This is a genomic window from Pseudomonas sp. TSO6, from assembly GCF_056098905.1.
This window is the reverse complement of record NZ_JBLZWV010000004.1, coordinates 1-92,613: the sequence shown is the minus strand read 5'-3', so window position 1 is coordinate 92,613 and position 92,613 is coordinate 1. Positions and strand designations below refer to the sequence as shown.

General features: G+C 63.2%; 79 protein-coding genes, 1 tRNA gene and 1 pseudogene. 34 read left to right on the top strand and 47 right to left on the bottom strand.

Going from position 1 to position 92,613, the window contains the following annotated elements:
* The first annotated feature begins 288 nt into the window (after positions 1–288).
* The 6 genes from ACN6NG_RS00950 to ACN6NG_RS00925 all read left to right on the top strand — a co-directional run bounded on the left by ACN6NG_RS00950 (position 289) and on the right by ACN6NG_RS00925 (position 6,794).
* Complete coding sequence (locus ACN6NG_RS00950; protein ID WP_063423211.1) at positions 289–1,530, top strand: SfnB family sulfur acquisition oxidoreductase; 1,242 nt, start codon at positions 289–291, stop codon at positions 1,528–1,530.
* A gap of 153 nt (positions 1,531–1,683) precedes the next feature.
* Entirely contained in the window at positions 1,684–2,865 is a 1,182-nt protein-coding gene (locus ACN6NG_RS00945; protein WP_341797300.1) for an SfnB family sulfur acquisition oxidoreductase, read from the top strand.
* Entirely contained in the window at positions 2,865–4,256 is a 1,392-nt protein-coding gene (locus ACN6NG_RS00940) for an LLM class flavin-dependent oxidoreductase (RefSeq protein WP_474312769.1), read from the top strand. The genes ACN6NG_RS00945 and ACN6NG_RS00940 overlap by 1 nt, the downstream gene beginning before the upstream one ends.
* Entirely contained in the window at positions 4,249–5,049 is an 801-nt protein-coding gene (locus ACN6NG_RS00935; RefSeq protein ID WP_338745771.1) for a MetQ/NlpA family ABC transporter substrate-binding protein, read from the top strand. Before ACN6NG_RS00940 ends, ACN6NG_RS00935 begins: the two co-directional genes overlap by 8 nt.
* A 1-nt stretch (position 5,050) precedes the next feature.
* The gene (locus ACN6NG_RS00930; RefSeq protein ID WP_474312767.1) at positions 5,051–6,160 is read left to right on the top strand and encodes a methionine ABC transporter ATP-binding protein; all 1,110 of its coding nucleotides are present in this window, start codon (positions 5,051–5,053) and stop codon (positions 6,158–6,160) included.
* A complete protein-coding gene (locus ACN6NG_RS00925; protein ID WP_063423207.1) occupies positions 6,150–6,794 on the top strand; it encodes a methionine ABC transporter permease in 645 nt (214 codons plus the stop codon). Before ACN6NG_RS00930 ends, ACN6NG_RS00925 begins: the two co-directional genes overlap by 11 nt.
* 127 nt (positions 6,795–6,921) lie before the next feature.
* Here ACN6NG_RS00925 and dibA read toward each other — a convergent pair whose 3' ends face one another.
* A complete protein-coding gene (gene dibA / locus ACN6NG_RS00920; RefSeq protein WP_474312764.1) occupies positions 6,922–8,817 on the bottom strand; it encodes a phosphodiesterase DibA in 1,896 nt (631 codons plus the stop codon).
* A gap of 184 nt (positions 8,818–9,001) precedes the next feature.
* On the opposite strand from dibA, the gene desA reads away from it, so the two are divergent.
* Positions 9,002–10,186 carry a delta-9 fatty acid desaturase DesA gene (gene desA / locus ACN6NG_RS00915; protein WP_353455920.1) on the top strand — a complete coding sequence of 395 codons (1,185 nt, stop codon included), beginning with the start codon at positions 9,002–9,004 and terminating at the stop codon, positions 10,184–10,186.
* Between the two features lie 99 nt (positions 10,187–10,285).
* Positions 10,286–11,314 (top strand): GGDEF domain-containing protein, encoded by a 1,029-nt coding sequence (locus ACN6NG_RS00910; protein WP_353455919.1) that lies wholly within the window; start codon positions 10,286–10,288, stop codon positions 11,312–11,314.
* A gap of 164 nt (positions 11,315–11,478) precedes the next feature.
* Here the strand turns inward: ACN6NG_RS00910 and ACN6NG_RS00905 are convergent, their stop codons facing one another.
* The 5 genes from ACN6NG_RS00905 to ACN6NG_RS00885 all read right to left on the bottom strand — a co-directional run bounded on the left by ACN6NG_RS00905 (position 11,479) and on the right by ACN6NG_RS00885 (position 20,131).
* Positions 11,479–12,720, bottom strand: coding sequence for a response regulator (locus tag ACN6NG_RS00905; RefSeq protein WP_474312762.1), 1,242 nt, complete (start codon positions 12,718–12,720; stop codon positions 11,479–11,481).
* A gap of 138 nt (positions 12,721–12,858) precedes the next feature.
* A complete protein-coding gene (gene gabT, locus ACN6NG_RS00900) occupies positions 12,859–14,136 on the bottom strand; it encodes a 4-aminobutyrate--2-oxoglutarate transaminase (RefSeq protein ID WP_019473946.1) in 1,278 nt (425 codons plus the stop codon).
* A gap of 182 nt (positions 14,137–14,318) precedes the next feature.
* Positions 14,319–15,761, bottom strand: coding sequence for an NADP-dependent succinate-semialdehyde dehydrogenase (gene gabD, locus ACN6NG_RS00895; protein ID WP_016484375.1), 1,443 nt, complete (start codon positions 15,759–15,761; stop codon positions 14,319–14,321).
* A 339-nt stretch (positions 15,762–16,100) separates the two neighbouring features.
* Positions 16,101–17,777 carry an aryl-sulfate sulfotransferase gene (locus tag ACN6NG_RS00890; RefSeq protein ID WP_063423202.1) on the bottom strand — a complete coding sequence of 559 codons (1,677 nt, stop codon included), beginning with the start codon at positions 17,775–17,777 and terminating at the stop codon, positions 16,101–16,103.
* Between the two features lie 17 nt (positions 17,778–17,794).
* Entirely contained in the window at positions 17,795–20,131 is a 2,337-nt protein-coding gene (locus ACN6NG_RS00885; RefSeq protein WP_063423201.1) for a TonB-dependent receptor, read from the bottom strand.
* A gap of 192 nt (positions 20,132–20,323) precedes the next feature.
* Here ACN6NG_RS00885 and ACN6NG_RS00880 point away from each other — a divergent pair, with 192 nt between their 5' ends.
* Positions 20,324–21,238, top strand: a complete 915-nt coding sequence (locus ACN6NG_RS00880; RefSeq protein WP_063423200.1) for a LysR family transcriptional regulator — start codon at positions 20,324–20,326, stop codon at positions 21,236–21,238.
* 138 nt (positions 21,239–21,376) lie between these two features.
* Here ACN6NG_RS00880 and ACN6NG_RS00875 read toward each other — a convergent pair whose 3' ends face one another.
* A complete protein-coding gene (locus ACN6NG_RS00875; RefSeq protein WP_353455916.1) occupies positions 21,377–22,282 on the bottom strand; it encodes a TauD/TfdA dioxygenase family protein in 906 nt (301 codons plus the stop codon).
* A gap of 40 nt (positions 22,283–22,322) precedes the next feature.
* Positions 22,323–23,360, bottom strand: a complete 1,038-nt coding sequence (locus tag ACN6NG_RS00870) for an ABC transporter substrate-binding protein (RefSeq protein ID WP_474312759.1) — start codon at positions 23,358–23,360, stop codon at positions 22,323–22,325.
* 297 nt (positions 23,361–23,657) lie between these two features.
* Here ACN6NG_RS00870 and ACN6NG_RS00865 point away from each other — a divergent pair, with 297 nt between their 5' ends.
* Together ACN6NG_RS00865 and ACN6NG_RS00860 are read left to right on the top strand one after the other, a co-directional pair.
* Complete coding sequence (locus ACN6NG_RS00865; protein WP_277352244.1) at positions 23,658–25,259, top strand: ABC transporter permease; 1,602 nt, start codon at positions 23,658–23,660, stop codon at positions 25,257–25,259.
* Positions 25,256–26,119, top strand: coding sequence for an ABC transporter ATP-binding protein (locus tag ACN6NG_RS00860; protein WP_063423197.1), 864 nt, complete (start codon positions 25,256–25,258; stop codon positions 26,117–26,119). The genes ACN6NG_RS00865 and ACN6NG_RS00860 overlap by 4 nt, the downstream gene beginning before the upstream one ends.
* On the opposite strand, the gene ACN6NG_RS00855 is transcribed toward ACN6NG_RS00860, so the two are convergent.
* The 8 genes from ACN6NG_RS00855 to ACN6NG_RS00820 all read right to left on the bottom strand — a co-directional run bounded on the left by ACN6NG_RS00855 (position 26,059) and on the right by ACN6NG_RS00820 (position 33,408).
* A complete protein-coding gene (locus ACN6NG_RS00855; RefSeq protein ID WP_063423196.1) occupies positions 26,059–26,394 on the bottom strand; it encodes a DUF971 domain-containing protein in 336 nt (111 codons plus the stop codon). The two genes, ACN6NG_RS00860 and ACN6NG_RS00855, sit on opposite strands and share 61 nt — an antisense overlap.
* Positions 26,394–27,359: a HEAT repeat domain-containing protein gene (locus tag ACN6NG_RS00850; protein ID WP_474312758.1), complete on the bottom strand. Its 966-nt coding sequence runs from the start codon at positions 27,357–27,359 to the stop codon at positions 26,394–26,396. The genes ACN6NG_RS00855 and ACN6NG_RS00850 overlap by 1 nt, the downstream gene beginning before the upstream one ends.
* Positions 27,356–28,207 (bottom strand): ABC transporter ATP-binding protein, encoded by an 852-nt coding sequence (locus ACN6NG_RS00845; RefSeq protein ID WP_063423194.1) that lies wholly within the window; start codon positions 28,205–28,207, stop codon positions 27,356–27,358. The genes ACN6NG_RS00850 and ACN6NG_RS00845 overlap by 4 nt, the downstream gene beginning before the upstream one ends.
* A complete protein-coding gene (locus ACN6NG_RS00840) occupies positions 28,207–28,989 on the bottom strand; it encodes an ABC transporter permease (RefSeq protein ID WP_063423193.1) in 783 nt (260 codons plus the stop codon). Before ACN6NG_RS00840 ends, ACN6NG_RS00845 begins: the two co-directional genes overlap by 1 nt.
* A 15-nt stretch (positions 28,990–29,004) precedes the next feature.
* Positions 29,005–30,411 carry an ABC transporter substrate-binding protein gene (locus ACN6NG_RS00835; protein WP_474312757.1) on the bottom strand — a complete coding sequence of 469 codons (1,407 nt, stop codon included), beginning with the start codon at positions 30,409–30,411 and terminating at the stop codon, positions 29,005–29,007.
* Between the two features lie 119 nt (positions 30,412–30,530).
* Positions 30,531–30,776 (bottom strand): 4Fe-4S dicluster domain-containing protein, encoded by a 246-nt coding sequence (locus ACN6NG_RS00830; RefSeq protein WP_008096634.1) that lies wholly within the window; start codon positions 30,774–30,776, stop codon positions 30,531–30,533.
* A gap of 161 nt (positions 30,777–30,937) precedes the next feature.
* Entirely contained in the window at positions 30,938–32,662 is a 1,725-nt protein-coding gene (locus ACN6NG_RS00825) for a fumarate reductase/succinate dehydrogenase flavoprotein subunit (protein ID WP_474312755.1), read from the bottom strand.
* A complete protein-coding gene (locus tag ACN6NG_RS00820) occupies positions 32,659–33,408 on the bottom strand; it encodes a GntR family transcriptional regulator (protein ID WP_016497511.1) in 750 nt (249 codons plus the stop codon). Before ACN6NG_RS00820 ends, ACN6NG_RS00825 begins: the two co-directional genes overlap by 4 nt.
* 214 nt (positions 33,409–33,622) lie before the next feature.
* On the opposite strand from ACN6NG_RS00820, the gene ACN6NG_RS00815 reads away from it, so the two are divergent.
* A tRNA-Arg gene (locus tag ACN6NG_RS00815) sits at positions 33,623–33,699 on the top strand.
* Positions 33,700–33,739: 40 nt separating this feature from the next.
* On the opposite strand, the gene ACN6NG_RS00810 is transcribed toward ACN6NG_RS00815, so the two are convergent.
* Positions 33,740–34,645: a cell envelope integrity TolA family protein gene (locus tag ACN6NG_RS00810; RefSeq protein WP_063423190.1), complete on the bottom strand. Its 906-nt coding sequence runs from the start codon at positions 34,643–34,645 to the stop codon at positions 33,740–33,742.
* A 210-nt stretch (positions 34,646–34,855) separates the two neighbouring features.
* Here ACN6NG_RS00810 and ACN6NG_RS00805 point away from each other — a divergent pair, with 210 nt between their 5' ends.
* The 13 genes from ACN6NG_RS00805 to ACN6NG_RS00745 all read left to right on the top strand — a co-directional run bounded on the left by ACN6NG_RS00805 (position 34,856) and on the right by ACN6NG_RS00745 (position 53,065).
* Positions 34,856–36,391 (top strand): SrfA family protein, encoded by a 1,536-nt coding sequence (locus ACN6NG_RS00805; RefSeq protein ID WP_474312753.1) that lies wholly within the window; start codon positions 34,856–34,858, stop codon positions 36,389–36,391.
* Positions 36,392–36,411: 20 nt separating this feature from the next.
* Positions 36,412–39,489 (top strand): virulence factor SrfB, encoded by a 3,078-nt coding sequence (locus ACN6NG_RS00800; protein ID WP_474312752.1) that lies wholly within the window; start codon positions 36,412–36,414, stop codon positions 39,487–39,489.
* On the top strand, positions 39,486–42,197 hold the full coding sequence (locus tag ACN6NG_RS00795; protein ID WP_353455906.1) for a virulence factor SrfC family protein: 2,712 nt from the start codon (positions 39,486–39,488) through the stop codon (positions 42,195–42,197). Before ACN6NG_RS00800 ends, ACN6NG_RS00795 begins: the two co-directional genes overlap by 4 nt.
* Before the next feature lie 5 nt (positions 42,198–42,202).
* Positions 42,203–43,243 (top strand): hypothetical protein, encoded by a 1,041-nt coding sequence (locus ACN6NG_RS00790; protein ID WP_474312751.1) that lies wholly within the window; start codon positions 42,203–42,205, stop codon positions 43,241–43,243.
* Positions 43,240–45,192, top strand: a complete 1,953-nt coding sequence (locus ACN6NG_RS00785; RefSeq protein WP_059395017.1) for a vWA domain-containing protein — start codon at positions 43,240–43,242, stop codon at positions 45,190–45,192. The genes ACN6NG_RS00790 and ACN6NG_RS00785 overlap by 4 nt, the downstream gene beginning before the upstream one ends.
* 6 nt (positions 45,193–45,198) lie before the next feature.
* Positions 45,199–45,897: an ABC transporter ATP-binding protein gene (locus ACN6NG_RS00780; RefSeq protein WP_063423184.1), complete on the top strand. Its 699-nt coding sequence runs from the start codon at positions 45,199–45,201 to the stop codon at positions 45,895–45,897.
* A complete protein-coding gene (locus ACN6NG_RS00775; RefSeq protein WP_063423183.1) occupies positions 45,881–47,104 on the top strand; it encodes an ABC transporter permease in 1,224 nt (407 codons plus the stop codon). Before ACN6NG_RS00780 ends, ACN6NG_RS00775 begins: the two co-directional genes overlap by 17 nt.
* Entirely contained in the window at positions 47,094–48,644 is a 1,551-nt protein-coding gene (locus ACN6NG_RS00770) for a formylglycine-generating enzyme family protein (protein ID WP_063423182.1), read from the top strand. Before ACN6NG_RS00775 ends, ACN6NG_RS00770 begins: the two co-directional genes overlap by 11 nt.
* Before the next feature lie 23 nt (positions 48,645–48,667).
* Positions 48,668–49,402, top strand: coding sequence for a hypothetical protein (locus ACN6NG_RS00765; protein ID WP_063423181.1), 735 nt, complete (start codon positions 48,668–48,670; stop codon positions 49,400–49,402).
* Between the two features lie 13 nt (positions 49,403–49,415).
* Positions 49,416–49,919, top strand: coding sequence for a hypothetical protein (locus tag ACN6NG_RS00760; RefSeq protein ID WP_016497500.1), 504 nt, complete (start codon positions 49,416–49,418; stop codon positions 49,917–49,919).
* Between the two features lie 46 nt (positions 49,920–49,965).
* Positions 49,966–51,201: a VWA domain-containing protein gene (locus ACN6NG_RS00755; RefSeq protein WP_063423180.1), complete on the top strand. Its 1,236-nt coding sequence runs from the start codon at positions 49,966–49,968 to the stop codon at positions 51,199–51,201.
* A gap of 8 nt (positions 51,202–51,209) precedes the next feature.
* Positions 51,210–52,502, top strand: a complete 1,293-nt coding sequence (locus tag ACN6NG_RS00750) for a vWA domain-containing protein (protein WP_063423179.1) — start codon at positions 51,210–51,212, stop codon at positions 52,500–52,502.
* Positions 52,503–52,627: 125 nt separating this feature from the next.
* The gene (locus ACN6NG_RS00745; RefSeq protein ID WP_063423178.1) at positions 52,628–53,065 is read left to right on the top strand and encodes a CBS domain-containing protein; all 438 of its coding nucleotides are present in this window, start codon (positions 52,628–52,630) and stop codon (positions 53,063–53,065) included.
* 6 nt (positions 53,066–53,071) lie between these two features.
* Here the strand turns inward: ACN6NG_RS00745 and ACN6NG_RS00740 are convergent, their stop codons facing one another.
* The 3 genes from ACN6NG_RS00740 to ACN6NG_RS00730 all read right to left on the bottom strand — a co-directional run bounded on the left by ACN6NG_RS00740 (position 53,072) and on the right by ACN6NG_RS00730 (position 54,542).
* Positions 53,072–53,710: a hypothetical protein gene (locus ACN6NG_RS00740; RefSeq protein ID WP_019473112.1), complete on the bottom strand. Its 639-nt coding sequence runs from the start codon at positions 53,708–53,710 to the stop codon at positions 53,072–53,074.
* Positions 53,711–53,779: 69 nt separating this feature from the next.
* Positions 53,780–54,022: a DUF2789 domain-containing protein gene (locus ACN6NG_RS00735; protein WP_019473111.1), complete on the bottom strand. Its 243-nt coding sequence runs from the start codon at positions 54,020–54,022 to the stop codon at positions 53,780–53,782.
* Between the two features lie 61 nt (positions 54,023–54,083).
* Positions 54,084–54,542 carry an aminoacyl-tRNA deacylase gene (locus ACN6NG_RS00730; RefSeq protein ID WP_019473110.1) on the bottom strand — a complete coding sequence of 153 codons (459 nt, stop codon included), beginning with the start codon at positions 54,540–54,542 and terminating at the stop codon, positions 54,084–54,086.
* 98 nt (positions 54,543–54,640) lie between these two features.
* Between ACN6NG_RS00730 and ACN6NG_RS00725 the strand changes: the two genes are divergently transcribed.
* Complete coding sequence (locus ACN6NG_RS00725; protein ID WP_353455901.1) at positions 54,641–55,987, top strand: NfeD family protein; 1,347 nt, start codon at positions 54,641–54,643, stop codon at positions 55,985–55,987.
* A 2-nt stretch (positions 55,988–55,989) separates the two neighbouring features.
* A complete protein-coding gene (locus ACN6NG_RS00720; protein WP_063423176.1) occupies positions 55,990–56,745 on the top strand; it encodes a slipin family protein in 756 nt (251 codons plus the stop codon).
* 134 nt (positions 56,746–56,879) lie between these two features.
* Here ACN6NG_RS00720 and ACN6NG_RS00715 read toward each other — a convergent pair whose 3' ends face one another.
* From ACN6NG_RS00715 to ACN6NG_RS00705, 3 genes are all read right to left on the bottom strand, one after another.
* Positions 56,880–57,512 (bottom strand): LysE family transporter, encoded by a 633-nt coding sequence (locus tag ACN6NG_RS00715; protein WP_049274582.1) that lies wholly within the window; start codon positions 57,510–57,512, stop codon positions 56,880–56,882.
* A 200-nt stretch (positions 57,513–57,712) separates the two neighbouring features.
* Entirely contained in the window at positions 57,713–58,300 is a 588-nt protein-coding gene (locus ACN6NG_RS00710; RefSeq protein WP_063423175.1) for a mechanosensitive ion channel family protein, read from the bottom strand.
* Entirely contained in the window at positions 58,300–60,210 is a 1,911-nt protein-coding gene (locus tag ACN6NG_RS00705; protein ID WP_474312750.1) for an ATP-binding cassette domain-containing protein, read from the bottom strand. Before ACN6NG_RS00705 ends, ACN6NG_RS00710 begins: the two co-directional genes overlap by 1 nt.
* 50 nt (positions 60,211–60,260) lie before the next feature.
* Between ACN6NG_RS00705 and ACN6NG_RS00700 the strand changes: the two genes are divergently transcribed.
* Positions 60,261–60,743: a TIGR02444 family protein gene (locus ACN6NG_RS00700; RefSeq protein ID WP_063423173.1), complete on the top strand. Its 483-nt coding sequence runs from the start codon at positions 60,261–60,263 to the stop codon at positions 60,741–60,743.
* Here ACN6NG_RS00700 and ACN6NG_RS00695 read toward each other — a convergent pair.
* Positions 60,719–61,831, bottom strand: coding sequence for an AlgP family protein (locus ACN6NG_RS00695; protein ID WP_474312748.1), 1,113 nt, complete (start codon positions 61,829–61,831; stop codon positions 60,719–60,721). The two genes, ACN6NG_RS00700 and ACN6NG_RS00695, sit on opposite strands and share 25 nt — an antisense overlap.
* A 179-nt stretch (positions 61,832–62,010) precedes the next feature.
* Here ACN6NG_RS00695 and ACN6NG_RS00690 point away from each other — a divergent pair, with 179 nt between their 5' ends.
* Positions 62,011–62,649 (top strand): FKBP-type peptidyl-prolyl cis-trans isomerase, encoded by a 639-nt coding sequence (locus ACN6NG_RS00690; RefSeq protein ID WP_049276106.1) that lies wholly within the window; start codon positions 62,011–62,013, stop codon positions 62,647–62,649.
* 9 nt (positions 62,650–62,658) lie between these two features.
* Here the strand turns inward: ACN6NG_RS00690 and ACN6NG_RS00685 are convergent, their stop codons facing one another.
* The 7 genes from ACN6NG_RS00685 to ACN6NG_RS00655 form a co-directional block, all read right to left on the bottom strand.
* A complete protein-coding gene (locus tag ACN6NG_RS00685) occupies positions 62,659–63,129 on the bottom strand; it encodes an Rsd/AlgQ family anti-sigma factor (protein WP_016497486.1) in 471 nt (156 codons plus the stop codon).
* Positions 63,130–63,360: 231 nt separating this feature from the next.
* Entirely contained in the window at positions 63,361–63,867 is a 507-nt protein-coding gene (locus ACN6NG_RS00680) for a disulfide bond formation protein B (protein ID WP_474312746.1), read from the bottom strand.
* Positions 63,868–64,089: 222 nt separating this feature from the next.
* The gene (locus ACN6NG_RS00675) at positions 64,090–65,328 is read right to left on the bottom strand and encodes a heme biosynthesis HemY N-terminal domain-containing protein (protein WP_063423170.1); all 1,239 of its coding nucleotides are present in this window, start codon (positions 65,326–65,328) and stop codon (positions 64,090–64,092) included.
* Positions 65,325–66,425, bottom strand: a complete 1,101-nt coding sequence (locus ACN6NG_RS00670) for a uroporphyrinogen-III C-methyltransferase (RefSeq protein WP_016497482.1) — start codon at positions 66,423–66,425, stop codon at positions 65,325–65,327. Before ACN6NG_RS00670 ends, ACN6NG_RS00675 begins: the two co-directional genes overlap by 4 nt.
* Positions 66,426–66,470: 45 nt before the next feature.
* On the bottom strand, positions 66,471–67,238 hold the full coding sequence (locus tag ACN6NG_RS00665; RefSeq protein ID WP_063423169.1) for a uroporphyrinogen-III synthase: 768 nt from the start codon (positions 67,236–67,238) through the stop codon (positions 66,471–66,473).
* Positions 67,235–68,176 (bottom strand): hydroxymethylbilane synthase, encoded by a 942-nt coding sequence (gene hemC / locus ACN6NG_RS00660; protein WP_063423168.1) that lies wholly within the window; start codon positions 68,174–68,176, stop codon positions 67,235–67,237. Before hemC ends, ACN6NG_RS00665 begins: the two co-directional genes overlap by 4 nt.
* 199 nt (positions 68,177–68,375) lie before the next feature.
* Positions 68,376–69,119 (bottom strand): LytR/AlgR family response regulator transcription factor, encoded by a 744-nt coding sequence (locus ACN6NG_RS00655; RefSeq protein ID WP_474312745.1) that lies wholly within the window; start codon positions 69,117–69,119, stop codon positions 68,376–68,378.
* A gap of 296 nt (positions 69,120–69,415) precedes the next feature.
* Between ACN6NG_RS00655 and argH the strand changes: the two genes are divergently transcribed.
* Positions 69,416–70,810: an argininosuccinate lyase gene (gene argH, locus ACN6NG_RS00650; protein ID WP_016484340.1), complete on the top strand. Its 1,395-nt coding sequence runs from the start codon at positions 69,416–69,418 to the stop codon at positions 70,808–70,810.
* Positions 70,811–70,941: 131 nt separating this feature from the next.
* Here the strand turns inward: argH and ACN6NG_RS00645 are convergent, their stop codons facing one another.
* Positions 70,942–71,604: a glutathione S-transferase gene (locus ACN6NG_RS00645; protein ID WP_063423167.1), complete on the bottom strand. Its 663-nt coding sequence runs from the start codon at positions 71,602–71,604 to the stop codon at positions 70,942–70,944.
* Between the two features lie 147 nt (positions 71,605–71,751).
* Between ACN6NG_RS00645 and ACN6NG_RS00640 the strand changes: the two genes are divergently transcribed.
* Positions 71,752–72,051 (top strand): hypothetical protein, encoded by a 300-nt coding sequence (locus ACN6NG_RS00640; RefSeq protein WP_019471702.1) that lies wholly within the window; start codon positions 71,752–71,754, stop codon positions 72,049–72,051.
* 69 nt (positions 72,052–72,120) lie between these two features.
* Positions 72,121–72,366, top strand: a complete 246-nt coding sequence (locus ACN6NG_RS00635; RefSeq protein ID WP_016484337.1) for a TIGR02647 family protein — start codon at positions 72,121–72,123, stop codon at positions 72,364–72,366.
* Between the two features lie 134 nt (positions 72,367–72,500).
* On the opposite strand, the gene ACN6NG_RS00630 is transcribed toward ACN6NG_RS00635, so the two are convergent.
* Entirely contained in the window at positions 72,501–74,444 is a 1,944-nt protein-coding gene (locus ACN6NG_RS00630; RefSeq protein ID WP_474312744.1) for an FTR1 family protein, read from the bottom strand.
* A gap of 236 nt (positions 74,445–74,680) precedes the next feature.
* Between ACN6NG_RS00630 and ACN6NG_RS00625 the strand changes: the two genes are divergently transcribed.
* The gene (locus ACN6NG_RS00625) at positions 74,681–75,136 is read left to right on the top strand and encodes an REP-associated tyrosine transposase (protein ID WP_063423165.1); all 456 of its coding nucleotides are present in this window, start codon (positions 74,681–74,683) and stop codon (positions 75,134–75,136) included.
* Positions 75,137–75,825: 689 nt separating this feature from the next.
* On the opposite strand, the pseudogene ACN6NG_RS00620 reads toward ACN6NG_RS00625, so the two are convergent.
* The 8 genes and pseudogenes from ACN6NG_RS00620 to ACN6NG_RS00585 form a co-directional block, all read right to left on the bottom strand.
* Positions 75,826–76,069, bottom strand: a pseudogene (locus tag ACN6NG_RS00620) (DUF3077 domain-containing protein).
* A gap of 482 nt (positions 76,070–76,551) precedes the next feature.
* The gene (locus ACN6NG_RS00615) at positions 76,552–77,217 is read right to left on the bottom strand and encodes an RHS repeat-associated core domain-containing protein (RefSeq protein ID WP_081238101.1); all 666 of its coding nucleotides are present in this window, start codon (positions 77,215–77,217) and stop codon (positions 76,552–76,554) included.
* Between the two features lie 67 nt (positions 77,218–77,284).
* Positions 77,285–78,715, bottom strand: coding sequence for a TolC family protein (locus ACN6NG_RS00610; RefSeq protein WP_353455894.1), 1,431 nt, complete (start codon positions 78,713–78,715; stop codon positions 77,285–77,287).
* Positions 78,712–79,587, bottom strand: a complete 876-nt coding sequence (locus tag ACN6NG_RS00605; protein WP_474312743.1) for an efflux RND transporter periplasmic adaptor subunit — start codon at positions 79,585–79,587, stop codon at positions 78,712–78,714. Before ACN6NG_RS00605 ends, ACN6NG_RS00610 begins: the two co-directional genes overlap by 4 nt.
* Positions 79,584–79,796, bottom strand: coding sequence for a DUF1656 domain-containing protein (locus ACN6NG_RS00600; protein WP_474312742.1), 213 nt, complete (start codon positions 79,794–79,796; stop codon positions 79,584–79,586). Before ACN6NG_RS00600 ends, ACN6NG_RS00605 begins: the two co-directional genes overlap by 4 nt.
* Positions 79,793–81,880, bottom strand: a complete 2,088-nt coding sequence (locus tag ACN6NG_RS00595) for an FUSC family protein (protein ID WP_353455892.1) — start codon at positions 81,878–81,880, stop codon at positions 79,793–79,795. Before ACN6NG_RS00595 ends, ACN6NG_RS00600 begins: the two co-directional genes overlap by 4 nt.
* On the bottom strand, positions 81,877–82,329 hold the full coding sequence (locus ACN6NG_RS00590; RefSeq protein ID WP_063426222.1) for a MarR family winged helix-turn-helix transcriptional regulator: 453 nt from the start codon (positions 82,327–82,329) through the stop codon (positions 81,877–81,879). Before ACN6NG_RS00590 ends, ACN6NG_RS00595 begins: the two co-directional genes overlap by 4 nt.
* 243 nt (positions 82,330–82,572) lie before the next feature.
* On the bottom strand, positions 82,573–83,367 hold the full coding sequence (locus tag ACN6NG_RS00585) for a tetratricopeptide repeat protein (protein ID WP_353455891.1): 795 nt from the start codon (positions 83,365–83,367) through the stop codon (positions 82,573–82,575).
* A gap of 207 nt (positions 83,368–83,574) precedes the next feature.
* On the opposite strand from ACN6NG_RS00585, the gene ACN6NG_RS00580 reads away from it, so the two are divergent.
* A complete protein-coding gene (locus ACN6NG_RS00580) occupies positions 83,575–84,132 on the top strand; it encodes a WCX domain-containing protein (protein ID WP_063426220.1) in 558 nt (185 codons plus the stop codon).
* Between the two features lie 111 nt (positions 84,133–84,243).
* On the opposite strand, the gene ACN6NG_RS00575 is transcribed toward ACN6NG_RS00580, so the two are convergent.
* The 6 genes from ACN6NG_RS00575 to ACN6NG_RS00550 all read right to left on the bottom strand — a co-directional run.
* Entirely contained in the window at positions 84,244–85,107 is an 864-nt protein-coding gene (locus ACN6NG_RS00575; RefSeq protein ID WP_016497468.1) for an ABC transporter permease, read from the bottom strand.
* A gap of 14 nt (positions 85,108–85,121) precedes the next feature.
* The gene (locus ACN6NG_RS00570) at positions 85,122–85,985 is read right to left on the bottom strand and encodes an ABC transporter ATP-binding protein (RefSeq protein ID WP_016497467.1); all 864 of its coding nucleotides are present in this window, start codon (positions 85,983–85,985) and stop codon (positions 85,122–85,124) included.
* Positions 85,986–85,991: 6 nt separating this feature from the next.
* The gene (locus ACN6NG_RS00565) at positions 85,992–87,011 is read right to left on the bottom strand and encodes an ABC transporter substrate-binding protein (RefSeq protein ID WP_086975894.1); all 1,020 of its coding nucleotides are present in this window, start codon (positions 87,009–87,011) and stop codon (positions 85,992–85,994) included.
* A gap of 17 nt (positions 87,012–87,028) precedes the next feature.
* Positions 87,029–87,928: a TauD/TfdA dioxygenase family protein gene (locus ACN6NG_RS00560; protein ID WP_353455889.1), complete on the bottom strand. Its 900-nt coding sequence runs from the start codon at positions 87,926–87,928 to the stop codon at positions 87,029–87,031.
* 198 nt (positions 87,929–88,126) lie between these two features.
* A complete protein-coding gene (locus ACN6NG_RS00555; protein WP_063426212.1) occupies positions 88,127–88,468 on the bottom strand; it encodes a hypothetical protein in 342 nt (113 codons plus the stop codon).
* A gap of 171 nt (positions 88,469–88,639) precedes the next feature.
* The coding region (locus tag ACN6NG_RS00550; protein WP_474312741.1) for an immunoglobulin-like domain-containing protein at positions 88,640–92,613 on the bottom strand (3,974 nt) is incomplete at its 5' end.

Sequence of the window (92,613 nt, the reverse complement as noted above, 5' to 3'; positions counted from 1 at the left end):
GGTACATCACAGGGCTTGAATGATGTGGCGTACCTGTGGGAGCTGGCTTGCCGGCGATCGGGCCACTACATGAAAAGCAAATCCCATCCTTCTATACATATTCCAAAGAGTTAGTTCATAAACCTTTTATAAAGCATTAGGGTATATAAACCGGACCACCGGACCAGCACACTTTTGTCGCGACCAGCTGTAGCGACACAACTTTTTTGTGAGGTCAGGAATGGTCAGGATCACAATCACCCCAGTGCGTATCGCCAGGGCATTGAGTGCAGCCAAGGAGCGGTACTGATGTCCAGCCAGCCAAATACCCAATTCCATAGCGATCTCGACAGCTCGCCCCTGCTGCTGCCGGCCAAGGTACTGCGCAACGACGCCGAAGCCTTGCAAGCGGCCCGCGAACTGGCCGAGGTTGCCCGCGAGCAAGCCGCCCGCCGCGACCAGCAACGCAAACTGCCGTGGGCGGAGATCGAGCTGTTCACCCGCAGTGGCCTGGGCAGCATCAGCGTACCAAAGGCCCACGGCGGCCCCGACGTGTCGTTCGAAACCGTAGCCGAAGTGTTTCGCCTGATCAGCGCCGCCGACCCGGCCTTGGGGCAGATCCCGCAGAACCAGTTCGGCATGCTGCAACTGATTCGCCTGACGGCCACCGAGGCGCAACAGGCGCTGATCTTCCGCAGCGTGCTCGACGGTTGGCGCATCGGCAATGCCGGCCCCGAACGCGGCACCAAGGACACGCTCACCCTCAAGGCCCGGATCACCCGCACGGGCGATAGCTATCGCATCAGCGGCGAAAAGTTCTATTCCACCGGTGCGCTGTTCGCCCACTGGGTAGCAGTGAAGGCACTGGATGACGAAGGCCGTCAGCGCCTGGCGTTCGTGCGCCGTGGCAGCCCGGGGCTGCGCATCGTCGATGACTGGTCCGGGTTCGGCCAGCGCACCACCGCCAGCGGCACTGTGCTGCTGGACCAGGTGCCGGTAGACGCGGAGCTGGTGATCGACAACTGGCGCCAGCGGGACATCCCCAACATCCAGGGCGCAGCCTCGCAGCTGATTCAGGCGGCGATTGACGCCGGCATTGCCGAAGCGGCAATCGATGATGCGATCACCTTCGTGCGTGAAAAGTCCCGCCCGTGGATTGAAGCCAACGTGGACCGCGCCAGCGACGACCCTTATGTGATCGCCGACATCGGCAAGCTGAAGCTTGAGCTGCACGCCGCCGAAGCGCTGCTGCGCAGGGCCGCCCGGGTACTCGACGAGGTCAATGCTGCGCCCATCGACGCAGCCGGCGCGGCCCGGGCCTCGATTGCGGTAGCCGAGGCCAAGGTGCTGACCACCGAAATTGCCCTGCAGGCCAGCGAGAAGCTGTTCGAGCTGGCCGGCAGCCGCGCCACCCTTGCCGAGTTCAACCTCGACCGCCACTGGCGCAATGCCCGGGTGCACACCCTGCACGACCCGGTGCGCTGGAAGTACCACGCGGTGGGTGCGTACCACCTCAACGGCACCCTGCCTGCGCGGCATTCCTGGATCTGATTTTTAGGCCTTGGCGGCTGCTTTGCAGCCCAATCGCCGGCAAGCCAGCTCCCACAGGTACTGCACAGGTATTGAGGTCAGTGCAGTACCTGTGGGAGCTGGCTTGCCGGCGATGGGGGCGCGAAGCGGCCCCTAGGGCCACGGAGAAACAACATGACTACAAAAATCATCACCAGCGACACCGAAGCCCTGAATGTCGCCGAAGACATCGCCCAGCAACTGCGCCGGGACAGCGCCCTGCGCGACCGCGAGCGCCGCCTGCCCCACGCCGAACTGGAGCTGTTCACCCGCTCCGGCCTGTGGGCCATCAGCGTGCCGAAGGCCTTTGGCGGCGCCGGCGTGTCCAACGTCACCCTGGCCAAGGTCATCGCCCGTATCGCCCAGGCCGACGGCTCGCTGGGGCAGATCCCGCAAAACCATTTCTACGGCCTGGAAGTGCTGCGGGTAAACGGCAGCCCCGAACAGCAACAGCGCCTGTACGCCGAAGTACTCGCCGGCCGCCGCTTCGGCAATGCCCTGGCCGAGCTGGGCACCAAGACCGCCAACGAGCGCACCACCCGCCTGAGCCGAGACGGCGAGGGCTTTCGCATCAACGGCCGCAAGTTCTATTCCACCGGCGCCATCTACGCCCAGCGCATTCCTACCTCGGTCGTTGATGACCAAGGCGTGCAGCAGCTGGCCTTCGTCCCGGCCGACAGCCAGGGCTTGCAGGTGATCGACGACTGGAGCGGCTTCGGCCAGCGCACCACCGGCAGCGGTTCGGTGGTGTTCGACAACGTGTATGTCAGCGCCGCCGACGTGGTGCCGTTCCAGAGCGCGTTCGAGCGCCCTACCCCGGTCGGGCCGCTGGCGCAGATCCTCCATGCAGCCATCGACACCGGCATCGCCCGCGCCGCCTATGAAGACGCCCTGCACTTCGTGCGCACACGCAGCCGCCCGTGGGTCGACTCCGGCCTGGACAAGGCCACGGATGACCCGCTGACGCTGAAGAGCTTCGGTCACCTGGCGATCCGCCTGCATGCCGCCGAAGCCCTGCTGGAGCGCGCCGGCGAATACCTCGACCGCGCCCGCGACGACAGCACCGCCGACAACGTGGCCGCCGCCTCCATTGCCGTGGCCGAAGCGCGGGCCATCAGCACCGAGATTTCCCTCGCCGCCGGTACCGCGCTGTTCGAACTGGGCGGCAGCCAGGCCACGCTTGCCGAGCACAACCTCGACCGCCATTGGCGCAACGCTCGCGTGCACACCCTGCACGACCCGGTGCGCTGGAAGTATCACGCCATCGGCAACTACTACCTCAACGATGCCAACCCACCACGCCGGGGGACCATCTGATGGCCAGGCAGATTCTGCTCAATGCCTTCAACATGAACTGCATCGGGCACATCAACCACGGCCTGTGGACCCACCCGCGGGACACCTCGACCCAATACAAGTCGCTGGAATATTGGACCGACCTGGCACGCCTGCTGGAGCGCGGCCTGTTCGACGGGCTGTTCATTGCCGACATCGTCGGCACCTACGACATCTACGGCCAGTCGCTGGACGTTACCCTCAAGGAGTCGATCCAGCTGCCGGTCAACGACCCGCTGCTGCTGGTTTCGGCCATGGCTGCGGTCACCCGCCACCTGGGTTTCGGCCTTACCGCCAACCTCACCTACGAGGCGCCGTACCTGTTCGCCCGGCGCCTTTCCACCCTCGACCACCTCAGCAATGGCCGGGTGGGCTGGAACATCGTCACCGGCTACCTCGACAGCGCCGCCCGGGCCATGGGCCTGACACAGCAGCCCGAGCATGACCGCCGTTATGACCAAGCCGACGAATACCTGCAAGTGCTGTACAAGCTGCTGGAAGGCAGCTGGGCCGACGACGCCGTGGTCGCAGACCGCGAGCAGCGGGTCTATGCCCAGCCCGACAAGGTGCGCAAGGTCAGCCACCACGGCGAGTTCTACAACGTCGAGGGCTATCACCTGAGCGAACCCTCGCCGCAACGCACCCCGGTATTGTTCCAGGCCGGCAGCTCGCAGCGTGGCCTGGCGTTCGCCGGCAACCATGCCGAATGCGTGTTCATCAACGGCCAAAACAAGGCCGCCACCCGCGCCCAGGTCGACAAGGTACGCGCTGCCGCCCAGGCCGCCGGGCGCGACCCGCAAGCGGTCAAAGTGTTCATGGGCATCACGGTGATCGTCGCCGCCACCGAGCAAGCGGCCCAGGCCAAGCATGCCGAGTACCTGCGCCATGCAAGCCCCGAGGCCGGCGTCGCGCACTTCGCCGCATCCACCGGCATCGACTTTGCGGCCTACGGGCTGGACGAGCCGATTGGCTTCAGCCAGGGCAATGCCATCCAGTCCGCCACGCGCCAGTTGCAGGAAAACGCCTGGACCCGCCGTCGGCTGCTTGAACAGCACGCCCTGGGTGGCCGCTACGTCACCCTGGTCGGCTCACCGGAACAGGTGGCCGAACAGTTGATCGCCTGGATCGACGAAACCGGGCTGGACGGCTTCAACCTGACCCGCACCGTCACCCCGGAAAGCTTCGAGGACTTCATCGACCTGGTCATCCCGCAGCTGCAACAGCGTGGCCGCTACAAGACCGCCTACGCCGAAGGCACCCTGCGCGAGAAGCTGTTCCAGGCTGACCACCCGCACTTGCCCGCCGATCACCCGGGCTCGACCTACCGCTTTACCCCAACCCCTGCCCCGACTGGAGCCCTGCACCATGCTTGAGAAACTGTTCCGGCCCGTCGCGGCCTTTGCCCTCACCTTGGGCCTGTCCGCCAGTGCCCTGGCTGCCGAACCGCTGAAGATCGGCACCACCTCGGCCTTTGCCATTCCGCTGGAAGCCGCAGTGGAAGAAGCGCACAAGCAAGGCCTGGAAGTGAAGCTGATCGAATTCAGCGACTGGATTGCGCCCAATGTCAGCCTCAACAGCGGCGACATCGACGTGAACTACTTCCAGCACATCCCCTTCCTGGAAAACGCCAAGGCTGCTGCGGGCTTCAACCTGGTGCCTTACGCATCGGGCATCATCAACAACGTTGGCCTGTACTCGAAAAAGTACAAAAGCTTCGCCGACCTGCCAGAAGGCGCCAGCGTGGCCATCGCCAACGACCCGATCAACAGCGGCCGCGGCCTGCAACTGCTGGCCAAGGCTGGGCTGATCACCCTGAAGCCAGGCGTTGGCTACAAGGCCACCGAAGACGACATTGTCGCCAACCCGAAAAAGCTGAAAATCCTTCAGGTCGAGGCGGTTCAGCTGGTACGCGCCTACGACGACGCAGACCTGGTGCAGGGCTACCCGGCCTACATCCGCCTGGCCAACACCTTTGATGCCACCTCGGCATTGCTGTTCGACGGCCTGGAAAACAAGGAATACGTGATCCAGTTCGTCATCCGCCCGCAAAGCAAGGACGACCCACGGCTGGCCAGGTTCGTCGACATCTACCAGCACTCGCCGGTGGTGCGCGCAGCATTGGACAAAGCCCACGGCAAGCTCTACCAAGCCGGCTGGGAAGGCTGACATGAGCCAGGCCAGCGCGCTCAGGGCGCCTACACCACAACCATTGCCGCCAACGGTCAAGGAACAGGCCCTGCGCCCGGAGGTCAATGAAGCCCATGTGCGCTTCATCGGCCTGGGCAAGACCTACCCTGGCCAGACGCAACCCGCCTTGCAAGGCATCGACCTGAACATCCGCCATGGCGAGATCTTCGGCATCATCGGCCGCAGCGGTGCCGGCAAGTCTTCACTGCTGCGCACCATCAACCGCCTGGAGCAACCCAGCCAGGGCCGGGTACTGATCGACCAGGTGGACATTGCGCCTTTCGACGAGGACCACCTGGTGGCGCTGCGCCGGCGCATCGGCATGATCTTCCAGCACTTCAACCTGATGTCGGCCAAGGCCGTGTGGCAGAACGTCGAGTTGCCGTTGAAAGTGGCCGGCGTGGCCAAGGCCGAGCGCCACCGCAAGGTGCGCGAGCTGCTGGAGCTGGTCGGCTTGCAGGAAAAACACCACGTGTACCCGGCGCAACTGTCCGGCGGGCAGAAACAGCGCGTCGGCATTGCCCGGGCGCTGGTGCACGACCCCGAGATTTTGCTGTGCGACGAGGCCACCTCGGCCCTGGACCCGGAAACCACCGCTTCGATCCTTGAGTTGCTGCGCGACATCAACCAGCGCCTGGGCCTGACCATCGTGCTGATCACCCACGAAATGGCGGTGATCCGCGATATCTGCCACCGGGTGGTCGTGCTGGAGCGCGGCGAAGTGGTCGAGCAGGGCGAAGTCTGGCGGGTGTTCGGCGCACCACGCCATGAGGTCACCCGCACCCTGCTTGCACCGTTGCAGGCCAGGTTGCCTGCCGCGCTGCAAGCCAGCTTGCGGGCGAGCCCGGTTAGCCGTGACAGCGCTTTGGTACTGAAACTGACCCTGCTCGGCGAACCCGAGCTGTCTGCCCTGTTCAACGACCTGGGCGGCCGCGTGCGCCTGCTGCAGGGCGGCGTGGAAACCATTGGCGAGCATGCCTTGGGGCAACTGATCCTGTCGGTGCAACACTCGCCGCACGATACCCATCAACTGCTGGAACGTGCCCGCCGCTGGGCCGAGGACGTGGAGGTACTGGGCCATGTGGTTTGATCGCCTGCTGGAAGGCTTGCTCGATACCTTGCTGATGGTCGGCGTGTCGTCGCTGATCGCCCTGCTGGTGGGGGTGCCGATGGCGGTGCTGCTGGTCACCAGCGACAAGGGCGGAATCTTCGAGGCACCGCCGCTGAACCGGGTGCTGGGCGCCTTCGTCAACCTGTTCCGTTCGATCCCGTTCCTGATCCTGATGGTCGCGCTGATCCCCTTCACCCGCCTGGTGGTAGGCACTACCTACGGGGTATGGGCGGCGGTGGTGCCGCTGACCATTGCCGCCACGCCGTTTTTTGCGCGGATTGCCGAGGTCAGCCTGCGCGAAGTCGACCATGGTTTGGTGGAAGCTGCACAGGCCATGGGCTGCCGGCGCTGGCACATCGTCTGGCATGTGCTGTTGCCCGAGGCGCTGCCGGGCATCGTCGGGGGTTTCACCATTACCCTGGTGACCCTGATCAACTCCTCGGCCATGGCCGGGGCAATCGGTGCCGGCGGCTTGGGGGATATCGCCTACCGGTATGGCTACCAGCGCTTTGACAGCCAGATCATGCTGACCGTGATTGCCATGCTGGTGGCGTTGGTGGCGTTGATCCAGCTGGGTGGGGACCGCCTGGCGAAGGGCCTGAACAAGCGATAGACGGGGGCCGCTGCGCGCCCCATCGCCGGCAAGCCAGCCCCACAGGTAGCGCGCCGACCTCAAGGCTCGTGCAATCCTTGTGGGAGCTGGCTTGCCGGCGAAAGGGCCGCAAAGCGGCCCCTGGGTCTCAATCCCAGCGAAGATCCGCAGCCGGCACCGGCCGCCCGAACCAGTACCCCTGCCCCAGCTGACACTGCTCCAGCAGCAGGAAGCTGGCCTGCTCCGCCTGCTCGATGCCCTCGGCGTGCACCTGCATGCCCATGCTGCGTGCCAGGGCAATGATTACCCGCACGATCGCGATGTCATCCTCATCCAGAGGCAACCCGGCCACGAAGCCCTGATCGATCTTCAGCTTCTGCACCGGCAAACGCTTGAGCCGCAGCAACGACGAATACCCGGTGCCAAAGTCGTCGATGGCCAGGGTCACCCCCAGCTCGCGTAGACGATGCAGTTGCTCCAGCGCCACTTCCGGGTCTTCCATCACCGCGCTTTCGGTCACTTCCAATTCCAGCAGGGCCGGAGCCAGGCCAGTCTCGTGCAGCACCTCGGCCACCTGCCGGTACAGTTCATGCTGGCCAAACAGGCGGCTGGAAATGTTCACTGCCACAAACGCCAGCTGCCGGCCTTCGGCCTGCCACTGCACCATTTGCCGACAGGCCTGGCGCAGCACCCAGGTGTCGATTTCGGCAATCAGCCCGGTGCGCTCGGCAATCGGGATGAACTCGCCCGGCGGCACCAGGCCGCGCTGGGGGTGCTGCCAGCGTACCAGTGTCTCGACCCCTACCTGTCGGCCTGTCGCCAGGTCATGTACCGGCTGGAAGTAGGCCCGCAGCTCATTCTGCTCCAGTGCCCGGCGCAGCTCACCGGCGGTCTCGACCCGGTGCTGGGCGTGAGCGGTCAGCTCTTCGGTGTACAGCGCATAGCAGGCACGCCCGTTGCTTTTGGCCTTGTACAACGCCGCATCGGCATTACGCAGCAACTGCTCGGCGCTCAAGGCGTCGCTGGGGAACAGGCTGATACCGACGCTGGCACTGATGAACAGGCGATTTTCCTCGAACACGAACGGCTCGCGCATGCGTTCGATAATGCACTGCGCCAGCTTGCCCGCCTGGCCGACCTGCTGGCAGTTCTCGGCCAGCACACCGAACTCGTCGCCACCCAGGCGTGCCAGGGTCACGCCATTGCCCAGCACCTCGCCCAGGCGCTCGCCCACCAGCTTCAGCAACTGGTCACCGATGGTGTGGCCCAGGCCGTCGTTGATACTCTGGAAATGGTCCAGGTCCAACAGCAGCAGGGCACAACCGCGCTTGTTGGCCTGGGCGGCCGCCAGGGCCTGCTCGACCCGGTCGGTGAACAGCAGGCGGTTGGGCAGGCCGGTCAGCGGGTCGTGGTGCGCCAGGTAGGCCAGTTCCTGTTCCGAATGCTTGATCGCACTGATGTCACTGAACACCGCTACGTAATGGCTCAGCTCACCGTCGTCATCGCGGATGGCGCAGATGGTCTGCCATTGCGGGTAAATTTCGCCGCTTTTGCGCCGGTTCCAGATTTCGCCGCTCCACTCGCCCTTCGCGGCCAGGGTGGCAAAGATCTGCTGGTAGAACGCCTGGCCATGGCGGCCCGATTTGAACTTGCTCGGGCGCTGGCCGATCACCTCGTCCTGCTGGTAGCCGGTGATGCGCATGAAGGCGCGGTTGACGTGCACGATCAGGCCCTGGCGGTCGGTGACCAGCACCCCTTCGAGGGTGCTGTCGAACACTGCAGCAGCCATGCGCAGCCGCTCGCGGTCCTCGCCACGCAAGCGTGCTCCAACGCCGATGAAGTTCAGCAGCCTTACGCGCGAAACATAGATCAGCACGGCGCTGAACAGCACCCACAGCACCACATTGATCTGCCGCCCCACGGTCAGTGCCAGGGGGTCGTCAGTCATGCAGTGCAGCATCACCTCGGCGAGCGCCAGCCAGAGGATCGAGAGCACCACATACAGCGCAGCCATGCGCAAGGCGTCGCGAACGGAAACAGACATGTCGGGTGGGATTGGCCATCTGAAAGGAAGGGCGATTATAAAGGTTCTGGCGCCCTATGGGGGCGGGTGCACCCGCTCCCACATCGACCGCGTGAAACATCGCGTGGTCAGCTTTGACTGGTTTTATTTCCCCGCCAAGGGATAATCAGCCCTTCCCCCCCGCATTTCGAGGGTATTTACACCTATGTGGTACTACGGCCTGCTCGACTTGTCGGCCTGGCAACTGGTCGGCATCACCTTGTTGATGACCCACGTGACCATCGTCAGCGTCACGGTCTACCTGCATCGCTACTCCGCGCACCGGGCCCTGGAGCTCAATGGCGCGCTCAAGCACTTCTTCCGCTTCTGGCTGTGGCTGACCACGGCGCAGAACACCCGCGAATGGACCGCCATCCACCGCAAGCACCACGCCAAGTGCGAAACCCCCGACGACCCGCACAGCCCGGTGCACAAGGGCCTGGGAACGGTGCTGCGCAAGGGCGCCGAGCTCTACCGCGAAGAGGCACGCAACCCCGAAACCCTGCGCATCTACGGCAAGAACTGCCCGGATGACTGGATCGAGCGCAACCTCTACTCCCGCTACAAGCTGGGTGGCATCGCCTTGATGGCCGTGATCGACCTGCTGCTGTTTGGCACCATCGGCATCACCATCTGGGCGGTGCAGATGATATGGATCCCGTTCTGGGCTGCCGGCGTGGTCAATGGCCTGGGCCACGCCCTGGGCTATCGCAACTTCGAATGCCGCGACGCTGCCACCAATCTGGTGCCGTGGGGCATCGTCATCGGCGGCGAAGAACTGCACAACAACCACCACACCTACCCCAACTCGGCCAAGCTTTCAGTCAAGCGCTGGGAGTTCGACATGGGCTGGGCCTGGATACGCCTGTTCTGCCTGTTGCGCCTGGCCAAGGTGCAGCGCGTGGCGCCGATTGCCCATCGTGTGGCGGGCAAGGCCAGCCTGGACATGGACACTGCCATGGCCATCCTCAACAACCGCTTCCAGATCATGGCCCAGTACCGCAAGCTGGTGATCGGCCCGCTGGTGAAGCAGGAGCTGGCCCGGGTGGACGCCTCGGTGCGTCACCACTTTCGCCGTGCCAAACGCCTGCTGTCGCGAGAAACCAGCTTGCTGGAAGACCGCCACCATGTGCGTATCGAGTCCATGCTTGCCCATAGCCAGGCGCTGAAGACCATTTACGAAAAACGCCTGGCCCTGCAGCAGATCTGGGCGCGCACCAGCGCCAACGGCCACGACATGCTGGCTGCCATGAAGGACTGGATACACGAGGCCGAAACCAGCGGCATCCACGCCCTGCGCGACTTCGCGGCGCAGCTCAAGACCTACTCCCTGCGCCCCACCGGCGCCTGACCGCCGTTGATCGGCACGCCCCATTGCGGTGCGTGCCGTTCGGAACTTAGCCACCTCGACGCCACTCAAATTTGGCACATCGCCCGCGTGGCGGGCCAGATGCTGGCCGCACGCTTTTACGTCGAGACCCGCTTCGTGCACATGGCCAAGAACATTCCAACGACATTGCCCGGCACCTCACCTCCCGAAGCCGCCCAGACTTTACTGGCGCTACTCCACGCCCAAGGCGAGGTAGCCCGCCTGAGCGAGCGCGACCAGTTGTTCAGCTCGTTGCTGGACAGCGTTAACGCGGTGCTGTGGGCCTTCGACTGGGAAGCCCGTCAGGTGCTGTACGTAAGCCCCGCCTACGAGCGCATCTTTGGCCGCCCGGCCAGCCTGGTGCTGGCCGACTACAACGAATGGCGTGACAGCATCTACCCCGACGACCTCGAGTTTGCCGAACGCAGCCTCGCCCAGGTGCTGCTCAAGGGCTCGGTGGAAGACCGCGAGTACCGCATCCTCAATGCCGACGGGCAACTGCGCTGGCTGAGCGACAAGTGCTACATCAACCAGCAACACGAGGGCGACCGGGTAATCATTGTCGGTATCGCCGAAGACATCACCGAGAAGAAGCAGCTTGAAGGCGAATTGCAGCGCCTGGCCACCACTGATGTGCTGACCCAGAGCAGCAACCGCAGGCACTTCTTCGAATGCGCCCAGCAGGCCTTCGACAGCGCTCGCGAAGACGGTACGCCGCTGGCCTTTCTGCTGCTGGACATCGACGACTTCAAACGCATCAACGACAGCTATGGCCACCAGGAAGGCGACCAGGTGCTGCAATACATCGCCGACAGCGGCAAGGCCGTGCTACGCCGTGGCGACCTGTTCGGACGCATTGGCGGCGAGGAGTTTGCGGCGGTATTCCCCGGTTGCAATACGCAGGTGGCAGAGCAGATTGCCGAACGCTTGCAGCGGCAGATTCAGCGTTTGAGCTTCAACCATGGCGAGCAGACGTACGGGGTGACCGTGAGCCAGGGGCTGACCGGGCTGACCGAAGAAGATGTGGCACTGGACAGCCTGTATGCCCGGGCCGATGCGGCGATGTACCAAGCCAAGCGGCAGGGCAAGAACCAGATCGTCCGCGGCTGACTGCTTTACCCACAACTCAAAGGCTAGCGCGATTTGTGTGGGAGCGGCCTTGTGTCGCGAAAGGGCTGCGCAGCAGCCCCCGGAACTCCAGCGCAAATGCACGAATTGCCGGGGCTGCTGCGCAGCCCTTTCGCGACACAAGGCCGCTCCCACAAAGCCCGCGTTCAGCCTGAAGTCGCATCCTCAGGCGGTTTTATCTCCGGGTTATCCACCTTGCGCAGCCGGTTCAGCTCCGGCAGGCCAAGCTTGAGCAAGCGCGCGGTCTTGCCACTGGCCACTTTCTCCAGCCCCTGCTCGGCCGGCAGCCGCGACAACTGCCCGGCCAGGTTCATCGCCAGGATCTCCCGCGAATACACCCCACCGCCCAGCTGGTAGATCGCCGCGATCAACTCGCGCAATGCCAGCGGCAAGCGCCAGCGCGTGCGTAGCGCCGAACCGAACGCCGCACCAAACTCATCCAGCGATTGCTGCACGTTGCGTTCGTCCAGCTCGCCACCGGCCAACCGCCACTCTTGCAGGCAACGCAATACCGCCAGGTCACCCAGGCAGTGCAGCAACCCCGCGCAGTAGCAGCGCCCTTCGTCGAGCTCAAGCATGCGCGCCAAGGTACGGCCATATTCGGCCGTATGCAGCGAAACGTCCCAGTAACCGGCGGCGTGCTGCGCCAGCAACGGGTCGCTGAGCCGAGCGCTACGCTTGAGGGTCATGCCCAGAATCAGGTTCATGCTCTGAGTACTGCCAAGCTTGTTCAGGGCCTGCAGCAACGTCTGCACCGGCGCTTCACGGTGCAGCGCGGCGCTGTTGGCGGCCGCGATCAACACGGCGGTAACCTGAGGGTCGCTACGCACTTCCTCTTCGAGCACTTTCAGGTTCAGGCCCTGAGGGTTGAGCGCCCGCTTGATCGCCACCTGCACATCGGCCAACAGCGGCCCGCCATCGGCGGTGGCGCGGCGCTGCTCAAGGTAGGCGGGCAAGCTGGCACCTGGCTGCAAGGCCGGCACGGGGCAGGCGATTTCTTCGCCAACGGCCAGCAGCAGCTCTTCCAGGCGCTTGCGCAGGTTGTCCAGGTTCAGTGGTTTGCTCAGGTAGGCGGTAGGGTGCAGGGGCAACACCTCGTGCACACTGGCGCTGTCGCTGCGGTTGCTCATGAGGATGAACGGCAACCCCGGCCCTTTGGCGCGCACCTTGCGCAACAGGTCCAGGCCATCGACACCGGCCAGCTCGCGGGCGGCGATAATCAGGTCTGGCTTGCTGGACAGTGCGCTGAGTGCCTGCGACCCATCGGCGCATACCTGCAGGCGGGCATCGCAGCGCACGCTGAGCAGCATCTCGCTGAGCATGTCACGCACCCAAGGGTCGCCTTCGACAATCAGTACGCTGGGTGGGGTGGGGTCTACAGCGCTCATCGCCAACTACTCCTGAATAGCCTGACACACAGTCCGTCGCAGCTTCCAAAGCCTGTCCTCCGACAACCATAGCGCCACATGGCTTTTCAGGGCACAAAAAAAACCCGCCGAAGCGGGTTTTTTCAGAAGCGCGTCACATCAAGCGAGTTCAGCGAAGCACTCTTCGATGATGGCCAGGCCTTTGTCCAGCAGTGCATCTTCGGCAGTCAGCGGTACCAGGATACGCAGAACGTTGCCGTAGGTGCCGCAGGACAACAGGATCAGACCCTTGTCACGTGCCTTGGCAACAACCTGGCCAACAGCAGCAGCGTTCGGGGTGTGAGTGCCTTTCTCGAAGACTTCAACAGCAATCATCGAGCCCAGACCACGGACGTCGCCGATGATCGGGTGCTTCTTCTGGATTTCGCGCAGGCCGGTGGTCAGACGCTCACCTACAGCCTTGCTGCGGTCCAGCAGTTTCTCTTCTTCGAACACTTCAATCACGGCCAGGGCCGCGGCGCAAGCGATCGGCGAACCGGCGTAGGTGCCGCCCAGGCCGCCCGGCGCGATGGCGTCCATGTACTCGGCCTTGCCGCACACACCGGCCAGCGGGAAGCCGCCAGCGATGGATTTGGCGAAGGTGGTCAGGTCAGGCGCAACGCCCATCTGTTCCATGGCGAAGAAGGTACCGGTACGGCCAGCGCCAGTCTGTACTTCGTCGGCGATCAGCAGGATGCCGTGCTGGTCGCACAGGGCGCGCAGGCGCTTCATCAGCTCTTTCGGCGCTGGCAGGAAGCCGCCTTCGCCTTGTACTGGCTCGAGGATGATCGCAGCGATGTCTTTAGGCTCGGCGTCGTTCTTGAAGATACGCTCGACCGAAGCAATGGCTTCGTCAACGCTCACACCGTGCAGCTCGTTCGGGAACAGAGCGCGGAACACGCCGCCTGGCATCAGGCCCATGCCAGCGGAGTACGGCACGACCTTGCCGGTCAGGCCCAGGGTCATCATGGTACGGCCGTGGTAAGCGCCGGTGAAGGCGATGACGCCAGCACGGCCGGTGGCGGCACGGGCGATCTTGACGGCGTTTTCAACGGCTTCGGAGCCGGTGGTAACCAGCAGGGTCTTCTTGTCGAAGTCGCCTGGTACCAGCTTGTTGATCTTTTCGCACAGCTCTACGTAGGGTTCGTAGGCCAGCACCTGGAAGCAGGTGTGGCTGACTTTGGTCAGCTGCTCTTGCACGGCTGCAACCACTTTCGGGTGCAGGTGGCCGGTGTTCAGTACTGCGATGCCGCCGGCGAAGTCGATCAGTTCGCGGCCTTCAACGTCGATCACGGTCGAGTTCTTCGCGGTGTCGACGAAGATCGGGTGGATCTGGCCAACGCCACGTGGGACGGCGGCTACACGACGTTGCATCAAGGATTCGTTGGTCTTGCTCATAATGCCCTCATTGCGCCGACAGGAATGGCGCTTTTATTCGGGGGTGGCTGGGAGTGCTCGCGCACAGTATTCGTTGATCGACTGCCGTAAACGCCCTGGCCACCAGGTACTGCGATGTAAAAAAGGCCAGCGAGACGTCGCTCTCGCGCCCCGCTGGCAGAGGTAAAGCCTTTACCGTGCTATCAGACGCTGATGCACAGGTATTTGATTTCGAGGTAGTCCTCGATACCGTATTTGGAACCTTCGCGGCCCAGGCCCGAAGCCTTGATGCCACCGAACGGTGCTACTTCGTTGGAAATCAGGCCGGTGTTGATACCCACCATGCCGTATTCCAGGGCTTCGGCAACACGGAACACACGGCTCATGTCGCGGGCGTAGAAGTACGAAGCCAGGCCGAACTCGGTGTCGTTGGACATGGCGATGACTTCGGCTTCGTCTTTGAAGCGGAACAGCGGCGCCAGTGGGCCGAAGGTTTCTTCCTTGGCGACAGCAGCAGTCTTCGGTACGTCAACCAGGATGGTCGGCTCGAAGAAGTTGCCTTCGATCAGCTTGCCACCGGACAGCACCTTGGCGCCTTTGGAGACGGCGTCTTCGATGTGTTCCTGAACCTTGGCGACAGCTTTACCGTCGATCAGCGGGCCAGTGGTGGTGCCGTCTTCCAGGCCGTTACCGATCTTCAGCTTGGCAACTGCAGCGGCCAGCTTCTGGGCGAACGCGTCGTAGACGCCGTCCTGCACGTAGATACGGTTGGCGCAGACGCAGGTCTGGCCGTTGTTGCGGTACTTGGAGATGATCGCGCCCTCGACCGCCTTGTCCAGGTCGGCGTCGTCGAACACGATGAACGGGGCGTTGCCACCCAGCTCCAGGGAAACCTTCTTGATGTCCTTGGCGCATTCTTGCATCAGCTGGCGACCGATTTCGGTCGAGCCGGTGAAGGACAGCTTGCGTACCAGGGAGTTGCCGGTCAGTTCGCCGCCAACTTCGCCAGCGCTGCCGGTAACGACGCTCAGCACGCCAGCCGGGATACCGGCACGGTGTGCCAGCTCGACCAGGGCCAGGGCGGAGTAAGGGGTTTGCGATGCAGGCTTGAGCACCATGGTGCAGCCAGCGGCCAGGGCCGGGCCGGCTTTACGGGTGATCATGGCAGCCGGGAAGTTCCACGGGGTAATGGCCGCGGTAACGCCGATTGGCTGCTTGATGACGATCAGGCGCTTGTCTGGCTGGTGGCCCGGGATGGTGTCACCGTAGACGCGCTTGGCTTCTTCGGCGAACCACTCGATGAACGAGGCGGCGTAGGCGATTTCGCCCTTGGCTTCGGCCAGTGGCTTGCCTTGTTCGGTGGTCATCAGGCGAGCCAGGTCGTCCTGGTTCTCGATCATCAGTTCGAACCAGCGACGCAGCTTGGCCGAACGCTCTTTGGCGGTCAGTGCACGCCAGGCCGGCAGGGCCTTGTCGGCGGCTTCGATGGCGCGGCGAGTTTCCGCGGTGCCCATCTTCGGCACGGTACCGATGACTTCACCGGTGGCCGGGTTGGTCACCTTGATGGTCTGGCCATTGTCCGCATCCAGCCACTCACCATTGATATAGGCTTGCTGGCGGAACAACTGAGCGTCTTTGAGCTGCATGTCGGCTTCCCGAATTGTTGATTGTTGAAAAGCGCCCAAGGCAGGGCATCGAGCGTTTGAAATCTCAAACGAATGCTAAGCGGCTGCTGGGGTGTTGGACAATAGGCTGTTCGAAAAAAAGAACGAATGGTTGAACAGCCGGGCGGAAAATTCATCATTCTGCGTGATGGCAACTGGCCTCTTCGCGGGTAAACCCGCTCCCACAGGGACCTCACAGCCTCTGAAATCTGTGGGGTCCCTGTGGGAGCGGGTTTACCCGCGAAGAGGCCGGTACAGGTTAGACGAATGAGCTGAAAGAAATGTGAAGGGAGGACCGACGGCCCTCCCGAAGGGGATGGATCAGAATGCCTTGGCCAGGTCGATCACCAGTGCCCGGTAGCCGACACTGCCCGGCTGCCGGCTGTGCACCTTCAGCTCCACCAGCACCTCCTGGGTCCCGCGGCGCACCTCGTTGAGCACGGTGGTGGTCAGTTTCTCGGGGGTCAGGAAGTTCACCGAAGCCGAGTAGATGAACTGGGTGTCGGTCTCTGGCCGGTAGGCCACCACCGAGGTCACCGGGCTGTACCACTCGTCGCCGCGCTCCTTGCCGTACTCCCACACCTGCTCGACGGTGCCCTTGGCTTCGTCAATGCGGTACTCCACCGCCCGGCTGTAGTTGCCGGCAAGCTTGGTCGGCGCAAAGTCGCGCCCCCAGCCGTTGTCGAACACGGTCAGCGTTCCTTTGCCAGTCAGCCAGGCGGTGTGCTGGGTCCACGACCAGTCGAAGTTTTCGCTCGCAACCGGTGTCAGCACTTTGTCGCGCAGGCGCTCAGGCCAGCCTTGGGGCGAGGCAAGAATCCACTTCACCTGCTTGTCGCGACCAATCTTCACCACGCCCTGATGCCGTGCTGAAACGATGATGCTGTCGTCATCTACGTCGTAATCGATGGCATTGACGTGTGCCCAGTTGCGCCCGGTACCCACCCCTGGGGTGTCACCAAAGGGCAGGTTACCCTCGGCCAGCTCGTTGGCCAGGCGGTCGTCCTGCTTCTGCACCCCTTCGGGCAACTGGATCGCTGCCTTGCCGAGCGTTTCCAGCAAATCGCCGCGGTACGGGTCGAGGATCTGGTTGAGGTCCCAGAAGTCCAGTACATCCCCGGCTTCGCTGACCTCGATGATGTGGTCGCGAATCGAACGCACACGCTTGCCGTCGGGGCGGCGGTAGTCGCTGGTGCCCACCCGCAGCAGGTAGGTGCCGTTGGCGGTTTCGCGGATTTCGTGGGAAAAGTCGGCGAATTTGTCGGGCAGGCTGCGCTGCCAGATGCGCCGGCCCAGCAGGTCGTACTTGGAGTAGGTCTGGCCCTGGCCCCAGATCAGCTTGCCGTCGCGGGTCTGCTGGAAGCCCATGGTGCCGCCCAGGCCGTCGCGGCGGTTGGAGTCGTGGATCTGCTCGATGTCCAGGTACCAGCGCACATCGCCATTGCTGTCGGCAATCCAGTTGTTGCCCACCTGGTCCCATTCCGCTGCGCCACCCAGGGCATTCCACTTGAAGGCGCGCCCCCCCGGGATGTCACCTTGCAGGTGGTTGAACAGGTACAGGCGCTTTTCAAAGCCTGGCGCCACCTTGACCGGCTGCACTTCCGGCAACGCGGCGGTCTGCCTGGCCACCACCGGCAGGCGCACGGCCGGTGCGTAGATCTGGTACTGCTCGCGAATGCGCTCGCCGTCGAGCTTGTAGGTCACCTCGACCTGGTTGACGTAGTCCGGGTACAGCCCGAATACCGGGATGCCGCCGTAGGTCCACAACGAACGGTCAGACACATCATAGACAATGTCCACACCGCGCTCGCCACGCCCCAGCACACGCACATGCGCATCACTCAGGCTGCGCCCACCGTCGCGGATGATCGCGGTCAGCGGCGCAAGGCGGTACGGGTTGACCACTACGTCCCCGAGCAGCGCTTGGTCGCGCTCCGGGACTTTCGCGGTAAGGCAGGCGCCTTCAGGCAGTGTAGGGGTTTCGGTCTTGGCATTCATGGCAAAGCTCCTTGTGCTCAGAAGTCGTAACGGGCGGTGGCGCCGAAGGTGCGCGGGGTGCCGAGCACGCCGGCATAGCCACCGTTGGCGGAGTTCCACAGGCTGGTGAAGTAGGTTTTGTCGCCGGCGTTTTTCACCCACAGCGACAGGTCGACCACGCCGTCGCCCTGGTCCAGGCGCACACCGGCGGAAAGGTTGACCAGCGCGTAGCTGGGGATCTGGCCGAAATCGGAATCGTCGATGGTGCCCACGGCCTTCGAGCGGAAGGCGTAGCTGGTAGTGACGTAAGGCTCGACGTGCTGGGTGGCCTGCCACTTGTACTGGGTGTTGAGGTTGGCGATGTACTTGGAGGCGCCGACCACCTGGTGGCCAGACAGGTCGCAGGTGGCGGTGGCATTGGCCAGGCTCACCTCAGGCGGGCATGGGGCATCCTTGTACTCGGTGTAGCGCACGTCGTTCCAAGAGCCGTTGAAGTTGACCGTGAGGCCACGGATCGGCAGCGCCGTGGCTTCGAACTCCAGGCCACGCGAGCGCACGCTGCCGGCATTGGCCAGGTACTGCACGCGGTTGATCTGGTCGTAGACGTTGGCCTGGTAGCCGTGTACTTCGGCCCAGAACAGGTTGCTGTTGAGTTGCAGGCGGCCGTCGAAAAGGGTGCTTTTCAAGCCCAGTTCGGCATTGTTGACCCGCTCGGTACCCACCAGCAGCGAATCGGTGCCCAGCCGTGGCGCGGCGCCGACGGTAAGGTTGACGCCACCCGACTTCTCGCCGTGGGTCAGGGTGGCGTAGCCCAGCAGTTGTTCGTTGAAGCGGTAGCTCAGGCCCAGCAGGCCGGAAGGGCTGAAGCTGTACTGGTTGAGGTCGCCCGAATCGTAGGCCCCTATCCGCGCCTGGCGCGCAGTAGCAGCGGCCCCGGTTACTGCAGCACCACCTTCAGGCGCATCGCGGGTCACCCACGCGCTCTTCTCTTCATAGGTACCGCGGATGCCGGCGGTGAAGTCCAGGCGGTCGGTGACATGCCAGGTGCCCTGGGCGAACAGCGCATAGCTGTCGGTATCGATGTGCCCGTCACCAATGGTGTTGACGTTGTTCAACGCACCGGCCGGGGTGAGGTTCCAGACATCCGCCTGCGGCCCGTAGTAAGTGAAGGATTTGTTGTCCAGGTCCTGCTTGAAGTAATAGGCACCCAGCACGTAGTCGAAGGCGCCACCGGTAGGCGAAGCCAGGCGGATTTCCTGCGAGTACTGCTTATCGCGTACCGATACCCCGGCGCTGTAGAACACCGGCACGTCCAGGCCATCGTCGTTGCGCGGGGTAAAGTCCCACCAGCGGTAGGCAGTGATCGAGGTCAGGGTGAAGTCGTTGGGCAAGGTCCAGTTGGCTTCCACCGAGGTGCCGCCCTGGAACACCGTCACCTGCTGGTCGGCGTCGAAATTGACCTTGCGGTCCTTGCCCGACACCAGCGTCGCGCCCGCCTGGGCGGCCAGGCTTTCGTAGCGGTTGACGCCATTGATGGTGGGGCCGGTGCTGTACAGGCTGAGGATGCCGTTATTGGAGTCTTCTTCGTTGTATTCGCCAATCCAGCGCAGGTTGAAAGTGTCGCTGGGCTTGAACAGCAGCTGGGTGCGAAAGCCCTGGCGCTTGCCGCCGTTGAGGTCGTCACCGTTGTGGATGTTCTTCACATAGCCGTCGTCTTCGGTGCGGTAGGCACTGATGCGCCCGGCCAGGGTTTCGCTGATCGGCCCCGAGAAGCTGCCCTGGGTTTGCAGATAGCCGTCTTCGCCAATCGACTGCTGGATGCTGCCTTCGCGGTGGAAGGTGGGCTTGCGCGTGGTGATGTTGAGCACGCCGGCCGTGGTGTTCTTGCCGAACAGCGTGCCCTGCGGGCCGCGCAGCACTTCCAGCTGCTCCACATCCAGCAGGTCGAATACCGCCATGCCCGGGCGGCCGAGGTAGACGTTGTCCAGGTAGATGCCGACGCTGCCTTCCAGGCCATCGCTGGCCGGATTGTTGCCCAGGCCACGGATCGAGATGCTCGACTGGCGTGCATGCACGTAGGCGACGTTGGTGCTGGGCACCAGCTGTTGCAAATCCTGCACGCGGTAGATGCGCTGGGTTTCCAGGGTTTCGCTGTCGAGCACGCTGATTGGCGTGGGCACGCTTTGCGCGGTTTCTTCACGGCGGCGGGCATTGACCGTGACGGTGCCGAGCTTGGCTTCCTGCTCTACCGCCGGGGTGGCGCTGACCGGCTCTTCGGCGAAGCTGCCAGAGGACGCCGCCAGCAACACGCCAGCGGCCAAGGGTTGCAAGGTGAAGCGCGACGCGCGCGCAGGCCAACGGGAAAGTCCGGACATGCAAATGCTCCTTGAGGCGTGGGCCCTGGCGAGCATTTCCGTTGGCGGAACCGAATCGCGGTCAGTCGGGCTTATATTCTTTTAAGTGATATAAATATTTGTAATTCATATTTAGTGGAATAAGTAACACCCTTTATAAGGGGACTCACCCTTGTCAGCAATTGCATTTGACCGAAGGTTTTAATGTAAAAAATGCATATCGATCTGCGTCAGCTGCGCCACTACATCGCCCTTGTCGAGCACCGCAGTTTCGTGGCCGCTGCCGCGGCGGTGAACCTGTCGCAATCGGCCTTCAGCCGCAGCATCCAGACCCTGGAGCACAACATTGGCTGCCGCCTGGTGGACCGCGCCAGCAAAGAGCTGGCGCCGACCCGCCAGGGTTTGCTGGTGCTGGAGCATTCGCGGCGGCTGGTGCACGGGGCGCACAACCTGGTCAACGAGATCCACCAGTTCAATGGCGCCACCACCGGGGTGGTGCGCTTTGGCTCCGGCCCTGCGCCAGCCGGCGGCCTGGTGCCGCGCGCGGTAGCGCGCTTCGTGGCCGAGTACCCGGCGGCGCGTACCTGCTTCCAGGTGGACAATTGGCAGGCGCTGAACCGCAAGCTGGTGGCCGAGGAGATCGAGTTCTTTGTCGCCGACACCCGCCAGTTCGAGTCCGACCCGGACTACCAGGTGCACAAGCTGACACCACAGCGCTGGCACTTCTGCTGCCGCGCCGGGCACCCGCTAACCGAGCAGGAGGCCGTGCAGGCGCGAGACCTGTTCCACTACCCGATGGCCACCACCTTCCGCCCGCCGAACATCCGCAAGATCCTCAGCGACCTCAGCGGGCGGCAGGACTTCTTGCCAGCGGTGGAGTGCGAGCACGGGTATGCGTTGCTGAATGTGGTGATGCATTCGGACACCATCGGCATTGCCTGCAATGCCAACTTGCGGCCATATCAACGCGAGGGCGGGTTGGTGCAGTTGAAGCTGGCAGACCTGACGCCCGAGCAGGAAGAGGCGTGCCATACCCGCTATGGGGTGGTAAGCCGGGTGGGGTATGGTTTGTCGCCGTTGGCGCAGGGGCTGGTCAGGCAGTTGATTGCCTGTGATACCGGGTTGTGACGGGCGGGGGCTTCGCCCCCGAATCGCCGGCAAGCCAGCTCCCACAAGATCACCGCTGCCTCCTGCCCTGAGTTACCTGTGAGGTACCTGTGGGAGCTGGCTTGCCGGCGAAAGGGCCGCAAAGCGGCCCCGGCAATATCAGCCTTTACGCGTAGTCCGGCTCAACTGGCCATCCACACCCACCGGCACCTCCCCCGCCAATGTCACCCGACGGACCACACGCGGCTGGGTGCCGTAATCATCCACCGCATAATGCTGCGTCGCGCGGTTATCCCAGATCGCCACGTCCCCCGCCTGCCAGCGCCAGCGCACGGTATTTTCCAGGCGCGTCACATGCCCTTGCAGCACAGCGAACAGGTGCTGCGAATCCGCCAGCGAATACCCCTTGATGCGCTTCACGAAATGCCCCAGTTGCAGCGCCCGCTCACCACTGATCGGGTGCACACGCACTACCGGGTGCTCGGTCTCGTAAACGGTCGATGTGAACACCTTGCGATAACGCTCCAGCTTGGCCGGGTCGACATCCGGCTTGATGCTGGCGTAGTCGTATTCGTTGCTGTGCACCGCCCACAGCTTGTCGGCCAGCTCGCGCAGCGGCTCGGGCAGTTCCTGATAAGCCGCGGCGGTGTTGGCCCAGACGGTGTCCCCACCCGAAGCCGGCGCTACCACGCTGCGCAGTATCGAAGCCTTGGGGTAGGCGTCGACGAAGGTCACGTCGGTGTGCCAGGAGTTGGCCCGCTGGCCTTCGGCGCCATCAAGTTGCAGCAGGTAGCTGGTGCCATCCACCACCGGTACGGTGGGGTGGGCGACCGGCTCGCCGAGCAGTTTGGCAAAGCCTTCCTGGCTCTGGTCATCCAGGTGGGTCTGGTCGCGGAAGAAGATCACCTTGTGCTGTACCAGTGCTGCCTGGATAGCCTCGATGGTGGCGGCATCGAGGTCGGCGGACAGTTGCACACCGCGGATTTCGGCGCCGATACGGCCGGCAACCGGGTGAATCTCAAGTTCGAAGGTTTGTGGCGCGGTGGCCAGGGCGGCATTGCTCATGGTCGTGGTCCTTGCGGTCATTGTCGGGTTTTTGAAGGGTTTAGCGGGCGGCCTGCACGGCCTGTTCCTGTTTCAGCGCAGCATCAAGGAAGCGCGGTTCGATCCAGTCGGCTACCTGGAAGCCACGGCGGATCAGGCGTTCCTTGGCCGCCAGGTCTACGCCCTGCTGCAGCTGGCCGACGAAACCAGCGTCCAGGCGTGGGTCGAAGTAGTGGGCGAGGTCTTCCTTGGCCAGGTCATCGCTGAGGATGCTGCGCGGCCAGTTGGCGTTGCTGGCCACCAGGTCGATGTAGGCCTGGCGGTTGTGTTCATCGCGCAGCCAGGTACTGGCCTGCTCCTGGGCGTTGACCAGGCGCTGGACCAGCTCGGGGTATTTGCGAATGAAATCGCCGGTGCCCAGCAGCACCGCCTGAGTGCTGCCGGCGCCTTCGAGATCCCGCGAGTTGACCGGCAGTTCGACCAGCCCGCGCTCACGTAGCGACAGCAGGTTGGACAGCCCCCAGGTGGCGTCAATCTGCTTGGCGGCCAGTGCGGCGTTGGCAGCGTTGAAGTCCAGGTTGATGACTTTCAGCTCGCGTTCGGTCAGCCCTTGGCTGGCCAGAGCGCTGGCGAACGACAGCTGGTTGGCTGTGCCGCGGAACACCGCCACGCGCTTGCCCTTGAGGTCATGCAGGGTCTTGATGCCAGAGCCGGGCACCACGCCCAGGTAGCTTTTGACCCCACGCACCCCCGCCGACAACACGCGGGTGTCCAGGCCGTTGGCCTTGCCGACGATCGCGGCCAGGTCGCCCAGGTAGGCGAAGTCGGCTTGGCCGTTGGCCAGTGCCTCGTTCACCACGGGCCCGGCGCCTTTGAAAAAATGCCAGTCGATGCGGATGCCGTCCTTGGCAAATTCCTTCTCCAGCAGTTGCTGGTCACGCAGCACATCGACCACGCCACCGGCGCTGGGCTTGCTGCCGGCGCTAAGGTCGGGCACGGCGATGCGAATGCTTTCTGGCTTGGCGGGTTCAGCCGCGTGGGCACCGAGGCTGAAGGCCAGCCCAAGGGCGGTGATCAGGTGGCGCAATGGGGTTTTCATGGCAAGGCTCCTTGGCAGGCTGCCACCGGCGAAGGCCGGCGCTTTGGCCAGAAGCTAGGCAGGTCTGGTTAGAACCTACAAAGATCAAAACTTCATTTTTTAGTAACTGAAAGACATAAACCAAGCGGCATGCGGGCCTGCGCGGAGCTTGCGGAAAACGCATGGAAAATATGAGGAAAACGCAACGGCGGGGGGCTTCCGTATGCAGGGAACGCATGCTCTTATCTCTTGAAATTCACTTTATTGTTTTTTTAATTCCATAAGCGAATAACCTAACAACGCTTCGAGAGATGGCTGATGAATGGAGTTCTGAGCAGGAATCGGAGGTGGCTTCGGGGGCCGCTTCGCGGCCCTATCGCGACACAAGGCCGCTCCCACATAGGCCGTGAGCGCTTGTTGCCTTGGTTGTTGCCTGTGCTGATTGCGCTGCTGTGGGTGGTGGCGAGCCGGCAGCACTGGATGAGCGAGCAGATCCTGCCGGCACCGGCGCTGGTGTGGCAGAGCGCGCTGGAGTTTGGTTCCGGGGAGCTGTGGGGGCACCTGTGGATAAGCCTGCAACGGTTGTTCTGGGGGCTGGCGGCGGGCATTGCCAGCGGCTTGCTGCTGGGTGTGTGGCTGGGGGCTTCGCGGCGGGCACAGACGCTGGTGCTGCCGACTTTCGTGGCGCTGGGCCAGATCCCTACCCTGGCCTGGATTCCGTTGTTCATGCTGTTCTTCGGCATTGGCGAGGTGCTGAAGCTGGTGGTGCTGGTAAAGGCCGTGGTGGTCCCGGTCACCTTGCACACGTTGGTGGGTGTGCGCGATGCCCAGCCAAAACTGCGTGAGGCCGCTGCGGCGCTGCGCCTGCCCCGGCACCTGCTGTTCCTGCTCCTGTTACTGCCGGCCGCCCTGCCGGCCTTCCTCACCGGTGTGCGCCTGGCGCTGGCCACCGGCTGGACCTCGCTGCTGGCGGTCGAGTTGCTGGCCTCCAGCGAGGGGATCGGTTACCTGATGGTGTGGGGCCGCCAACTGTTCATGCTCGACCTGGTGATGCTGTGCATTCTGGTGATCGGCCTGGTCGGCGCCGTGCTGGAGCGCAGCTTCTCAGCCCTGGAGAAACGCCTGCTGTATTGGCCGCAACCGGCCACTGGCGAGCAGCAGCGCGGGCCTGTGCCACGCGGCTGGCAAAGCCTGCTGCTGCCCTTGGGGCTATTGGCGCTGTGGCAGGCCAGCAATAGCTTTGGCTGGGTTGACCCGAACATCCTCACCTCGCCACTTGAGGTACTGCGCACGCTGTTGGTCGGCTTGGCCGATGGGTCGTTGCCGCAGGCCTTGTTGCTGAGCCTGGAACGTACCCTGAGCGGCCTGCTGCTGGGCGGCGCCGCAGGCTTGCTGGCCGGATTGCTGCTGGGGCTTTCCAGCACAGCCGAACGCGTCTTCGGGCCAAGCCTGTCGGCCTTGCGCCAAGTTGCACTGTTCGCCTGGGTGCCATTGCTGACTGCGTGGTTCGGCCTGGGTGAAGGGGCCAAGCTTGTGTTCGTTGGCCTGGCCGCATTCTTCCCGCTGCTGATCGCTACCCAGCGCGGTATCGCCAGCCTCTCGCCACAGCTGGGCGAAGCGGCCCGTACCCTGCGCCTGAACGTGTGGCAACGCCTGCGCCTGCTGGTGCTGCCCGGCGCGGCCCCGGCGATTTTCGCCGGCCTGCGCCTGTCGCTGATCTACGCCTGGCTGGGCACCATCGGCGCCGAATACTTCATGCCGTCGGACGGCGGCATCGCCAGCCTGATGATCGGCGCCCAGCAACTGTTCCGCATGGACCAGGTGATGGCCGCCATGGTCCTGATCGGCCTGGTCGGCGCCCTGCTCGGCACCCTTGGACAACGCCTCGAATCGCGCGCCACGCGCTGGAGAACCGCATGAACGCATTCAACACCTCGCACCTGCAGGCGGCCAACCAGCCCGACACCACCCCGCCGCTGGTCAGCTTCGAGGGGGTCGGCAAGGTGTTCAGCGTGGACGGCCAGCCGCTCGAGGCTATCCGCAACTTCAACCTGTCGATCAACGAGGGCGAGTTCATTGCCATCGTCGGGGCTTCCGGTTGCGGCAAGTCCACCCTGCTACGCCTGTTGGTGGGGCTGGATACCGAATACAGCGGCAGCATCCGCGTCGATGGCCGCGCCGTCAGCGGCATTGGTGGCGAACGCGGCATCGTGTTCCAGGAGCACCGGCTGTTCCCGTGGTTGAACGTGGAACAGAACATTGCCCTGGGGCTGGTCAACGAGTCGCTCACCCAGGGTGAGCGTGCCCGGCGGGTGCATGAATTCGTGCAACTGGTGGGGCTGGTCGGCTTCGAGTCGGCTTATCCGCACCAGCTGTCGGGTGGCATGGCGCAGCGCGTGGCCATTGCCCGTGGCCTTGTAGCCAGCCCGCGTATCCTGTTGCTAGACGAGCCGTTCGGCGCCCTGGATGCCCTGACCCGCCAGCAACTGCAGGACGAGCTGCTGGCGATTCGCGAACGGGCAGGTATCACAACCTTGCTGGTGACCCACGATGCCGAGGAGGCGACGTACCTGGCTGATCGGGTTGTGGTGCTGGAGCCACGGCCGGGCAGGATCAAATCGGTGGTCGAGATAGACCTGCCGCACCCACGGTTGCGCACCGGTGTTACACTGCATGGGCTACGCGAGAAGGTGCTGCACCAGATCACCGGGGATGGCGGCTACCTGCCACCGCCGGCGCGACGGGTGGAAGGGCTGCGGCCGGAGCTGATTGCATTGTGAATGACCAGGTCACGCAAGTAAGCCCAGGGGTAGATCCCGCGCTCATGCCCATCGCTGAACACCAGTTGCACGCCATACCCCTGCGAGGTAATCCGCTGTACACGCACATCGTCGCGCACCAGGCTGATCACGCCGGACAGGCGAGCCGCACGGCATTGTGAACAAGGGCAGGCACCGCGCAAACGGGTATGGCTGAGGCTGTGTTCGCCGTCTTCCCATTGCAGCAGCAACTGCCCTGGCCCGCGCAGGTTGCGAATGGCTTGCGGGGCGTTCATCAGGTAGCCCCGCGCAGTTGCGCCAGGGCAATCCGCACCGCCTTGCGCACCTCGGGGTCGCTGTCGGCCTCGGCGGCCTGCAGCACCGGCAAGGCACGCGCCTGGCCCAGCTCGCCCAGGGCCAGCGCCGCTTCCTTGCGCAGGTTGGCAATGCCATGGCCAAGCAACGCGCCAAGCGTGTCCAGTGCAGCGGCATAGCGCAGCCGACCCAGTGAGCGTGCTGCCCGCAGGCGTACCTGCCAGAAGTCATCGGCAAGGGCATCCACCAGCGCCGGGCCTGCTTGGTCCTGACCGACTTTGCCTAACGTGGTGGCGGCTTCCTCGCGCACTTGCCAGGCCTGGTCAGTCAATGCCGCCACCAACGCAGGCAACACCGAGTTGTCCCGGGCAAGGCCCAGCGCGCCGATGGCCGCGCGGCGCACCTCGGTATCCGGCTCGACCTCGGCGAGCGCTGCCAACGCCCGCAACGCCGGCTGGTGCTTGAGCCAGCCAAGAATGCCCACTGCCTCACGCCGCACGGCGGGGTCGTCATCGGCCAGCGCCAGCAGCGCAGGTTCGGCAGCATCTTCCAGGCGCAGCTCGCGCAAGGCACGCAAGGCACTGGCGCGGACGAAGGCATCGGCGTGTTTGACCCACGGGAGGATCAGCTGGCCGGCCTCAAGGCTCTTGAGTTCGCTGAGGCTCTGCGCAGCTGCCAGGCGTACCGGTTCGGCGGCATCGGCCAGCGCAGCGCACAGGGCTTGCACAACTTCGGGTTCTTCCCAGGCCTCAAGCAGGCGCGCGGCTTCGGCACGCACCTCGTCGGCGGCGTCCACCAGCAGGGCATCGGTGAGCCAAGGCAAGCCATCCGGGTCTTCCAGGTCGGCCAGCTCGATCAGGGCGATGCGGCGCACGCCAGCGTCGGTGGCATCAAGGCGAGGCAACAGGGCAAGGATGTCGGGGTTGTCGGTCGTTCGGTCAGTCATAGCGCGATCCGTAGCGGTGGGTGGTCAGTGTCCGGCAGGCCCAGCGGGGTCAGGCGCGGCAGTTCGCGGCCTTCCTCGTGGCGCAGCAACGCCAGGCAGTGACGCTTGAGGTGAGTGAATTCAGGGCTGGTCAGCAGGCTGGCGCGGCGTGGGCGCGCAAAGTCCAGGCGCAGGTCTTCGATAAAGCGACCGGGGCGCGGGCTCATCACCAGGATGCGGTCGGCGAGGAACAGCGCTTCGTCGATATCGTGGGTGACGAACACCACGGTGGTGCGGATGCTGGCCCAGATATCCAGCAACAGCTCCTGCATGCGGGCACGGGTTTGCGCGTCCAGTGCGCCGAAAGGTTCGTCCATCAGCAAGAGCCGTGGGCGGTTGATCAGCACCCGGGCGATTTCGGCCCGCTGCTGCATACCGCCGGACAGCTGGTTGGGCCAGCGCCCGGCAAAGTCGGCCAGCCCCACCAGCTGCAGCATTTCGCGCGCCTGCCGGTGGCGTTCGGCGCGGCCCAGGCCCTGCATCTTCAGGCCGAAGGCCACGTTGTCGAGCACGCTACGCCAGGGCAGCAAGGTGTGGTGCTGGAACACCATGCCACGCTGCGGTGACGGCCCGGCAACGGGCTGGCCGTCCACGTTCAGCTGGCCGCTGCTGGGCACCAGGTGCCCGGCCAGGGCGCCGAGCAACGTCGACTTGCCACAACCGGAGGGGCCGAGGATGCAGACGAACTCGCCCGGCTCCACGGCAAAGTCCAGGCGCTGCACCGCCTCGAACGCTTCGCTGCCGTGCCCCAGGCGAATCGACAGGCCACGACCATCGATACGCCCCGGCGCCTGTTGATAACTGTTCATCAACTGGCCCTCCGCGTGCGGTACCACGGCGTGGCCAGCGCCCCCAGGTGCTTGACCAGGGCGCTGCTGCCCATGCCCAGCACGCCGATCAGCAGCATGCCGACGATGATGTCCGGGTAGTTTTGCAAGGTGTAGGACTCCCAGGTGTAGTAGCCGATGCCGAACTGCCCGGAAATCATCTCGGCAGTGACCAGGCAGAACCATGACGTACCCATGCCGATGGCAAGGCCGGTGACGATGCTCGGCAACGCCCCAGGCAACACCACTTCGCGCAGGATCGCCCGGCGCCCGGCACCGAGGCTGCGCGCCGATGCCACCAGGCGCGGGTCGACGGCCTCGACGCCATGCACGGTGTTGAGCAGGATGGGGAACAACGCGCCGGTGAAGGTGATGAACACCATCGACAGTTCCGACGACGGGAACATCAGGATCGCCAGCGGGATCCACGCCACCGCCGGAATCGGCCGTAGCACTTCCAGCGGCGGCAGCAGGGTATCTTCAGCCCATTTCGAACGGCCGATCAGCAACCCCAGGGCCACGCCAACCAGTGCCGCAGTGGCATAACCGGCAAATACCCGCGACAGGCTGCTGCCCAGGTGCGCCAGCAGGGTGCTGGAGGTCAGCAACTGCCAGGCAGCGTCCAGCACCGCCTTGGGTGTGGGGACATAGGTGAACGTCAGCAGCCCAAGGTCCAGTTTCTCGTTTGCCGCCACCTGCCAGAACAGCAGGCAGGCCAGCAGCGACGCCAGGCGGAGCGGCCAGCGCTTGAGGTTGCGGGTCATGTCGGTGCCTCCCGGTCAGCGCTGGGCGACCAGCTTCTGGTTGGCGCTGACGAAGTCCAGCGCCTCGCCACCATGGGCCTTGGCATACAGCTCGGCCTGGTCCTTGAGCAGGAACGCCGCCAGTTCGCCTTTACCGTTGCGCACGAACCAGGCCTGGTTTGCCAGCAACTTGATGCCGCTGTCGGCGGCCTGGGCGTAGATGGCGCGGATGTCCTTGCCCTCCTGCTCCAGCTGGGCCAAGGCACCAAGGGCGGCCTCCGGCGAAGCGTAGTGGCGGACCTTGTCTTCACCGCGCACCCAGATCTGCGCCAGGCGGCTGAAGTCGGTGATCGGTTTGCCGGTCAGCGCGTCATTGGCCTTGAGTGGCAGCGGGTCGTAGTCTTTCAGCGCCTTGTCGTAGTCCAGGCCAGCCTGTTTGAAGGCGGCACGGATGTACTGGTCGTCGATGAACTTGTCGGTGTCCAGGCCACGGTCGGTCTTTTTCAGCAGCTTGAGCGTATCGATGGATGTAGCCACTGCCTGGCGGTATTCAGGCTTCCAGGTCAGGTCACGGGTCTGCAGGCCGAGAGGGCCGTGGAACAGGTAATTGACCTCGGCTTCGATCCCCGTGACCTTCTCGATCAACTCGCTGTACTTCTCAGGCTGCGCAGCGATAAGGCGGTTGGCTTCAGGGCTGGCGCGCAGATAGGCGGTGACCACTTCCGGGTACTTCTTCGCGTAGTCGGCATCGACCAAGGCACCATGGAAGGTCGGTGCGTTGGCCTGGGCGCCATCGTAGATCTTGCGGGCGAAGCCGCGGTTGGGGAACAGCTCGGCGAACGGCACGAAGTCGGCGTGGGCTTCGATGCGGTTGCTGCGCAGGGCGGAGCCGGCGATTTCCGGCGCCTGGGCGATGATCCGCACATCCTTCTGCGGGTCCCAGCCCTGAGCGGCGACGGCGCGCAACAGCATGCCGTGGGCAGTGGAGGCGAACGGCACGGAAATGGTCTTGCCCTTGAGCTCCGCCAGCGACTGCACGCTGGAGGCGGCGGGCACGACGATGCCGTTGCCGCTGCCATGCACGCTGCCCGACAGCACACTGATGAACAGGCTGCGCTTGCCAGCATCCAGGTGCGCAACGCCGTTGAACGACCCTGGGAAGTCGGCCATGGCGCCGAAGTCGAGTTTGCCGGCGACCATTTCGTTGGTCAGCGGCGCACCGCTGGTGAAGTTCTTCCACTCGACCTGGTAGGTGGCGTCCTTGTACTTGCCGTCGTGCGGCAGGTACTTGTCCAGCAGGCCCAGCTCACGTATCAACAGGCCACCGGTGGCGCAGTTGATGGTGGTGTCCTGGGTGCCGATGGCGATGCGTATGGTTTCGGCGCTGGCGTTCAGGCCAGTGAGCGCCAGCGCGAGGCCGGCCACGGTTGCAACAAGGCGCATGGGTGTTTCCCCTCGAATCGTTATAAGAGTTGGCGTCGTCTCCGCCGCCCGGCTTGGGTGGTGGGAAACGAGGGGCACAGCAGGAGGGCGTCCGGTGGTTCGCCGGATGGCAGGATGAATCAGCGCAGCAGGTACGGGATGTCGACCTTCACCGCACCGGTGGGGCAGTCCTTCTCGCAGGGCATGCAGTACCAGCATTCGTCGAAAGCCATGTAGGCCTTCTGCGTGGCCGGGTTGATCGCCAGCAGGTCCATGGGGCAAACCTCGACACACACGGTGCAGCCTTTTTCGGCGATGCATTTGTCTTCGTCGATGGTGACCGGGGCGCTGCTGCGGAAGAAGATTTCTTGCGGCTGGTAGGCCATTTCACGGAGTCCTTGGGGCCTATGGCCCTCGTTCTGTTTTTTGCAGAGGCTGATGGCCTCATCGCCGGCAAGCCAGCTCCCACAGGAGGGTGCAGACTCACCGCCGATGCAGTACCTGTGGGAGCTGGCTTGCCGGCGATTGGGCTGCAAAGCAGCCCCATTCAGGCTGCATCAGCCTTCACTCGCAACCGGTCATAGGCGGTCTGTTCATCGGCATCCAGGGCGATCAGGTAGGGTTCGACGGCCTTCCTGAAACTGGTCATTTCACCGTTCTCGCCCTTTTTCAGGTGGCAATGGCAAAACCACTCGCTATCGTTGCGCTCAGGGAAGTCCACCCGGTGGTGGTACAGGCCCCAGCGGCTTTCCTCGCGGAACAACGAGGCCCGCGCCGCCATCTCGGCGCAATCGCGAATCACCGACACTTCCATCGCACGCATCAGTTCATGAGGGTTGCTGGCCTTCATCTGCTCCAGATCACGCTCGATCTCGGCAAAGCGCGCCAGGCCGATTTGCATCTTCTTGGTCACCTTCGGCGGCTGCAGGTAGTCGTTGACCATGCGCCTGAGCTTGTACTCGACCTGGGCTGGCGGCAGGCCATGCTCACGCTGCAGCGGGGCAAACACCCGCGCGCGCTCGCGCTCGACTTGCTCGGCATCGACCTCGGCGAGTTCGCGCCCGGCCACGTAATGCGCGGCGTTCACACCGGCAAACCAGCCATAGGTAAAGGCGCCGAGCATGTAGTTGTGCGGGACCGCAGCCATGTCGCCAGCGGCATAAAGCCCTTTGACGCTGGTCTCGGCCTTTTCATTGACCCACACCCCCGACGCCGAATGCCCGGAGCAGAAACCGATCTCGGAGATATGCATCTCGACCATGTGCTGGCGGTAGTCGGTGCCACGCCCGGCGTGAAACTGGCCACGGCTGGGGCGCTCGTTGCTGTGCAGGATCTCTTCGATGTTCTGGATGGTCTCTTCGGCCAGGTGGTCCAGTTTGAGGAACACCGGGCCATTGCCGCCTTCGAGCTCCTGGTGGAACTCCCACATCATCTGGCCGCTCCAGTAGTCGCACTCGATGAAGCGCTCGCCCTTGCTGTTGGCGGTGTATCCACCCAGCGGGCCGGTGACGTAGGCACAGGCCGGGCCGTTGTAGTCCTTGATCAGCGGGTTGATCTGGAAGCACTCGAGGTTGGCCAGCTCGGCGCCTGCATGGTAGGCCATGGCGTAGCCGTCACCGGCGTTGGTCGGGTTCTCGTAGGTGCCCATCAAATAGCCTGACGACGGCAGGCCCAGGCGCCCGGCGGCGCCGCAGGCAAGGATTACCGCCTTGGCCCGCACCACCCGAAACTCGCCGCTGCGGCAATCGAAGCCCAGCACACCCGCCGCGGCGCCTTCGCCATCAAGCAGCACACGGGTGCAGACCATGCGGTTGCTGATCTCTACCCGGGCACGCTTGAGCTGGCGGTACAACACCTTCTTGATGTCGTGGCCTTCGGGCATGGGCAGCACGTAGGCGCCCATGTGGTGAACTTTCTTCACCGCGTAGTCGCCGGTTTCGTCCTTCTCGAACTTCACGCCCCAGCGGTCGAGTTGCTCGATGGTTTCAAAGCTGTGGGTTGCGTAGGCATGCACGGTGGCCTGGTTGACGATGCCGTCATTGGCCACGGTGATTTCCTTGGTGTACTGCTCGGGGGTGGCGTGGCCGGGGATGATGGCGTTGTTCAAGCCGTCCATGCCCATACTGATGGCACCGCTGCGCTTGACGTTGGCCTTGTCCAGCAGCAGCACGCGCAGGCTTTTGTCCTGCTCCTTGGCCTTGATCGCCGCCATCGGCCCGGCCGTGCCGCCACCGATGATGATGATGTCGTAGTCCTGGGTCTGGATGCTCATGCCTTGCCCCCTTTCTGGCGATCAATGCGCAGGCGGTACTGGAAGGCATCGCCGCGGTAGTAAAGGTGTTCGAAGTCCAGCGGCGTGCCGTCGGCAGCATGGGTCAGGCGCTCGATGCGCATGATCGGCGAGCCTTCTTCAACATCCAGCGCCTGGGTCAGGTCGCTGTCGGCCAGTACCGCATCGATGGCCAGGTCGGCGTGGCCAAGGGCGATGGCGCAGTCGTTTTCCAGCAGCAGGAAGATATCGCGGGTGACCAGGTCGGCCTTCTCCAGTTTTTCGCCGACAGCCTTGGGCAGCCAGGTCAGCTCCAGCGAAACCGGCTCGCGGTTGATCAGGCGCACCCGGCGGATCTCGGTGACCAGGCTACCCTCCTCGACCTGTAGCCGGGCGGCCACCAATGCGTTGGCTGGCACATGGCGGAAGCTGCGCAGGCGGTTGATCACTTCGTAGCCCATCTGCGTCATCGACTCGCCCAGGCCCTGCAAGGTACTGACGTTCTGGAACGCCTTGGGCTTGGCGACGAACGTGCCTTTGCCGTGGATCTTGAAGATCAGCCCTTCCTTCTGCAGGTCGCCCAGCGCCTGGCGCACGGTGATGCGGCTGACGTCGAAGGCCTTGCCCAGTTCGCTTTCCGAGGGCATGCGGCTATGCGGTGGATAAGTGCCGTCGAGGATGCGCTCGCGCAGCAGTTCCTTGAGCTGGGTATAGAGCGGTACCGGGGACAGGGGGAGCAGTTCGGCCATGGGATCTCTTCGCTGATCGATGACTTGTTATAACAAGTTGTGACCAGAGGATAGAGGGCATAAGAAGGGTGTGGGAAATATTGATATCGCATATGGATAGATAAATTTGCGCAGGCCGGTGGCCCGCAAAAGCCGCCTGCGCAAAAAGAGGAAAAAGACCACAGATCAAGGCGATGGACGTCAACGACACAGATGGGTATCATGCGTGCGCGTTGCACTCGTAGCTCAGCTGGATAGAGTACTGCCCTCCGAAGGCAGGGGTCGTGGGTTCGAATCCCGCCGAGTGCGCCATATCAAAAAAGCCCTGGGAGATCTCCCGGGGCTTTTTCGTTTATTCCGCCTGCCCTTCTATCAACTGGCCGGCACGCCTGTCACCGTGCAACGCCATGTACCTGGCCAGTTCGCCCAGACGCTTGTCCAGCGCCTGCAGCAGCCTGTCGCGCGTACCGTTCACTTCGTTGGCGTTGAAAATGCCGGGCTCTTTCAAGTAAAGCTGGAACTGCTGGTTGATCTGCCTCGGCGAGAGGGTCACGAAGTTCTGCCCGGCGTTATGGTTGTACAGCGCCACCATCTGCCCCATGTCCTGATTGGCGTTGCGCACAAACGCCATGCTCACATACTGCCCAGGGCGCAGGCGCACACCATTGTTGTTCAGCTGGAAACACGCCTCGGTGCCATTCTCCAGGCGCACCCAGAACTCGTGCTCCTGAACATTGTGCGCAGTGACCTGCATGGTCGATGAGCTGCTACCGGTATGACCCGTGCCCTGCCACATGTGGCCACCGGTGGTGCGGTGCGAGTGGTAGGCGTCCAGGTGCGTCTGGTTGCGCTTTTCGCTTTCCAGCACCTCGCCGTTACGCACGAAAAACATCAACTGCCGCTCAAAATGGTTGAACGGTTCCTCGACGAAATTGACGTCTTCCGGGGTAAGGGTGATGTCATACATGGTGCGGATCATTTCCGCGCGCGCGGCCTTGTCGCGCTTGGCCTGCTCTTGCAGCTGGGCACGACGCTGCTTGGCATCGTCAATCGCCTTCAGGGCCTGGGCCTTGAGCAACGGCGTTTTCTCTTGCGCGTAGCCTGCGGCCTTGTCACTGGCTTCCTTGATCAAGGGCGCGGCTTTCTGCCCGGCCTCCACCGCCAGGTCCTTGGCCTTTTCCAACGCCTGGGCGGCCTTGGCGGCCAGCTCCGGGTTGGCATCGTAGGCCTTTTTCTTCAGGTCATCCCAAAGGCTCATGCTCTTCGTGCTCCATTCGTCGATGATGAGTTGCCGATGCCGTTGATCGGACCAGGCGGAGTGTAACCGGATAAAACGTCCTTTGACGTCAAAAAGCCATCCATATGAATTGACGAAAAAAGCACTTTGCCATTAGTGTTGCTCGGTTTTTCGGTATTGTTTAATGGATACCGAATGGATTCGGCTAATAGACTAGGTAGGTCTACAAGGATGCGCGGAGTATTACTACGCAGCGGTAGAAGTGAGCACTTCACCGCATTGGGCGAGACTGGCCAACCCGTCTATCGCGCTGCTTTGCAGATTCGCGAAGCGATTCGGCGCAAGTACCCGGAGCACCCGGAGCTGATCGAGCACCTGGCCATCCCGCAGAGCGATGAGCAGGGCCGCACCATCGATTGGTACAGCGACCGCCCAGGCGATGTAATCCCCTGGAGCAGCGCCACCGAGGAAGAACGCGCGCCAGCACGTGCGCAGCTCGAGGTGTTGCAAACCAAGATCAACGCCCTGAGCAACACCTTGCTTGGCCTGGACGCCAACGGCCAACCCTCGGCAACGGCCAGAAAGGCCGCCGAAGGTGATAACGCGGTGTTCGGCAAGCTGCTGACCTGTGTCGTGCCCTTCCCTGACGAAAACTTCGTCTACCTGGTCGATGGCCGCCCTGTACTGACCTTCTGGGGCTTCATCCATGCCGGTGCCGAGCGCAGCCGACAGCCCCTGCACTGCCTGTATCCGCGCACCGCACCCATCGCCGAACCCGTGGCCACGCCGCCGGTTCCCCCAGCCGCGCCCATTGCGCCGGCAGCAGCAGCAGCAGCAGCAGCAGCGGTAGCGCCAGCCGCTGCCGTCGCGCGCCTGCCGTGGTGGCGCAACTGGCGCTGGCTGCTGCCCTTGCTGTTGCTGCTGGCGCTGCTGCTCCTGCTGTTGTTCGGGCTGCGCGGCTGCATCCCTGGGGTAAACCTTTCCGGGCCAGGCATCCCGGACTTTGGCCGCGATACCTCTGCATCAAACAACTACCAAGCCCAAGTGCCTACACAATCGTCGGGCATTGTTGGCGCAGCGAACGGTGCAACGGGTGTAGCTGCCCCGGACGTGGCGGTGAGTAATGGCAACCCGGCGAGCCTGCCGGGCGGCTCAGCCGATGCAGGCGGTGCCGCGCCACAAGGCGATAGCCAAGCGCCGTCGGACAATGCCGACACCCCTGCACAGGGCAAGCCAGAAACACCGCCAGCGCCGGAGCAACCGCCAGCGCCAGCGCCAGAGCAAGCATCCGACACGCCACCGCCAGGCGGGCCCGAAGCATCAACGCCAGGGAACACGCCCCCTGCGCCACCACAGCTGGCCGATGAGCAAGCGCAAACCAGCGCTCAGCCGCCGCAACCTGATGACTTGAGCATTCCGCCAGATGCGGCCGACGGCAACGCGGACTTCCTCAACGGCAACTGGGCGGGTGCAGGCATTCAAGAAGCTGGCACTGGCAAACCCCTGCGCCTGAAGTACGACTTCCAGAACGGCAAGGGCCAGGCCACGGTCACCCGCCCGGACAACGTGCAGTGCCATGCGCCAGTTGCCGCAGCCATGCAAGGCGGCCTGTTGTCGATCAACAGTTCCGGCCAGGCCGCCTGCGCCGATGGCAGCAGCTATGACTTGCCGCAAGTGGGTTGCAAAGCCAACGCCAACGGCGCTGCCGATTGCAACGCCAACTACGGTGCCAAAGGCTTCGACATTCAAATGAAAAAAGCCGGCTAATCACACGAGAAACGCAGAAGATGTTGCCCGAAATCACCCAGTTCGAAGAAACGGTCACGCTGGTCAGCGATACCGGAATTCAATTCATGGATTTCGCCCTGCGTCTCGGCCCGGATGGCGAGCAGACCGGCAAATTCGTCCAGCTCAACAACGGCATGGTGCCGACACGCCTGCTGTGGTCCAAGGAGTACAAGGACTTCTACGAGCCCGAGCCAGACAAAGTGGTGCAGGTGGAGTTCGACACCAGCGAAGAGAGCCACTTCCGCCTGCCCATGGAAGACAGCCTGAAGCTGCTGGACGGGGTCTGGTTGCCGATCCCGGTCCTGCGTTTCACGCCGCCTTATCGCTTTGACGAAGGCCCGAACAACTGGGCGCGCATGCGCCTGGTCAAGCTCGCGGAGCCCGATGTCGACGGCAACACCCACCGCCTCACCCTCGGCTTCGACAGCCGCACCATGCCAGTGGTTACCGGCGCACCGTACCTGGCGCCCAACGAAGACGACGTACGCTCCGGCGTGGCGTTCAAGCTGGCGTGCAGTGCCCGCGAATATGGCTGGTTCCTGACGCACACATGGATCCGCGACTGGCTGGTGGAGGTGTACACCGAGGCGCGTGCCGAGTGGACGCGCGAACGCCTGGATCGTGACCTGCAGGGCAACCGCCACCTTGGCCACTATCTGAACCTGCTGAGCCTGTTGCGCCGCCCGGTCCCGGCCGAACAGAGCAACGAAAAGCCAAAGGTCGAGATCCCGGAAATCAAGGTGATCGCCAACGAGGCCAATGGCATCGTCAAGCCGATCCCGGTGGACCTGGTGCTGGACGTCGGCAACTCGCGCACCTGCGGCATCCTCATCGAGGACCATGGCCAGGCGGGCTCGGGCATGCGCCACAACTATGTACTGGCACTGCGCGACCTGAGCGAGCCGGAAAAAGTCTACAACCAGGCTTTCGAGAGCCGGGTCGAGTTCACCCACGCCGCCTTCGGCAAAGACCACCTGTCGATCAAGAGCGGCCGCCACAATGCCTTCCAGTGGCCGACCATCGCCCGTGTTGGCGGTGAAGCCAGCCGCCTGGCCAGCCGCAACCGCGGCACCGAAGGCTCGACCGGCCTCTCCAGCCCCAAACGCTACCTGTGGGATGAAAAGGCCTACGGCCATGGCTGGCGCTTCAACACCGCCTACGTCAAGACCGACAAGGAGCCAATGGCCGTCGCCGCGCCGTTCGCCAACCTGATCAACGACCGTGGCCAGCCGCTGTACCTCAAGCCCTTCGACATGCCGGTCTTCAACCCGCGCTATTCGCGCAGCAACCTGATGACCTTCATGCTGGCCGAAGTGGTGACCCAGGCGCTGACCCAGATCAACAGCCCGGCCCAGCGCTCGCGCCAGGGCCACGCGCGGGTGCCGCGCCTGCTCAACAGCATTACCCTGACCGTTCCACCAGGCATGCCCCAGGCCGAGCGCAGCCTGCTCAGCAACCGCCTGTACGAGGCCATTGGCCTGGTCTGGAAGAGCCTGGGCTGGCACCAGGACGAGAGCAACCCGTTCAAAGGCAAGGACGTCGCGACCCGCACCCCGTTCCCCAGCGTGCGTGTGGAGTGGGACGAAGCCAGCTGCGGCCAGCTGGTCTACCTGTACAACGAGGTCAACGAGAACTTTGCCGGCCACCCGGAGGAGTTCTTTGCCACGCTGGCCCGCCCGGACAAGCTAGAGCATGAACAGATCACCCTGGCGACCATCGACATCGGCGGCGGCACCACGGACCTGGTGATTACCGATTACCGCCTGGATCGGGGCACCGGCGGTGGCGCCGGCGCCAACGCGCACATCGTGCCGAACCAGCGCTTCCGTGACGGCTTCAAGATTGCGGGCGATGACATCCTGCTGGATGTGATCCAGGAGTTCATCCTGCCCTCCTTCGCCAGCGCGCTGCGCAATGCCGGCGTGCCGGCACCGGATGCGCTGATGTCGAGCCTGTGCGGGAACGGCGGAGCCACCGTCCAGGAACGCCTGCTGCGCCAGCAGTTGAACCTGCAAGTGTTCGTGCCGCTGGGCCTCGCACTGCTGAAGGCCTACGAGCAGTTCGACCCGGCCCTGCCACCCGCCGCGGTCGAGCAAACCTGGCAGCAGGCGCTGGGTGAAGCCGTTGTCAGCGACAAGGTGCTGGCGTACGTCAACGCCGCCGTGCGCCGCGAAGTGGGCCGCGATGGCACGCTTGACCTGCTGCAGACGCCGATCACCTTCGACCTCGAACAGGTGCACGCCGCGTTCATCGGCGGCCAGATCAACGTCACCAGAGCACTTGCCGAACTGTGCGAAGTGGTCGCCAAGTACCCTTGCGACATGCTGCTGCTGACGGGGCGGCCATCGCGCCTGCCAGGCATTCAGGCGTTCATCCGCCAGCGCCTGCCGCTGCCGCCCGGGCGCATTCTGCCGATGCAGAACTACCGCACCGGCGGCTGGTACCCGTTCCATCGCAACGGCCTGATCGACGACCCGAAGAGCACCGCATCGGTGGGCGCGATGATCTGCCTGCTGTGCTCCAACCACAGTGTGCCGAACTTCTATTTCCGCACCGCCGCGCTGAAGCCTTACTCGGTCATCAAGCACTTTGGCCAGATCGACGCTGCCGGCACCATCAAGTATCACGACGTGCTCTACCACGACCTGAAGTCTGATAAAGGCCTGATCGAACTGCCCATCGTCGGCGAAGGCGATGAGCGTGGTACGCCTTGGCTGGAGATGCGCGGCGACCTGCACCTGGGTTACCGCCAACTGGCCACCGAGCGCTGGTCGGCCTCACCGCTTTACACCCTGCGTTTCACCCCCTCGGGCAAGGCAGCGTTCTCCAGGGCGACTGGCAAGAATGGCGAAGCGCCGGTATTGCGCATACGCCTTGAAGTCGAGCAGTTCGAACAGGAAGAACGCGACCAGGGGCTGATCAGCGACAAGCTGGTCATCCAGAAGCTGGAATCGAACATCCAGGATGCCGACTTCGACTTCGACCGGGATCTTGAACTCTCACTCAACACCATGCCAACCATGAGCTTGAGTGACAGCGACTATTGGCTCGACAGCGGGAACGTCAAAGGAAAATGAGCGACCTTACGCCAAAGCAACAGCAGTTGATGGGTGCCTGGGGCGCCATTCACAAAGGCGCCGGCGAGGCGCTGGAATGGATCGAGCAGGTGCGTGGCAATGCCGCCAGTGTCGAGGCCGAGGCCGATGGCCTGGGCCTGCGCCTACGGCGCGCGCGCAACAAGGCGAAAAACCTCCAACGCAGTGCCGGCAACCCGATGACCGTGGGCTTTTTCGGCCTTTCGCAAGCGGGCAAGTCCTACCTTATTTCCGCGCTTGCTTCCGATGACCACGGCAAGCTGGAGAGTGACTTTGGTGGCCAAGTGTTGGATTTCATCCGGCATGTCAACCCACCGGGCGGCGGCGGTGAGGCCACCGGCGTGGTCACGCGTTTCAGCCACATCGCCAAGCCATGCCTGGACGTCAACTACCCAGTCGAAATCACGCTGTTCAGAGAGATCGAACTCGTAAAGATTCTGTGCAACTCGTGGTTCGAAGACTTCGACCTTGAGCGAGTGGACCACAGCTACAGAGAGCAAGATATTCAGGCTGCGCTCAGTGAATTTGAAGGCCAGGACGCAGGCCAGGTACAACCTGGGGTTAGCAGCGATGATGTGGTTGCGCTGTGGGACTACCTGAAAAGCAACTATGAAAAGTCCACACGCGTCCTTGACGACCAGTACTGGCCACGTGCAGTAAAAATCGCGCCGCGCCTTGCGCTGCGCGAGCGCGCGAAATTGTTCTCTGTACTGTGGGGTGGGCAGGCGCCCATCACCGACTTGTATTTACTGCTGGCCGGTGTTCTGCAGAAGCTGGACCATGTCGAAACGCTACATGCGCCCATCAGCGTGTTCAAGCAGGAAAATATCAGCGTTACGGCAACGCCTTACAACATCATGGGTGTAGACCTGCTCAGCCGCCTGGGCACTAGACACGACGTGCAAGTCAATGTTCTGCCGGGCAGAGACGGCAAGGTACATACCAGCGTCAGTATCTCCGTAGCGCAGCTGGCGGCACTGGCGGTAGAAGTGAACTTCTGCTTGCGGACCAAGCCAACTGCCTCGGTCGCCCATGGCGTCGACATTCTCGACTTCCCCGGCTACCGCACTCGCAATAAATACTTGTCGGTTGATGAGGCGGCCTTGAAAGAGTCCGCTGACGAAGTCCATCCGTACTGGAACCTGATCCTGCGCGGCAAGGTTGCCTATCTTTTCGAGCGTTACAGCGAAGCGCAAGAGATGAATGCTCTGGTCATCTGCACAAGCAGCGTGAAGCAGAGCGATGTCATCAGTGTTGGCCCAGTGTTGACCCGCTGGATCCACAATACCCAGGGCGCAACCCCGAAAGAGCGGGGCCAGCGCGCGCCAGGCCTGATCTGGGCCCTGACCATGTGTGACGGTTGGGCCAACCTCGAACTTGGCAAAGATGACGCGCACAAGTTCAAGGCCGCCGAGCGGCTGATGAAAATCACCATTATCGAGCGCTTTGGCAGCCAGGAGTGGATGAAGGAATGGTCCGTCGGCAAGCCGTTCGACAATACCTACATGGTCCGCAAGCCACGCCTGAAAGAAACCGCGTTCATCGAGCGTGACGAGCAAGACCAGGAGCTGCGCGTGATCGAGCGCTACGTCGACGATATCAAACAGCTCCGGCAATACGTTGTCGACCTGCCGGCGGCCAACCGCCATATAGCCAATACCGGTGCCGCCTTCGATGCCATGATGACGTTGAACGATGGCGGGATCAGCCGTTTCAGCACCAGCTTCTCGTCGATCAATGACCTGGACTTCAAGCTGGCGCGTATCGAAGAGCAGCTGGAACAGTGCCGCACCGACCTGCTGGACCACGGCCTGAACACCTGGCGCGAGGAAGACTTCGAGCAACTGCTGAACAAGAAACGTGAAAAAACCCAGTACCTGCTCGACAACCTGGGCGCCGACCCGGACGCGATCAGCGAACTGATCCATGCCTTGCAGGTACCTGTAGAACAGCTGCGTGAGCTGTACCTGGGCGGTGTGTACGACATCGACGGCATTGACGGCGAGGCCGGCGAAGAGCCGGAACCCGCCGTCAGGGCCCCGGCCAACAAGGCCCCGGCACTCAACTTCGGCAACGTGTTCGGCAACACTGCCTCGGCAACGCCAGCAGTTGCCCCCAAGCCTGTGGCCAAGCGCCTCAACGCCGAGCAACGCTTTGTACGCGCGGCGCTGAAGGCGTGGATCAAGCATATGCGCGAGCTGGGTACGCAACCGCTGCACCTGAGCAGCCTGCGCATGAGCCGCGAAGTGGTCGAGGCCCTGGTCGAGGAACTGGTCAGTGCAGTACGCCGACCGGCCTTCATCGAACAACTGGATGCCGCCGTCATGCGCCGGATTTTCAACGGCGTGCGCCGTGACCAGATAGTCCAGCGCCAGGTCCTGACCGTGCAACTGGCCATGCGGGACTTCCTGTCCTGGTTCGACCTGCTGGGCAAACCTGTCAGCGAGCGCCCGACCGCCCTGCTGGGTGAGGGCCAACCCGTATTCGGCGCCTACCAGACCTTCGCCCAGGGCGAATTGCCAGTGCTCCCGAAAGAGCCGTCCAACCAGGAGCAGAGCTTCCAGATCGACTGGCTGTCGAGCCTGGCCTGGCTGACCCAGGAAAACGCCAAGAGTGGCGCGGACCCGGAAATCACCACCGAGCAGCGACGCCAGTTGGCGGTGCTGCTGAACACCTTTCAAGCGAGTTGATTGCAATGGGTATCAGAGTTGATGTGCTGCCACTGGACGTGAACACACCAGGCCAAGGCCTGTTGCGGATCACCGGCTGGGAAGGCACCAGCGAAGGGCTGCAATGCTCTCTGCAAAGTAGCCAGTCCCACGAGTTTCTTCATGATGGCGGGCACTGGGCCAAAGTGGCTCACTGGTTCCGCCTGGATGGCATGAATGCTGTCGCAGGCGCCCCGGCCATCGAAACGCGGATCGGCCCCAACCTGATCAACCCATTGCTGCAAGCCAGCGGTACCGCCACCTTTCGCATCGAGGTCAGCAACCCGCAGACCGGGCGCAGCGACCTTGGCATGGTGCGTATCAACAGCGCCATCATCGCGTCTGTCGAGTCTGGGCCAGCGCTGGAGAAATCGCCGCCCCCGGCACCCTTGCCCAGCGCGACGGTGATTGTCGAGCCACCTGCGGTGACCACCCCTGAGCCTGCTCCGGCAGTGGCGCCAGAACCCGAGCCCGAAGCCGCGCCAGACCCCCAGCCGGCACCTGTTGCTCCGCCGCCGAAGGCGCCTGCCAAGCAAGGCCAGAAGTGGCTGCTGCCCCTGTTGGCCCTGATCCTGCTGGCGCTTGCCGCCGGGGGCGGTTGGTGGTGGTTCAACCGCACCGCAGGCGAAGCACCTGCAGCCGTGCCGCCTGAAGACAAGCCCGTCGCACAGGCCGACGCGGCCAAACCTTGTTCGCTGGAAAGCATGCAAGGCCAGACCTCACTGGCGTTCCTGCAGTCGTGCATCCAGAGCAAACCGGACAGCGCAGCGCTGCTTGAGGTGATCAGTTTGGCCAAGGCCAACGACCAGTGCGACGTGGCCCAGCGCCTGTATGCCAACCGCGCCAATGCCGGTGACATCCAGATCGCCACGGCCTACGCCCACGAATACGACCCCAAGTACCACCAGCCAAGCAACTGCTTCAAGGCGCCGGAAGCCGCCACTGCAGCCTCCTGGTACGAGACCATCCTCAGCTTCGATGAAAACAACGCCGAAGCCAAGCAGCGCTACGAGGAGCTCAAGCCATGAAGATGCGTAGCATTGGCGCCGCGCTGCTGGCCTTGTCGCTCAGCCCTGCCCTGCAGGCAGCCGACAAGCCCCTGCTGCAGGATGGCAAGAAAACCCTGTTCCAGCGTGTGTTGACCACGCCGGGCTGCAAGCTGAGCGATAACGCCGGGGCTGCCCCTGGCGCCGCACAACCCACCTTCAGCCGCTTCTACGTGTACGAACGCGCCCAGGCTGACGCCCGCGAGTGGCTGCGGGTCGGCCCTGACACCCAGGGCAAGAGCATCGGCTGGCTGCCTGCCGATTGCACCGTCGAATGGAAAATGCAGCTGACCCTGGCGTTTACCAACCCCGCCAACCGTGATCGGCTGATGTTCTTCAAGGAACGCAACCAGCTCGAGGGCATTCTCAACGCCCCCGACCCGGTCAGCCATGTGGCCCCGCTACGCGCCAAGCTCAAGCACGGCACCGAGGCACCCGGCGTGCTGGCCGAAGAGCCCGAATATTTCGTCGACCTGCAGAAAAACTTCTACCTGCTGCCCGTGCTCAGCGGCGAAGAAGTGATGACCGAGGAAGGCTTCCGCACGCGCATCCTCAATGTGGCGTCGGTCAGCAAGGCCGACAGTGCCGCAGCCGCAACGCCTGCACCTGCCCAGGCCGCTGCCAACCAGCAGTTGAAGGCGTTCAGTGCGGCCGTAGTGTTCGTCATCGACTCGACCATTTCGATGGACCCGTACATCGATCGCACCCGTGAGGCGATCAAGCGCGTGTACGGGCAGATCGAGAAGGAAAACCTCGGCAAGCAGGTCAAGTTCGGCCTGGTTGCCTACCGTTCCAGCACCAAGGCCGTGCCGGGCCTGGAGTACGTCAGCAAGATGTACGCCGACCCCAACACGGTGAAAGACGGTGCCGATTTCATGGCCAAGGTCGCGGACCTGAAGCAGGCCAAGGTGTCCAGCAGCGAGTTCAACGAAGATGCCTACGCCGGTGTCATGTCTGCCGTGGACCAGATCGACTGGAGCCAGTTTGGTGCCCGCTATGTGGTGCTGATCACCGATGCCGGCGCCATTGACGGGGGTGACAAGCTGTCGAGCACCGGCCTTGGCGCCGAACAGGTCAAGATCGAAGCCAGCAACCCTGGCGTGGCCCTGTACACCCTGCACCTGAAAACCCCGAGCGGCGCCAAGAACCACAGCTCCGCCGAAGCGCAGTACCGTACCCTGTCGAATTACCCGGGTACCAACACCTCGCTGTACTACCCGGTCAATGCCGGCGATGTGGAGGCCTTTGGCCGCAAGGTCGACGGCCTGGCTGCCGCCATCACCCAGCAAGTGCGGGCGGCCTACATGGGCGAGGCGGCCATCGGAAGCGCAAACAATGCCAAGGCCGACCCTGCCGAGAAGAAAATGCTCGAGGATGCCGCACTGATCGGCCACGCCATGCAGCTGGCCTACCTGGGCAAGGCCAACGGTACCCAGGCGCCGCCGGTGTTCCAGGCCTGGATCAGCGACCGCGACCTGATCAAACAGAACGTGCCGACCACCGATGTGCGCGTCCTGCTGACCAAGGCCCAACTCAGCGACCTGAGCGATGTACTCAAGCAGATCCTGGATGCCGCCAACGAAGGCATGATTTCGCCAGACGAAATGTTCACCCGCCTGCGCTCGGTTGCCGCGACCATGGGTGCCGACCCGAACCAGCTGAAGCAAGGCTCGACCACTCGCGTGGCAGACCTGGGCGTGCTTGGCGAGTACCTGCAAGACCTGCCCTACCAGAGCGAAGTGCTGAACCTGGACGAAGAAACCTGGAAGGGCTGGGATGGCCTGGCCCAGGAGAAATTCATCCGCAGCCTGAGCACCAAGCTGCGCCATTACCAACGCTACAACGCCGATGTCGACCGCTGGGTTGCCCTGGCGCCGGGCAGTGACAGCCGCGACAACGTCTACCCGGTACCGCTGGAAATGATGCCCTGACCCCATATGCTCGATATCAAGGGACTACTAGTCGTTCGAGGCGAAGGATCGCAGGCTCACCGGGTACGGCTGGACGCCCTGTGCCTGCAACCCGGCGAAGTGCGTGCCATCACGGGCGAGAGCGGCTGCGGCAAGAGCACACTGCTGGAAGCCATTGGCCTGCTGCTCAAGCCTGAGCAACTGACGCACTACAGGCTTGGCCCGCAACGCCAGGACGTGGCCAGCCTGCTGGCCAGCGACCAGCAGCCAGCGTTGGCGGCATTGCGTTCGCGCGAGCTTGGCTTTGTGCTGCAGAACGGCGGGCTACTGCCTTTTCTCAGTGTGCGCGACAACATCCTGCTGCCACGCCGCCTGCTCGGCCTGCCACCTGCCAGCACGGCGGTGGACAAGGCTGTCGAGGCACTGCGCCTGGCACCGCTGCTGGGCAAACTGCCCCAGGCGCTGTCCATCGGCGAGCGTCAGCGGGTAGCCTGCGTGCGTGCCATCGCCCATGAACCCCGGGTGCTGTTGGCCGACGAGCCCACTGCCGCGCTCGACCCGCACAATGCAGAGCGGCTGTTCGAACTGCTGCTGCAGCTGGTGGCTGAGCTAGGGCTGAGCGCCTTGATCGTGTCCCACGACTGGGCACTGGTCGAACGCTTCGGCCTGCCGCGCCTGGGTGCCATCAACGGTCAAGGGGAAACACGCTTTGAACCCGTGGCATAAACGCCTGGCATTGCTGGCACGGTTATCCCTGGCCGATCTCTGGCACGACCGTAATGTTTCCTTATGCATGGCGGCCTCACTGGTCGCCGTCATTGCCCCCCTGTTGTTGCTGTTCGGCCTCAAGCACGGGGTGGTCAGCCAGTTGCAACAGGAACTGCTCAGCGACCCCCGCAACCTTGAGGTCAAGATGCTCAGCAGTGGCCACTTCGACCAAGCCTGGCTGCAACGGTTGCAGGATCGCCCGGAGGTGGGCTTCGCCATCGGCCAGACCCGCTCGCTGAACACCCAGGCCGACCTGCTGGGCGCACACGGCCGCTTCGCCGACAACGTCGAGGTCATCCCTACCCGGGCCGGCGATCCTTTATTGGCAACAGACCTGAGTGAGCTGGCGCCCGACCAGGTGATTCTCAGCGAACGTGCCGCCGAACGCCTCGACGCCAAGGCCGGTGACACCCTGCGTTTGCGCGTTGCCCGGCGCCTGAACGAAGTCAACGAGCTTGGCGAGCGCACGTTGCAGGTGCGTGCCATCGTCAGCTCGGTACGCTTCGCCCGCCCTGCAGCCTTTGTCAGCCCCGAGCTGCTGATGGAGCTGGAACACTATCGCGACGGTTATCTGGTCGCCAGCCTCGGGGCAAGCAGTGGCCAGGCCCTTGATGCCCTGAACGTCGGCTACGCCCGGGCCCGGGTCTATGCGCGGGACATCGACAGCGTGGCACCGCTGGAGCGCTGGCTTAACGAACAGCGCATCGAAACCGCCAGCCGCCTGGCAGAAATCAACAACGTCAAGGCAATCAACCACGTGCTCGGGCTGATTTTCAGCGTTATTGCCGGGGCCGCCCTGATCGGCTGCATCGCCTCGCTGGTCGGCGCCTTCGTGGCCAACATCGATCGCAAGCGCCGCCACCTGGCCGTGCTGCGCCTGCTGGGCTTCAGCAGCCTCGCGGTATCGGCCTATGTGGTGCTTCAAGCACTCGTGCTGAGCCTGGTGGGCTACCTGGGCGGCCTTGGCAGCTACTACCTCGGGAGCCTGCTGTTCGACCGGTTGCTGGTCAGCAGCCAGGCAACCGGCGCCTTCATTTGTCACATCACCGTATGGCATGGCCTGGTCGCCCTGCTGCTGGCCTTCCTGGTCGCCGGCCTGGTCGCCCTGATCGGCGCCTTGCGTGCCATACGCATACAACCTGCGGAGAGCCTGCGTGAACTCTAAAGCCTACAGCCGCCTGCTTCTGGCGCCACTTGCTCTCGGCTTTGCGCTGCAAGCCACAGCGGCGACCTGGGAAGAGAAATACTACAACCCCATGGCCGACGCCGATGACGTGGTGCTGCCCATGCCGTGTGACGGCGCCATGGTGTTTCGCAAGGTGATGATCCCGGTGGCCGGCCCGCTGGACGACTACCCCATCAACATCGGCCAGGACAGCGCCGAGTGGGGCTATGTCGAGCAGACCCGCCCGGCGTTCATTGCCGGCAGTTTCACCAGTGCCAAAGGTGAGAAGTCGCGCTACTACCTGCTGGCCAAATACGAGATGAGCCAGCTGCAGTACAAGGCGTTGATGGACGAAACCTGCCCGACCGCCTCCAACAAGCAGCGCCTGCCGATTGTATCGGTGTCGTGGCTGGACGCCCTGCAGGCTGCCGACAAGTACAACCGCTGGTTGCGTGCCAATGCAGCCGACAAGCTGCCCCGCGAAGATGGCGCCCAAGGCTTCTTGCGCCTGCCAACCGAGGTGGAGTGGGAGTTCGCCGCGCGTGGCGGTTTGCAAGTCAGCACGGCCGAGTTCCGCGATGGCCGCTACCCCATGCCCGAAGGCCTGAATGCCTACGAGTGGTTCGCCGGCGCGCAGTCCGCCAACGGCCAGTTGCAGCTGAGCGGGCTGCTCAAGCCCAACCCGCTGGGCCTGCATGACATGCTCGGCAATGCGAGCGAGATGATGTTCGAGCCGTTCCGCCTGAACAAGCTCGACCGCCAGCACGGCCAGGCCGGTGGCTATGTGGTGCGCGGTGGCAACTACCTGACCAGCGAAAGCGACCTGCGCACCTCGCTGCGCCAGGAAGAGCCGTACTACAACGCCGAGGGTGCAGTGGCCAAGAAAACCAACGGCCTGCGCCTGGCCATGGTTTCCCCGACCCTCACCTCGCGCGACCGGGTAAAAAACATCGAGAAGAGCTGGAGCAACCTGGGCAGCGATCAACCGGCTGCCGAAAGCAAGCAGAAAGGCACCGTCAAGGCGCTGGAAGAGCTTGCTTCCAACGTGGAAGACGAAGCCCTGAAGAACCAGCTCAAGACCGTCGAGAACCAACTGCGCGCCAGCAACCAGCAGCAGCAGGAAGCCCGAGACCAGGCGATTCGCGCCAGCCTCAACCTTGGCGCCTTCCTGTGCACCAAGATGCTCGACGACGGCCAGTACCTGGACTTTTTGCAGAAAAACTACGCCAGCAACTGCAAGGCCGGCGAAGAAGACCCGACCTGTGGCGTGCGCAAGGTCAAGCTCGAAGAGCAGCAGGAGCGCCTGCACAAGCTCAGCCGCTACTACGCCAGCTCCCTGGTGGAGTCGGGTTCGCTGTACGGCAAGGACCTGCTCGAAGCCCAGGTGCCGGTGCTGGACGGTTCGTTCAAAGCCAACAAGAACCTCAAGGACCTGTCGCCCTACCTGCGTACCCACTGGGCCAACCAGATGTCGTTCCTCAAGACACAGAAGATTGATGCCAACGCATGGCTGAACAGCTGCAAGACCGTCGCACACTGACCCAAGGACATCCAGGAGCCACCATGAACTTCCCTACATCCACCCGTATCAACCCTTGGTTGGGTCTGCTGATGGCTGCTTGCCTGGCCGTTACCGGTTGTGCCAATACCGGTAGCTCGATGACCGGTAGCCAGGGTACTGTCGACCCGCGCCTGACCAGCGGCAACGATGCCAAGTTCTTTACCACATCGGGCTTCCAGGCCTGTGCCATCGCAGCCAGCGCTGGCATTCTTGCCTGCATGCTGTCCAACTCCGGCAATAAGGCAGCCTGCTCGATCATCGCCGGTGTCGGCGCGTGCGGTGTGGCCATGGGCGCCAACTACTACCTTGATCAGCGCCGGGCGAAATATGCCGATACCACCGAGCGCCTGAACGCGATGACTACCGAAGTGCAGGGTGAAACCGCCAAGGTCGCACAGCGCAGCGATACGCTGCAACGCGTCATCAACGACGACAAGCAACAAATTGCCAGCATCCAGCAGAGCATGAAAGCCAAGACCCTGGACAAGGCCAAGGCCCAGCGGGATATCGCCAACATCGACCAGAACATCGGGTTGATGCGCAAAGACCTGACCAACATGAAAAAACGCGTTAACGAATACCAGCAGGTGGCCAAGCTTGAACGTGATGGCGGCGCCAGCCAGGCCGAAGTGCAAAAGGTCGAAGCCGAGATCACCAAGATGAACACCAAGGTCGCCTCGCTGCAGCAGGAGGTCGATGGCCTCTACAGCCAGCGTTCGGCAATCACCCTGGGCTGAAGGAGTGCACGCCATGTTTCTACGTAACTGCCTGTGCCTGGCACTGCTGGCCAGCCTTGCCGGTTGTGCGACCACTGCCTCCCAGTGCAATGCCTCCGACAGCAGCGCCAGCCTGATCGGCAAGCTCAACTGCGATTACGGCGGAGGTTATGCCGAGGGTGTACGCAACAGCGAACAGGAGCTGCTCAGCGCCAAGGAGCAGAACCGCCAGTTCAACGAAGTGTACGCACAACTGAGTGCACTGCAGGCCTCGACCCGCCAGGACCTGCAAAGCCAGCAACGGCAGCAGGCCAGCCTGGAAAAATCGTTGAACGACCTACTGGGCACGCTCAAGGCGCGCCATGGCAACAAGAGCGATGTGCAAAAGCAGATCGCCGGCCTGGAGCAACAGCTCAAGGCTAACCAGGCCGCACCCTCGCAAAATGCCAGCAACGCCCAGATCGAAGCCCGCAAGCAGAAGCTCGCGGCCCTTCAACAACAGGTCAGCCGCCTTCAACTGAGCCTGGGTTACGAGTAAAACCTCATCGGCAGCTTCGGCTGCCGAATCTTTTCAGGATATCCACATGCAGCGGGTCACCCGCGACACCAGCCCCGCCAAGGACGACCTGCGGGTGCTCGAACAGGCCATGGCGATCATCGTCAGGCATTTTCCGCCGAGCATCGCTCATCTGTTTGCCACCCCACGCAACGGCAAGGATGGCCTGCGCGAATGGTGGTCGGAACTGCAAGGCCAACCGCACCGATACCATGACCTCGGCGCCGAGCAACAGGCCGCGTTGCTGCGCCTCTACGACGAGCGCCAGGAAGCCGTACACCAGCTGGTAAGCAAACTGGAAAGCCTGGGCCAGGCCAATGATGCTGCGCTGCTGCGCAAGCTCATGGGGCCTGCCGACCTGAACAACCTGTACAGCATCAACGGCCAACCGCTGGTCGTGCGCTGGGCCGAACCTGCCCCGGTCAAGCCGTCGCCCGCACCGCTGCCGCCACGCCCCGCGCCCGTGGTACGTCGGCGCTGGGTATGGCTGCCATGGTTCTTGTTGCCACTGCTCGGCCTGCTGTTGCTGGCCCTGGCCTTGTGGTTCGGCTGGCCCTACCTGCAGCATTGGCTTGGCAACCGCCCCGCCACGCCCTTCGCCTGCGTGAAAGACACCCGCATACAGCCGCCCGAATTTTCCGTGGTGCTCGACACCTCGGGCTCGATGCTACTCAACGTCGCCACCACCCTTGAAGACGAACAATGGTTCTTCCAGCACATCAATGACGACCCGAACATCGATCAGCAGCGTGTCGCGCAACTTACCCGCGCCCCGGTGCGTATGGACGTGGCCAAGAGCAGCCTGACCCACCTGATCAACGACCTGCACCCGGCGGTGGATATGCGCGTGGTGACCTTCGATGGCTGCCGCGCGCCGCTGGACCACGGCGTGTTCACCCTGGCCCAGCGCCCGGCATTGATCAAAGGTATTCAGGCACTGGTACCCAATGATGGCACCGCCCTGGCGGCCAGCCTTGATGTGGCGGCCAAAACAATGAACGGTCGCGACCGCGATGGGGTGATCCTGATGTTCATCGACGGTGCCGACGGCTGTGAACAGGACGTGTGTGCAGTGGCGCAGCGGATTGCCCGCGAGCAGCCGAGGTTGCGCGTCAATCTGGTCGACATCAGCAACAGCAATTTGGCCAGCTGTGTCGCCGAGAGTACGGGTGGGAGCATCTATTCCGCCAGCGATGCCGGGCAGGTTGCCGCTGCCATCAAGCTTGCCAGCCAGGAAGTCTCCAGCACAGCCGATTGCGACTAGGACAAGACATGCAAAGGGTAAACCGCGACACCCACGCCAGCCAGGATGCTGCCAGCGCGCTTGAACTCAGGGTGGCGTTGATCCGCCAGCACTTTCCGCCGGGCATCGCTCACCTGTACGCAATACCCCGGCAGGGCCGCGACGGTGTGCTGGAATGGTGGTCTGAACTGGAGGGGCAACCGCATCTGTATGCCACCCTCGGCCGAGAGCAGCAGGCTGCCTTGCTCAAGCGCTATGAAGAGCGCCAGGCAGCCGTCAGCCAATTGGCCGATGAGCTGCAACGGCGCGGCCAGGCGCCCGCAGCCGAAGCGTTGCGCACACTGATCGGCCGACCCGACCTTGCCAACCTGTACAGCATCAACGACGAACCCTTGGTGATTCGCTGGGGGCAGCCGGCACCTGTCGCTGCGCCGCCTGTGGTGTCGCCACCTCCGGCACCGCTACAGCCAGCGCCGGCCAAGCCAAAACCCGCACCAACCCCCAAGCCCACCCGGACACGAACCGTGGTGATGACCGAACGCCGCCGCCTGCGCCTGTGGCCCTGGCTGCTGTTTGGCCTGTTACTGCTCCTGCTCTACTGGCTGTACAGCAGCTGGCCTGTGCTGTACCAGCGCTGGCAGGGCTATACGCAGACTGCAATCTGTACCCCGGGGGGCGCCTTCCAGGCGTCGGAATTTGCGGTGGTGCTGGACACCTCGGGCTCCATGGACCAGCGCATCAGGGTGAAAAAGGAAGATGACCCTTGGTACATCGGCCTGCTGGCCCGCATTCCTTACGTTGACGAACTGCTGGCCAACAACCAGCCGCAACGGCTCACCCGCATGGACGTGGCGAAAAGCTCGCTGACCGCGGTGATCGGCGACCTGGACAAGGCCGTGGACATGCGCCTGGTCACCTTCGACGGCTGCCGCAGCCCGGTGGACCACGGGGTCTTTGGCCATGGCCAGCGCGAAGACCTGGTCAAGCGGGTGGCCGACCTGAACGCACGTGGCGGGACGGGGCTGGGTATCAGCCTGCAAGCAGCCGCCAGCAAGATGAACGGCCGTGACCGGGATGGCGTGATCGTGATGTTCGTGGATGGCCGGGACAGTTGCGGTACCAGTGTGTGCAGCGTGTCGGAACAGATCGCCAAAAACCAGCCGCGCCTGCGCATCAACGTGGTAAACATCAGCGCCAGCACCGGCTCCAACTGCGCAGCCAGCAACACCGGCGGGCGGGTGTATACCGCCAACGATGCCGCTGCTGTGGCCGCGGCACTCAAGGAAGCGAGCCAGGAGGTGGCCGCGACCGGTTGCCCGTAGGCGCAATGACGGCTGATGACGTTTTTCAATCGACTCCATGCCGTTTCCTGCATTGCCGTGCAGAGCGCCGTGCCGGATGCTTTAGTTACTCCGAGACAGCGCTTTTTTCACCCGCAGAGGCCCGTATGAAGACCGTCGAACAACTCCTCAAGACCAAGTCCCAGCACCAGACCGTTTACACCATCGGCCCGGATGACTCGGTGCTCGACGCCCTGAAAGTGCTGGCGGAGAAAAACGTCGGTGCGTTGCCCGTGGTCGAGGGCAACCAGGTGGTGGGTATCGTCAGCGAACGGGACTATGCGCGCAAACTGGTACTCAAGGGCCGCTCTTCCGCCGCCACCCCGGTCCGCGAAATCATGAGTGCACCCGTGGTCACCGTGGAGCCCAAGCAGAAGCTCGATTTCTGCATGAACCTGATGACCGACCGTCACCTGCGTCACCTGCCGGTGGTCGACAACGGCAAGCTGCTCGGCCTGCTGTCGATCGGCGACCTGGTCAAGGAAACCATCACCGAACAGGCCAGCCTGATTCAGCAGCTGGAGCAGTACATCCGCGGCGAATGAAGCCCCTTAGTGGTAGGCGCGCTCCAGCTCGTCCAGTTGATGGTCGAAGCTGCGCAAGCGCGCCGACCAGGTGTACACCAGCACCTCCAGGTCACGGTTGAGCACAGCAGTATTGCCATTGCCACTGCAGGTGGGCTCGCCCAGGTCCAGCTGGTAGCGTTCCCGGGCCATGGCCTGGGCCACGCTGGACAGGTCGCGAGCGTTGGCCAGCCAATGGTGATGGTGGTCATGGATTTCACGGTCGAGTACACGGCACTGGCGCTTCAGCGCATCCAGGCTCTGCTCCAGCGGCGTGCCCTTGAGCTCGCCCATGACCTCTTCGAACGTACGCCCCGAATGCCAGTAGCTGCCCCAGAAGTAGCGGTCGAATACCGTCTCGACGCGGCGTAGCGCCACCTTGGTGTTCCAGATGGTGAGCAACGTTCGTCCCTGAATCACTTCGCGCTTGTTCAGGTGCAACTGCTGCCAGGCGATCCAGGTCAGCGCCACCAATACCACCGCCACGGTGACAGCGGCAGCCGCATACAGGAAGTGCACCGCCTGGTTCATCTGTTGCGTCTGCCTGATGCCATAGAAGTAACTGGCCGTCAGGGTGCCCAGGATCGTCACGGAGCACCAGAAACCTGGTGCATAGGGATCTTTCATCGCGCTATCCCCTTATTGTTTTCCTGAGCATAGCAACGGCCAATCACTCGTCAGGTGCCGCTCGGCGCTTTATTTTCGGGGGCGGCGCAACGCTTCGTTAAGTTGATCGAAGGGCACGGCCCAATCGGAATCTTCAATGATGCTTTCCTTGAGAAAAGCACGCTGCGAGTCGGTCCAGAACGGCGCATCAACCAGCTTTATCTCGTTCTTCAGCGGAGAATGGCTGGTGATGAACTGATCGATACTCTCGGGATCGTCGGGCAAGCCCAACTGCTTGAACAGGTCGGCAAAGGGATGGATCGGCGCTTCCATGGTTCCTCCTGAGCGCCAGGCAGGCCGTCCACGACGCCCGTCTGGCATTGGTGTGAAAACATCAGCACAGCTCGCGCACTTCGGCGTGCGGCACCAATTTCATGTACTGCTCCATACTCATGTGGATCAAGTGATCGTGGTCACCCGCCTCAAGGTAGACATCACCCTGGCGAGTAAGACTCGGATCGAGCAACATTTTTATCTGGTAAGCGTCGCCAAGGGCCGGCACGGCGCCGCGTTCGCAGTCGCCGAACAGGCTCGGCAGGCCGCTTTCGCGGGTCAGGTGCCAAGCCCCGGACATGCGCACCTTGGTCATGTCCAGGTGCCGGTTGGCCGGTAGCACGGCCATGATGTAGTTGCCATGACGGTCATCGAGCATCACCGACTTGGCGACCCGCTCGGCGGGCACGCCGGCCGTACGGGCCGACTCCAGGCTGGTGGCCGAGTGTGGATGGGGAATGATGTCGTAGTCGCAGTTGGCCTTGTCCAGGCGGGCCTGCAGGGTCTTTGCCATACGCATGATGCACCTCCGGTTTTGCCCCCCAATCTGCAATTTTAGGCCGGCTAGCGCCAGCCAGGGCTAAACTTGTGTAATACGGGCAAACGAGGTGACGACAGGTGATCGCCCGCTGCTGGCGCTGGCTATTGCTGCTGTTGCTGCTTGGCATCACGCCAGGTGGCCAGGCAGCGCCCGGTGCGGTGTGGGTGCTGGGCATCGATGATGCCATTGGCCCGGCCAGCGCCGACTACCTGGTACGCAGCCTCGACCAGGCCCAGGCCCAGGGCGCGCAACTGGTGGTGATCCGCATGGACACCCCAGGTGGCCTGGACAGCGCCATGCGCCAGATGATCAAGGCGATTCTCGCCAGCCCCGTGCCGGTTGCCACCTACGTGGCCCCCAGCGGTGCCCGCGCTGCCAGCGCCGGCACCTATATTCTCTACGCCAGCCATGTTGCCGCGATGGCCCCCGGGACCAACCTGGGTGCCGCCACGCCCGTACAGATTGGCGGCCCCCCAGGTGCGCCCAAAGACGACAAGGCCAAGGGTGGCGATGATGAAACCCTGGCCCGCAAGCAGGTCAACGACGCCGCTGCGTACATCCGCGGCCTGGCGCTGCTGCGCGGGCGCAATGCCGATTGGGCGGAGAAGGCCGTGCGCGAGGCCGTCAGCCTCCCTGCCAGCGAAGCCTTACGGCTGAATGTGATCGACCAGGTAGCTGACGACCTGCCTGCCCTGCTGAGCAAACTCGACGGCAAAACGCTGGAGGCCGCCGGCCAGCCACACCAGTTGCAGACAGCCGGCGCCAGCCTGGTGGAGCACCTGCCGGATTGGCGCACCCGGGTACTGGCGGTCATCACCAACCCCAGCGTCGCGCTGATCCTGATCATGGTCGGCGTGTACGGCCTGTTGTTTGAATTCATGAGCCCCGGCTCTACCGTGGGAGGCGTGGTCGGCGGCATCTGCCTGCTATTGGCACTTTACGCCCTGCAGCTGTTACCGGTGAGCTTCGCCGGGGTGGCGCTGATCTTGCTGGGCATCGCTTTCATGATCGCCGAAGCCTTCCTGCCCAGTTTCGGCGTGGTCGGGTTTGGCGGCATCGTTGCCTTTGTGGTCGGCGCGCTGATCCTGATCGACACTGACGCACCCGGCTTCGGCATCCCGCTGGCTTTGATCGGTACCCTGGCAGTGCTCTCGGCGCTGTTGATCGGCGGGGTGCTGGGCATGGCCTTCAAGGCACGCCAACGGGCGCTGGTCAGCGGTGACGCGGGGCTGGTCGGCAGCCTGGTCACCGTCACCCAAGTGATGGCAGGCAACCCGTTCCGTGGTGTGGTACTGGCCCAGGGCGAGGAATGGCAAGTACAGTGCGCAACGCCGCTGCAAGCTGGCCAGAACGTGCGGGTGACCGCGCGCCATGGCGTGATGCTGGACGTGAGCGCCGCCGCGCCTGCGGCGCGAGGAGAATAACCATGTTCATGCAACTGGGTTTTGGTGCCGTGCTGATCGTGCTGGCGATGCTGTTGCTGTCGGCGTTTCGCATTTTGCGCGAATACGAGCGCGGCGTGGTGTTCCAGCTGGGGCGCTTCTGGCAGGTGAAGGGGCCGGGGCTGATCCTGCTGATCCCGGTGATACAGCAAATGGTGCGGGTCGACCTGCGCACGGTGGTGCTGGATGTACCCCCACAGGATGTAATTACCCGCGACAACGTCTCGGTCAAGGTCAACGCGGTCCTCTACTTCCGCGTGCTCGACCCGCAAAAGGCGATCATCCAGGTGGAGGACTTTCTGGTGGCGACCAGCCAGTTGGCCCAGACCACGCTGCGTGCGGTGCTGGGCAAGCACGAGCTGGATGAGCTGCTGGCCGAACGTGAGCAACTGAACGCGGATATTCGCCAGGTGCTGGACGCGCAAACCGATGCCTGGGGCATCAAGGTGGCCAACGTCGAGATCAAGCATGTCGACCTCAACGAATCGATGGTCCGCGCCATCGCCCGGCAGGCCGAGGCCGAACGCGAACGGCGGGCCAAGGTGATCCATGCCGAAGGGGAATTGCAGGCGTCAGAGAAGCTGATGCAGGCTGCGCAGATGCTGGGCAAGGAGCCTGGGGCGATGCAGTTGCGCTATATGCAGACGCTGGGGGCGATTGCGGGAGACAGGACCTCGACTATTGTCTTCCCGATGCCGGTGGACTTGCTGACGGGGTTGGTAGACAAGCAGAACAAATAAAGGCCGCTACACAATCCCTGTAGGAGCAGCCTTGTGCTGCGAAGAGGCCGGTAAGGCTAAAGATCACCTTCGGCTGCAATGACCTCTTCGCAGCACAAGGCTGCTCCTACAGAGTCCGTGTTTGTATGGCCCGATCAGATCGGCGCGCGACGCAGGGTAGCGAGGAAGGTCGCCGCCCCAATGAACAACCCGGCAAAAGTCCGGTTAAGGCGCTTCTGCTGCTTGGGGGTACGCAGCAGGCGCAACACCCGCGAAGCCAAACCGGTGTAACCCGCCATCACCAGCATGTCCACGGTGATCATGGTCACGGTGATTGCCACATACTGCGGCAACAGCGGTGCATGCGGGTTGATGAACTGCGGCAGTACCGCCAGCATGAACACCAGCGCCTTGGGGTTGCTGACGTTGACCAGGAACCCGCGGAACACCAGGCTCAGCGGTTTGCCGATAGGGCGCACGCCGGACTCATCGGACATGTCCATCGGCAAGGCACGCCATTGCTTGTAGGCCAAGTAGACAAGGTAGGCGACGCCGAACCATTTGATGACCTGGAAGGCCGTGGCCGAGGCGGCCAGGATGGCGCCGACGCCGGCGGCAATGATGGCGATTTGCACAATCAGGCCCAGTTGCAGGCCCAGGGCGTTCCAGTAACCACGCCAGAAGCCGTATTGCAGGCCGCTGGACATCGAGGCAATCGCCCCGGCACCGGGTGACAGGCTGATCACCCAACAGGCGGCAAAGAAGCCCAACCATACTTCCATCGACATCACACACCTCGCTCGAACACTTGTTGCAAAAGGTTAAGCTAAGGTTTTGGTGAAAAAATAACCAGCGATTTCTGATGGATTTTCTATTGCCTGTACCGGCCTCTTCGCGGGCGCGCCCGCTCCCACAAGTACTGTGCAGTTTTCAGACCCTGTGGGATACCTGTGGGAGCGGGCATGCCCGCGAAGGGGCCAATACAGCTTCAGTCAGCTTCGGCAGCTGTGTCTTTGTGCAGGGCCTGCACCTCAGCCCCGCGCCAGCGCCGTACCGACTTCTGGAAGAACTGGCTATTGGGCACCTGCACCAGCGCACCGCCCGCTTCGGGCATTTCCAGCAGGGTGGTAAACAGCAGGTTGATCGCGATCACCCGGCCTTTCACGCCCGGCTTGTCCAGGGTGTCGACCAGTTCGACCACATCACCAATGCGAAACGGCCCGACCGTGAAGATCAGCACCGCGCACAGCAGGTTGGACAGCACGCTCCACATGGCGAAGAAGGCCACCGCCGCCACCGCGACAAAGCCGGACAGCGCCGTCCACAGCACGGTCGCCGAAACGCCTAGGCGCTCCAGCACGAACAGCAGTGCGCTGCCCATGATCAGCCAGCGCAGGCCGCCACGCACCGGTACCAGCAGCTCTGGTGGCAGCGGGTAACGCTGGCCCAGGCGGCTCAACCCGCGAGCAACGATGCGCTGCAGGACGAAGGCCGCCACCAGGATCAACAGAATCTGCAAGCCCAGCCAGAAGGTGTCCATCCATTGCCCTGGCAGCAGCGAACGCAGTTCCTCCATCAGGACAGCGCCTCGAGCTCGGCCTGCATACTTTCGAGGGTTTCCAGCGCTTCCATCCAGGCTTCTTCCAGCTCGCCTTCGCGTTGCTTGAGCTTGGTCTGGCGCGCCAGCAGGTCACGCAACTCGTCCTTGCGCGCCGCTTCGTAGAGGCCACCGTCACCCAGCGCGGTCTCGATTTCGGCCAGTTGCACGTGCACCTGGTTGAGCTCGGTTTCCAGCTTGTCGGCCGCCTTCTTGTGCGGGGCCAGTTGCTGGCGCAAGGCTGCGGCAGCCTGGCGCTGGGCTTTCTTGTCGGTCTTGTCCGGGTTGACCGGGGCCGTACTGGCCGGCGCGCTGCGCTGGCGGTACTCGACCAGCCAGCGGCTGTAGTCGTCCAGGTCTCCGTCGAAGGTTTCGACCTTGCCATCGGCCACCAGCAGGAAGTCGTCGGTCGTGCTCTTGAGCAGGTGACGGTCGTGCGACACCACCACCACGGCACCGGCAAACTCCTGCAACGCCATGGTCAGCGCCAGGCGCATTTCCAGGTCCAGGTGGTTGGTCGGTTCGTCGAGCAGCAGCAGGTTCGGCCGTTCCCAGGCAATCAGCGCCAGCGCCAGGCGGGCCTTTTCGCCACCGGAGAAATTCACCACCGGCTCGTCAGTGCGGGCGCCATGGAAGTCGAAGCCACCGAGGAAGTCGCGCAGGGTCTGCTCGCGCTCGGTGGGGGCAATACGCTGCAGGTGCAGCAGCGGGCTGGCCTTGTCGTCCAGCGAGTCCAGCTGGTGCTGGGCAAAGTAGCCAACCGCCAGGTTCTCGCCACGGACCAGGCGGCCCGACAACGGTTCCAGCTCACCCGCAAGGTTCTTGATCAGGGTCGACTTGCCGGCACCGTTAGGCCCGAGCAGGCCAATGCGCGCACCCGGGGTGAGCTGCAGCTTGACCTTGTCGAGGATGGCCTTGTCGCCATAACCCAGGCAGCCTTCGGACAGGCTCAGCAACGGGCTGGAGATTTTCTGCGACTCGCGGAAGACAAAGTCGAACGGCGAGTCGACATGCGCCGCCGACAGCTCCTCCATGCGCTCCAGGGCCTTGATCCGGCTTTGTGCCTGACGGGCCTTGGTGGCCTGGGCCTTGAAGCGGGCGATGTACTTTTCCATGTGCGCGCGCTGTGCCTGCTGCTTCTCGTAGGCTTGCTGCTGCTGCGCCAGGCGTTCGGCACGGGTGCGCTCGAAGGCGGAGTAGCCGCCCTTGTACAGGTTCAGCTTGCGCTGCTCGACGTGCAGCACATGGTCGACCACGGCGTCGAGGAAGTCACGGTCGTGGGAGATCAGCAACAGTGTGCCGGGGTAGCCCTTGAGCCAGTCTTCCAGCCACAGGATGGCGTCGAGGTCCAGGTGGTTGGTGGGTTCGTCGAGCAGCAGCAGGTCGGACGGGCACATCAGTGCCTGGGCCAGGTTCAGGCGCATCCGCCAACCGCCGGAGAAGTCGCCGACGCGGCGGTCCATCTGCTCGTTGGTGAAGCCCAGGCCCGCCAGCAATTTGCGCGCACGGGCGTCGGCGGTATAGCCGTCGGCGCCTTCCAGCTCACTGTGCAGGCGCGCCAGGGCGGTGCCATCGTGAGCCTGCTCAGCCGCGGCCAGTTCGGCCTGGACCTTGCGCAGACGCGCATCGCCGTCGAGCACATAGTCCACGGCCAGGCGGTCGAGGGTGTCGACCTCCTGGCGCATGTGGGCGATGCGCCAGTCGCCGGGCAGCAGGCAATCGCCACCATCGGGCGACAGCTCACCGCGCAGCAAGGCGAACAGGCTGGATTTCCCGGCGCCGTTGGCGCCGATCAGGCCGGCCTTGTGACCGGCGTGCAGGGTCATGGCGGCGCCGTCTAGCAAGCGCTGCGGACCACGCTGTAAAGTGAGGTTGGATAGTCTGATCATGATGGTCGCGGAGTCTACCAGCTTCCTCGGCCCATAGCGCGAGTGGAACCATGCACACCGACCTGTGGAATTTCGCCTTGGCCCTGTATGCCAGGCCCGGCGTGGAAGCGGCCTGCCTTGAACTACAGGCGCAGGGTGGCGATGTCTGCCTGCTGCTGTGCGCCACCTGGCTGCAGGCACGTGGCGTGGCCCTGCTGGACGCGCGCGCGCAAGCCCTGCACGACATTGCCGAGCCCTGGCAGCGGGAAGTGGTGGGCCCGTTACGCAGCCTGCGCCAGCAATGGCGAGCGTCAGCGTCGGGTGATACGCAACTGGCGGCGTTGCGTGAGCAGGTGAAGGGGCTGGAATTACAGGCAGAAAAAGCGCTGCTCGCGCGTATGCAGGAATGCTCGCGACAGTGGCCCGCGGACTCCGATGAGCCCACGGACGACTGGCTGGCCCGGCTGGCGCCGGAGCCTGCCCGACACCACGACGCGCTGGATCTGTTGCGCGTCGCGGCGGCTGCGCTTCAGGACGCCGAAGACGGTGCCTGAGCCGGGGTGCTGGCAGGTGCCGACGGTGCTGCCGAAGCGGCCGGGGTGGCCGAGTTGGTTGCTGCGGCCGGGGTGCTGACGGCTGGCGTAGCAGGTTTGGCTTCGGCTGGCTTGCTGGCAACAGGCTTGGCGGCAGATGGCTTGGCGGCCGGCCGTGCAGGAGCCTTGGCGGCAGCAGGCTTGGCCGCTGGTTTCGCAGCTGGTTTCGCGGCAGCGGCTTTGGCTGGCGCTGGCTTGGCTGCAGGTTTGGCAGCGGCAGCAGTCGCTTTGGCAGCTGGCTTCGCTGCGGGTTTGGCAGCAGCAGCCGCTTTGGCAGCTGGCTTCGCGGCAGGTTTGGCTGCAGCAGTAGTCTTCGCAGCTGGCTTGGCGGCGGGTTTAGCTGCGGCAGTAGTCTTGGCAGCTGGCTTCGCGGCAGGTTTGGCTGCAGCAGTGGCCTTGGCAGCTGGCTTCGCGGCAGGTTTGGCTGCAGCAGTAGCCTTGGCAGCTGGCTTGGCGGCAGGTTTGGCTGCAGCAGCAGTAGCCTTGGCAGCCGGTTTAGCGGCTGGCTTGGCAGCAGCAGCGGTTTTGGCAGCTGGCTTGGCGGCAGGTTTGGCTGCAGCGGTAGCCTTGGCAGCTGGCTTCGCGGCAGGTTTGGCGGCAGTGGTTCTGGCAGCTGGCTTGGCAGCGGCAGGCTTGGTGGTTTTGGCGGCGCGCTGGTCAAGGGCTTTGGCGGCTGCTTCGCGAACCTTGCCTACACCTTGGGCCAGCTTGAGGCTGTCCTGAGCATCGCGCTTGAGCTGCTGGATATAAGAGCGGGTCTGGGTTTGACGTTCCTTGAGGGCATCGAGCAGCCCTTCAAGTTCACCAACGGCTTTTTGCGCTTTGGACTGCGCCTTGGCTTTGCCTGCCTTGGCGGCATCCTGCAATTTCAGGCGCCCGTTGTGTAATTTTTCCTGGGCCTTGCCACGCTGCTTTTCCAGTTTGGCCAGCAGTTTTTCCGCATCAGCCAGCGCTTGCGAGCAGGCATCTTCCAAGTGTTCGAGCAGGCTGCCCGAAAGTTGCTGGAGCAGGTGTAACGGCGTACTTACTGGCTTCTTTTTGGCCGACATGGTTTACCTCCTGGCTGACGAGATTGCGGCTCATACTATGCTTCTGCTGCTACCGCCGCTAGGGCATGTTGACAGTAATATTTACGCCGCGTTGCATGCCTGGGCAAAGTTGTTATCTTGCAGCTGCGTGAAAGTGTAGTTGCTGAATTAATCATTGCTGATATTTGGGAGTCAGGGCATTGCCTCGATATCTTGTATTAGGTTTATGCCTGCTGGTGCCAGTTGCAATGGCCGACAGCAACGACCATGACCTCGCCTACAGCCTGGGCGCCAGCCTGGGTGAGCGTCTGCGCCAGGATATGCCTGGCCTGCAACTGGACGCACTGGTCGAAGGCTTGAAGCAGTCCTATCAGGGGCAACCCTTGAAGCTCGACAAAGCACGTATGCAGGCCGTGCTCCAGCAACACGAAGCCCAGGAAGGTGACGCCGCCACGCAGAAGTTGCAGGCAGCCGAGACACGCTTCATGGCCAACGAGCGTGGCCGTTATGGGGTACGCGAACTACCGGAAGGTGTGCTCTACAGTGAACTGCAGCCAGGCACAGGCGCGCAGCCCAAAGTTGGCGGTAAAGTGCAGGTGCGCTATGTGGGCAGGCTGCCGGATGGCTCGGTGTTCGACCAGAACCAGGCGCCCCAGTGGTTCAGCCTGGATTCGGTGATCGAAGGGTGGCAGGTGGCGTTGCCAAAGATGCACGCCGGGGCCAAATGGCGCCTGGTAATCCCGTCAGCGCAGGCCTACGGCGCCGAAGGCGCAGGTGACCTGATCGCACCCTATACGCCCCTGGTGTTCGAGATCGAATTGCTGGCGGTTGGCGACTGACGCCAACCTTCAGGCCTCGACAGTGCCTTCTTCCTTGTGCGCGTTGTGCAGCACTTCGATCAGGCAATCTTCGAGTTCGAAGCGCTCGTGCAGCAGGGCACCCAACTTGGTCAGCTTCTCGGCAAAACGAGCCGGGTCCGAGCACTCACCTTTTGTACAATGGTCGTTGAAGGCCAGAGCAATCTGGGTACTGTCATCGATGCGAGGATTGATCTGCGTGGCCAGCTCCAGACCGCGCGTGTCACCAAATTCCTTGGCTTCACTGACCAATTGTTCGCTGACCTCGAAGTGCCACGCCGAAACGTAGTCGACAAGGAGAGCACAGAAATCCCCGTGCGTATCCTTGTCGGCGAAGGCCGGCTTCACATCGCGCAAAGCACGGAAAGCCTGCACCAGTTCCTGGCGCTCATCCAGCCAACGGTCGATCAGCTTGTGAACCCCACCCCAGCGTTCCTGGGCATTCTGACAACTATCGAGCATGGCAATCTCTTCCCTTCTGGGTAGATGCCGCTGCACCTCGCACCACGACCGCGCAGCACAAAGGTGACATCAGCAGGACGGCATCGAGCAGTTGTATTTTCGGTATGCGTGCTGGGAGATTATTCCCGCGCGTGCTGCCCATCAAGGTACGCAGCGGACAAAGTTCATACAAGTGTTTAATACCCTGTTAATACGCCATTGGTCGCGCTAGTGGCCCAGCCTTGTTCCAGGTCAACTTCTTGCCAGGGTGCGGAAACGATACGCCAGCAGGCAACTCAAGGGCGGCACGGCCAGCAACAGGAAGGCCAGCAGGCTCCACTCAGGCAGCGTCAGGTCGAGAAAGCTCCAGGTCAGCGAGCTGCATTCGGGGCCGCCGAGCAGCAATTGCCGCGCCGCCTCGCTCCAGGATTGCTCGAACATACGCCCGATCGGTACCGGGCATACAGGGATAGCACCGCTGGCCCCCTGCAACCAGACATGCCGTGCCGCCAGCAACGCGCCAGCCAGCGTGCAGCCCAGCGTCGCCCGTGCGTAATGGAGGGTGCCCTGCGTGCCTGGTGCCTGCAGCACCGCCGCCAGGCTCAGCAGTGCGTACACCGCTAGCAGCAGCCGCTGGCTGAAGCACAACGGGCATGGCACCAACCCCCGTATGTTTTCCAGGTGGTATGACGCGACCAGCACCGCCAATGCGGCCAGGCAGGCAGGAAGGAAAAAGGTGCGCAAACGGGCCGGAAGCATGGGCGGTGAAAGTCCCGGGGAAGATGTTGTGGTGTGAGACGGTAGAGGAAAGATGCGCTTTGTATCAAGGCGCGACAGTAGCGACAAGTCGCTGAATGGCGTAGGAAATTTCAAGCGATACGGTAGGAGGCGGCTGAGGAACTGCACTGCAGATCTAACTGGCAGCAGTAGAAAAGTTACCCAACGCCAAAGCCCGCACCTTGGCGCGGGCTTTGGGGTGGGTCAGGCGCGTACGCCTTCTGGCAAGGGCAGCGCCAGCAGGCGCTCGTCCAGCAGGCCAAGGCCCTCCTGGAACAGCTGGTTGCTTCGCTCGGTCTCGCCCAGGCCAGCGAGCAGGCGAGCCAGTTCGGCACAGGCCTCGGGGTTGCGTTCCATGCGCAGGCTGCTTTCCAGGTAGTCCCGCGCCTTGCCCCACAGGCGATTCTGCAGGCTCAGGCGGCCCAGGGTCAGTAACAGGCTGGCGTCTTGCGGGTGATCCTTGAGCCAGCCTTCGGCGGTTTGCAGCTGGCGCGCCGGGTCATCACCGCGCACCAGGCCGTACAGGCGGGCCAGGTGGCTTTCGTATTCACGCTTGAGGGCGGTGCGCAACACCTGCTCGGCTTCGTTCTGGGCACCTACCTGGCGCAATTGCTCAGCGTAGGCCAGCACCAGTTGCGGCTCCTGGCGCTGGGCCGCGGTCAGCTGCTGCCAGGCGCGTTCCAGGGCCTGACGTGCGCTTTGCGCGTCTTCGCCACGGGTGGTGGCCAGGCTCAGGTTCTGGCCCCAGGCGCGTTGCTCCAGGGCGGCCAGCTCGGCGGCAGGCAGCACCTTGCCCTTGCGCAGGTCTGGCAGCAGGCGAATCAGTGCCGACCAGTCACCGCGCTGCAGGTACAGGCGCTGCAGCAGGCGCAGCACCTGGCCGTTGTGAGGGTGGCGTTCCTGCATGGCCAGCAGGGTTTCCAGGGCGCCGTCACTTTCACCACGGTCCATCTGCAACTGCGCATGGGTCAGGGCGATGGCCAGTTCCGCTTGCGGCTGACGCTCCAGCGCGCGCTCCAGCAGGTTGTCGCTGTCTTCGGTGCGGCCCTGTTCGTTGGCAGCACGGGCGGCACCGAGGTAGTACAGCAGCGGCTGGCGTTCAGCCTCGGCGGCACGGTGCAGGTGGCGTTGAGCACTGGCCCAGCGGCCCTCGGCAAGGTCCAGCTGGCCCTGTTCGATGGCCAGACGGATGCGCCGGCTGCGATTACGCCGCGACCACGGGTTGACCACGCCGCTGGAGGTCAGCACCAGGCCGACCAGGTAACGCACCAGCCACAACACAGCGACCACGGCCAGCAGCCCGGCCAAGGCCGCCCACAGCCCCGATTGATAGCGGAAGCTTCCATAGGAAAGCAGCACGTAACCGCTGTGCTTGGCGACCGCAATACCCAGTGCCGCGGCAATCACGATTGCCAGCACGGCCAGCAGGTAGACACGCTTCATGGTTTGCCCCCTTCAGCCTCAGCCGGCAGGTGACGGCGCTGAATGTAGGCCTGCACGGCCGCCAGGCTTTCGCTGAGGTCGGGGGTAACCACCGACACCGGCTGATCGGCCAGGGCATTGAGGCTCTCAAGCATGGCCTTGCTTTGCGGGTTGTCGGCGTTGAAGTTGGCCAACAACACGCTGCGGGCGTCGTCCAGCGCCTGGGTGTAGACCTTGGCGTCACCATTGAGCGCCGCCCACTGGGCCTGCTCGATGGTCAGGCTCAGGGCCAGGCGCAGCTGGTTCAGTTGCTGGCCGGCCAGCAGTGGCCGCACGTTTTCATCGGCGTTGAAGTCGATCTGGAAATACTTGGAGATTTCTGCCCACCACTGCGACAGCCGGCTGGCACCATCGCCGTCGGCGGTCAGGGCACCCAGCGCATCGGCATTGCTGTCGAACTCGGGCGATTGCGCACTCAACTGCTGTACCAGCTCACGCTGTGCAGCCAGTTTCAGGAACAAGCCGGTACGGTCCGGTTGCTGGGTGCTGTTGAGCGTGGCCAGGCTGCGTGCCAGTTGCTCACGGGCAGCGAAGGCACCCGGGTCGCTCTGCTCGCGCAGGATCTCGTCGGCGCCTTCGACCAGGGCCTTGGCGCTGGTGATGTCCTGCAAGGCCGACAGGCGCAGGGTAGCCAGGCGCAGCAGGTGCTCGGCTTCAGCCAGGCGCCACTCCTTGCGGCTTTCGCCTAGCACGGTTTCCAGGCGCTGGCTGAGGCGCTGCTGGTCGCCCTGCAATTGCGCCACCAGGCGCCGGCGGTCTTCCAGCTCGCTGGCCGCCGGCAGGCTGGCCAGTTGCGCGCTGATCTGCTGTTCGCGCTGCTGCAGGGCTTCGGCGCGCTGGGTGAGCGCCTCGATGTGCTGGCCCTGGTTGAACTCGCTGCCTTGCAGTTGACGTACCTGCCAGACACCCCAGCCACCTACTGCCACCCCGGCCGCACCCAGCAGCAAGGCCAGCGCTGCCAGGCCACTGCCGGAGCGCTTGGCAGGTGGGGCGGTGACAGGTTCCGCCGGCGCCTGTGCCGACGGCTGATCATTATTGGACAAGACAGTCTCGCTCACGTATCCATCCTTTGCATGGGGGCGCATCGCGTTCAGCTTAGCGCCTTAAGAGGCAGGTGCAGCGCTGCGCTGCACGGCTACCAGCAAGGCCGTGGCACTGGCGCCACGGCAATCCACAACCTGTTGGGCCCCGGCGGCCCGGGCCTGTTCGGCAACCCGTGGGCTGGGCACGAACAGCGGCAGGCGTGCCAGCTGCGGCCAATCCGCGCCGGCCAGCTGCTGCAGATGTTCAAAACCCTGCCCACTGCTGACCACCAGGCCATTGAGGCGTTCCGCTTCGATGCGGCGCTTCAGGGTGCCCGCCGGGTAATCCGGCAGGCAGCGACGATACAGTTCCAGATATTCGACACTAGCACCTTGCTCTGCAAGACGCTCTGCCAGCAGTTCGCGACCTCCGACGCCGCGCACGACCAGGACACGCGCTGCAGGCACGGCAACGGCCTGAAGCAGGGCCGGTAACGCCAGCAAGGCTTCGCTGTCATCGCCACGCGGCGGAGTGTTTACCTCCAGCCCGGCGCCCTGCAGCACTGCAGCGGTTGCCTCACCCACGGTGAACCAGCCTTGCCATGGCGGCTGCAGGCTGGCTTCGGCCAGTTGCTCAAGCAACAACCGGGCAGCTGGCTTGCTGACCACGATGATCGCCTGGAAGCCATGCAGGTCTTCCAGCAGCAGACGTTGCCGGGGCTCCACGGTGACGGGCTCTATCGCCAGCAGCGGCAGGCAGCTGCTGCCCACCCCCGCTGCCGCCAGGCTTTGCGCCAGCGCCGCACAGTCCTCGGCAGGCCGGGTCAGCAGCAGGCGCCATTGGCTCACGGGTGGCCGGCCTCGCCGTAGACTTCCTTGAGGATGGCCTCGGCACCTTGGCCCAGCAGGTCTTCGGCCACCTGTACGCCCAAGGTCTCGGCAGCAGCGCGAGGGGCACGGGCTTCGGCCACCAGCAGGGTACCCCCGCTCGGCTGGCCAACCAGGCCACGCAGCCAAAGCTGGTCACCTTCGAGGACCGCGTAGCAGGCGATCGGCACCTGGCAGCCACCATTCAGGTGTTTGTTCAGGGCGCGTTCGGCCACTACCCGGTCGGCGGTGTCGGCATGGTGCAGCGGCGCCAGGAGTGCGTGGATCTCGAGGTCGGCACTGCGGCACTCGATGCCCACCGCACCCTGGCCGCCAGCCGGCAGGCTGTCATCGACGCTGATGGTGGCGGTGATGCGGTCTTCAAAGCCGAGGCGGATCAGGCCGGCGGCGGCGAGGATGATGGCGTCGTACTCGCCGGCATCCAGCTTGGCCAGGCGCGTATTGACGTTGCCCCGCAGGAAGCGGATTTGCAGGTCCGGGCGGCGCGCCAGCAACTGGGCCTGACGGCGCAGGCTGGAAGTGCCGACGATGCTGCCGGCAGGCAGCGCTTCAAGGCTGTCAAAGGTGTTGGAAACGAAGGCATCACGCGGGTCTTCACGCTCGCAGATGCAGTACAGGCCCAGGCCTTCGGGGAAGTCCATGGGCACGTCTTTCATCGAATGCACGGCGATGTCGGCTTCGTTGTCCAGCAGGGCGGTTTCCAGCTCCTTGACGAACAGGCCCTTGCCGCCGATTTTTGCCAGTGGCGCGTCGAGCAGCTTGTCACCCCGGCTGACCATGGGCACCAGGGTCACCAGCAGACCGGGGTGGGCCTGCTCCAGGCGGGCTTTGACGTATTCGGCCTGCCACAGGGCCAAGGCACTTTTACGGGTGGCAATGCGGATTTCGCGAGTGGACATGGAACGCCCCGATCCAGAGAAATGCCGCCGATGATAACAGCATCTCCTTTATCGCTTGCAGATGTGGATCAGCTGAGGGCCTCTTCGCGGCTAAAGCCGCTCCCACAGGGTGAGGTGCCGCTCTACAGGCCAATGATCAACCTGTGGGAGCGGGTTTACCCGCGAACAAGGGCGCAGCCCTTGCCATGCGGGCGCCGTATCAGAGGGTCTGCATCATCTTGCGCACGCCGGCAACATGCCGGCGGCTGACTGTCAGGGCATCACCGTCCAGGCCTTTCAGGTAGAGCTGAAAGTGCCCCAGCGGGGTACGCTGCAAGCGTTCTATGCGCTCGCGGGCAACCAGCGCATTGCGGTGAATACGCACGAAGCGTTCGCCAAATTCATCCTCCAGGGCTTTGAGCGGCTCGTCGAGCAGCACTTCCCCGGCCTCGTGGCGCAAGGTGACGTACTTGTGGTCGGCAATGAAATAGATCACCTGGGGCAAAGGAATCAGCTCGATGCCTTTGCGCGTGCGGGCACTGATGTGGCTACGTGGGCCGCCACCTTCATTGGCCGGCCGGGTAAGCGCCGCCAACTGGGCGCGGTTGGGTTTTTCGGCCTTGCGCAAGGCATCGCGCAACGCCTGGGCCTGGAAGGGCTTGGTCACATGGCTGAGGGTACTGTCCTTGAATGCCTCGGCACCGTATTCATCATCCCCGGTGCAAAACACCACCGCCGGCGGCGCCTCGCGTTCGCACAAGCGAGCGGCTACCTGCAGGCCATCCAGGCCTGGAATGCCGATGTCCAGCAGGACCACATCGGGCTTGAGGCTTTCGATCAGCGCAAGGGCCTCCTCGCCGTTGGTGGCGCTAGGCTCCAGCACGGTGTAACCCTCCAGTTCGCCGAGCAGCCGGCTGAGGCGTTCACGGCCTTGGGGTTCGTCATCAACGATCAGGACATTCATAATTGCGCTGGATTCCTGAATGAGTCTCGCACAGGTATAGCGTAGACAGGTGTGGTTCGAGCGACACTGCGGTCACGCTCTAGACCGGTGCGATGGCCAAAGATTCACTCGGACGGCAGATTCACCGCCAGTCCTTTGTCCAACTGTAGACGGTCCGTGGAACACTGCCGTTCATTCCTTAAAATCCTTCTCTGCCATTTTCCAGGCATTTCTGTCGACCGGCGCCCTGCGGCAGCCAGCCCAACCCTGCTATTATCGGCGCCACTTTTTCGTTCACGCCTGCAATGAGTGAATCCATGAGCACCGACAAGACCAATCAGTCCTGGGGCGGCCGCTTCAGTGAGCCCGTCGACGCCTTCGTCGCCCGTTTCACCGCCTCGGTCGATTTCGACAAGCGCCTGTACCGCCACGACATCATGGGTTCGATCGCCCATGCCACCATGCTGGCGCAGGTCGGCGTGCTCAGCGATGCCGAGCGCGACACCATCATCGATGGCCTGAAGACCATCCAGGGCGAAATCGAAGCCGGCAAGTTCGACTGGCGCGTCGACCTCGAAGATGTGCACATGAACATCGAGGCACGCCTGACCGACCGCATCGGCATCACCGGCAAGAAGCTGCACACTGGCCGTAGCCGCAACGACCAGGTGGCCACCGATATCCGCCTGTGGCTGCGCGACGAAATCGACCTGATCCTGGCCGAAATCACCCGCCTGCAGCAGGGCCTGCTGGAGCAGGCCGAGCGTGAAGCCGAAACCATCATGCCCGGTTTCACCCACCTGCAGACGGCCCAGCCGGTCACCTTCGGCCACCACCTGCTGGCCTGGTTCGAAATGCTCAGCCGCGACTACGAGCGCCTGGTCGACTGCCGCAAGCGCACCAACCGCATGCCCCTGGGCAGCGCCGCGCTGGCTGGCACCACCTACCCGATCGACCGCGAGCTCACCTGCAAGCTGCTGGGCTTCGAAGCCGTGGCTGGCAACTCGCTGGACGGCGTGTCGGACCGTGACTTCGCCATCGAATTCTGCGCCGCTGCCAGCGTGGCGATGATGCACCTGTCGCGCTTCTCGGAAGAGCTGGTGCTGTGGACCAGCGCGCAGTTCCAGTTCATCGACCTGCCGGACCGCTTCTGCACCGGCAGCTCGATCATGCCGCAGAAAAAGAACCCGGACGTGCCAGAGCTGGTACGTGGCAAGAGCGGCCGCGTGTTCGGCGCCCTCACCGGCCTGCTGACCCTGATGAAAGGCCAACCGCTGGCCTACAACAAGGACAACCAGGAGGACAAGGAGCCGCTGTTCGACGCTGCCGACACCCTGCGCGACTCGCTGCGCGCCTTTGCCGACATGATCCCGGCAATCAAGCCCAAGCACGCCATCATGCGTGAAGCGGCCCTGCGCGGGTTCTCCACCGCCACCGACCTGGCCGACTACCTGGTTCGCCGTGGCCTGCCGTTCCGTGACTGCCACGAAATCGTAGGCCACGCGGTGAAGTACGGCGTGGACACCGGCAAGGACCTGGCCGAGATGAGCCTGGACGAACTGCGCCAGTTCAGCGACCAGATCGAGCAGGACGTGTTTGCCGTGCTGACCCTGGAAGGCTCGGTGAATGCCCGTGACCACATTGGTGGTACGGCACCGGCGCAGGTACGCGCTGCCGTTGTTCGTGGCAAGGCGCTGCTGGCTTCGCGTTAAGGCCCATTGCGAGGGCTTTGCCCTCGATCGCCGGCAAGCCAGCTCCCACAGGTACTGCATGTGACTTGAAGGTTGCACTGTACCTGTGGGAGCTGGCTTGCCGGCGATGGGCTGCGGAGCAGCCCCAGGTTTTAGCGTTTACCGCTGCGAATCATCTCCATGAAGGCCGGCATCGACGCTTCCTTGTCCGCCACGATCCGCGCCATGTGCGGGTTCTCGCCCATCAGCTGCAGCAACGCCTTGGCCTGCGGGAAGTCGGCCAAAAAGTCGATGTTCAGCACTTTCTTGCCCACGGCATAAGCCAGGTCGACCGAGAAGCAGAACATCAGGTCTGCCAGCGTCAGCTGCTCACCCGCAACATAGGGTGCAAAGCGACCGTTGCGCTTGAGGGTGGCAAAGCCAGCCAGCAAATCGGCACGCGCTTTCTCTTTGACCAAGGGCTCAACCGACATGCCGAAGAACGACTCGGCATAGCAAGTACGCGCCGGCAGCTCGATGTACAGCTCGATTTCCTTGAGCAGCTCACGCACCTTGGCCTGCCCGAACGGGTCGGCCGGCAGCAGTGCCTTGCCGCCTTGGGTCTGCTCGATGTAGTCGAGGATCACACTGGTTTCGCTTAGGTAACCGTGTTCGGTCTGCAGCACCGGCACCTTGCCCCGCGGGCTCACTTCCAGCGCCTGTGGCGCCTGGCCGCCATAGAAGGTGACTTCTTCGAAGGGCAGGCCTTTTTCCAGCAGGGCCAGCTTGACCATGTTGTAGTAGTTGCTGACCGAGAATCCATGAAGCTTGAGCATGAGGTAACAGCCTCCAGGCCGTAAGGGGTTGGCCCGGCTTTTATAGACCCTAAGCCCGGCCCTGACCAGCGTCATGCACCCCGTCAATGCCCGGGCATTGCCGCCACGGGCGTGGCACACTGTGCATCCCATCACAGGAGTACCGCCATGAGCGAGCCCACCGACATCGACAATGACGACGAAGCCTTCGCCGAGGCGACACTGACCCAGGCCATCGAAAACCAGATTGAAAGCGGCGAGCCGCCTGCGGCCAAGGCCACCTTAAACAAGCTGACCCTGGTCGGTTACGAGCGCGAGGACATCCTCAACCTGATGGCCCATGTGCTGGCCTTCGAAATCGACAACATGCTGGTGGAAGACCGCGCGTTCAACGGCGAGTGGTACGAGAACGCCCTGCGCGCGCTGCCGGAGCTACCACCTGAGATGGATCAAGGCGAGGACGAATAACCCGACTACACTCGAAGGTCAGGCACCGTAAGCGGTGCCGCCATCCTTGTCTGGAAGTCAGGAGTCGCCATGTCTTTTACCCCCGATCTGATCGCTGAACTGGAAGTACTCGCGCTGTTCAAACACGACAGCAGCCAGGAAGGCATCAAGATAAACAGCAACGCCGCCCCTGCCCTGGTCGCCGCTGCGCAACGCCTGCATGAAAAGGGGCTGACCGATCAACCCGATGGCGGCTACCTGACCAGCCTGGGTCACGACGCCGTTGACAGTGTCCAGTTGCTGCAGAACATCCTCAAGGCGCCACAGCCAGCCTGAACCAAGATTACAAGGGGCTGCCATGCAGCCCATCGCCGGCAAGCCAGCTCCCACAGGTATTGCTCATGGCTTGAAACTGATGCGGTCGGGGTGGGAGCTGGCTTGCCGGCGATGGGCCGCAGCGCGGCCCCCGGTCAGTTGGCCGTTGCCCTGCGCTTTTCCACCAGCCACGAGCGCCCATACAGGAACACGATGGCCAGCAAGGCCACCGCCTGTGCCGACAGCGAGTAGGCATCAGCGTGAATGCCCAGCCAATCGAACTCGAAGAACGCCACCGGCCGTGTGCCCAGCACCCCGGCTTCTTGCAGCGCCTTCACGCCATGCCCGGCAAACACCACCGACAGCGCGCACAGCAGCGCGGCGTTGATGCTGAAGAACAGCGTCAGCGGCAGCTTGGCAGAACCGCGCAAGATCACCCAGGCCAGGCCCACCAGCAGCACCAGCGCCGTGGCGCCACCCGCCAGCACTGCCTGGTGCCCGGCAGGGCCTGCCTGCAACCACAGGGTTTCGTAGAACAGGATCACTTCGAACAGTTCGCGGTACACCGAGAAAAACGCCAGCATGGCAAAGCCAAAGCGCCCGCCGCCGCTGACCAGGCTGCTTTTGATGTAGTCCTTCCAGGCGGCAGCGTGGCGGCGGTCATGCATCCATACACCGAGCCATAGCACCATCACCGCGGCGAACAGCGCCGTGCAGCCTTCCAGCAGTTCGCGCTGGGCGCCGCCCACATCGATCACATAGGCCGCCACCGCCCAGGTGGCGAACCCGGCGACCAGCGCCAGCCCCCACCCGATGTTGACGCTGCGTACCGCCGACTGCTGCCCGGTGTTACGGAGGAAGGCCAGGATCGCCGCCAGCACCAGAATTGCCTCCAGGCCTTCGCGCAGCAGGATCAGCAAACCGGAGATATAACTCAGCGACCAGCTCAGGCCGTCGCTGCCCAACAGCTTGGCGGCCTGGTCGAGCCTGCTCTTTGCCTCAGCCAGACGCTGTTCGGCCTGAGCCACGGGCAGGCCATCCTGCAGGGACTGACGGTAGGCCATCAGGGATTTTTCGGTGTCCTTGCGCGCCTGGGTGTCGATGTTGTCCAGCGAGCTTTCCACCAGCTCGAAGCCTTCCAGATAGGCCGCTACCGACAGGTCATAGGCCTGGTCGTGGTCACCTGCGCGGTAGGCGGCCAAACTTTTGTCCAGCGTGTTGGCAGTGTATTCGAGCAGTTGCGCCGGGCCTCGCTTGACTTGCGGCGGCTGGGCACGCTGGGCACGGAACGCCTCTATGACCGCGTTGCCTTCGTTGGCGGCGACTTCGGCCGGGGTTTGCCGGGCCAGGTCGGCGATGTTCCAGGTCTTGTCACCTTTGCCGGCTGCCGGCTTGGCGGTGAAGCTGGCGATATAGGCGGCCACATCCCAGCGCTGACGGTCATCCAGCTGGTCGGCAAAGGACGGCATCTCGGTGCCGTCGATGCCCAGGGCGAGGGTGTTGTAGAGGTCGAACAGACTCAACTGGTCCAGACGCGCGACATCGCGCAGGTTGGCGGGCGCAGGCTCCAGGCCCACGCCAGCGGGGCCGTCGCCTGCGCCTGTGTCGCCGTGGCAGATCGAGCAGTTTTGCGCGTACAGCGCAGCGCCGCGGGCCGGGTCTGGGGTGATCACCGGGGCCTGGCTGACCTCGTAGGCCACTGCCAGGCGCGCGCCCAGTTGGCGGGCCTGCCTGGCGACAGCGGTGCCCTCCTGACGCTGATCGATGGCCTGGCGCAACGCCTGGACGCCCTGCTCCAGGGCGGCTTGCTCGGTATTTGCGGGCAGGGCTTTGACCAGGTCGGCCAATACCGCGCTGAATTCCTGTTGCTCGCGGTATTCGCCCTCGTCGATCACCTTGCCGCCTTGTACGGTCGGCGGGTAGTCGGCGCCGATGTAGTCCAGCAGGTGCAGGGCGTTGCCGGCCTCAGCGGGAGACTCGGCCAGCGCCAGGGTGCTGCACAGTGCCAGCACCGGGCCGAGCAATATAGCCGGCAACCAGGCAAGCAGACGGGAACGGGTTTTCATGGCCAGTCTCGAAGGGAATGCGAAAGAGAACATTGTTCACTCCGACTTGCCTTCGCTCAAGGGTGCCTGGCGGATTTCATGAAAAATCTTGCTACAAATCAGATGACAAGTATCACGCCGCCCTCAGAACCTGCGCTGATCAGTGGGAGCGGGCTTGCCGGCGATGAAGGCTACGCCGATGCCACAGGAAACACTGGGTACCAATTGATGAGTCACCAATAGAGCCATTGCCACTAGCCTGATGGGCAAACCAACAGGAGGCAGGGAACATGGATCGTCCCCATTCAGACCAGTTACGGCTTGGCCGGTTTTCGGAAACCAGTCATTTGTATCTGCTTACAAGCACAACCCTTGGCAGGGCACCGGTCTTTAGTGATCTTCACTCGGCCCGCTTGCTCGTGGCTGAGTTGCGCCAGGCTGAAGAGGAAGGTGCAATCAGATCTTTGGCCTGGGTAGTGATGCCTGACCATTTTCATTGGCTAGTCGAGCTTGGCCCGGGCAGCCTGAAGCGCTTGATGCGCCGGGTTAAGTCCCGTAGCACCATGATGATCAACAGGCATAACGGACGAAGCGGGCGGCTCTGGCAAAAGGGGTTTCATGACCGGGCTTTGCGCCGGGAAGAGGATGTGCAGACGGTGGCACGGTATATTGTCCTGAACCCGAAGCGAGCGGGTTTGGTCGCGAGGGTTGGGGATTATCCTCATTGGGATGCGATTTGGGTTTGATGGGACGTTGCCTGATAGGGCCCTATCGCCGGCAAGCCAGCTCCCACAGAAATTTCAGCAAGCCTGTGGTCGGGGCCGGCCTGTCAGGGCCTCATCGCCGGCAAGCCAGCTCCCACAGAAATTTCAGCAAGCCTGTGGTCGGGGCCGGCCTGTCAGGGCCTCATCGCCGGCAAGCCAGCTCCCACAGAAATTTCAGCAAGCCTATGGTCTGGGCCGGCCTATCAGGGCCTCATCGCCGGCAAGCCAGCTCCCACAGAGATTGCAGCCAGTCTATGGTCTGGGCCGGCCTGTCAGGGCCTCATCGCCGGCAAGCCAGCTCCCACAGAGATTGCAGCCAGCCTATGGTCTGGGCCGGCCTGTCAGGGCCTCATCGCCGGCAAGCCAGCTCCCACAGAGATTGCAGCCAGCCTATGGTCTGGGCCGGCCTATCAGGGCCCTATCGCCGGCAAGCCAGCTCCCACAGAGATTGCAGCCAGCCTATGGTCTGGGCCGGCCTATCAGGGCCTCATCGCCGGCAAGCCAGCTCCCACAGAGATTGCAGCCAGCCTATGGTCTGGGCCGGCCTATCAGGGCCTCATCGCCGGCAAGCCAGCCCCTACAGGTGACTCACGAGGCTTGAACAAAGTGACGTACCTGTGGGAGCTGGCTTGCCGGCGATGGGCCGCACAGCGGCCCCAGGTTTTTGAAGGCTATTGGAGAACCTTGTTCAGTCCTCGCTCCATATCATCGATCAATGCTTTGGCCATCTCGCTGAGTATCCGCGCAGCGCTCCCGGCAATGAGGTCGTTCTCCATTTCCGCCTCGGTAGTGAGGTGGCGGATGCAGCCAAGTAACACTGACAGTTGGGAGAATGCGTGATTGAACGGCACATTGGGCTGCAGGCGAAACAGGTCCCACGCCAACGGTGGAAGTGTCTCTTGGGTCGTTGCTCAGGGTTAGGGCGCTGGTAAGCAGCTTGCAGTCATCGATGCTGAGCGGGTCGATGAGTGACAAGTTTGGTGGGTCGAGTAGGAGCAGATCGGTGAGAGGTGGGTCGGGGACGAGCTTTTTCATAGTTGATTCCCTTGTGGATTTCTATGAACTGCACTCCTCCTCGTCTCACGGATTAGGGTGGCAGTCGTGCGAGGGGTGAGACCCGGGCCACAGGGAAAACCGACCAGGCTAAAGCCTGCCCGCGCACGACCGCCATGAAGCGGTGCAACTCTGTGTGGCCGGGGGGCTCAATCCCGATCGCCTTGCTAGGCGACCCAAGGACGTTATTCCCAGAGTACATTCCAGCCAAGCCAGCACCTTCCGATAGCGGCCGCAGGATAATTCGACAGGGATTCAGAACTGGAGCATTTGGTTGCAAGTTCAGAAATTTCTTACGGCTAAAGGCCCCATAACAACGGCTTCGTCCTTCGTTGTCGACGAAGTCACGTGTGCCCCCCTACCTGACTAATTTCCACCTCACCTTCTCCTACCCTGAACGTCATGCGCTGACCACCATCGAGACGGACTTGCCAAATGCCCAGCTTTTTGTTCGTGATCTTTAAATTCGGATCTCCCATTTTTTTGGCAGCCTCGGTAAATGAAAGTCCTTCTTTTTCAATAGCGTCGACAAAAATATTGTAGTTATGCTCTGCCGCAGGCGACAAATCTTTCATATCCCTGTCGCGTAGCCGCTTTACTTTAAGAGGGCTCACGGGGCTTGTAATAGAACTCGAAGCGTTAAGTTGACCTTGCCTATTTGCACGCTTGACATCAAGTTTCAGGGGTTTGACACGCCTCATATGCCCTGTAGGATCAAAAAAATTCACTGGATCACAAGAGACATAGGCATAGGTATGCCACCCCCCCTTGCCGAACGGACTCCAGCTATCAGCGCTGTTGAAGCGCATCAGCGCCGGGTTGTATACCCGGTAGCCGGCGCCGAGCAAATAACACCCAGTTACCCCGTCACGCGGCTGTCCGTCAAAACCCAACACGCCCGCTAACGGGGCAACATTAAAACCGTAGGGCGCATAGCTGAACTTTTCACAAGAGCGCTCAGCCCGCTCTTTCACAGTGCCATCAGGCATACCACACGTAACTTTTGCCATGTTCCACCTACCTGATTAAGTCAGGCAGAGCATGGCGAACTCTCACTCGGACAAGTAACTAGCAGATCTATGGGCGTGGCGGCTCAGCCGTACCTGCCTTCCAGCCCCCACCCAATGCCAGAAACACCCCAATCTGCCCCAACGCTACCTGACTATTGGCCGCTGCCAACTGCGCACGCATGTCGGTATAGGTGCGTGTGGCCTGCAAATCCGCCAGGAACGATTCACGCCCTGCCTGGTAATACCGGTGGGTCTGGTCCGCCGCTTCCTTGGCCGATTTTTCTGCCTCGGCCAAGGCATCACGCCGGTCCAGCAGGGCGCTGTACTGCGCCAGGCGGGTCTGGGTTTCGCGAATGGCGTTCAGCACCACGCCATCGAAGTTCGCCAACGCCGCCTGGGTAGAGGCTTCGGCCATGCGAATACGCGCACGGGTGCCGTTGGTGGGGATGGTCCAGCTGATCTGCGGGCCGAAGCCCCAGCGGTTGGTCGACGGTTCGCCGAGGTTTTCCAGGATGCCAATGGTGCCAACCTGGGCACCAATGCTGATGTCAGGGTACAGCGACCCTGTGGCCACGCCGATGTAGGCAGTGGCAGCAGCCAGCTGGCGCTCGGCCTGGCGCACGTCGGGGCGACGTTTGAGCAGCGCGGCGCCATCACCCACCGGGACCAGCTGGTTCAGGTGCGGCAGCTCGGCACAATCGGCGGTGCCGGCAGGCAACTGGTCGACCGGCTTGGCCAGCAGCGCAGCCAGGGTGTACATACCCGTCTCGCGCTCGGCCTTGAAGCGTGGCAGTTCGGCGCGCAAGGATTTGAACTGGGTCTGCGAGCGGGTTACCTGGGTTTCATCACCGCGGCCGGCATCGCGCAGGCGCTGGTTGAGCGTGACGCTCTGCTCCTGCAGGTCCAGCGACTCACGGGCGATGTGGAGTTCCTCGTTGGCCGAGCACACCTGGGTATAAGCCTTGACGACGTCTGCCACCAAGGTGATCCGGGCGGTATCGGCAGCGGCCTGTACAGCGTCGGCATTGGCCTTGGCGGCCTCGGTGCCGCGCTTGAAGGTGCCCCACAGGTCGAACTGGTACGAGGCACTGATGATGGCCTCGCCAATGTTGGCCACTGGTACCTTCTCGGGCTGCAGGAAGGCTTCGCCCGACTCCTGCAGGCGCTGGGCGCCGAGCTTGACGCCACCGTTGAAGCCCCCTTGCGATTCGGCTACTTCGACCTGGGCACGGGCCTTGGCGATGTTGGCCGCCGCCACGCGCAACTCTGTGTTGGCACTCAGGGCCTGACGCACCAGCGCGTTCAGCCGCTGGTCCTGATACAGCTGCCACCAGTCCTCGGGCACCGGCGCCGAGACCACGCTGTCGGCATCCTGGCGCAGGGGGCCGCTCAGGTCGCTGCGTTGCACCGCCGCGTCCTTCGGCACCTCATAGTCGGGCCCTACCATCATGCAGGCCCCTAGCGACAGGCACAGGCCGGCCAGGATCAGCTGTTTCATGGGCGCTCGCCCTCGATGATCGACACTGTGGCGGTGCGCCCGGCAATCATGCGGAAGTCCTGCGGCACTTCATCGAAGGCGATACGCACCGGAATACGCTGGGCCAGACGCACCCAGCTGAACGCCGGGTTGACGTTGGGCAGCAGGTTGGCGCCGCTGCTGCGGTCGCGGTCTTCGATGCCCGCGGCAAAGCTCTGCACATGGCCGCGCAGGCGGGTGTTGTCGCCCATTACGCGAATGTCCACGGCATCGCCAATGTGGATGCCACCCAGCTTGGTCTCTTCAAAGTAGCCATCGACGTGGTACGAGGTGCTGTCGACCACCGACAGCACCGGGCGGCCGGCGGTGACGAATTCGTGGTTACGCGGCGCGCGGTCGTTCAGGTAGCCGTCCACCGGGCTGCGCACCACCGAACGTTCGAGGTTGAGCTGGGCGGTATCGACTGCCACCTGGGCCTCGCTGACAGCCGAGCGGGCTCGGGCCTCGCGGGACTGGCTCTCTTCCAGCTGCTCGGCGGCCACCAGGTTGCCCAGCTTGCGGTTGCGCTGCGCCTCGCGTGAGGCCTGGGCCAGGGTTTCCTGGCGTTCGCCCAGGGTGGCCTTGGCCTGGCGCAGGGCCAGGGTGAAGCGGTCCTGGTCGATGGTGAACAGCACGTCACCGCGTTTGACGGTCTGGTTGTCCCGCACCTCGACCTTCTGGATCAACCCCGACACATCGGGGGCGATCTGGATCACGTCGGCGCGGATGTGGCCGTCGCGGGTCCAGGGGGCAAACATGTAGTACACCACCATCTGCCACACGAGCACGGCGGCGAAGGTCACTACCAGCAAGGTCAGGACCACACGGCCCAAGGTCAGCAAAGGTTTTTTCATGGCAGCATCAGGTTTCGGCAAAAGTGGTCCACCGCGCCAAGCAGCACGGCATACAGAGCAACGTTGAACAACGCCCGGTGCCAGACCAGGCGGTAGAAATGCACGCGTACCAGCACCGCGTGCACCCCCAGGAACACCAGGTAGGTGCCAAACATCATCACCAGCAGCGTGGGCAGAAACACCCCGCTGATATCCAGTTCACCAATCACAGGGGCGCTCCGTCGAGGCCAGGGGGCAGTTGCGGTTGTTCGGCGGGTTCGAGCATCACTTCCACGCCCGGCAACAGCGCCAGCCGCAGGCCACTCAGGGCATGCAACAGGTGGGTGCGGGCATCGCCACGCTCGTACAATTCATCCAGGTTCAGCGCCAGGCGTGCGCGTTCCATGTTGCGCAGCAGCGCGGCCGGGGCATGCAGGCGCTCACCGGCACGCAGGCAGGCGGCGTAGTGCGCGCCGACTTCTTCGACCACAGTGCGCAGGCGCTCGCGGGCCTGCTGGCCGGCGCGCGGCATATAGGCCAGCAGGTCGAGCAGGTTCAGCCCCACGCGCAGGTCACGCAGCGCCACGCCGCTGTCCTGGCCGGTTTGCGACAGGCGCGGCAGGTGCTGCATCAGGCGGTCGAGCATCTGCACGCCCACCTGGCGTTGCTCGGCCAGGGTCGCCGGCTCGGTCATTTCGACAATGTCGCGCCAGGCGAAGCGGGTCATGCGCTTGGCCGCCAGCTCCACGCCGAACGGGCGCATCACCAAGGTCCAGATGAACGCGAACAACAGGCCAACGGGGCCGGCCAGGTTGGCGTTGAGGAAGGTGAAGAAGTCGGCGTCGTAGGCACCCTGGATGCTGATGAAGGTCGAGGTGTTGACGATGGTCAGCAAGGTGCCCAGGTAGAAGCGCGGCTGCACGGTCAGGGTGCCGATACAGATGAACGGCACGGCAAACGCCAGCACCAGCATCGGGAAATCGTGCAGGTTGGGCAGCACCAGAAACAGGTACAGGCTGGAGAAGATGACCGACATCAGCGTCCAGAAGAAGAACCGGTAGATCTGCGGCGCGGGGTCGTCCATGGCGGCGAAGAAGCTGCACGATACTGCAGCCAGGATTACAGCGCTGGCGCCGTCGTTCCAGCCCAGGCCGATCCACAGGCCGCAGGCGACCACAATCGCCAGTACGGTGGAGGCCACCGAGTACAGCATCAGGCCACGGTCGAAGAACGCCGTCAGGCGGCCCAGGCGCCAGTGGCGGTACACCGCGCGCCAAGGTTGCGCGTCGTCGTTGCGCAAGGCGTGCTGCAGGGTGCAGCAGTCCTGCCACAGGTCGGCCCACTCGGTCAGGCGATACAGGGCGTTGGACAGCAGCAGTTCGGCGCGCTGGTCGAGGGCGGCGGCACCGGGCTGTAAGCGGTCGATCTGCTCGTGCAGCGCAGTCCAGCGCGCTACCGAAGCGCTCTCGGCAGTGCCTTTGAGCCACTCGCGGGCGGCTTCAAGCACGGGTTGAAGCTGGGCGAACTGGGCTGGGGCGCGGCCTTCGAGGGCCACCAGGGCGTCGTCGAGCGCATCAATGACCGGCAGCAGGTGAATCATCCGCCCACGCAGCTCGCGAGCGTTCTTCAGGGTATGTGGGCCGGCACCTTCGTGGCCTAGCTGGCCGATCATCAGCTCCAGCGAGTTGAAGGTGGCGACCATCGCCCCGCGCATGCCGCCGACCTTGTCGGCGCTGGCTTCGCGGGCCAGGTAGGTGTCGCTGTAGCGGATCGCCTCGGTGAACCAGTTACCAGTGGCGCCGACCACCACGGGGGCCAGCCGGCGCGGCCAGAAGATAGCGCCGACCACTGCCGCGCAGACGATCCCCAGGCAAATTTCCTGGGCACGGGAAGACGCCACGTCGAACACCGCCAGCGGGTTGTCGACCACCGCCAGGGCGATCATCGGCAAGGTGTAGCCGGCCAGCATCAGCACGTAGTTGTTGGCCGTGCGCAGGTTCAGCGACAGGAACAGCAAGGTGCCGGTCCAAAGGGCGATGGCGATGCTCAGCAGCAACGGCGACTGCACCAGCGGCGGCACCAGGAAAATCGCCCCGCCGGCACCCAGCAACGTGCCCACGGCGCGGTACAACGCCTTGGAACTGGTTGGGCCGACGAACGGGCTGGAGACGATGTACACCGTGGCCATGGCCCAGTAGGGGCGCGGCAACTGCATGAGCAACGCGATGTACAGGGCAATCATGGAGGCGGCGAAGGTACGCACGCCGTAGAACCAGTCGCGGGCCGGGGGTACCGAGCTGAAGAAGCCGTTCATGCCACCCCGCCCGTATTGCCCAGCCCGGCTGCTTCGAAGGCGCGCAGCACGCGCAAGGTGGCTTCCAGGTCGGCCTGGTCGATACCGTTGAGCACATCGCGGCGCAGGCGCACCAGCTCGGCTTCGATGGCCTCGGCCAGGGCACGGCCTTCGGCGGTCAGGCTCAGGGCCTTGGCGCGACGGTCCAGTGGGTCCTCGCTGCGGCACACCAGGCCAGCCTTGCACAGTTGGTCGAGCAGGCGCACCAGTGAGGGGCTTTCCAGGCCGGCAGCCTGGGCTACGGCCACCTGGTGCACACCGTCGCCCAGGCGCACGATCATAAGCAGCGGCGCAGCGCAGGCTTCGGAAATGCCGTAACCGGTCAGGGCGGTATGGCAGATGCGCCGCCAATGACGGGCGGCGACCACCATGCCACTGCTGACTTGCAGGCGCAGGAGATCAAGGGACATGAAAGGAACCAAGGATATTCATAGTTTGCTAACTATCAATATACGCCTTGCCCTCCCCCTGTCGTCAACAGTGGGCGATGAGGGGTAAGGATGAATTGTTGTTCATGATTGGGCTTTGTGTCTGCCTGCGCTGGCCCTATCGCCGGCAAGCCAGCTCCTACAGGTACTCCACAGATTCTGAAGGCTGGGATTCCCTGTGGGAGCTGGCTTGCCGGCGATAGGGCCGGCACAGGCAACGGAAAATCAGGGCTGAATCTGGTCTTCCAGCTTCATGGTCAGTGCCAATGTGCTGCCCATCTGCACCGCCCGGTCCCGCCATTCCTGGTACCGCGCTGCATCACGGCTGCTGAAGTGCACCGCCAGCTCCTCTGCTGCCTGCACCACCCCCGCCGCTGCCGCCAGCTCCAGCCAGTACAGCGCAGCCTTGAGGTCGGCCTCCACATACAGCCCGTGCATCAGCCGGTAACCCACTTCGAAGCGGCAGCGTGCTTCACCTCGCTCGGCCCCGCGCATGAACCACTGATAGGCCTGCACCAGGTCGACCTGCCAGTCCAGGTCGCCGTCGCATACCTCCTCCTCATACAGGTCGCCCAATGCCGCGGCCGCGTGGAGCATGCCCCGCTCAAAGGCCTGCCGATAGCACTCCGCTGCCTGCAGGTAGGAAGGGTCGATGCCTTTGCCAAAGTAATGCTGCTGCCCCAGGTTGAACCAAGCGGCGGCATTCCCTTGCAGGGCCGCCATGCGCAGCAGGTGGCCGGCCAGCACGGTATCGGCACGCCAGTACTTGCCGTTGAGCCAGATCCAGCCGAGGTCGTTGAGTGCCGCCACGCTGCCCAGCAACGCCTGGCGGCGCAGGTCGGCATACACCGCCTGCAGGTCGCTGGCCTCATCCAGGCGGTTGACCAGCATCGAGCGCTGGCTGGGCAGACCCACACCGGCAAACAGCCACTGTCGCCTCCCGACCGGGGCCGGTGGCGCAATGACCCGCTCGGGAAGAAGGCGGGCAAGCAGCGAATGGATATTGCTGGCAGCAGACATGTTCATCCTCATTGAACGACGCACAACCCCAACCTTCGGCTGTGATGAGGCGTGATTCTGCGTGACGTCACGTCAAAACCTGTCGCGAACGAATCGGCACACGGCAACCAAATGCGAGTTCCTTGATCTGAGCAGGCTGTGGCCAATTGCCATACAGCACGCGTGCCGCCATCCTGTTGCGGCAAGCCTAGACAAGGACGTTACATTTTGCCGTTCGCCACCACTCGCGCCACCCTCAGCCGTCAGTGGGCGCTGCTGCGCCAGCTGCCCAACCGCTCCCCCGGCATTACCAGCGCCGAGCTTGTCTGGGGCCTGCGCGATGTCGGCTTCACGGTCAGCAAACGCACTGTCGAGCGCGACCTCAATGAGCTGTCGCTGATCTTTCCGCTAGAGCGCAATGACAAGAGCATCCCGTTCGGCTGGCACTGGTCGGCGAGTGCGGTGGGCGAGTTGCGCGGTAACTTCGACTTGCTGACGCACCTACGGGGGGATGCGTTGCAACCGGCGAAGGGTGAGGGGGTGGAGCTGGTGGCACGGATCAGCGATGCACTGGCGCGGCAACTGCGTGTTGCACCGTTGAGCAGCGACATGCAGCTGACGGCGCTGGAGCATGGGCATCGGTTGCGGGCCACGGTGAGTGACGGCTGGCCATTGCGCTGGTGGCTGTTGAGCCATGGGGATGGGTTGGTGGTGGAGCAGCCTGTGGTATTGAGGGAAGAGATTGGCAAGATCCTGAGCAATGCGGCAGCTCAGTACCTGAGTTGATAGCCTGTACTGGCCCTATCGCCGGCAAGCCAGCGCCCACAGGAAAGCCACAAGCCTCACGACCTGTGGAGTACCTGTGGGCCAGCTTGCCGGCGATAGGGCCAGTACAGGTCAGCGCTGCATCCCCCAGCGCCGCACGGTCAGCCGCTCCAGGGTGTTGAACACCAACCCTTCCACCAGCAAACCAATCAGGATCACCACCGCCAACCCGGCAAATACCTTGTCGGTATACAGCTCGTTGCGGTTCTGGAAGATGTACCAGCCCAGCCCGCCTTTACCGCTGCTGGCGCCAAACACCAGTTCGGCGGCAATCAGGGTGCGCCAGGCAAAGGCCCAGCCGATCTTCAGCCCCGACAGGATCGACGGCAAAGCCGCCGGCACCAGGATGTGCAGCACCAGCCGCAGCCCTTTCAGGCCATAGTTCCGGCCCGCCATGCGCAGTGTTTCCGAGACGCCCAGAAAGCCCGCGTAGGTATTCAGGGCCAAAGCCCACAGCACCGAATGCACCAGCACGAAGATCAGGCTATTGTCGCCCAGCCCGAACCACAGCAAGGCCAGCGGCAGCAGGGCAATGGCCGGAAGCGGGTTGAACATCGAGGTCAATGTGCCCAGCAGGTCGCGGCCCAGCTGGGTCGAAACCGCCAGGCTGGTCAGGCCGAATGCCAGGACGATGCCCAGTACATAACCCTTGAGCAGAATCACCAGCGACACGCCAACCTTGGCCGGCAGTTCGCCACTGATCATCCCGTCCCACAGGGCGGCGGCGGTTTGCAAAAAGCCTGGCAACAGCAGGTCGTTGTCCTGATAGCGGGCCACGGCCTCCCACAGCACAGCGATCACCAGCAGGATAACCGCCTTGCGCAGCCAGCCTTGCTGCCACAGGCGCTGGGCCAACGGCAATTGTCGTTCCAGAGGCACACTGAGCAGGGGCTCCAGCTGCACCTCGTATTCCTGGCGTACAGGTGTAGTGGTCATGGCTGAAGCTCCTGTCAGTAGGCGATGCGAATATCGTTAAAACCAAGCTCGTCAGGCTGTTGCGGGGTATCCGCCTCGTCAAACAGCAGACGGTGGATACGCCGGGCACTGGCCTGGAAGTCGCTGCCACCCAGGCTGCCCAGGTCGTACTGATGGCTATGCACTTCGGCCCGTACCCGCCCCGGGTGCGGCGACAGCAGCAGGATGCGGTTGCCAACCACCAGCGCCTCCTCGATGGAGTGGGTCACGAACAGCAGGGTGAACCGTACTTCCTCCCACAGCAGCAACAGCTCTTCCTGCATCTTGCGCCGGGTCAGCGCATCAAGGGCGGCGAACGGCTCATCCATCAACAGGATCTTTGGCTGCGTGGCCAAGGCCCGGGCAATCGCCACGCGGGCCTTCATGCCGCCCGACAAAGTGTGTGGGTAGGCATCGGCGAAGGCGGCCAGGCCGACCTTTTCCAGGTAATGCAGTGCCCGCTCTTCGGCTTCGGCGCGCTTGAGCTGGCCAGACACCAGCAGCGGGAACATGACGTTCTGCTTTACCGTTTTCCACGGCGGCAGCTGGTCAAATTCCTGGAACACCACGATGCGGTCGGGGCCCGGACCACGGACAGCCTGGCCCTGCAAAAGAATCTGCCCTTCCTGCGGCTGGATGAAACCGGCGACAGCCTTGAGCAAGGTGGACTTGCCGCAGCCAGAGGGGCCCAGCAGCACAAAGCGGTCGGCACGGTCGACTTCGAAGCTGACCTGGTGGGTGGCCCGCACCACGCGTTGCGCGGTGCGGTATTCGAGGCTGAGGTTATCCACCTGGAGCAAAGGCGGCGTTGCGACACGGCTCAGGTTGCTGGCCGTGTGGCCTGGCAATGGGGCGGTCATGATCGATCAGCTCCCTTGCAGCGGGCGTTCATCCTGGAAGAAGTAGTCCTTCCACGATTCCGGCTTGTGCTTGATGGCGCCTACCCGATAGAGAAAATCGGCCAGCTTGTAGGTGTTCTTTGGTGTGACGGTGAATTCGTACTGCGGGTTGTCGATCAGCTTGATCAACGCATCGCGGTCGATCTTGGCCTTGGTCACACGGATGTAGGTGTCGGCGGCAGCGGCCTTGTCTTTCTGGGCGAAGTCTGCGGCTTCGGCCAGGGCGTCAACGAAGGCCTTGTAGGTTTTAGGGTTGTCCTTGCGGAATTTCTCGGTGGCAAACAGCAAGGTCGGCGAGTTGGGGCCGAGCAGGTCATAGCTGTTGAGCACCACATGCACGTCCTTGTTGGCCAGTACCTGGTCCTGGAACGGCGGGTTGGAGAAGTGCCCGTTCAGCTCGGTACCGCCGGCCAGCAGCGCGGCAGTGGCATCGGGGTGAGGTACGGCGAGGGTGTATTTGTCGAGGCGGTTGTATTCCTTGTCGCCCCACTGCTGGGCGGCGGCGTACTGCAGGAAGCGCGACTGCACCGAAACACCGACCGCTGGCACGGCGATGCGGTCTTTGTTGGAGATGTCGGCGATGGTCTTCACGTTGGGGTTGCTGCTGACCAGGTAGTACGGGAAGTTGCCCAGCGAGGCCACTGCCTTCACGTTCTGCCGACCTTTGGTGCGGTCCCACACCGTAAGCAGCGGGCCGACACCCGCGCCGGCGATGTCTACCGAACCGGACAGCAGTGCGTCGTTGATGGCCGAGCCACCCGACAGCTGAGCCCAGTCGACTTCGATGTCGATGCCCTGCTCCTTGCCGTGCTTTTCGATCAGGTGCTGGTCACGCACCACGTTCAGCAGCAGGTAGACGATGCCGAACTGTTCGGCAATGCGGATCTTGCCTTCGGCCTGGGCTACTGCAGGGGCAGCCAGGCTGCCGACGACCAGGCTTGCGCCCAGGCCGATGCTTGCCGCCAGGCGGCTGATGGATTTGCGCATGATGATGTCCTCAGTCGTCAGAACGGGGCGTCGCCCTGGATGGTGGTGCGGTACAGCTTGCGGCGCAGGTGTGCGGGGCAGCCGGCGGCCAGGTGGATCAACGAGCGGTTGTCCCAGAACACCAGGTCATGGGGCTGCCATTGGTGGCGGTAGATGTTCGGCTCCAGCACGCTCAGTGCGTACAGCTGTTGCAGCACGTCGCGGCTTTCGTCGTCTGGCAGGCCGACGATGCGGGTGGTGAAGCCTTCACTGACAAACAGCGCCTTGCGGCCGTTTTCCGGGTGGGTGCGGACCACCGGGTGGATAACTTCCTGTACCTGCGCCAATTGCTCAGCGGTCAGGTTCGGGCGCCAGTTGCCTTCGAATTTGGTTTCGGCGTAACGGGCGGTGTAGGAGTGGGCAGCACTGCGGCCCTCGACCACTTTGCGCAGGGCGTCGGGTACGGCGTCCCAGGCTTTGTGCATGTCGGCGAACAGCGTATCGCCGCCTTCGCTTGGCAGTTCCTGGGCATGCAGCATGGAGCCGAGGCTGGGCAGCGCTTTGTATGACAGGTCGGAGTGCCAGAACTTGCCGGCATCACCCAGGCCGATGTTCTGACCGTTTTCGATGATGTTGGAAACGATCAGGATCTCGGGATGGCCTGTAAGCAGGAACTGCTTGAGCACATGGATCTGCAACTCGCCAAAGCGGCGGCTGAAGGCTATCTGCTGTTCCGGGCTGATGCGCTGGTCGCGGAACACCAGCACATGGTGTTCGAGGTGGGCGCGATGGATACGGGTGAAATCCTCGGCGTTGACCGGTTTGGCCAGGTCCAGGCCGATGATCTCGGCGCCTACGGCACCGGAGAACGGGCGGATTTCGAAAACTTGCGGCTGGGCGCTGTCGATGGTCGACAAGGCGTTCGAGGCGGCTGACATTTATCACTCCCACGCAGTGCGCGACTTCAATGGCGCGCAACGATCAGAAACGCACGGGGATTTCCCGTGTGGGTTCAAGTCGTGCGGCACATCGATTGGTCGACGGGTACGCAGTGGTGTGACTATAAAGTCATAACGGCGATATTTTAAATACCTTTAAAGCATAACCATATCACTGTCGCCGGGGCTGCCCTGGCGTCAGATCAGCCCGCCCTGCTCTTCTTCGTCAATCAGGTTGTTGAGGCTGCTGAGCGCCTTGCGCGCGGTGGAGCGGTTGAGCAGCTTGGCCTGCGCGCCGGCGGGCAAGTCGGTGATCTTGAACACGCCCTTGGAGGTCAGCACGTCGATGAGGTCCTCGAGCACGCGGATCATGTCCAGGTCGCTTTGCTTGAGCTGGTTGAGGCTGTTTTCCACCACGTCATCGGCAAACCATTCCTGGATATCGGCATGGTCGGCGGGGAGCATTTCGGTGAACTGGTCAAAAGCAGCTGCTTCTACCCGCAGCAACTGGCCAGCGGCGTCGCGTTGCACGTAGAACATGGCGGTGTCCCTCGTCACGTTGGTTCCTTGTTGGTAGACAGCAGCATAGGCAAAGATCGCCGGGCGCGCAGGCCCGGCGCCAGAGTATGCGCTGTCAGCAGATTGCAGGAAAGACCCGTGTGGGAGCGGCCTTTGTGTCGCGAAAGGGCCGCGTAGCGGCCCTGTAGCGCATCAGCTGTCTTTGTTGTGGATGATGATGGTCGGGTCAGCACCGCTGATCAACGAGTTGACCGTGGTGTTGGACCAGTTCACCCCTTCAAGCTTGATGGTCACATCGGCATTTGCCAGGCCTCCAGCAGCGTTGAGCTTGCCTTCGCTGCTGACCTGCAACGTGGTCGTGCCTTCCACCGTGGTGAGTTTCAGGTAGTTGTCGATCGTGCTGCCCTTCTCACCTTGCAGCAGATCGCTCAAGTCGATCTTGTCTTTCTCGCCTACCTTGAAGTCTTTGATCACGTCGTTGCCGTAATCGCCTGCCTTCCACACGAAGGTGTCGGCACCGCTGCCACCGATCAGGATATCGTCGCCGTGGCCACCGATCAGGGTGTCATTGCCAGTACCGCCCAGCAGGATGTCGTTACCCCTGCCACCATCGAGCGTGTCGTTACCACCTTGGCCGAAGAGGATGTCGTTGCCATTGCCGCCGGACAAGAAGTCCTTGCCGTCGTTGGCACCGGAGATATCGAACTCGGTGTAGTGCTCGGTGATGTACTGGTGCACGTTGCTGGTGGTAACAGCACTGGCTTCGACACCGCTCTTCTGCGCAACGTAGGTCTGCAGGGCCTGATACCCCTCGCTGACGACACCATTGAGGGTGATCAGGTCACCGAAGATGATGTCGTTGCCGTTACCGCCATTGATGGTGTCTGCACCTGGCAGCGTTGCCTCGGTATGCCCAAGGATTGCGCTGGCCAGGTTGGAAGGATCGATATTAGTCTGCGGCTTACCGGCACTGTCATAGGGCTTCAGGTCGGAGAGGCTGACATCATCGTTCAGTCCAATCGCCTGCACCTTGCTCAAGCCTTGCAAGGTGGGGCTGCCGCCCAGCAGCGTGAAGCTATCGGTCGTATTGGATGCTGAATCGGACCAGTTCGAGCTAGTACCTCTACCTGTACCACCCAGGCTGGAGAACTCATACGTGCCGTCCCCTTGGGCATGAATGGTCCCCACAGTCTCTGTGGAAGTTACACCCCAGCTGCCCCACCAGTTGTAGCCATACGTCGATACCTTGACAACGCCAGCACTGCTGATGTCGACCTTGTGAGTCGAATCGGCCCATTCACTGAACGTGCCCCCAGCTTTGTAGTTATTGACATTGACGACTTCGTCAAGCGTTTTGCCGCCAGTCCACAGGCGTTTATCGGTTACTTCATTTCGCTGGTAATAGGTCGGCTTACCGTCGGTGATGAAGTACGTCAGGTTCTCTGCACCGGTATTGCTGGTCGCAACTGTGCTCTTGAAGAAGTTGGCCGTGGTCTTGAAGGCATCTTCGTAGTTGGTGCCACCACCATCGTCCCCGCCTTGCATCGACTTCAGGACAGCCTGCAGCTGGCTCAAGGCATTGGCATCGGCGAGGTTAACCACCACGTTCTTGTTGACCTGCGTGTCGAAGTCGACCAAGAAGATGTTGACCGTACCCGAGGTGTCTGAGCCCAAGCTCGCTTTCAGCGTGGCGAAGACCGATGCCAGCTGCGACTTGGCAGCAGCAATCGATTCATCCGTCATACTCCCAGAGCTATCGACGATGAAGGCGATGTTGTAGTTCTTGCCAGCAACTACGTTCAGGCCCGACACGTCGGCGACGATGATGTCGTTGCCTTCGCTGCCGGTCAGGGTGTCGTTGCCCGAAGTACCCACGCTGGCCTTGTAGGTTGCGCCGTACACGGTCACCGGGATGTTGCCGGTGGTGATGGCCGAACCGCCCAGGCTTTCGGTGGCAGTCGAGGTGACCGTGATGTCGAACGAGCCTTTGTAGTAGGCCGGCGGCGTCAGGGTCAGGCCGCTGAGTTTCCAGCCGGTTACATCCACCGGTGCGCTGCCTACCGTGACCGTGTGGCCTGCACCATCGCTAAGTACAGTGCCTTTAGGAATGCCGCTGAGGCTAACGTTCAGGGTTTCGGAGCCATCGGTGTCGGTCAGGGCAGTATTAATACCAACCAGTTTCACCGAGCCACCTTCCGGCCCTTCGTTTAGCTTGTAGCCGTCGTAGTAGCTCTGACCATTCACGGTGTGCAGGTCGGACACGCCCAGGCCAGCGTTGGCCATCTCGGTCACGTTCTGGTACATCTTGATGTTCGAGCTGCTCAGGTCAGTGACCGCACCAGAGCCTACCTGGATGTTCAGGTCATAGCTGCCTGGCCCAGACTGGTTGGCATGGTAGACCTCGATCGGGTAGTAGCCGCTGGTGTTCGGGGTGAAGGTGCCCGAAACCTGGCCACCGGCGCCCCAAGTGGCTGTGACCACAGTCTTGCCACCAATGGTGACCACGAAGCTGTCGTCGGCGGTACCGCTGAAGGTGTAGGTCTTGCCGGCTTCCAGGTAGATCAGGCCCGACGTTTTCGAGCCGCTGCCACCGGTGACGCTGCCATCGGACTGCACGTTGGTCGTGGTGCTGCTGGAGTTGGCATTGCCAGAGTTGGCAAATACCGTCTTCAGGTCCTCGCCGGTAATGCCATTGCCACCAGTACCCAGGCCTTTGAGGCTGGTCCAGACTTCCTTGGTCAGGCCTTTGGACTCGATATCGGCGCTGCCGAAGCTCAGCGTCGGTTTGTCGGCTACCGGGCTGATGTCGACCTTCATGGTCGCTTCTGTGCCCAGGTTGGTGCCATCGTTCGGCTTGTACTTGAACTGTGCGTAGTCGGCCTTCTGGTCACCTACGCCATTACCACCATAGTTATCCGAACCTGACTGGTTGAGGGCAGGTACGAACTTCAGGTTCTTGGCGGTGATGTCAGCCTGGCTTACCACCTGGCCAACGGTCACATTCACCCATGCAGTACCGTTGAAGAACTGCAGGCTGCCTGCGCCCGGGATCGAGGTAATGGTCACCGACAGACCGGTGTTGCCATCGGCGTCGGTGACTTTGAAATCGCTCCAGGTGAACAGGTAGTCAGTGTCTTCCACGCCAAATACTGCGCCACCAGGCGAAACTGGCAGGTGGTCGTTGTCGAGGATGGTGGTAGTCACGCTCGATTTGCTGCTATCCACCTGCAGGTTCTCGAAGTTGCCACCGGTGGCAGTTTCGATCTTCACCACGAAGTTCTCGGTACCTTCGACCAGCTTGTCGTCGATGGTAGCGATGTTGAACGTGGTGCCTGTGCTGTTGGCCGGGATCTTCACGGTGGTGACACCGGTGAAGTCCTCACCGTTTTTGGCGGTGCCGCTGTAGCTGAGGGTGATGGTGACTTCGGCCTTGGAGGCGTTGCTCAGGGTCAGCGTGTACTGGCCGGTTTCGCCCTCGGTCAGCGAACTGGTGCCGGTGATGCCGACCGTGGTGACGTCGCCGAGATTACCTGGGCCGGAGGTGCCCACACCGGCTTCATCTTTGACGATGGTGGTCGCCGCGATCGGATCCAGGGTCAGCTTCTCGAACTTGACCACACCCGCGCCGTCTACCGTCGCCAACGAGTTGGTGACTGAGGTCTGGCCGATGTACACGTTGTCCGGCGCAGCCACGGTCACACTACCGCTGCTTTGGTTAGCCGGTACGGTGATGGTGGTTTTGCCGTCGCTCAGGGTGAAGGTCAGGGCACCGTGGTTGTTGATCGGCAAGCCAGTCGGGCCGGTCAAGGTGACGGTGTAGACGATGTTGCCGCCTTCGGTCACTTGCTCGGTAGCCGTCAGCTTGGCCACAACTTCGGTCAGGGTGTCCTTGATTTCGACACTGGCCGAAGGCTTGGTCAGCACCAGGTTCTCGAACGAGCGACCATCCGGCACGCTCGTACCGGTGATGCTCACAGTCAGGGAGCCGCCGTCGACGTAGACGTCTTCACCCTGCGCGTCGTTGGTCCAGATCGCAGAAGTCTGGCCTTTCTCGATGACCACCGACTTGCCTGCACCCAGCTGCACAGTCAGGTCCTGGTCCAGGGCCTGCTTGATGCTGATGGTGAAGGTCGGCTTCTCGTTCTCGAACACCGACGTCTGGTTGG

Coding starts and splice junctions, on each gene's coding strand:
- ACN6NG_RS00950 (WP_063423211.1), top strand. CDS start 289: ATGTCCAGCCAGCCAAATACCCAATTCCATAGCGATCTCGACAGCTCG.
- ACN6NG_RS00945 (WP_341797300.1), top strand. CDS start 1,684: ATGACTACAAAAATCATCACCAGCGACACCGAAGCCCTGAATGTCGCC.
- ACN6NG_RS00940 (WP_474312769.1), top strand. CDS start 2,865: ATGGCCAGGCAGATTCTGCTCAATGCCTTCAACATGAACTGCATCGGG.
- ACN6NG_RS00935 (WP_338745771.1), top strand. CDS start 4,249: ATGCTTGAGAAACTGTTCCGGCCCGTCGCGGCCTTTGCCCTCACCTTG.
- ACN6NG_RS00930 (WP_474312767.1), top strand. CDS start 5,051: ATGAGCCAGGCCAGCGCGCTCAGGGCGCCTACACCACAACCATTGCCG.
- ACN6NG_RS00925 (WP_063423207.1), top strand. CDS start 6,150: ATGTGGTTTGATCGCCTGCTGGAAGGCTTGCTCGATACCTTGCTGATG.
- dibA (WP_474312764.1), bottom strand. CDS start 8,817: ATGTCTGTTTCCGTTCGCGACGCCTTGCGCATGGCTGCGCTGTATGTG.
- desA (WP_353455920.1), top strand. CDS start 9,002: ATGTGGTACTACGGCCTGCTCGACTTGTCGGCCTGGCAACTGGTCGGC.
- ACN6NG_RS00910 (WP_353455919.1), top strand. CDS start 10,286: ATGCTGGCCGCACGCTTTTACGTCGAGACCCGCTTCGTGCACATGGCC.
- ACN6NG_RS00905 (WP_474312762.1), bottom strand. CDS start 12,720: ATGAGCGCTGTAGACCCCACCCCACCCAGCGTACTGATTGTCGAAGGC.
- gabT (WP_019473946.1), bottom strand. CDS start 14,136: ATGAGCAAGACCAACGAATCCTTGATGCAACGTCGTGTAGCCGCCGTC.
- gabD (WP_016484375.1), bottom strand. CDS start 15,761: ATGCAGCTCAAAGACGCTCAGTTGTTCCGCCAGCAAGCCTATATCAAT.
- ACN6NG_RS00890 (WP_063423202.1), bottom strand. CDS start 17,777: ATGAATGCCAAGACCGAAACCCCTACACTGCCTGAAGGCGCCTGCCTT.
- ACN6NG_RS00885 (WP_063423201.1), bottom strand. CDS start 20,131: ATGTCCGGACTTTCCCGTTGGCCTGCGCGCGCGTCGCGCTTCACCTTG.
- ACN6NG_RS00880 (WP_063423200.1), top strand. CDS start 20,324: ATGCATATCGATCTGCGTCAGCTGCGCCACTACATCGCCCTTGTCGAG.
- ACN6NG_RS00875 (WP_353455916.1), bottom strand. CDS start 22,282: ATGAGCAATGCCGCCCTGGCCACCGCGCCACAAACCTTCGAACTTGAG.
- ACN6NG_RS00870 (WP_474312759.1), bottom strand. CDS start 23,360: ATGAAAACCCCATTGCGCCACCTGATCACCGCCCTTGGGCTGGCCTTC.
- ACN6NG_RS00865 (WP_277352244.1), top strand. CDS start 23,658: ATGAATGGAGTTCTGAGCAGGAATCGGAGGTGGCTTCGGGGGCCGCTT.
- ACN6NG_RS00860 (WP_063423197.1), top strand. CDS start 25,256: ATGAACGCATTCAACACCTCGCACCTGCAGGCGGCCAACCAGCCCGAC.
- ACN6NG_RS00855 (WP_063423196.1), bottom strand. CDS start 26,394: ATGAACGCCCCGCAAGCCATTCGCAACCTGCGCGGGCCAGGGCAGTTG.
- ACN6NG_RS00850 (WP_474312758.1), bottom strand. CDS start 27,359: ATGACTGACCGAACGACCGACAACCCCGACATCCTTGCCCTGTTGCCT.
- ACN6NG_RS00845 (WP_063423194.1), bottom strand. CDS start 28,207: ATGAACAGTTATCAACAGGCGCCGGGGCGTATCGATGGTCGTGGCCTG.
- ACN6NG_RS00840 (WP_063423193.1), bottom strand. CDS start 28,989: ATGACCCGCAACCTCAAGCGCTGGCCGCTCCGCCTGGCGTCGCTGCTG.
- ACN6NG_RS00835 (WP_474312757.1), bottom strand. CDS start 30,411: ATGCGCCTTGTTGCAACCGTGGCCGGCCTCGCGCTGGCGCTCACTGGC.
- ACN6NG_RS00830 (WP_008096634.1), bottom strand. CDS start 30,776: ATGGCCTACCAGCCGCAAGAAATCTTCTTCCGCAGCAGCGCCCCGGTC.
- ACN6NG_RS00825 (WP_474312755.1), bottom strand. CDS start 32,662: ATGAGCATCCAGACCCAGGACTACGACATCATCATCATCGGTGGCGGC.
- ACN6NG_RS00820 (WP_016497511.1), bottom strand. CDS start 33,408: ATGGCCGAACTGCTCCCCCTGTCCCCGGTACCGCTCTATACCCAGCTC.
- ACN6NG_RS00810 (WP_063423190.1), bottom strand. CDS start 34,645: ATGAGCCTTTGGGATGACCTGAAGAAAAAGGCCTACGATGCCAACCCG.
- ACN6NG_RS00805 (WP_474312753.1), top strand. CDS start 34,856: ATGCGCGGAGTATTACTACGCAGCGGTAGAAGTGAGCACTTCACCGCA.
- ACN6NG_RS00800 (WP_474312752.1), top strand. CDS start 36,412: ATGTTGCCCGAAATCACCCAGTTCGAAGAAACGGTCACGCTGGTCAGC.
- ACN6NG_RS00795 (WP_353455906.1), top strand. CDS start 39,486: ATGAGCGACCTTACGCCAAAGCAACAGCAGTTGATGGGTGCCTGGGGC.
- ACN6NG_RS00790 (WP_474312751.1), top strand. CDS start 42,203: ATGGGTATCAGAGTTGATGTGCTGCCACTGGACGTGAACACACCAGGC.
- ACN6NG_RS00785 (WP_059395017.1), top strand. CDS start 43,240: ATGAAGATGCGTAGCATTGGCGCCGCGCTGCTGGCCTTGTCGCTCAGC.
- ACN6NG_RS00780 (WP_063423184.1), top strand. CDS start 45,199: ATGCTCGATATCAAGGGACTACTAGTCGTTCGAGGCGAAGGATCGCAG.
- ACN6NG_RS00765 (WP_063423181.1), top strand. CDS start 48,668: ATGAACTTCCCTACATCCACCCGTATCAACCCTTGGTTGGGTCTGCTG.
- ACN6NG_RS00760 (WP_016497500.1), top strand. CDS start 49,416: ATGTTTCTACGTAACTGCCTGTGCCTGGCACTGCTGGCCAGCCTTGCC.
- ACN6NG_RS00755 (WP_063423180.1), top strand. CDS start 49,966: ATGCAGCGGGTCACCCGCGACACCAGCCCCGCCAAGGACGACCTGCGG.
- ACN6NG_RS00750 (WP_063423179.1), top strand. CDS start 51,210: ATGCAAAGGGTAAACCGCGACACCCACGCCAGCCAGGATGCTGCCAGC.
- ACN6NG_RS00745 (WP_063423178.1), top strand. CDS start 52,628: ATGAAGACCGTCGAACAACTCCTCAAGACCAAGTCCCAGCACCAGACC.
- ACN6NG_RS00740 (WP_019473112.1), bottom strand. CDS start 53,710: ATGAAAGATCCCTATGCACCAGGTTTCTGGTGCTCCGTGACGATCCTG.
- ACN6NG_RS00735 (WP_019473111.1), bottom strand. CDS start 54,022: ATGGAAGCGCCGATCCATCCCTTTGCCGACCTGTTCAAGCAGTTGGGC.
- ACN6NG_RS00730 (WP_019473110.1), bottom strand. CDS start 54,542: ATGCGTATGGCAAAGACCCTGCAGGCCCGCCTGGACAAGGCCAACTGC.
- ACN6NG_RS00720 (WP_063423176.1), top strand. CDS start 55,990: ATGTTCATGCAACTGGGTTTTGGTGCCGTGCTGATCGTGCTGGCGATG.
- ACN6NG_RS00715 (WP_049274582.1), bottom strand. CDS start 57,512: ATGTCGATGGAAGTATGGTTGGGCTTCTTTGCCGCCTGTTGGGTGATC.
- ACN6NG_RS00710 (WP_063423175.1), bottom strand. CDS start 58,300: ATGGAGGAACTGCGTTCGCTGCTGCCAGGGCAATGGATGGACACCTTC.
- ACN6NG_RS00705 (WP_474312750.1), bottom strand. CDS start 60,210: ATGATCAGACTATCCAACCTCACTTTACAGCGTGGTCCGCAGCGCTTG.
- ACN6NG_RS00700 (WP_063423173.1), top strand. CDS start 60,261: ATGCACACCGACCTGTGGAATTTCGCCTTGGCCCTGTATGCCAGGCCC.
- ACN6NG_RS00695 (WP_474312748.1), bottom strand. CDS start 61,831: ATGTCGGCCAAAAAGAAGCCAGTAAGTACGCCGTTACACCTGCTCCAG.
- ACN6NG_RS00685 (WP_016497486.1), bottom strand. CDS start 63,129: ATGCTCGATAGTTGTCAGAATGCCCAGGAACGCTGGGGTGGGGTTCAC.
- ACN6NG_RS00680 (WP_474312746.1), bottom strand. CDS start 63,867: ATGCTTCCGGCCCGTTTGCGCACCTTTTTCCTTCCTGCCTGCCTGGCC.
- ACN6NG_RS00675 (WP_063423170.1), bottom strand. CDS start 65,328: ATGAAGCGTGTCTACCTGCTGGCCGTGCTGGCAATCGTGATTGCCGCG.
- hemC (WP_063423168.1), bottom strand. CDS start 68,176: ATGTCCACTCGCGAAATCCGCATTGCCACCCGTAAAAGTGCCTTGGCC.
- ACN6NG_RS00655 (WP_474312745.1), bottom strand. CDS start 69,119: ATGAATGTCCTGATCGTTGATGACGAACCCCAAGGCCGTGAACGCCTC.
- argH (WP_016484340.1), top strand. CDS start 69,416: ATGAGCACCGACAAGACCAATCAGTCCTGGGGCGGCCGCTTCAGTGAG.
- ACN6NG_RS00645 (WP_063423167.1), bottom strand. CDS start 71,604: ATGCTCAAGCTTCATGGATTCTCGGTCAGCAACTACTACAACATGGTC.
- ACN6NG_RS00640 (WP_019471702.1), top strand. CDS start 71,752: ATGAGCGAGCCCACCGACATCGACAATGACGACGAAGCCTTCGCCGAG.
- ACN6NG_RS00635 (WP_016484337.1), top strand. CDS start 72,121: ATGTCTTTTACCCCCGATCTGATCGCTGAACTGGAAGTACTCGCGCTG.
- ACN6NG_RS00630 (WP_474312744.1), bottom strand. CDS start 74,444: ATGTTCTCTTTCGCATTCCCTTCGAGACTGGCCATGAAAACCCGTTCC.
- ACN6NG_RS00625 (WP_063423165.1), top strand. CDS start 74,681: ATGGATCGTCCCCATTCAGACCAGTTACGGCTTGGCCGGTTTTCGGAA.
- ACN6NG_RS00615 (WP_081238101.1), bottom strand. CDS start 77,217: ATGGCAAAAGTTACGTGTGGTATGCCTGATGGCACTGTGAAAGAGCGG.
- ACN6NG_RS00610 (WP_353455894.1), bottom strand. CDS start 78,715: ATGAAACAGCTGATCCTGGCCGGCCTGTGCCTGTCGCTAGGGGCCTGC.
- ACN6NG_RS00605 (WP_474312743.1), bottom strand. CDS start 79,587: ATGAAAAAACCTTTGCTGACCTTGGGCCGTGTGGTCCTGACCTTGCTG.
- ACN6NG_RS00595 (WP_353455892.1), bottom strand. CDS start 81,880: ATGAACGGCTTCTTCAGCTCGGTACCCCCGGCCCGCGACTGGTTCTAC.
- ACN6NG_RS00590 (WP_063426222.1), bottom strand. CDS start 82,329: ATGTCCCTTGATCTCCTGCGCCTGCAAGTCAGCAGTGGCATGGTGGTC.
- ACN6NG_RS00585 (WP_353455891.1), bottom strand. CDS start 83,367: ATGTCTGCTGCCAGCAATATCCATTCGCTGCTTGCCCGCCTTCTTCCC.
- ACN6NG_RS00575 (WP_016497468.1), bottom strand. CDS start 85,107: ATGACCACTACACCTGTACGCCAGGAATACGAGGTGCAGCTGGAGCCC.
- ACN6NG_RS00570 (WP_016497467.1), bottom strand. CDS start 85,985: ATGACCGCCCCATTGCCAGGCCACACGGCCAGCAACCTGAGCCGTGTC.
- ACN6NG_RS00565 (WP_086975894.1), bottom strand. CDS start 87,011: ATGCGCAAATCCATCAGCCGCCTGGCGGCAAGCATCGGCCTGGGCGCA.
- ACN6NG_RS00560 (WP_353455889.1), bottom strand. CDS start 87,928: ATGTCAGCCGCCTCGAACGCCTTGTCGACCATCGACAGCGCCCAGCCG.
- ACN6NG_RS00555 (WP_063426212.1), bottom strand. CDS start 88,468: ATGTTCTACGTGCAACGCGACGCCGCTGGCCAGTTGCTGCGGGTAGAA.